General features: G+C 63.5%; 92 protein-coding genes and 3 pseudogenes. 54 read left to right on the top strand and 41 right to left on the bottom strand.

Features of this window, described 5'->3' with window-relative positions; all coding sequences use genetic code 11:
* The 6 genes from JC607_RS11935 to JC607_RS11960 form a co-directional block, all read left to right on the top strand.
* A partial coding sequence (locus JC607_RS11935; protein WP_233092878.1) for a hypothetical protein occupies positions 1–580 on the top strand: 580 nt, incomplete at its 5' end.
* Positions 574–1329 carry a ParB/RepB/Spo0J family partition protein gene (locus tag JC607_RS11940; RefSeq protein WP_198837154.1) on the top strand — a complete coding sequence of 252 codons (756 nt, stop codon included), beginning with the start codon at positions 574–576 and terminating at the stop codon, positions 1327–1329. The genes JC607_RS11935 and JC607_RS11940, both read left to right, overlap by 7 nt.
* A 1039-nt stretch (positions 1330–2368) precedes the next feature.
* Entirely contained in the window at positions 2369–13348 is a 10980-nt protein-coding gene (locus JC607_RS11945) for an SdrD B-like domain-containing protein (RefSeq protein ID WP_198837155.1), read from the top strand.
* A complete protein-coding gene (locus JC607_RS11950; RefSeq protein ID WP_198837156.1) occupies positions 13345–16923 on the top strand; it encodes a hypothetical protein in 3579 nt (1192 codons plus the stop codon). Before JC607_RS11945 ends, JC607_RS11950 begins: the two co-directional genes overlap by 4 nt.
* A gap of 83 nt (positions 16924–17006) precedes the next feature.
* Positions 17007–17264 (top strand): type II toxin-antitoxin system ParD family antitoxin, encoded by a 258-nt coding sequence (locus tag JC607_RS11955; protein WP_198837157.1) that lies wholly within the window; start codon positions 17007–17009, stop codon positions 17262–17264.
* Positions 17261–17560 (top strand): type II toxin-antitoxin system RelE/ParE family toxin, encoded by a 300-nt coding sequence (locus JC607_RS11960; protein ID WP_198837158.1) that lies wholly within the window; start codon positions 17261–17263, stop codon positions 17558–17560. Before JC607_RS11955 ends, JC607_RS11960 begins: the two co-directional genes overlap by 4 nt.
* 181 nt (positions 17561–17741) lie before the next feature.
* Here the strand turns inward: JC607_RS11960 and JC607_RS11965 are convergent, their stop codons facing one another.
* From JC607_RS11965 to JC607_RS12005, 9 genes are all read right to left on the bottom strand, one after another.
* Entirely contained in the window at positions 17742–17987 is a 246-nt protein-coding gene (locus tag JC607_RS11965) for a hypothetical protein (protein WP_198837159.1), read from the bottom strand.
* A 373-nt stretch (positions 17988–18360) separates the two neighbouring features.
* Complete coding sequence (locus JC607_RS11970; protein ID WP_198837160.1) at positions 18361–19251, bottom strand: NAD(P)-dependent oxidoreductase; 891 nt, start codon at positions 19249–19251, stop codon at positions 18361–18363.
* A gap of 10 nt (positions 19252–19261) precedes the next feature.
* Entirely contained in the window at positions 19262–20347 is a 1086-nt protein-coding gene (locus JC607_RS11975; RefSeq protein ID WP_198837161.1) for an isocitrate/isopropylmalate dehydrogenase family protein, read from the bottom strand.
* An 18-nt stretch (positions 20348–20365) separates the two neighbouring features.
* Positions 20366–21826 (bottom strand): NAD-dependent succinate-semialdehyde dehydrogenase, encoded by a 1461-nt coding sequence (locus JC607_RS11980; protein ID WP_198837162.1) that lies wholly within the window; start codon positions 21824–21826, stop codon positions 20366–20368.
* 18 nt (positions 21827–21844) lie between these two features.
* Complete coding sequence (locus tag JC607_RS11985; RefSeq protein WP_198837163.1) at positions 21845–23056, bottom strand: iron-containing alcohol dehydrogenase; 1212 nt, start codon at positions 23054–23056, stop codon at positions 21845–21847.
* A 45-nt stretch (positions 23057–23101) separates the two neighbouring features.
* Positions 23102–24091: an Ldh family oxidoreductase gene (locus JC607_RS11990; RefSeq protein ID WP_198837164.1), complete on the bottom strand. Its 990-nt coding sequence runs from the start codon at positions 24089–24091 to the stop codon at positions 23102–23104.
* A gap of 64 nt (positions 24092–24155) precedes the next feature.
* A complete protein-coding gene (locus JC607_RS11995) occupies positions 24156–25436 on the bottom strand; it encodes a TRAP transporter large permease (RefSeq protein ID WP_198837165.1) in 1281 nt (426 codons plus the stop codon).
* Entirely contained in the window at positions 25433–25918 is a 486-nt protein-coding gene (locus JC607_RS12000) for a TRAP transporter small permease (RefSeq protein ID WP_198837166.1), read from the bottom strand. The genes JC607_RS11995 and JC607_RS12000 overlap by 4 nt, the downstream gene beginning before the upstream one ends.
* 96 nt (positions 25919–26014) lie before the next feature.
* Complete coding sequence (locus tag JC607_RS12005) at positions 26015–26998, bottom strand: TRAP transporter substrate-binding protein (protein ID WP_198837167.1); 984 nt, start codon at positions 26996–26998, stop codon at positions 26015–26017.
* Between the two features lie 219 nt (positions 26999–27217).
* On the opposite strand from JC607_RS12005, the gene JC607_RS12010 reads away from it, so the two are divergent.
* The 3 genes from JC607_RS12010 to JC607_RS12020 all read left to right on the top strand — a co-directional run bounded on the left by JC607_RS12010 (position 27218) and on the right by JC607_RS12020 (position 30337).
* The gene (locus tag JC607_RS12010; RefSeq protein ID WP_198837168.1) at positions 27218–27865 is read left to right on the top strand and encodes a GntR family transcriptional regulator; all 648 of its coding nucleotides are present in this window, start codon (positions 27218–27220) and stop codon (positions 27863–27865) included.
* Positions 27866–27930: 65 nt separating this feature from the next.
* Entirely contained in the window at positions 27931–29391 is a 1461-nt protein-coding gene (locus JC607_RS12015) for an aldehyde dehydrogenase family protein (protein ID WP_233092880.1), read from the top strand.
* Between the two features lie 118 nt (positions 29392–29509).
* Positions 29510–30337 carry a phosphogluconate dehydrogenase C-terminal domain-containing protein gene (locus JC607_RS12020; RefSeq protein WP_198837169.1) on the top strand — a complete coding sequence of 276 codons (828 nt, stop codon included), beginning with the start codon at positions 29510–29512 and terminating at the stop codon, positions 30335–30337.
* A gap of 102 nt (positions 30338–30439) precedes the next feature.
* Here JC607_RS12020 and JC607_RS12025 read toward each other — a convergent pair whose 3' ends face one another.
* The 7 genes from JC607_RS12025 to JC607_RS12055 all read right to left on the bottom strand — a co-directional run bounded on the left by JC607_RS12025 (position 30440) and on the right by JC607_RS12055 (position 37037).
* The gene (locus JC607_RS12025; RefSeq protein ID WP_198837170.1) at positions 30440–31573 is read right to left on the bottom strand and encodes an NAD(P)/FAD-dependent oxidoreductase; all 1134 of its coding nucleotides are present in this window, start codon (positions 31571–31573) and stop codon (positions 30440–30442) included.
* A gap of 104 nt (positions 31574–31677) precedes the next feature.
* Positions 31678–32475 (bottom strand): alpha/beta fold hydrolase, encoded by a 798-nt coding sequence (locus JC607_RS12030; RefSeq protein ID WP_198837171.1) that lies wholly within the window; start codon positions 32473–32475, stop codon positions 31678–31680.
* Between the two features lie 25 nt (positions 32476–32500).
* The gene (locus JC607_RS12035; RefSeq protein WP_198837172.1) at positions 32501–33247 is read right to left on the bottom strand and encodes an ABC transporter ATP-binding protein; all 747 of its coding nucleotides are present in this window, start codon (positions 33245–33247) and stop codon (positions 32501–32503) included.
* Positions 33244–33963 (bottom strand): ABC transporter ATP-binding protein, encoded by a 720-nt coding sequence (locus JC607_RS12040; RefSeq protein ID WP_198837173.1) that lies wholly within the window; start codon positions 33961–33963, stop codon positions 33244–33246. Before JC607_RS12040 ends, JC607_RS12035 begins: the two co-directional genes overlap by 4 nt.
* Positions 33950–34894, bottom strand: a complete 945-nt coding sequence (locus JC607_RS12045; RefSeq protein WP_198837174.1) for a branched-chain amino acid ABC transporter permease — start codon at positions 34892–34894, stop codon at positions 33950–33952. The genes JC607_RS12040 and JC607_RS12045 overlap by 14 nt, the downstream gene beginning before the upstream one ends.
* Before the next feature lie 11 nt (positions 34895–34905).
* Positions 34906–35784: a branched-chain amino acid ABC transporter permease gene (locus tag JC607_RS12050; RefSeq protein WP_198837175.1), complete on the bottom strand. Its 879-nt coding sequence runs from the start codon at positions 35782–35784 to the stop codon at positions 34906–34908.
* A 71-nt stretch (positions 35785–35855) separates the two neighbouring features.
* Positions 35856–37037 carry an amino acid ABC transporter substrate-binding protein gene (locus JC607_RS12055; protein WP_198837176.1) on the bottom strand — a complete coding sequence of 394 codons (1182 nt, stop codon included), beginning with the start codon at positions 37035–37037 and terminating at the stop codon, positions 35856–35858.
* Between the two features lie 331 nt (positions 37038–37368).
* Between JC607_RS12055 and JC607_RS12060 the strand changes: the two genes are divergently transcribed.
* From JC607_RS12060 to JC607_RS12125, 14 genes are all read left to right on the top strand, one after another.
* Positions 37369–37959: a TetR/AcrR family transcriptional regulator gene (locus JC607_RS12060; protein WP_198837177.1), complete on the top strand. Its 591-nt coding sequence runs from the start codon at positions 37369–37371 to the stop codon at positions 37957–37959.
* A gap of 142 nt (positions 37960–38101) precedes the next feature.
* Positions 38102–38278: a hypothetical protein gene (locus JC607_RS12065; RefSeq protein WP_198837178.1), complete on the top strand. Its 177-nt coding sequence runs from the start codon at positions 38102–38104 to the stop codon at positions 38276–38278.
* A gap of 44 nt (positions 38279–38322) precedes the next feature.
* Positions 38323–39033, top strand: coding sequence for a hypothetical protein (locus tag JC607_RS12070; RefSeq protein WP_198837179.1), 711 nt, complete (start codon positions 38323–38325; stop codon positions 39031–39033).
* 325 nt (positions 39034–39358) lie between these two features.
* Positions 39359–39682, top strand: coding sequence for a hypothetical protein (locus JC607_RS12075; protein WP_198837180.1), 324 nt, complete (start codon positions 39359–39361; stop codon positions 39680–39682).
* 61 nt (positions 39683–39743) lie between these two features.
* Positions 39744–40037: a hypothetical protein gene (locus JC607_RS12080; RefSeq protein ID WP_198837181.1), complete on the top strand. Its 294-nt coding sequence runs from the start codon at positions 39744–39746 to the stop codon at positions 40035–40037.
* Positions 40038–40176: 139 nt separating this feature from the next.
* Entirely contained in the window at positions 40177–40734 is a 558-nt protein-coding gene (locus JC607_RS12085; protein ID WP_198837182.1) for an FUSC family protein, read from the top strand.
* A gap of 20 nt (positions 40735–40754) precedes the next feature.
* Entirely contained in the window at positions 40755–41183 is a 429-nt protein-coding gene (locus JC607_RS12090) for a MarR family winged helix-turn-helix transcriptional regulator (RefSeq protein ID WP_092903293.1), read from the top strand.
* Positions 41180–42835, top strand: a complete 1656-nt coding sequence (locus JC607_RS12095) for an MFS transporter (RefSeq protein WP_370584791.1) — start codon at positions 41180–41182, stop codon at positions 42833–42835. The genes JC607_RS12090 and JC607_RS12095 overlap by 4 nt, the downstream gene beginning before the upstream one ends.
* Positions 42836–42839: 4 nt before the next feature.
* Positions 42840–43871: an HlyD family secretion protein gene (locus JC607_RS12100; protein ID WP_198837183.1), complete on the top strand. Its 1032-nt coding sequence runs from the start codon at positions 42840–42842 to the stop codon at positions 43869–43871.
* Between the two features lie 150 nt (positions 43872–44021).
* Complete coding sequence (locus tag JC607_RS26025) at positions 44022–44300, top strand: sigma factor-like helix-turn-helix DNA-binding protein (protein WP_198837184.1); 279 nt, start codon at positions 44022–44024, stop codon at positions 44298–44300.
* On the top strand, positions 44297–44566 hold the full coding sequence (locus tag JC607_RS12110; RefSeq protein WP_198837185.1) for a hypothetical protein: 270 nt from the start codon (positions 44297–44299) through the stop codon (positions 44564–44566). The genes JC607_RS26025 and JC607_RS12110 overlap by 4 nt, the downstream gene beginning before the upstream one ends.
* Before the next feature lie 191 nt (positions 44567–44757).
* A complete protein-coding gene (locus JC607_RS12115) occupies positions 44758–45099 on the top strand; it encodes a hypothetical protein (RefSeq protein WP_198837186.1) in 342 nt (113 codons plus the stop codon).
* Positions 45100–45546: 447 nt separating this feature from the next.
* Complete coding sequence (locus tag JC607_RS12120; protein ID WP_198837187.1) at positions 45547–45996, top strand: Plug domain-containing protein; 450 nt, start codon at positions 45547–45549, stop codon at positions 45994–45996.
* Between the two features lie 56 nt (positions 45997–46052).
* Positions 46053–46373 (top strand): hypothetical protein, encoded by a 321-nt coding sequence (locus JC607_RS12125; protein ID WP_198837188.1) that lies wholly within the window; start codon positions 46053–46055, stop codon positions 46371–46373.
* Positions 46374–46391: 18 nt separating this feature from the next.
* On the opposite strand, the pseudogene JC607_RS12130 reads toward JC607_RS12125, so the two are convergent.
* Together JC607_RS12130 and JC607_RS12135 are read right to left on the bottom strand one after the other, a co-directional pair.
* Positions 46392–47333: pseudogene (locus JC607_RS12130) on the bottom strand (IS5 family transposase).
* 390 nt (positions 47334–47723) lie between these two features.
* Positions 47724–48014, bottom strand: coding sequence for a helix-turn-helix transcriptional regulator (locus JC607_RS12135; RefSeq protein ID WP_198837189.1), 291 nt, complete (start codon positions 48012–48014; stop codon positions 47724–47726).
* Between the two features lie 119 nt (positions 48015–48133).
* Here JC607_RS12135 and JC607_RS12140 point away from each other — a divergent pair, with 119 nt between their 5' ends.
* On the top strand, positions 48134–49465 hold the full coding sequence (locus JC607_RS12140; RefSeq protein ID WP_198837190.1) for an LLM class flavin-dependent oxidoreductase: 1332 nt from the start codon (positions 48134–48136) through the stop codon (positions 49463–49465).
* Between the two features lie 8 nt (positions 49466–49473).
* Here JC607_RS12140 and JC607_RS12145 read toward each other — a convergent pair whose 3' ends face one another.
* Together JC607_RS12145 and JC607_RS12150 are read right to left on the bottom strand one after the other, a co-directional pair.
* Positions 49474–50493, bottom strand: a complete 1020-nt coding sequence (locus JC607_RS12145) for an isopenicillin N synthase family oxygenase (protein WP_198837191.1) — start codon at positions 50491–50493, stop codon at positions 49474–49476.
* Between the two features lie 96 nt (positions 50494–50589).
* Positions 50590–51912, bottom strand: a complete 1323-nt coding sequence (locus JC607_RS12150) for an O-acetylhomoserine aminocarboxypropyltransferase/cysteine synthase family protein (RefSeq protein WP_198837192.1) — start codon at positions 51910–51912, stop codon at positions 50590–50592.
* A 440-nt stretch (positions 51913–52352) separates the two neighbouring features.
* Between JC607_RS12150 and JC607_RS12155 the strand changes: the two genes are divergently transcribed.
* The 10 genes from JC607_RS12155 to JC607_RS12200 all read left to right on the top strand — a co-directional run bounded on the left by JC607_RS12155 (position 52353) and on the right by JC607_RS12200 (position 63679).
* Positions 52353–53378 carry an amino acid ABC transporter substrate-binding protein gene (locus tag JC607_RS12155; RefSeq protein ID WP_198837193.1) on the top strand — a complete coding sequence of 342 codons (1026 nt, stop codon included), beginning with the start codon at positions 52353–52355 and terminating at the stop codon, positions 53376–53378.
* A gap of 14 nt (positions 53379–53392) precedes the next feature.
* Positions 53393–54577: an ABC transporter permease subunit gene (locus tag JC607_RS12160; protein WP_198837194.1), complete on the top strand. Its 1185-nt coding sequence runs from the start codon at positions 53393–53395 to the stop codon at positions 54575–54577.
* Complete coding sequence (locus JC607_RS12165; protein ID WP_198837195.1) at positions 54574–55647, top strand: amino acid ABC transporter permease; 1074 nt, start codon at positions 54574–54576, stop codon at positions 55645–55647. The genes JC607_RS12160 and JC607_RS12165 overlap by 4 nt, the downstream gene beginning before the upstream one ends.
* Before the next feature lie 174 nt (positions 55648–55821).
* Positions 55822–56844 carry an ABC transporter substrate-binding protein gene (locus JC607_RS12170; protein ID WP_198837196.1) on the top strand — a complete coding sequence of 341 codons (1023 nt, stop codon included), beginning with the start codon at positions 55822–55824 and terminating at the stop codon, positions 56842–56844.
* Positions 56845–56865: 21 nt separating this feature from the next.
* Positions 56866–57855, top strand: coding sequence for an ABC transporter permease (locus JC607_RS12175; protein WP_198837197.1), 990 nt, complete (start codon positions 56866–56868; stop codon positions 57853–57855).
* Positions 57855–58622 carry an ABC transporter ATP-binding protein gene (locus JC607_RS12180; RefSeq protein ID WP_198837198.1) on the top strand — a complete coding sequence of 256 codons (768 nt, stop codon included), beginning with the start codon at positions 57855–57857 and terminating at the stop codon, positions 58620–58622. The genes JC607_RS12175 and JC607_RS12180 overlap by 1 nt, the downstream gene beginning before the upstream one ends.
* Positions 58615–58908 (top strand): hypothetical protein, encoded by a 294-nt coding sequence (locus JC607_RS12185; RefSeq protein WP_198837199.1) that lies wholly within the window; start codon positions 58615–58617, stop codon positions 58906–58908. The genes JC607_RS12180 and JC607_RS12185 overlap by 8 nt, the downstream gene beginning before the upstream one ends.
* Before the next feature lie 601 nt (positions 58909–59509).
* Positions 59510–61726: a TonB-dependent siderophore receptor gene (locus JC607_RS12190; protein ID WP_198837200.1), complete on the top strand. Its 2217-nt coding sequence runs from the start codon at positions 59510–59512 to the stop codon at positions 61724–61726.
* Positions 61727–61903: 177 nt separating this feature from the next.
* Positions 61904–62587 (top strand): Fe2+-dependent dioxygenase, encoded by a 684-nt coding sequence (locus tag JC607_RS12195; protein ID WP_198837201.1) that lies wholly within the window; start codon positions 61904–61906, stop codon positions 62585–62587.
* A 3-nt stretch (positions 62588–62590) separates the two neighbouring features.
* Entirely contained in the window at positions 62591–63679 is a 1089-nt protein-coding gene (locus JC607_RS12200) for an alpha-hydroxy acid oxidase (RefSeq protein ID WP_233092881.1), read from the top strand.
* Between the two features lie 314 nt (positions 63680–63993).
* Here the strand turns inward: JC607_RS12200 and JC607_RS26030 are convergent, their stop codons facing one another.
* The gene (locus tag JC607_RS26030; RefSeq protein WP_370584792.1) at positions 63994–64134 is read right to left on the bottom strand and encodes a hypothetical protein; all 141 of its coding nucleotides are present in this window, start codon (positions 64132–64134) and stop codon (positions 63994–63996) included.
* Between the two features lie 2 nt (positions 64135–64136).
* Here JC607_RS26030 and JC607_RS26035 point away from each other — a divergent pair, with 2 nt between their 5' ends.
* The 5 genes from JC607_RS26035 (at position 64137) to JC607_RS12230 (ending at position 67948) form a co-directional block, all read left to right on the top strand.
* A complete protein-coding gene (locus JC607_RS26035) occupies positions 64137–64259 on the top strand; it encodes a hypothetical protein (RefSeq protein WP_370584793.1) in 123 nt (40 codons plus the stop codon).
* Positions 64260–64337: 78 nt separating this feature from the next.
* Entirely contained in the window at positions 64338–64484 is a 147-nt protein-coding gene (locus JC607_RS12215; RefSeq protein WP_198837202.1) for a hypothetical protein, read from the top strand.
* Positions 64485–64747: 263 nt separating this feature from the next.
* Positions 64748–65626, top strand: a complete 879-nt coding sequence (locus JC607_RS12220; RefSeq protein ID WP_198837203.1) for a dimethylarginine dimethylaminohydrolase family protein — start codon at positions 64748–64750, stop codon at positions 65624–65626.
* Positions 65623–66288: a TetR family transcriptional regulator C-terminal domain-containing protein gene (locus tag JC607_RS12225; RefSeq protein WP_198837204.1), complete on the top strand. Its 666-nt coding sequence runs from the start codon at positions 65623–65625 to the stop codon at positions 66286–66288. Before JC607_RS12220 ends, JC607_RS12225 begins: the two co-directional genes overlap by 4 nt.
* Entirely contained in the window at positions 66278–67948 is a 1671-nt protein-coding gene (locus JC607_RS12230; protein ID WP_198837205.1) for a M20/M25/M40 family metallo-hydrolase, read from the top strand. The genes JC607_RS12225 and JC607_RS12230 overlap by 11 nt, the downstream gene beginning before the upstream one ends.
* A gap of 33 nt (positions 67949–67981) precedes the next feature.
* Here JC607_RS12230 and JC607_RS12235 read toward each other — a convergent pair whose 3' ends face one another.
* The 8 genes from JC607_RS12235 to JC607_RS12270 form a co-directional block, all read right to left on the bottom strand.
* Positions 67982–69379, bottom strand: coding sequence for a M20/M25/M40 family metallo-hydrolase (locus JC607_RS12235; RefSeq protein WP_198837206.1), 1398 nt, complete (start codon positions 69377–69379; stop codon positions 67982–67984).
* 38 nt (positions 69380–69417) lie between these two features.
* On the bottom strand, positions 69418–70185 hold the full coding sequence (locus JC607_RS12240; protein WP_198837207.1) for an ABC transporter ATP-binding protein: 768 nt from the start codon (positions 70183–70185) through the stop codon (positions 69418–69420).
* 45 nt (positions 70186–70230) lie between these two features.
* Positions 70231–70920, bottom strand: coding sequence for an ABC transporter permease (locus tag JC607_RS12245; RefSeq protein ID WP_198837208.1), 690 nt, complete (start codon positions 70918–70920; stop codon positions 70231–70233).
* Complete coding sequence (locus tag JC607_RS12250; protein ID WP_198837209.1) at positions 70920–71630, bottom strand: ABC transporter permease; 711 nt, start codon at positions 71628–71630, stop codon at positions 70920–70922. The genes JC607_RS12245 and JC607_RS12250 overlap by 1 nt, the downstream gene beginning before the upstream one ends.
* Before the next feature lie 65 nt (positions 71631–71695).
* A complete protein-coding gene (locus JC607_RS12255; protein WP_198837210.1) occupies positions 71696–72478 on the bottom strand; it encodes a transporter substrate-binding domain-containing protein in 783 nt (260 codons plus the stop codon).
* Between the two features lie 41 nt (positions 72479–72519).
* Complete coding sequence (locus JC607_RS12260; RefSeq protein ID WP_198837211.1) at positions 72520–73320, bottom strand: dimethylarginine dimethylaminohydrolase family protein; 801 nt, start codon at positions 73318–73320, stop codon at positions 72520–72522.
* 110 nt (positions 73321–73430) lie between these two features.
* On the bottom strand, positions 73431–74363 hold the full coding sequence (gene ctlX / locus JC607_RS12265) for a citrulline utilization hydrolase CtlX (protein ID WP_198837212.1): 933 nt from the start codon (positions 74361–74363) through the stop codon (positions 73431–73433).
* Complete coding sequence (locus JC607_RS12270; protein ID WP_198837213.1) at positions 74360–75436, bottom strand: ornithine cyclodeaminase; 1077 nt, start codon at positions 75434–75436, stop codon at positions 74360–74362. The genes ctlX and JC607_RS12270 overlap by 4 nt, the downstream gene beginning before the upstream one ends.
* Before the next feature lie 147 nt (positions 75437–75583).
* Between JC607_RS12270 and JC607_RS12275 the strand changes: the two genes are divergently transcribed.
* Positions 75584–76036 carry an Lrp/AsnC family transcriptional regulator gene (locus JC607_RS12275; protein WP_198837214.1) on the top strand — a complete coding sequence of 151 codons (453 nt, stop codon included), beginning with the start codon at positions 75584–75586 and terminating at the stop codon, positions 76034–76036.
* 6 nt (positions 76037–76042) lie between these two features.
* Here JC607_RS12275 and JC607_RS12280 read toward each other — a convergent pair whose 3' ends face one another.
* On the bottom strand, positions 76043–76711 hold the full coding sequence (locus JC607_RS12280) for a GntR family transcriptional regulator (RefSeq protein WP_198837215.1): 669 nt from the start codon (positions 76709–76711) through the stop codon (positions 76043–76045).
* A 130-nt stretch (positions 76712–76841) separates the two neighbouring features.
* Between JC607_RS12280 and JC607_RS12285 the strand changes: the two genes are divergently transcribed.
* The 3 genes from JC607_RS12285 to JC607_RS12295 are packed head-to-tail and all read left to right on the top strand — an operon-like array spanning position 76842 to position 80018.
* Positions 76842–78212: a malonyl-CoA decarboxylase gene (locus tag JC607_RS12285; RefSeq protein WP_198837216.1), complete on the top strand. Its 1371-nt coding sequence runs from the start codon at positions 76842–76844 to the stop codon at positions 78210–78212.
* A gap of 39 nt (positions 78213–78251) precedes the next feature.
* Positions 78252–79766 carry a malonyl-CoA synthase gene (locus tag JC607_RS12290; protein ID WP_198837217.1) on the top strand — a complete coding sequence of 505 codons (1515 nt, stop codon included), beginning with the start codon at positions 78252–78254 and terminating at the stop codon, positions 79764–79766.
* Positions 79767–79787: 21 nt separating this feature from the next.
* Positions 79788–80018, top strand: coding sequence for a hypothetical protein (locus tag JC607_RS12295; RefSeq protein WP_198837218.1), 231 nt, complete (start codon positions 79788–79790; stop codon positions 80016–80018).
* 294 nt (positions 80019–80312) lie between these two features.
* Here the strand turns inward: JC607_RS12295 and JC607_RS12300 are convergent, their stop codons facing one another.
* Entirely contained in the window at positions 80313–81038 is a 726-nt protein-coding gene (locus JC607_RS12300; RefSeq protein WP_198837219.1) for a YafY family protein, read from the bottom strand.
* Positions 81039–81101: 63 nt separating this feature from the next.
* Here JC607_RS12300 and JC607_RS12305 point away from each other — a divergent pair, with 63 nt between their 5' ends.
* Entirely contained in the window at positions 81102–81689 is a 588-nt protein-coding gene (locus JC607_RS12305) for a glutathione S-transferase family protein (RefSeq protein ID WP_198837220.1), read from the top strand.
* A 386-nt stretch (positions 81690–82075) separates the two neighbouring features.
* A complete protein-coding gene (locus JC607_RS12310; RefSeq protein ID WP_198837221.1) occupies positions 82076–82429 on the top strand; it encodes a DUF1304 domain-containing protein in 354 nt (117 codons plus the stop codon).
* Between the two features lie 418 nt (positions 82430–82847).
* On the opposite strand, the gene JC607_RS12315 is transcribed toward JC607_RS12310, so the two are convergent.
* A complete protein-coding gene (locus tag JC607_RS12315; RefSeq protein ID WP_198837222.1) occupies positions 82848–83738 on the bottom strand; it encodes a LysR family transcriptional regulator in 891 nt (296 codons plus the stop codon).
* Between the two features lie 78 nt (positions 83739–83816).
* The gene (locus tag JC607_RS12320) at positions 83817–85046 is read right to left on the bottom strand and encodes a M24 family metallopeptidase (RefSeq protein ID WP_198837223.1); all 1230 of its coding nucleotides are present in this window, start codon (positions 85044–85046) and stop codon (positions 83817–83819) included.
* A gap of 402 nt (positions 85047–85448) precedes the next feature.
* Here JC607_RS12320 and JC607_RS26040 point away from each other — a divergent pair, with 402 nt between their 5' ends.
* The gene (locus JC607_RS26040) at positions 85449–85574 is read left to right on the top strand and encodes a hypothetical protein (protein ID WP_370584794.1); all 126 of its coding nucleotides are present in this window, start codon (positions 85449–85451) and stop codon (positions 85572–85574) included.
* A gap of 50 nt (positions 85575–85624) precedes the next feature.
* Positions 85625–85798 carry a hypothetical protein gene (locus tag JC607_RS26045; protein WP_370584796.1) on the top strand — a complete coding sequence of 58 codons (174 nt, stop codon included), beginning with the start codon at positions 85625–85627 and terminating at the stop codon, positions 85796–85798.
* On the opposite strand, the gene JC607_RS12330 is transcribed toward JC607_RS26045, so the two are convergent.
* Entirely contained in the window at positions 85790–86209 is a 420-nt protein-coding gene (locus JC607_RS12330; RefSeq protein ID WP_198837225.1) for a sugar ABC transporter ATP-binding protein, read from the bottom strand. The genes JC607_RS26045 and JC607_RS12330 overlap by 9 nt on opposite strands.
* 414 nt (positions 86210–86623) lie before the next feature.
* Complete coding sequence (locus JC607_RS12335; RefSeq protein ID WP_198837226.1) at positions 86624–87394, bottom strand: helix-turn-helix transcriptional regulator; 771 nt, start codon at positions 87392–87394, stop codon at positions 86624–86626.
* Positions 87395–87492: 98 nt separating this feature from the next.
* On the opposite strand from JC607_RS12335, the gene JC607_RS12340 reads away from it, so the two are divergent.
* Positions 87493–88422: a DMT family transporter gene (locus JC607_RS12340; protein ID WP_198837227.1), complete on the top strand. Its 930-nt coding sequence runs from the start codon at positions 87493–87495 to the stop codon at positions 88420–88422.
* A 400-nt stretch (positions 88423–88822) separates the two neighbouring features.
* On the opposite strand, the gene JC607_RS12345 is transcribed toward JC607_RS12340, so the two are convergent.
* Positions 88823–90430, bottom strand: a complete 1608-nt coding sequence (locus tag JC607_RS12345; protein ID WP_198837228.1) for a flotillin family protein — start codon at positions 90428–90430, stop codon at positions 88823–88825.
* Between the two features lie 33 nt (positions 90431–90463).
* Complete coding sequence (locus JC607_RS12350) at positions 90464–91198, bottom strand: OB-fold-containig protein (protein ID WP_198837229.1); 735 nt, start codon at positions 91196–91198, stop codon at positions 90464–90466.
* Between the two features lie 1167 nt (positions 91199–92365).
* On the opposite strand from JC607_RS12350, the gene JC607_RS12355 reads away from it, so the two are divergent.
* Complete coding sequence (locus JC607_RS12355; protein WP_198837230.1) at positions 92366–93409, top strand: hypothetical protein; 1044 nt, start codon at positions 92366–92368, stop codon at positions 93407–93409.
* A 552-nt stretch (positions 93410–93961) separates the two neighbouring features.
* Here the strand turns inward: JC607_RS12355 and JC607_RS25400 are convergent.
* Both JC607_RS25400 and JC607_RS12365 read right to left on the bottom strand, forming a co-directional pair.
* Positions 93962–94524: pseudogene (locus JC607_RS25400) on the bottom strand (ATP-binding protein); the annotation flags it as partial.
* 45 nt (positions 94525–94569) lie between these two features.
* Complete coding sequence (locus JC607_RS12365; protein ID WP_198837231.1) at positions 94570–95301, bottom strand: hypothetical protein; 732 nt, start codon at positions 95299–95301, stop codon at positions 94570–94572.
* 354 nt (positions 95302–95655) lie between these two features.
* Between JC607_RS12365 and JC607_RS12370 the strand changes: the two genes are divergently transcribed.
* From JC607_RS12370 to JC607_RS12380, 4 genes and pseudogenes are all read left to right on the top strand, one after another.
* Complete coding sequence (locus JC607_RS12370) at positions 95656–96966, top strand: AAA family ATPase (protein ID WP_198837232.1); 1311 nt, start codon at positions 95656–95658, stop codon at positions 96964–96966.
* Positions 96963–98030 (top strand): ParB/RepB/Spo0J family partition protein, encoded by a 1068-nt coding sequence (locus JC607_RS12375; protein WP_370584795.1) that lies wholly within the window; start codon positions 96963–96965, stop codon positions 98028–98030. The genes JC607_RS12370 and JC607_RS12375 overlap by 4 nt, the downstream gene beginning before the upstream one ends.
* Positions 98031–98576: 546 nt before the next feature.
* Positions 98577–98777, top strand: a complete 201-nt coding sequence (locus JC607_RS25405; RefSeq protein WP_370584797.1) for a DDE-type integrase/transposase/recombinase — start codon at positions 98577–98579, stop codon at positions 98775–98777.
* A 273-nt stretch (positions 98778–99050) separates the two neighbouring features.
* A pseudogene (locus JC607_RS12380) lies at positions 99051–99164 on the top strand (IS110 family transposase); the annotation flags it as partial.
* Positions 99165–99225: 61 nt separating this feature from the next.
* On the opposite strand, the gene JC607_RS12385 reads toward JC607_RS12380, so the two are convergent.
* Both JC607_RS12385 and JC607_RS12390 read right to left on the bottom strand, forming a co-directional pair.
* Positions 99226–99435 carry a hypothetical protein gene (locus JC607_RS12385; RefSeq protein WP_198837239.1) on the bottom strand — a complete coding sequence of 70 codons (210 nt, stop codon included), beginning with the start codon at positions 99433–99435 and terminating at the stop codon, positions 99226–99228.
* An 85-nt stretch (positions 99436–99520) separates the two neighbouring features.
* Positions 99521–99787: a hypothetical protein gene (locus JC607_RS12390; protein ID WP_198837233.1), complete on the bottom strand. Its 267-nt coding sequence runs from the start codon at positions 99785–99787 to the stop codon at positions 99521–99523.
* Between the two features lie 265 nt (positions 99788–100052).
* Between JC607_RS12390 and JC607_RS12395 the strand changes: the two genes are divergently transcribed.
* Positions 100053–100554 (top strand): helix-turn-helix domain-containing protein (locus JC607_RS12395; protein ID WP_198837234.1); only part of this gene is annotated, 502 nt, incomplete at its 3' end.

A 100554-nucleotide genomic window follows, 5' to 3' on the forward strand; every position in this document is an offset into this window, starting at 1 on the left:
GATACAACGTACCGATCGACCTGCACATTCCCGGTGGCGCAACCAGCCCGCCCCCATGACCCCAGCCGCGAAACTCAAGCTTCAAACGGTCCAGACCAGGGGAGCAGAGCACAACCCCAAGGACTCTCGCTATGAACAAGGGACGACCGGGGCGCAGGTCAAGGTCAACCGCATGTTGCGGCTGTTCCACGGCGACGAGGTGGACCGCGTGATCCGGGAAATAATCCGACTTGGCGGTACCGTAGCGCGCAATCCGGCGACCGATCTGCTGACGATCTGCGGCGAATTCACCACTTCCGTCGTTGTCGCCTGCTGCCGCGAAACCACCGCAGGCGGCCTGCGCTGGAAAATCCGCTTCGATACGGGACTTAGCCCCGACATCACCATCGCCATCCGGATGGACCGAACGCACACCGCCGCACTCGACTATGACCTGCTGCCCCAATTCGAGATGCGGCGCAAACCCCTGGGGCTTGCAGAGGAGAATGGCCTGATGCTGGACGCTTTCCGATTTCAGACGCTGGATTTCTTCTTCGACATCGGCCGGCGGGTTCCGGTTGCTGAGGTCGCCCCATGGTGAGCGAGGTCAAGACGCTGAGCGAGGTACGGACCATCCCGATTTCCGCAATCAGCGTGAAAAACCCGCGCGAACGCTCGGAAAAGACCTTCCGCGCACTCGTGGACAGTATCGGAAAGGTCGGGCTGAAAAAGCCGATCACCGTTGCCCGGATCGATGGTGAGGCAGGCGTTTCTTATCGGCTGGTCTGCGGTCAGGGCCGGATGGAGGCTTATGTCGCCCTTGGGGAGACCCGTATTCCGACCATTGTCATGGACGCTGACGAAGCAGAACGGCTTCTGCGCAGCGTGATCGAGAACATCGCCCGGCGCCAGCAGCGGCCGCCCGAGCTTTTGCAGGATATCGCAATCCTGCGCGACCGGGGCTATTCGGACCATCAGATCGCGGACAAGACCGGGCTGTCCCTGGCTTATGTCCATGAAATCGGCGCGTTGATCGCCAATGGTGAGGAACGATTGCTGATCGCGGTCGAGACCGGCCAGATGCCTTTGGCCAGGATGGCCTCGCGCATGACGGTTCATGCTGGCGAGGAGGATCCGCTCCAGCGCGCCGGGCGCGGTTTGCGGCACGCCGGTCACCTGGCGCGCTCTACGGGCAGCGGTCGCATTCGCGCGGCCACGGGTCCATTTTGCAACCGGAGGCACGGCGGCGGCGGCGACTTCGGTGAGCGTGATACGGATCACATTCGGACGCTGGACCAATATACGGCAGGCCAGATGCCCGGGCCGGAATGCGCGATTGCTGTGCCCTGAAAAACTGACGCGGGTGTTCTCATGGGGTTCGGGAACGAATTGATGGGCTGCAACGAAAATGATCAGCCGGAGCCGCCCCCCAAGAGCGGTCCGAGACAGCGCATCAGGGCATCGGCCCACGCGACTGTCGCGACAACACGGTTGGGTGGCCACTGGTCATCCGTTGCAATCGCCAGGGCGGTGAAACCTTCCTGCCAGTTTCTCCCACGCCAAAGCAGACATTGACCGCCAGGGCGCTCTGTCTGCACCTCGAACGCGCTGATGCGAAGCCAGCAGTGCCCCCGGTCGACTGGCAGCTTCGGGTCGGCCTCGGATATCCCGGCAGCGCGCCTCCCCTTTTGTTCGGGGAATTCGGCGCTGGCCTTCGGGCCACAAACAAACACCTGAACGCGGTGAGCTGAATGCCAGCGTCGCTGCGATCCCGGTCCAGGATGCATCAGTCCGGTGCTGCGGGATGACATTCCGCAAGCCGTGCCGCCAGATGCGGCCACAGCCGAACGGCTTTGCGGCACCCTGCCGGGCACTCGCCATCGCTGCCTCTGGTGCCAGTGCAATCCTTCCCTTTGCGCAATTTCGTCAGCGGTTCAGGGCCAGGCCCCATGCCGGGAATGCAGGCCTCTCAGCATGAGATGCATCTGGAGCGGCGGCGGCGGGGGTGACGCCAATCCAGGGCGGTTCTGGTCAGTGATGCAGAAAAAAATTACAAATAACGTATGATTTTCTGATACTTCCCTGGTCCATTCCCCGTCCCGCCCCTGTTCAGGCCGCTCAATTGCAAGGAGGGTTTCCTACGCGTCCACACAATCAGACAGACCGTGATCAAATTAACTCATAAATCCGACAATTTGGCATGAATGATTGCCTTCTGGGCATGATCGCGTTCAGGATTGCGAAAAAAGAAGAACGTTCGGGTGTGAGCAGGTGGTTTCAGGGGGTCGTCGTCAGGCCATCTGATTTTTGTCAGGGTTAACGTTTTGCGACGACGTTAACGCGACTGCGTTTCATCCGGCTGTAGTGTGTTGTGTACGGGAGCCGGCTTATGGCCTTCGCATTTGGTGCGATTATTCGGACCGCCTTTTTGGTCCTCGGCGTTTCTGCGGGGCTTGCCCGGGCGGATCTCGCGCTCAACATCACCGATATCGGCTATGATCCCGTCCCGGCCGGAGGCGAAATTTCCTATACGGTGCGGATCGCGAATGGCGGCAATCTGAGAGAGCCAGCCGACACCGTCACCTTCTCAATCCCGCCGCAAACTGTCTATCTGGGCACCAGTGGCGGCCTGCAAAATTGCAGCCCCGCGCCCGAAGTCACCGGCCCGGCATCGGTCACCTGCGATGTCCCCTCGCTTGCCCCGCGCGCGGCGATCAGCGGCGCGGTCATCCTGCGCGCGACAACGGCGGATATCCTCACCTTCACCGGCGCCATCAATACGGCAGGGCTCACGGTCTCCGAGACCACAACCGTCACCGAGGGCGCCGATCTCTCGCTTGGGCTGAGCGGGCCGGTGGTGGTTCAGGCAGGCGCCTATGCCACGATCACTGCCACGGTGACCAATCTTGGCCCCTACAGCGCCAATGGTGGCCAGTTCCAGATGAGCCTGCCGAGCGGGTTTTCGGCCAGTGGTGTCGTGCTGCCGGCGGGCTGTTCGATATCCGGCGCGCTGATTACCTGCGTTCTGCCGGGCCCGATCCCGGTCAATGGCGTGCAGAGCCTGGATTTCACCACCCAGGTGATTACGGCCAATGATTCCTCGATCTCGGTTGCGGGCTCTGTTGTGCCCCTGTCGCCGCCCGATCCGAACCTCAGCAACGATTCCGCCAGCACCCTGATCCGGATCAATCCCGGCACCGATGTCGCACTGAGCAAGAGCCGCTCGCCCGCCGGTCTGGTTTTTGCCGGTGATACGGTGACCTTCACCCTGACGCCGCGCCATGCGGGTCATGCGCCGCTTGATGCGGTGATCACCGATACCGTGCCCGCGAATTATACCGTGACCGGCGCCTTTGCCGCAGGCAGCGGCTGGACCTGCCCGGCTCCGGCGGGAAATCTGGTCAGGTGCAGCTACAGCAGCGCGACCCCTGATCCGGCGGGCTATAATGCCCCGATCACCATTACCGCCACCGCGAACACCGCGACGACGGCGGGCAGTCCTGTGGTCAATACCGCCTCGATCTCATCGACCACCGATGTCATTCCCGACAATAACCAGGCCTCGGATGGCGGCACTGACATCGCCGTGCCGCAGACCGACCTGATCGCCCGCAAATCCGGGCCGCCCCATGCGCTGATGGTGGTCGGAAATCAGTATGACTGGCAGATCTGGACCGAGAATGACGGCAATATCCCCTTTCTCGGGCGGCTGATCTTCACCGAACATCTGCCTGCCGGGTTGCGGGCCGATGCCATTGTCACGCCCGCCGGCCTTGGCTGGAGCTGTGATTTCACGCCGCCCGCAACCGGGCCGCGAACCATCATCTGCCAGACCGATTACTATATGACCCACCCGCTGCCCGTCGGCGGCAGGACGCAGGCGCTGGCGGTGCGCACCACTGTCCTCGCCGAAGGCAATATCTCAAATGGCCTTACGGTCGGGTTCAACGGCGAGAATTACGGCGACCGCGATCTGAGCAACAACACCGTCTATACCGGCGGAACCGCTGGCGAGGGGCCGCGCATCGCGGATCTCTCATTGCGCAAACAGGTCACCAGCACCGGGCCCTATGTCTCGGGCGATCCGGTCTCTTTCGCCATCGAGATCATCAACAGCGGCAGCGCCGGGGCAGAGGATGTGGTTCTGCTCGACCGGTTGCAGGATCTCTATTTCGCGACCTCCACCACCACGGCGACCACGCTGGACAGCATTCCTGCGGGGATGACCTGCAACGTCACCCGGGGCGCGGCGTTTTACAGCGATCTGCGCTGCGACATGGCGGCGCTGCCTGTCTGTACCGCCGGGACCGATTGTCCGGTGCTGCGGCTGACCGTTCTGGCCGGGGATGACGGGGCAAAGGTCAATACCGCGCAGACCTATTCCACCTCTACCCCCGATCCGGGCTATGGCAATAACGAGGCCTCAGCCGGCTATGCCATCACGCCGCGCTCTGACGTGACGGTCGAGAAAACCGCGTCGCATCCGGATGGGGCCTCGCTTCCGGCGGGTCAGCCGATCATTTACACGATTGCGGCGATCGTGCCTGGCACCGGGCTGTCGCAGGCCGAAAATGTCCAGATCGTCGACAGCCTTCCCGCCGGGCTCCGGATCATCAGTGTTACGCCAGGCCAGGGCAGCTGTACGCCGGTGACCGCGCTGAGCAACGGCCTCACCACCGCCGGTTCAACCGTGACCTGCGCGCTCGGGACCATTCTGAACGGCAGCCGCCAGTCGGTCACCATCAATGCGGTCCCCTCGACTTCGGTGATGAACAGCCGGGTGACCAACAGGGTGGTGATCAGCACCTCCACGCCCGAGATCGACACGACGAATAATGACGACGAGATCTCGCATAATATTCTGCCGCCCTCGCTGGATCTGGTCATCAACAAGACCGACAGCAAAGACCCGCTGGAGCTGAATGACGCAACCGTCTACACGGTCTCGGTCAGCAATACCGGCCCGTCTGAATCCTATGCGGTGGTCATCACCGATACGCTTCCCGGGGTGGGGATGCGGCTTGATGCGATCCGCAGCCTGACGCCCGGTCTGAGCTGCACCCCGCAGGGCGGTGCTGCGATCGGCGCGGCGGGCGGGCAGATCCTCTGTGCCATCGACCACCTGGGCGTCGGCGCCCGCGCCACGTTCGAGGTCGTGATGACCGGCACGATCCGGGGCCGCTGGACAAACAGCGCCCGCGTCACTTCGGCCGAAGCGGCCTATGACCCCCAGGTCAATAACAGCGCGACCCAGACCACTTCGGTCTTTGAACGGGCCCATCTGCAGGTGACCAAGACCGCGTCAGAGGCCACGCCGGATGTGCTGGAGAGTTTCGACTGGATCGTGACGGTGCAGAACCAGCCAGGGATCGGGATCGGCCTTGCCGAAGAGGTGGTGCTGCGCGACAGCCTGCCTGCGAATATGATCATCACGGGGCCGCCGGTCCCGACCGCCGGCAGCTGTGACGGCCAGACCGGCGGGCGCGATATCATCTGTATCCTGCCCGATCTTGCAGCGGGTGCCGGTGTCACGATCCGGATTCCGGCGCGGGCGACGGTGGTCTCGGCCAATCCGCAGCCCTTCAGCAATACGGCGCATGTCGAGACGATCTCCTTTGACGAGGCCTCGGGTCATAGCGGTACGGCGAATGTGAATGTGCTCAGCACCTCGGTTTCGGGGACGGTCTGGCGCGATTTCAACGAGAACAGCGCGCGCGATCTGCCACAGGATGCAGGGGTGGGCAGTGTGACCGTGACGCTGACCGGGCGCGACCTGCTGAACAATCCCCTCACCCGGACGGCTGTGACCACCGCCGGCGGCGCCTATTCCTTCACCCTGCTGCCGCCGGGCACCTATGATGTGAGCTATACCCTGCCCGGCGGCGGGCTCTATACGGTCGGGTCGGCGCTCCCGTCCGGTGCCGGGGGCGGCACCGGGGGGATCGGGTCCCGGACCATCACCGGCATCACCACCACCACCGCAGCCCCGGCCATCAGCAAGGATTTCACGCTGATCCCCGTGCCGCAGATCGCGCTTGCAAAACAGGTCGCGGCGCCTGCGCTGCAGCCCGATGGCAGCTATCGCCTGACCTATACGCTGCGCCTGCGCAACAACAGCCTCGAGCCGGTCACCGGCGTTCAGCTGCGGGACATCTTGCAGCCGAATTTCGGCACCTGGGTCGCCTCGGCGCCACAGCCGTCCCAATATACGGTCATCTCGGCCACGACTTCGGGCAGCGGTGTTGCACTGACCCCCAATCCTGGCTTCACCGGCCAGACCGAGACTTTGCTGATCAGCAGTGGCACCATCCCGGCGCAGACCACGGCGACGGTTCAGCTGATCCTGCATGTCAACCCGCCAGTGCCGCGCCCGGGGTCTACCCTCGTGCTGGTCAATAATGCAAGCAGCGCTGCGACCGGCCAATGGTCGAACCGCGCTCTCTCGGACAATTCAAACAATGGCGCCACCCCGCAGCCGGGGGTTCAGGGCCCGACCTCGGTCACGCTGACCTTCACTCCGGCGATCCGGCTGACAAAGACGGCGGATATCACCGGTCTTTCAAACCCACCGCAGCCGGGGGAGTGGATCGGGTACACCTTCACCGCCACCAATTCGGGCAATACGCCGCTGCTGAATGTAACGGTCACGGATCCGATGACCGATCTCGAATGGCTCACGAATACCTCCGTGCCGCTGCTGGCTCCGGGGGCCAGCACTGCGGCAGGGCAGTTCACCGCGCGTTATCAGCTGAAACAATCCGATATCGAGACTGGTCGGATTTCAAACACCGCCACGACTGTCGGGGCCTGGGCGCAGAGCCAGGTCGCCGGCGGCCCATTGCGGACCGTCTCGGCGGCAAGCACCGCAAATGTGACCACTCTGGCCCGGCCCGGGCTGAGCGTGGTGAAAACCAGGGTCTCGGATACGATCCAGACCCCGACGCGCGTCGGCGATACGATCCGCTACAGCTTCGTGATCACCAATACCGGCAATGTGGCGATCCGCAATCTGGTGCTCAGAGATGTGCTGACCGGGATCGCCCCCGATCCGGCCACGAGCTTCACCATCGGGACATTGCCCCCCGCGACTGTCGGCGCGAACAGTGTCACGGTCTATGCGAATTACACCGTCACCCAGAATGACATCGACGCGGGCGTGGTGGTAAACACCGCCACAGCTGCGGGGATTTACACTGCCGGCGGCCTGCCGGTCAGCGCCGCCTCGAACGAGGTTCGGGTGCCCCTGCATCAGCAGAATCTGATGCGGGTGACAAAACTCGCCACGACGGTGCCGGCGGTGCCGGTGCCCGGGAATTCCGTCACCTGGACCATTTCCATCGAGAACCTCGGCAATACAAGGCTGCGGATCGGCACCATCGCAGAGCCGCTGGCGCGAACCACGGTCTCCGCGCCCGAGCTGGCAGTGCTGGACCCGGGTCAAAGAACCACCGCCACCGCCACCCATACGCTGGATCAGGCCGAAATCGACAGTGGCGAGGTGCGCAACCAGGTCACGGTTGCCGGCACGGTCCCGGTCTCGGGCAGCGCTTTCCCGAATACGCCGTCGGGGAATGACCCGGTCAGCCCGAATACCAATCCGACGCTGACACCGCTGCCCGCGCATCCTTCGGTTGCGCTTCTGAAAGAGCTGATCACGGATACCAGCGCGGCGATGATGCCCGGCGACGGGATCAGCTTCCGCTTCACCATCCGCAATACCGGCAATGTGACGCTGGACGCGATCACGCTGACCGATGATCTGGCGGGCGTCACACTGGATGCCGCAGCCCTGACCGGCCTGCGGCTGGCGCCGGGTGCCACTGTGGGCGTGACCGGGACCTATGCGCTTTTGCCCGCCGATATCGAGGCAGGCGGGCTGACCAACAGCGCCCGGGTCGATGCAACAGATCCGCATGACACCGGGGTCTTTGACCGCTCGGGCACCGGGTTCGACAATGATACCCCGACCCCGGTGACGCTTTTGCGCAGCCCTTCGGTCGCCCTGGTCAAAACCATCGCCACAGCGCCAACCGCGCCGGTCCGCGCGGGCGATCAGATCCAATACGCTTTTGAGATCCGCAACACCGGCAATGTTGCGCTCCGCAATGTCGCGATCAGCGAACTGGTGGCGGGCGTAACGCTTTCGGGCTCCAGAGCTTTGCCGCTTGCGGTTGGGGCCACTGACAGCACCAGCTTTACCGCGCGCTATAGCCTGACCCAGCCTGATATCGATGCGGGGATCTTCACCAATGAGGCGCGGGTGACCTCGGTGGCCAGCGGCCCTGCCGGAACAGATGTGCCGGTCACGGCGGAGGCAGAGGCCGATCTGGCGATCGCCGCCGCTCCGGGCCTGACCATTTTCAAGACGGCGGATGTCTCCGGCGTGCAGAACCCGACGGTTCTGAATGATGAGATCATCTACAGCTTTACCGTCACCAATACCGGCAATGTGACGATGACGGATGTGACGGTCACGGATCCCTTGCCGGGGCTGAATTTTACCGCCGGCAATGTCATCGCGCGCCTTGCGCCCGGGGCGGCCCAGGCCGTGACCCTGAGCGCGACTTATGCGGTTGATCAGGATGACATCAATCTGGGACGGGTCGACAACCAGGCCTCGGTCTCGGGCAGCTATTTCGATCCTGCGGGCGGCGGCACGGCGACCCTTCCGCCGGTCTCGTCAGGTCCGGTGCGGGTTGATCTGCACCAGAATGCGCAGATCGGGCTTGAGAAGCGCGTCACCTCGACCCTGCCGGTGCCGGTGCTGGCCACGACCCCGGTCACCTATGGCTTCACGGTGACCAATACCGGCAATGTCACGCTGACCGATGTGCGCGTGACCGAGGCGCTCGCGGGCGCGACCGTTTCGGGCGGGCCGGTCACTCTGGCGCCCGGCGCTTCGGACAGCACCAGCTTCACCGCAAGCTATACCCTGCTCCAGACCGATATCGAAAAGGGCCATCTCGACAATACCGCCGGAGTTTCCGGCATCAGACCGGGCGGGGGCCGGGTCGCGGATTCCGCCGACAACCAGCTGCCCCTGCCGCAGGTGCCGGAGATCGGGCTTGAGAAAGCCGCGAATATCTCGGGCTTTGCCGATCCTGCGGCCCCGGCCGAGGGCGACGAGATCCGCTACAGCTTTGTCATCCGCAACACCGGCAATGTGATCCTGACCGGGATCACCCTGACCGATGCGGGCCTGACATTTGATGCCCCGATCCCGGCTTTCACCCTGGCTCCGGGCGGGGTGAGGGTTTTCGCGGATGTGGGCGGCCATGTCCTGACCCAGGCCGAGGTCAATACCGGGGTCTACACCAATACCGCCAGCACAAGCGGCAATTGGGGTGCAGATGGTCCGGTCCAGGATACGATTGCGGATGATGATACGATCAATACCCCTCTGACGCCGGCGCCGGGGATCGACCTTGTGAAGGTGATCGACCTTGCGAATTCGACGCTTTCGGTGCCGCCGCAGGCCGGGGATGAGGTGCATTATGCCTTCACCGTGACCAATACCGGCAATGTCAGCCTGACCGGTCTGACCCTGACCGACCCGCTGACCGGGATCCTGGTCACCGGCAGCATCGCTCAGCTTGATCCGGGGCTCGCGGACAGCACCTCGTTCAGCGCGCGCTACACGCTGACGCAGGACGATGTGAACAGTGGATCGGTGGTCAACCAGGCCACAGTGACCGGCACCTGGGGTGTGGATGCGGGGGGCGTGCCGCAGACTGTCTCGGATCTGTCGGGAACCACCATTGGCACCGATGGCGACACAGTGCTGCCGATCACACGGACGCCCTCGCTTTCAGTCGTCAAATCGGCCGCGCCTGACCTGCAGGATCCGCCACGTCCGGATGATCTGATCACCTATAGCTTTGTTGTGACCAATACCGGCAATGTCACCCTGACCGGGGTGCAGCTGGACGATCCGCTGCCCGGCCTCACCTTCGGCCCTGCCGGCAGCCTGATCGCCAGGCTTGAGCCGGGCGCCTCGCAGGCGGTCACGCTGACCGCGACCCATCCGCTGACCCAGCAGGAGATCGAGGCGGGCCAGGTCGTGAACACCGCCACCGCCGAAGGGATCTTCACCGATCCGGTGACGGGGGCGGTCACCGATGTCGATACCGTCTCGAACACGATCACGGTGCCCCTGCGCCGCCTGCCAGAGCTGACAGTGGTGAAAACCGCCACATCGGCGATCAGCACCCCTGCGGTGCCGGGCGAGCAGGTCACCTATACGATCACCGTCACCAACAGCGGCAATGTGCTGATGACGGGTGTGGTGGTTGATGACCCGCTGCCACGGCTGACCCCCGGCGCGTTCACCATCGGGGATATGGCGCCGGGCGAAGTCGAGGTGCTGACCGCGACCTATAACATCGACCAGGCCGATATTGATGCGGGCGAGGTGGTGAACCAGGCAATCGCGACCGGCGGTTTCGGCGGCACGCCGCAGGTCTTCCCCTCGGGGCCAGATACATCCGGGCCAGGCGTGACCATGGTGCCTGTGCCGCAGGAGCCGGGGATCGCGCTGGTCAAGACCGCCGATGCGGCGGCCGTCAGCGATCCGGCGGTGGTGGGTCAGGAGATCCGCTACAGCTTTACGATCCGCAACACCGGCAATGTCACCTTGCGCGATGTTTCGGTCGCCGACCCGCTGCCCGGGCTGCAACCCGGCAGCCTGACCGCCGGCGTGCTCGCCCCCGGCGCCAGCATCACGGTCGGCCCGGCGATCTACCGGATCACCCAGAGCGATATCACCGCCGGCGCAGTGACCAACCGCGCGCTGGCCAGCGGCACCTGGGGGCCACCCGGCAACCCGGGCAGCATCGACACGTCTTCGGTCACCGATACCGGCGTGGATGGCCCGACCGTTACCCCGATCTCGGGCGTGCCGGCAATTGCGCTGGTCAAGGCGCTGGCCCCCGGCCTCGATCCGGCCAGCCTGCGGCTTGGGTCCGAGGTCGTCTGGGTCTTTACCGTCACCAATACCGGCAATGTGCCGCTGACGGGGATCACAGTCACCGAGACCCTTGCCGGCGCCACGGTTTCGGGCGGGCCGGTCAGCCTTGCCCCCGGGGCCAGCGACACCGCCAGTTTTACCGCGCGCTACAGCGTGACGCAGCCGGATCTGGATGCAGGTTTCATCCTGAACCAGGCCATCGTGACCGGCGTCTTCGACACTGGCACCGGCACGCCGCAGCCTGTCACCGACCGGTCGGGCACGACGATCAGGGACGATGATCCGACCCGCACGCCGCTGACACAGCAGGGCGCGATTGACCTGGTGAAACGCGCCGATCTCTCGGGGCTCAGCGCGCCCCCTGTGGCGGGAGATGTGATCCGCTACAGCTTTACCGTGACCAATACCGGCGCGGTGACGCTTGCGAATGTCGTGGTCAGCGATCCGATGCCGGGTCTTGTGCTGACCGGCACTGCGATCCCGAGTCTCGCGCCGGGGGCATCGAACACGGTCAGTTTCAGCGCGAGCTACACGCTGACGCAGGCAGACATCAACAGCGGCAGCGCCATCGAGAACCAGGCCGAGGCGACCGGCACCTATACCGATGGCGCCGGGAACCCGCAGACCGTCCGCGACCTCTCGGGCACGGAGGCCGGGACGGACGGGCCCACCATCGTCAATCCGCCGCGTGTCAGCGGGCTTACTTTGGTCAAGACCGCCGATACCTCGGGCATTTCCAGCTCGGCCCAGGTCGGAGAGGTGATCGTTTACAGCTTTACCCTGACGAATACCGGCAATGTCACCCTTAGCGATGTCGCGGTGAATGACCCGCTGCCGGGCCTGCACTTCAGCGGCAATCCGGTGGCAAGTCTTGCGCCGGGAGCCAGCGTGGTCGTGACCGGGCGCTATGCGCTGACCGAGGCCGATATCCGCGCCGCCGAACGTGAGAATACCGCCACGGCAAGTGGCATCTGGGTGCCTGTGACCGGCGCGCCGGTGGCGGTGCCGTCAGGCCCGTCTTCGGTGACGGTGCCGCTTGGCTACCCGCTTATCGGGTTCAGCATCACCGTCGGGGATCTGCGCGATGTGAACGGGGACGGGATCATGGGGCCGGGTGATCAGGTTCTTTACCGCTTCGAAGTGATCAATAACGGCACTGTGGCACTGCAGGATGTGAACCTCGATCTTTCGAGCCTGTCGCTGTCGCTGCCGGGGCTGAGCTGTCAGCCGGTCACGCTGGCGGTGGGCGCGCGGGCGTTCCTTACCTGCACCGGCAATGCCTATACGATCACCGCCGCAGATGTGGCATCGGGCACAATCACCCTTGCCGGCGATGCGACCGGAATGTCGGATGCCGGCATCCTGGTCCGCGACCATTCCAGCGCGCCGGCGGTTGCCAATCTCGGCCAGGGCGGTCTCGTGGTTGAGAAGCTTGCGGGCGTCCAGACGGCGATGGTCGGCGATCTGGTGCCCTATACGATCCGGATCACCGGATCACCGGATGGCGTGCCGGTGACGCTGCGGCTGAGCGATACGCTGCCGGCGGGCTTCCATTACCGCGCGGGGACGTCGCAGCTGGACGGGGTTGCGGTCGAGCCGGAAGAAAACGGGCGGCGGCTGGAGCTGCCTGCGGTCACGGTGGCGCCTGGTCAGGTGCGGGTCTGGACGATGCGGGTTCTGGTTGGCTCTTCGGTGCGGCCGGGCAGTCATACGAACCGTGTTCTCGCGGTAAACCCTGTCACCGGCGCCCCGCTTGCACCGGAAGCCACAGCTGCGGTGCGGGTTCTGGCAGATGCGGTTTTTCAATGTGCGAGCGTTCTGGGCCGGGTGTTTGATGACACGGATCAGAATGGCGATATGAGCAAACATGCCGAAGAGCGCGGGCTGCCGAATGTGCGGCTGGTGGCGCCGAACGGGGTGGCGATCACCACGGATGCGCATGGCCGCTTCAATGTGCCCTGTGCGGCGCTGCCGCGCGCGATCGGGTCGAACTTCATGCTGAAGGTTGACGAGCGCACGCTGCCGGCGGGGTACCGGATGACGACCGAGAACCCGCGTGTGGTGCGGCTGACGCCGGGCATGATCACCCGCATGGACTTTGGCGCGACGATGGCGCGGCTGGTGCGGATCGATCTGGCGGCCAATGCCTTCGCCCCCGATGCGCAGGGCCGCGATGCGATGGTCCAGGAACTGACCAGGGGCCTGAACGCGCTTGTGACCGAGATCCGGGGCAGCGGTTCGATGCTGCTGATCACCTATGTGCTTGCCCCGGGCGAGGCAGAGAAGCTGGCGAAACAGCGGCTGCGTCTGGTCGAAAAGGCGCTCCGGAATCTGTGGTCGCGTCATGGCAGCTACAAGTTGAATATCGAGACCCTTGTTCAGAGGGCAGGAGCACCACAATGAGGCAGACCGGTCTGAAATCCCCCGCCCTTCGCGCGGTCCTTGCCGGCGGCGTTGCCCTTTCCGCCCTGGTCTTTGCGGGTCAGGGCCGGGCGCAGGATGCCTGCCGGGCGGATGGCAACAGGCTCGACACCGACTGCCTGCATTACAATGGCGGGACGGTGGTCAGCCGTCCGGTGCAGCCCAATGTCACAAACGAGCCCGCGCCGCCTCTGGGCGAGATCGGGTTCTCGATCTCGATCGACGGGGTCTCGGCAGGGCAGGGCGCGGAGCGGCGCACGATTGCGGGCGCTCCGGCGCGGCCGCAGGAGCTGCGCGAGATCGACCGTCTGCTGGATATTGCGGGCGTCGATCTGACCTATGACGGGCTGGGCGCGCGGCCGCGCCTGGCGGTGGCCACCCGCGATCTGCGTCAGAGCTTTGTGCCGGGCGAGGTTGTGACCTTCCGGGCGTCCTCGAACTACCCGGCCTGGATCGCGCGATCCGAGGTGGTGATCACCGATACGCGGGGGCGTACCGTCGCCGTGGTGCCGATTGCCGCCAATGGCGAGGCGGGCTGGACCATGCCGGCCGCCAGCGGGGATGACAGCGACAATGGCGAATATCTCTACTTCCTGCGCGCCAGTGACAGCGCCGGGCGGCGGGACGAGACGCGCAGCCTGGTGCTCGCGCGCGCGGCCAGCCGCCTGCCGACCGATCTGACCGGCCCGGTCACTGCGGCAGGCGAAGGCGAAGACATGACGGCGCGGCGCGGCATTCCGGTGACGGGCGGCGCGATCACCGTTTCGGGCCATTCCCCCGCCGGTCAGCCGGTCAGGGTCCTGGGCGAGGCGGTGCCGGTCGATCCCTCGGGCAATTTTGTGGTGCAGCGCATTCTGCCGCCCGGCACCCATGCGGTGGCGATCTCGGTTGACGGGCGGGCGATGGACCGCTCGGTCACCATCGAGCGGTCGGAATGGTTCGCCACCGGCATCGTTGATGTGACGGTCGGGCGCCACGAGGGTGAGACCTGGAAGCTCGGGCGTATTGCGGGCTTTGCCCAGGGCACGCTGGCCAATGGCACCCGGATCACCGCCTCTGTCGACACGCAAGAGGAGGAGCTGCGCGATCTCTTCCGCAATTTCGGCCGCAAGAATCCCGATCAGACGCTGCGCTCGATGAAATCCGAGGATGTGTTCAACACCTTCGGCGATGACAGCCAGACGTCCGAGCTGGCGCCCTCTTCGGGCAAGTTCTTCCTGCGCGCTGAGAAAGATGGCTCCTATCTGCAATGGGGCGATTTTAAACCGCTGGAGGACCAGAATCTGACCGTGCGGACCGAGCGCGCGCTTTATGGGGTTTCGGGCGAATACCGCTCGCTCGACGTCACCCCGGACGGCGAGGCGAAGCTGCGCTTTACCGGTTTTGCCGCCCAGGCCGACAGTCTGATGCAGCGCGATGTGATGCGCGCGACGGGGGGCTCGGCCTATTTCCTGTCGCATCAGGACATCCTGTCCGACAGCGAAAGCATCTGGGTCGAGATCCGCTCGCGCACCACCGGGCTGGTGGTCGAACGCCGCCGTCTGACGGAAGGCACCGATTACCGCATCAATGCGGTGCAGGGCGTGGTGATCCTGAACGCGCCTTTGTCGGCAACGGCCGGGGGCGACGGTCTGGTGACCAACAACCCGCTCGGGGATTATGACGTCAATCTGGTCGCGCAATATGAATATGTGCCGACGACCGGCAATGTCGACGGCTATACGGCGGGGCTGCGGGGCGAGACCTGGGTGAATGACCATCTCCGCCTTGGCGCCTCGGTGCTGCGCGAGACCACGGGGCTGGCCGATAATGAGCTGGGGGGGGTCGATATCCTCTTGCGTGACGGCGAGAGCCGCGAGCTGTCGCTGGAATATGCGACCAGCGAAGGGCCGGGATTCGCCTCGAATTTCTCGCTCAATGGCGGGCTTGATCTGGAACCGTCGAACCCGAGCTACGGGCTGCCGGGGCTGCGCGCCGATGCCTGGCGGATTGCGGCCAGGACCGACCTGGCCTTTGCCGGTCTCGATGGCGAGATCGCGGCCTTCTATGACCGCAAAGAGGCCGGGTTCTCCTCGCCCGATGACAATATCCAGTATGATCAGGAGGCCTGGGGCCTGTCGGGCCGGGTGGCGATTTCTGCCCGCACCGAACTGACCTTTGGCGGCGAGGGGATCCGGGATGACAATGGCCGGCGCGAGGAAAAGGCGCGGATCGGCTTTGCGCACCACCTTGATACGGCCTGGAAGCTCGAGGGCGAGATCGCGCATGACAATCGCGATGCCAGCGGCCGGCCGGAGGACTACGGCAAACGCACCGATGCGGCGCTGCGCCTGACCTGGACGCGCGACGAGGATCTCTCGGTCTGGGGCTTTGGCCAGGCGACGCTGGCACATGACGACACGCGGCGCGATAACGGCCGGATCGGGGCCGGCTTTTCGATCCGGCTGAGCGAGCGCAGCACCCTGCTGGCCGAGGCCTCGGGCGGCAGTCTTGGCGGGGCCGGACGGCTGGAATTCGGCTACCGGCCGAATGACAATACCACCACCACCATCGGCTACCGGCTGGATCCGCTGCGCCGCTATGATACCGGCAGTTTCTCGGGGCGCGACAAGGGCAGCCTTGTCTTCGGCGCCACGTCGAAGGTGAATGACCGCTGGTCTTACCTGTCGGAAACGACCTACAGCGCCTTTGGCACCAGGCCCTCGCTGACTTCGGGCTACGGCGTGAGCTATACGCCATCCGAGCGCTGGATCTATGACGGCACGCTGCAATTCGGTGAAAGCCGCGAAGAGGATGGCAGCACTCTGGAACGCCGCGGTCTCTCGCTCGGGCTGCGCTACAATGAGGCCGATGCGATCTCGGCGGGTCTGCGCGGTGAATGGCGGCGCGAGACTTCGGATCGCCCCGGCAATGCGCTGGACCGCGACACCTGGCTCATCTCGGGCTTTTATGAGACGAAGGTCTCGGAGGACTGGCGGTTTGTCTCATCGGTGGATGCGGTGATCTCCGACAGCGATCAGTCCTCGTTCCGCGATGGCCGCTATGTCGAGGCGCGCATCGGCTATGCCTGGCGCCCGGTGGAAAATGACCGGATCAACGCGCTTTTCAGCTATACTTACCTTCATGACCTGCCCGGTGCGGATCAGGTGAATATCGACGGCAATGTCGACGGCCCGCGCCAGAAAAGCCATATCCTGAACGCCGCCGTCAGCTGGAAGGCCGACCCGGTCTGGACGCTGGCCGCGAAATACGGCTACCGGATGCGCGAGGCCGCCGATCGTGGCAGCAATGACTTCACACGCTCCGAGGCGCATCTCGCCGTGCTGCGCGCCGATTACCACATCGTCCATAACTGGGACGTGATGGCCGAGGTCCGCGGCCTCTGGACCCCGGGCTCCAACACCACCGAGAAAGCCGCCCTCCTCGGCATCTACCGCCTCTTCGGCGACAATATCCGCGTCGGAGGCGGCTATCTCTGGGGCGAGGTCTCCGACGACCTGCGCAAAATCGACAGCCCCGACAAGGGATACTTCCTCAATATCACTACGCAGTTCTGAAAGCCCGGCGGCGAGAAATGGCAGATCACTTGATAACAGTTATCAAGCCTGCCATGATGCGCGCAAAGCAAGGGGAGGCCGCGATGATCAGTGCGGATCTGGGCACGCAATTGGAGAGCTTCGTGGCGAAGCTGGTCGAGACCGGTCGCTACAACTCCAAAAGTGAAGTGCTGCGCGAGGGGATCCGGCTGATCCAGGAGCGCGAGGCACGGCTGGCTGTCCTCGATCAGGCCATCACGCGGGGCCTCGCCGAGGCAGAGGCCGGGCGGGTGACACCTGCCCGGGAGGTCTTCGCGCGGCTTGAGGCGAAGTATCAGGTCAGGGGTGGCGCGACGGAATGATCGTCGAGATCACTGCCGCAGCCGAGGCGGATCTGGAATCCATCGGCGATTATATCGCGCGCGACAATCCCGCGCGGGCTGTCGCCTTTATCCGCGAGCTTGGCCGCAGCTGCCTTGAGCTGGCAGAGCATCCCGAAGCCTGGCCGATTGTGCCCCGCTACGAGGCCCATGGCATTCGCCGCCGGGTGCATGGGCGCTATCTGATTTTCTATCAGCTCCATCCCGGCCGGGTCACGGTGCTGCATATCCTGAACGGCGCGATGGATGTCGAGGCGATCCTGTTCCCGCAGGGCTGAACCGGCGCGGGACATTCCCTGGCGCTCTGCACAATCCCGCGCCAGCTGTGGTCGCAAAGCGTCCCATGGTCAGGTTCCTGGTCATGCGCCCCCGGTTGCGGCCATCGCCACAGCGGGAGGCAGGATCATCGTCCCGCACAGATCGGGACCCCGGGCCGGATTTCTGCCCCGGCGGGGCTGGTCAGGTCAGCAGCCCGCCCGTTTCAGGGCGATAGCTGCGGGTGCAAGGCGCGCCGGGGAAGGCCTCGTTCTGCCCGACGAGCAGCATGGTCAGCCGCAACCGGTCACGCAGCATCAAACGCGCCTCGACAATCTCTTCGCGGATCAAGGGCCGGATGCCTTCGGTCGGCTCGTCCGGCATGACAAGGCGTGGCGCAGTGCAAAGGCTGCAGGCCTGCGCGCGGAACTGTTGCTCACCCCCCGACACTATACCGCCGGGGCAATCGTCGCAGAGGCGGGAAAAGCGCGATCATGTCTTCGGCCCTGAACGAAGATGGCCCGCCCGCGACACAGGCGGCCTGCAAATTCTTGCACACGGTAAGGCGCGGGAAGATCCGAAGTCCCCGACGCACATTGCCCAGCCCGTCCGCGCCCGCTGATGCCCCGGCAGGCGGGTCGCGGGTGTGGCCGTGACGCAGCCATGACGAGCTTACCCCTTAACGGGAATGAAGTGAGAGACCTCTCCAGCGAAACCTGGCCAGGATCGAGGCAGCGGCCCAGGACTGTCAGAGGTCTGGCCCCCCGATCTTCCGCCTCAAAAGGAGCCGGAAGGCCGGAAGATCAGCGGGTTTTCGGGTGGTTCAGCCTTTTGATGCCACTTCGCCGAAATAGCGGGCGGTTTCGGACAGGAAACCCTGGCCAAAGCCGCCATCCGTCAGGCTTTGCAGCGCACCATAAACGCCGCTTGCCGTCTGGTGACCGGCAGAGACGTCTTCGGCCATCTGGACATAATAACTCAGATCCTTATGGGCGTTCGAGATGAAGAACTTCATCTTCGAATTGTCACCCTCCAGCAGGAAGGGGCTGACCCGGTCGAATGCCGCGCCATAACCGCCGCCTTTCGCCAGAACCTCGGTGAAGATTCCGGGCGAAATACCGCCGCGCTCGGCACAGGCCGCCGCTTCGCCGATCAGCGTCACCATGCCCAGCGAGCAGAAATTATGCAGCAGTTTCAGCTTGTGGCCGGCCCCCGGCCCGCCCGCATGGAAGATGTTCTCGGCGAAGGTTTCCAGCAGCGGGCGGATCCGCGCAAAAAGCTCCGGATCCGCGCCGACCAGCAGGTTCAGGCGCCCGGCCTCGGCCTCGAGCGGCGTGCGGGTCATTGGCGCATCCATGAAAAGTGCGCCGGCGGCCTCGGCCTGATTCGCAATCGCCTCGGTCGAGCTCGGGATCGCGGTCGAGCAGTCGATGATGACCGTGCCCTTTTTCACCGTTTTCAGGATGCCGTTCTCACCCAGAAGCACGTCTTCGACCTGAGGCGTCCCGGAAACGCAGAGGATGATCACTTCGGACGCCGCCGCCAGATCATGCTTGTCAGCGAATTTCGCCGCGCCAAAGCCGATGAGATCGCTGCAGTCCTGGTTGCCCGGATGGTCAAGGAACCCAAGCGCCCAGCCCTTGGAAACCACGTTTTTCGCGATGCCATGCCCCATCAGGCCGACACCGATAATTCCAGCTTTGAGATTGCCCATGAACCCCTCCTCAGGCCAGAGCGCGGCAGATCGCATCTGCCATTTCAGTGCATTTCGCATGGCCGCCCAGATCGCCCGGGACAGTTTCGCCCGCCGCCAGCACGCGGCCAACGGCGCTTTCGATCCGGGCACCCGCCTCGGTCAGACGCGCATCACCTTTGCGGTCGCCCAGCCAGCGCAGCATCATCACCGCCGACAGCACGCTCGCCACCGGGCTTGCGATATTCTGCCCGGCAATATCCGGGGCCGAGCCATGCGCGCCCTGGAAGAGCGCGTAATCATCGCCGATTTCACCCGAGGGCGAGATCCCCATGCCGCCCACAGTCGCGGCCCCCAGATCCGAAATGATGTCGCCGAACATATTCTCGGCCACGATCACATCGTAGAAATCGGGGCGCTTCACCATATGAACGGTGATAGCATCGGCATAGGCATAGTCGATGCCGATATCGGGGTAGCCCTGATGCACCTCGTCGCAGATTTTGCGGAAGAAGGCATAGCTGCGCAGGATATTCGCCTTGTCGCAGACCGTGACCCGCGACTTGCCGTCACGCGGCGCGCCATTGCGCTTTTTCGCCAGATCAAAGGCGAATTTCGCCACGCGCTCGGTGCCCTTGCGGGTGATTACCAGGCTGTCCGAGGCAAATTCATCGCGCAGGACCACACCCGCGCCCCGGCTGGCATAAAGCCCTTCGGTATTCTCGCGGATGATGACGTAATCAATGCCGCCGCCGTCAAAGGCACGCAGCGGTGACAGCACGCCCGGCAGCAGTTTCACGGGGCGCACATTGGCATAAAGGTCGAGCCGGAACCGCAGTCGCAGGTGCAGGTCATTGCCGACTTCCGTCCCGTCCGGATAGACGACGCCCGGCAGACCGGCAGCCCCGTGCAGGATCGCATCAGCGGACCGGCAGGCGGCATAGGTGTCGTCGGGCAGCACATCGCCCGTCTTGACATAGTGACCGGCACCGCCGTCAAACATCTGGAAGTCCAGCAGATTTTCACCAACCGCCGCTTTCAGCACCCTGATCGTGGCCTCGGTGATCTCGGGGCCGATACCGTCACCGGCAATGGTCGCAATCGTGTAATTGGTCATGTTGCAGATCCCCGTCGCTTACCAGTTGGTCGCGATATATTTGGCTTCCATGAATTCGAGCATCCCGTGATGCGCGCCTTCGCGGCCCAGCCCGCTTTGCTTGACGCCGCCAAACGGGGCTGCCGGGTCGGAGACCAGACCGCGGTTCAGCGCCAGCATCCCGGCTTCCAGCTTTTCTGACACCCGCAGACCACGCGCCAGATCTTGCGTGTAGACATAGGCCACCAGGCCATATTCGGTGTCATTGGCGCGGCGAATGGCTTCTTCTTCGGTGTCGAAGGTGTAGATCGGCGCAACCGGCCCGAAGATCTCCTCACGCGCGAGATCAGCCGTGTCGGGCACATCGGCCAGAACGGTGGCCGGGTAGAAATAGCCCTCGCCTTCAATCGCCTTGCCACCGGTGGTCACGCGTGCGCCTTTGGCCACCGCGTCATCGACCAGTTCGCCGACCTTTTTCACCGCAGCGGCATTGACCAGCGGGCCAAGATCGGTGGTTTCCTCGGCGCCCGGGCCAACCCGCAAGGCCGCCATGCGTTCGGTCAGCCGGCGGGTAAACTCTTCGACCACACCGCGCTGTACATAGATGCGGTTCGCCGCCGTGCAGGCCTCGCCGCCATTGCGCATCTTGGCAATCATGGCGCCCTCAATGGCCGCATCCAGATCGGCATCATCGAAGACGACGAAAGGCGCATTGCCACCGAGCTCCATCGAGGAATGGATCACCTGATCGGCGGCCTTGCGCAAAAGCACCCGGCCCACTTCGGTCGAGCCGGTGAAGGAGAGTTTGCGCACGCGCGGATCATCCAGCATCGCGTTCACGACCTGGCCGGTGGTCGAGGTGGTCAGCACGTTTACCACCCCATCCGGCACGCCTGCTTCCGCGAGGATCGCGGCGACGGCATAGGCGGTCAGCGGCGTCTCGGTCGCGGGTTTCAGCACGCAGGTGCAGCCAGCGGCCAGCGCCGGCGCGATCTTGCGGGTCGCCATCGCGGCGGGGAAGTTCCAGGGCGTGATCAGAAGCGAGACACCAATTGGCTGATATTGCACCAGAATCCGGTTCGCGCCCGAGGGTGCCACGCCCAGATCGCCATGGCCACGCACGGCCTCTTCCGCGAACCAGCGGAAGAACTCGGCGGCATAGGCCACTTCGCCGCGGGCATCTTTCAGCGCCTTGCCGTTTTCCAGCGAGATGATACGCGCAAGCGCTTCGCCGTCGCGCACCATCAGCTCCCAGCATTTCCTGAGGATCTCGCCGCGCTGGCGGGCGGGGGTGGCGGCCCAGCCGGCAGCAGCTGCGGCGGCTGCGTCAACTGCGGCGATGGCATCTTCGGGCGCGGCATTGGCGACGGACCCCAGAACCGACCCGTCGGAAGGGTTGGTCACATCGATCCGGGTCGGGCGGGCGCCTTCGCGCCATTTGCCGCCGATGAAAAGGTCGGTCGGCCAGGATGTCTCGGGGGGGGTGTTGTCTTGGGTCATCTTACAGTCCTCAGGGTCTCAGGCGGACGCCATGGCAGTGTCGAGAATCTCACGGATCGCCTCGGGCGACAGCGGGCGGGGGTTGTTTTCCACAAGGCGGGCCGCGTTCATCGAGAGCATCGCGATGGACTCGAGGCTGGCCTCGGTCACGCCGATCCTGTCGATGGTGGCGGGCATGCCGATACGGGCGAACAGCGCAGACAAAGCCGCGATCAGCGCGTCAGAGGCTTTTGCGTCATCATCCGCAGCACCCGCCACGCCGATTTCGCGGGCGATTTCAGCGTAATCGCCCGCCGCGACCGGCGCGTTGAAGCGCATGGTGAACGGCAGCAGCACGCCAACGCCAAGCCCATGCGCGGTATGGGTTTCCGCACCGATCGGATATTGGATCGCGTGCGCCGCTGCGGTGCCGGCCGAGCCGAATGCCAGCCCGGCAAGGGTCGAGCCGAGCATCACGGCCGAGCGCGCCTCGATATTGTCCGGCTGGGTCACGGCGGTCTCCAGGTGATCAAAGATCAGCCTGATCGCGCGCAGCGCGTAGACATCGGAAAGCGTGTTCTTGCCGACGAAAACACGCGTCACCGCCAGATCCGGCGTCGCCGCGCGGCTGACAGCCGCAAAACCCTCAATCGCATGGGCCAGGGCATCGGCGCCGGAGATCGCGGTCAGTCCCTTCGGGCAGGTCACGGTCAGTTCCGGGTCGCAGATCGAGGTATGGGGGATCAGTTCGGGGGACGAGATCCCCACCTTCATCACCCGCTCCGGATCGGCCAGAACCGCGACAGGGGTGGCCTCGGATCCGGTGCCGGCGGTTGTCGGGATCGCGATGATCGGGCGCACCGGGCCGGGGATCCTGAACTCACCGTAATAGGCAGACAGCGGGCCGGGAAAGGTCAGCAGCAGGCTCACAAGTTTCGCGAGATCAAGGCAGCTGCCACCGCCAAAGCCGATCACCATATCCGGGGCAAAATCCCTGTAGCGTTCGGCGCAGGTGGTGATGCCATCCAGCGGCAGTTCTGGCTGGGTTTCCGCGAAGACCTCGACCGTGACGCCATTTGCCTGCAAGTCGGCCACCAGCTCGCCCAGAAGCGGCAGCCCGCCCAGGCGTTCATCGGTGCAGATCAGCGCGCGGGTGCCAAGGTCGCGGGCCAGCCGGCCCAGAGCCGCACGCTGGCCGGGGCCGAAAACAAGGCGCTGCGGGGCGCGGGTGACACCATAATCGAACCGCATGACTTTACTCCTTTTTGCCCTGTCGGCAGGGCCGGTATTGATAGCTTATGAAAGCGCCTGAATGCGCTGCCAGACTTCGATGGCGACGGTCAGCCCGTCGCGGCCCGCGCGGTCGCGGGTGACGGTGGCACGGTCGCCGGGGATGCGGACGGGCTGTGCCGGATCGGCAGGCGCCGAATGGCGCAGCTCTTCCAGAAAGCCCGAGACCAGCGGCATGAAGCCCGAGGCAGGCTCCATCACCACGAAAAGATCGCCCTTGTTGCAGGGCTCGGTGGAATCGAGGGTGCCTTTCACGGCGGTGCCGATGGCCGATCCGGTCAGCGCCGATACCAGCACCTCAAACGCCAGCCCAAGGCCATAGCCTTTCGCGCCGCCAAAGGGGGCAATTGCGCCGAGCTTGGCGGCATTCGGGTCGGTGGTCGGGTTGCCCCCGGCATCCAGCGCCCAGCCTTCGGGGATCGGGGCGCCGCGATGGGCGTGGTCATGGATCTTGCCCATCGAGACCAGGCTTGTGGCCATGTCGAAGACAAAAGGCAGCGGCTCTGCCGGCACGCCGATGGTGATGGGATTGGTGCCGATCATCGCGTGCCGCCCGCCGTAGGGGTGAACCAGCGCCTCGGACACGGTCATGCCCAAAAGCACCTTGCCGTCACGGGCCAGCTTTTCGGCATAGAAGGCGAGCATGCCGAGATGGTCGCAATTGCGGATCGCCACCACACAGGAGCCGGTTTCAGCCGCCCTTGCGGTCGCGGTTTCAAGCGCGGCCAGGGCGACAACCGGCCCGAGCCCCTGTTCGCCGTCAACATCCAGCAGCGCCTGGCCGCGCCAGGACTGCGCGCCGCGGGTCGCCGGATTGGTCACGCCATTCGCGACCCGCTCGATCACGCGGGGCAGCCGCAAAAGGCCATGCGAGGGAACACCGCGCATTTCGGCATCAAGCAGCAGCTCCAGCTGGATCGCAGCATGCTCGGGCGAAAGACCGCCTTTGGTCAGCGCGCGGATCGCGACAGATCGGATTTCCTCGACAGGGATCATGGGGTCAGCCTTCGTATCTGGGAGCGGCGGCAACCGGGGGAGCACCGGTCGCCGCCGGGGTTACCTATTGCGCCAGAGAGAGATCGCGGAGGAACAGCGATATCTGTGGCACATAGGTGATGAGCATCAGCGACAGAATGATCGTCGACACCGGCCAGATCAGCGGTTTGAACATCCGCTGCACCGGGATCTTTGCAACCGATGCGGCAGCGAAAAGGTTCACCCCAAGCGGCGGCGTGATCATCCCCATGGCAAGGTTCACGATCATGATCATGCCGAAATGCACCGGATCGACGCCATAAGCGATGGCAATCGGCGCAAGGATCGGCGCCAGCACCAGGATCGCTGCCGAGGTCTCGACGAACATGCCGACGACAAAGAGCAGCAGGTTCACAAAGAGCAGGAAGGTGATCCAGCTTTCAAAGCTGTCCGAGGCCCAGGCGCCCACCATTTTCGGCAGACCCGACATCGAGACGAGGAACGAGAACAGTCCCGCCGCCGCGATGATCAGCATGACCGCGCCGGTCGATACCACCGACTGGCGGAAGATCTTCGGCAGGTCAGAGAAGCTCAGCTCGCGATAGATGAAAAGCCCGATGACCAGCGCCAGGAAGACGGCGACAGCTGCGGCTTCAGTGGGCGTAAAGATACCGCCATAGATGCCCCCCACGATCACCACCGGCATCATCAGCGACCAGAAGGCGCTGGCGGCGGATTTCAGGAAGGGCTGGCGGTCATTGCCGTCATTCTTGCCATAGCCTTTCACGCGGCACCAGATCTGCGTCATCACGATCAGCGCCACCGCGATCAGGATGCCCGGGCCGATGCCCGCGATGAAGACCTGGGTGACCGAGGTCTCGGTCGAGACCGCGTAAAGGATCATCGGGATCGACGGCGGCAGGATCACGCCCAGCTCCGCCGAAGCGGCCTGGATCGTGCCCGCAACCGGGGTCGGATAGCCGTGTTTCACCATGGCAGGGATCAGGATCGCACCCACAGCGAATGTGGTGGCGACCGAAGAGCCCGAGATCGAGGAAAAGATCATGCAGGTCAGCACGCAAGACGCGGCAAGCCCGCCTTGCACACCGCCAACCATCGATTTCGCGAAATCAACCAGCCGGCGCGACACGCCGCCATGGCTCATCAGATTGCCGGCAAGGATGAAGAAGGGGATCGCCAGCAGCGGAAAGCTGTCCAGCGCGTTGAACATCTTTTGCGGCACCACCATCAGCGGCAGATTGCTGAACATGGTGATGCCGAAAATGGCGGAAAGCGCGATGGCAACCGCCACCGGTACCGAAAGCGCGAAAAGAACGATCAGCGCGGATACGAGAGCGATATTCATTCGGGCAACCTTTCATCCGCGACCGGGCGGAAATGGCCAAGGAGCACGCCCGGCAGTGCGCAGATGCAGCCAACGGGGATTGCCGAATAGAACCAGGCCATCGAGACGCCGAGCATGGCGATCTTCTGGTTCGCGACCCGCATCGCCATCTGGATCCCGTACCAGGACATCACGAACAGAAAGACGAGCGTCAGCACAAAGACCGCCCAGAGCACCAGCGATTTGATCGGCGCCGGCACCACGTCGCGAATGAATTCCAGCGGAATCATAGCGTTAAGGCGGAACCCGGCACAGGCGGCCATGAAGACCATCCAGATCACCGTGCCGCGCGCCAGAATCTCGGTCCAGGCCAGCGAATGCCCGCCCCCGAAACGCGACACCACCTGCAGGAAGACCAGAATTGCGGATACGGCAAGCAATGCAGCCGCGATATTATGTGTAAGAGAGACAAACCTCTCTCCGGCGTGCACAAGCCTGCGCATCGCTCCTCCTCCATATGTTGTTGTGGGAGAGTGGGGTCGCGCCCCTGCCCGGGCCCTTCAGCAGGGCCTGTCCAGGCGGGGCGCGACGGGCTCAGATCACTGCTGCGCGGCGCGGATTTTCTCGAGCGTCTCGCTGCCATAGGTCGAGGTGAAGACGTCATAAACAGCCGAGACTGCCTCGGCGAAAGCTTCCTGGTCGACGGTTTCGATCACTTCCATGCCATTGGCGCGCAGCATTTCAAGGCCGCGCTTTTCGTCGTTTTCGACATAGGCGCGATTGGCGGCAACACCGGCAGAGGCCGCTTCACGCACCCAGCCCTGCTCTTCTTCGGTCAGCTGGTCCCAATGGACTTTCGACATCATGATCAGAGAAGGCGAATAGAAATGCCCGGTCAGGGTCGCGTATTTCTGCACTTCCCAGATGCGGTTCGCGATGAAGATCGACATCGGCGTTTCCTGGCCGTCGATGGTGCCCTGTTGCAGCGCCGTGATGACCTCGTTCCAGGACATCGGCAGCGGTGCGGCCCCAAGCGCGGTGAAAGACCCCAGATGGATGTCATTTTCCATCGTGCGGATCTTCATGTCCTTCATGTCTTCCGGGGTCTCGATCGGCTTTTTCGAATTGGTGACATAGCGGAAGCCATTTTCGGCCCAGCCAAGCGCCATGATCCCGATCGGTTCGAAATCGTCCAGCAGGTCCTGGCCAATCGGGCCGTCAAGGATGGCGCGCGCATTGGCGTAATCTTTGAACAGGAACGGCAGGTCGAGCACATAGGTCGAGGGCACGAAACCACCGACCGGACCGGTCGAGGTGACACCCATTTCAATGGAGCCGATCTGCATCCCCTCGAGGATCTCGCGCTCGCCGCCAAGCACGCCATTGGCTTTGATCTCGACAGTGATATCACCGCCCGACAGGTCTTCGATCTTTTCCTTGAAAGCCTTGGCAGCCGCCCCGTAATGCGATTCTTCCGGCGGGGTCATCGCGATATTCAGGGTGCGGGCTTCAAGCGCGGTCCCAGCCAACATGGCGCAAGCCGAAACGGCAGAAAGCGCCAGAGCGCGGAAATTAAACGACATTTTATCCTCCCTGGGATGGCGGAACTCCCTCCAGAAACGCGCGCCACCCTTGTCATGATATCAACGTATGGACCGGAAAATCCGATACGATACGATTTTAAGCTAGACATCCGATGCGGAAGGGTCAAGAGATTACGGACGGGGAGGAGACGGAAAATGTCAGGGAAGACGCTTGGCCCACAATTATCTTCTGCGGCGCAGCACCCGCGGGAGAAGCATGTGTCGCAACCGCTCGGGGATGAGATCTACGATGCCTTGCTGGGAGATCTGATCTCGCTTCGGATCCCGCCGGGCGAAAGGCTCTCGGTCGATGCGCTGGCGCGTCATTTCGGCGTGTCGCAAACGCCGATCCGGGCGGCGTTGATCCGGCTGGAATCCGAAGGGCTTGTGCAGCAGAAATTCAATTCCGGCTTTTCCGCCGCCCCCCTGCCCGAGGGCAGCCATTTTCGCGATGTCTATGCCTTTCGCCGCATGATCGAGCCCGAACTGGCGGCGCTGGCGGCAGAGAAGGCAACCGCCGAAGACATCGCCGCCCTCGAAGCGCTTTGCGCCGAGATGAGCCGCATCGCTGCCGAAAGCCGGCCCGACAATTTCGGCAGTTTTGCCGAGCGCGACAATGCCTTCCACGCCCGGATCGCCCGGATCGCCGGCAACCAGGTCGCCGCCGAGGCGCTGGCGCGGCTCTATATCCATTCGAATCTGTTCCGCCTGCGCTACCACGCGACGATCACCACAAGCGCCGTCAGCGAACATATGGACTTGCTGGAGGCTCTCAGAAACAAGGACGCCGCAGCCGCGAGGGAAACCATGGCGCGCCACCTTGGCCATTCGAAAGACCGGGTCGAGCCGTTCTTTATCGAAAGCTGAAACCCGTCTGAAATCAGATACCTACGAGGCGCATTGCCGCCTCTTGTCAGATATGGAGGAAAATCATGGCACTTGATCAACTGATGTGGATCGATTCCACGAAAGTGTTCGTAAACGGCGCATGGATCACGCCCGCGGGCGCTGAGACGATCCCGGTCGAGAACCCTTCGACCGGCGAAGTGATCGGTCAGATCGGACGCGGCACCGTGGCCGAGGTCGATGCCGCCGTCGCCGCCGCGCGCGGCGCGCTGAATGGCGAATGGGGCAAGCTGACCGCGACGCAGCGCGGCCGGATCCTGATGAAAATGTCGGCGCTGGTGCTGGAACGCGCCGAAGAGCTCGCGATGATCGAGACGCTGGATGTCGGCAAACCGCTGAACCAGTCGCGCAATGATTCCATCGCGCTCGCCCGCTATCTCGAATTCTACGCCGGTGCCGCCGACAAGCTGATGGGCACCACGATCCCCTATCAGGAAGGCTTCACCGTCTACACTTTGCGTGAACCGCATGGCGTTTGCGGCATCATCATCCCGTGGAATTACCCGATGCAGATCCTCGGGCGTGGTGTCGGTGCGGCGCTCGCCGCCGGGAACACGGTTGTGCTGAAGCCGGCAGAGGATGCCTCGCTTTCGTCCCTGGCGGTTGCCGCCATCGCGGCAGAGGCCGGCGTTCCGGCAGGCGTGATCAACGTGGTCACCGGCTATGGCCATGACGTAGGCGCGCATCTGTCCTCGCATCCGGGCATCAACCATGTCTCCTTCACCGGCTCGGTCGGGACGGGCGTGCGCATCCAGGAAGCGGCGGCGAAGAATGTCGTGCCAGTCACGCTGGAGCTGGGTGGTAAATCGCCGCATATCGTGTTCGACGATGTCGATCTGGAAAAAGCGATGCCGGTTCTGGTCGGCGCCTGTATGCAAAATGCGGGCCAGACCTGCTCGGCGGCTTCGCGGGTGCTGGTGCAGAAGGGCATCTATGAAGAGGTGAAGGCCCGCATGATCGCGATCTATGAGGGTCTGACGGTCGGCCCGGCGATTGAAAGCCACAATCTCGGCCCTGTCGTCTCGAAGAAACAGCATCAGATCGTCCAGGGCTTTATTGACCGGGGCCGCGCCGAACTGACCACCGCAGCCCAGGGCAAGCTGCATGCGGACGCACCGGCGGGCGGCAATTACATCCTGCCGACGCTCTTCTCGGAAGTCTCGCCCGACCACGCCCTGGCCCAGCAGGAGATTTTCGGGCCGGTGCAGGTTCTGATCCCCTTCGAGGATGAGGCCGAAGCCATCGCCATCGCCAATGGCACCGATTATGGCCTCGTGACCGGGATCTGGACCCAGGACGGCTCGCGTCAGCTGCGCATGGCGCAAAAGATCCATTCCGGCCAGGTTTTCATCAACAATTACGGTGCAGGCGGCGGGATCGAGCTTCCCTTTGGCGGTGTCGGCAAATCCGGCCATGGCCGCGAAAAGGGCTTCGAGGCGCTGAACGGCTTCACCCATATCAAGACCGTCACCATCAGCCACGGCTGAAGACTGTCCCCGCGGGCGCGTGAGAGGGCGCGCCCGCCCCGTTTCATATCGCAACGGCCAGCCCCCTGCTGCGGCGGGTCGGTCCGCTGTTGGCGTGGACCCGCTGGAGGAGATCACCATGACCAGAATAGCCCTGTTCGGCGCGGGCGGCAAAATGGGCACCCGCCTGACCCGCAATCTGCTGAAAACCGACTTCGACGTGGCCCATGTCGAACTGTCACCCGAGGGCCAGCAGCGCCTGAAGGATGACTTCGCGGTCACCTGTGTCGCGCCGGATGAGGCCGTCACCGGTGCTGACGTGGTGGTGCTGGCGGTGCCCGATGCCGTGATCGGCAAGGTCGCCGGGCTGGTGGTGCCAAAGCTCGCCTCTGGCACCGTGGTGATCTGCCTCGACCCCGCAGCACCTCATGCCGGCCACCTGCCGCCGCGCGACGATATCGCCTATTTTGTCACCCATCCCTGCCATCCGGGCCTCTTCCGCAATGAAGAGACCGAGGCCGGCCGGCGCGATTTCTTTGGCGGTGTTGCGGCGCCGCAGGGCATCGTCAACGCGCTGATGCAGGGCAGCGAGGCGCAATATGCGCTAGGCGATGCGGTCGCCCGCGCGATCTTTGCCCCGGTGGCGCGCAGCCACCGCGTGACCGTCGAACATATGGCCTATCTGGAGCCTGGGCTGACCGAAACCGTCTGCGCCTCGCTGGTCACCGTGCTTCGCGAAGCGATGGAAGAGGTGATCCGGCGTGGCATCGACCGCGACTGCGCCCGCGAATTCCTGCTTGGCCATATGAGCGTGCTGACCGCTGTGATGTTCGACGAGATCCCCGGAAAGTTCTCGGAGGCCTGCGAGAAGGCCATTGAATTCGGGCGTCCGATGCTGATGCGCGACGACTGGAAGAAAGTGTTCGAGCCCGAGGAAATCCGCGCCAGCATCGTGCGGATCACCTGAACAACCAGACGAGGCGGAGACCGGTTTCCCCGGTCTCCCTCTCCCGGCACTGTGCCCGCGGCGACAATAATCCGGTGCCCTGGCGCGAGGCCCCGGGCAGGGTCAGGTGCCGGTCGGGACCGACATCGCCACGCGCAGGAATTGGCTGCGCAGCCATGTATCCGCCATGCCCGCCGCCACCACCCGGTCGCGCACCTCATCCGGCAGGGTCGAGACCTCGCCATAGATGCAGGACCATTTCTGGCAATGCTCGGCCAGCGGGCGCTCAGCCGCCTCCCAGCGGGCCAGGGCATCGGGAATGTCACGCCGGTCGCTGACCCCTTCCAGATGCACCGCCAGCGCCAGGGCGCTTTGCATGGCCATCCCGCCGCCCTGGCCCAGATTGGGCGGCTGCGCATGGGCCGCATCCCCGATGATCGCCGCGCGCCCCGAGGACCAGGACTTCACCTTAACGATGCTATAGGGGCTCCATGCCAGGGTCTCGGTGATCCGGTCGATCAGATGCGCCCAATGCGGGAACGACGCCGACCAGCTTGCCCTGTCAAGCGGCACCTGCTTGCCGCTTTCATCCCCGGCCTGGCAGGTCAGCGCCAGATAGATCTCGCTTTCATTGATCGGCGTGATCAGGAAGCGGCGCTCGCCGTTCCAGCATTCGAGATATTTGCGCGCGCCGCCCGGGCCCAGATCGGCCTGAGTGCCCGGGATGATCGCGCGCAGCGCCCCTTCCGGGGTCAGCTCATGCGAGGCTTCGAGGCCAAGACTGCGCCGGACGCCCGACCAGATCCCGTCGGCGCCCACCACCAGATCCGCGCTCGCACCGTCACCGCCCGGAAACTGCACCTCGCCCGAGGCCGTGGCGGAAAGCACCTCGCAGCCGGTGCGGATCTTCACCCCCGCCCGAAGCGCCGCGTCGCGCAGCGCATTCATCAGACCCGAGCGGGCAATCGTGTAAAGACGGATATGCGGCGGGAACGCCCCGTCATCAATCACCTCATTGGCGGCATTGCGCTGTTCCATCGCAAAGCCCCGGAAGGCCCGCGCATCAAGCGCCTGAGCCCCGAGCGCATCGAGAATCCGCAAACCATTTTCCCAGATATAGATCCCCGATCCCGAGGCCCGCAGCTCTGGCATCCTTTCGCACAGCGTTACCTGCCAGCCGCGCTGTGCCAGCGCGGTCGCTGCCGTCAGCCCGCCAAAGCCGCCACCCGCCACAAGAGCAGTCAGTTGAGAGGTCATTCGTTCAGTCCTTGATTGGCGGATGACAGCGCCCCCCGGTCGCAGCCCCGAACGGGGCTGCGGGGGCGTTTCCGCGCCGGTTGTGGGTTACAGAAGTGGCAGTCTCAGTCGCGGTAAAAACCCGCGATGGCCGCCGCGACCGGAACCGGGCTTTCGAGCGTCGGGAAATGGGTCTGGCCCGGAATATGGGTCGGAATGAACCAGGGATGGCCGTTTGCGGCATAGTCCGCCTGGAACTTGCGGTATTCCTCGCCAAGCGGCTGCGAATAGATATGCATGATCGCGGGATGCGCGGCGAGCGCCTCCATCCGCTTCAGCGGGCTGCCCCATTTGCGGTAGGATTTCTCGATCTCGCGGCAGGCCCGGATCCACATCTCGCCCCTGAACCAGGTCATCTCATTCTGAATATGGTTGATCACATCGGCATTGTCGGTCGCCGCGATCCATTCATCGAAAAAGCTCTTGCGGCCGATATGGAACTTCTCGGGGTCCTGGCCTTCGCGCAGCTGCTGCCAGAAACCGTCATGCGGTTCCATCAGCCAGTCGATCACCACGGTGCGCGGCAGGACATCAGGGCCGAACCGGTCGCAAAGCCCGATATTCACCCAGCATCCATGCGAGGTGGACACAAGGCGGAAATCCTTCAGATCCAGGGCTTTGATGAAGGCCCCGACATCATCGACCAGGTCATCGCCGGTGAAATCGCCCTGCAGGGTCTGGTCGGCGTCATGGCCACGATAATTCGGGGCGATGACGTGGAAATCGCGCGCCAGTTCCGGGATCAGTGTCTTGAAGAGACGGTCATCCTGCGCCCAGCCAGACAGCAGCAGGATGGTGCGTTTCGCAGGGTCCCCCGCCTCGACATAGCTCATCGGATGATTGTTTATGGTGATGCTTTTCATATCCGTCTCCTTTTTCGTGCTGTGTTCAGCGGCCCATATAAAGGCGCTGAACCTCGTCATTCCCCGCGAGGTCAGCGCCGGTTCCCTGCAGGTGGATGGATCCGTTCTCGATCAGATAGGCGTAGTCGCAGGCCCCGAGCGCGAGGTGCGAATTCTGTTCCGACAGAAGGATGGTAAAGCCCGCCTGGCGCAGTTCTGCGATCACCTCGAAAACGCGGGCGACCATGATCGGCGCAAGGCCCAGCGTCGGCTCATCCAGCAGGATCAGCCTCGGCTGCGACATCAGCCCGCGCCCGAGCGCCAGCATCTGCTGCTCGCCCCCGGACATCGACCCTGCCACCTGGTTTCTGCGTTCTGCCAGTCGCGGGAAACGCTCGTAGATTTCCGCAAGCGTCTGGTCCGCCTTGCTGCGGGCATGCGGCACCACGGCCCCAAGGCGCAGGTTTTGCTCGACCGAAAGCCGCGCGAAGATCAGCCGGCCTTCGGGCACCAGCGCGATGCCGCTTTCGACCCGCTGATACGAGGGCATTGCAAGAATGTCGCGCCCGTCAAACCGGATCTGCCCCGAGCGCGCCGGGATCATCCCGGCAATCGCCTTCATCAGCGTGGTCTTGCCGGCACCATTGGGGCCAACCAGCGCGGTGACCGTGCCTGCAGCGATGGACAGGGAGATTCCGCGCAGGATCTGCACCCTGCCATAGCCGGCCTCAAGCTTTTCGACCGACAAAAGCGGCCGGGGTTCAGAAACCGCTGCAAGAGAGGGAGATATCATCCGAAATACGCCTTCAGCACGTCTTTATTGCGCGAAATCTCATCGGGTACGCCAAGCGCGACCATGCGCCCGCGATCCATGGCGAGGACGCGGTCCGACAGGGTCATCAGCGCACTCATCACATGTTCCACGAGGATGAAGGTCAGCTTGCGGTCGTGACGCAAACCCCTGAGCGTCGCGATCATCTCGTCAACCTCGGGAGGGGTGAGGCCGGCCATGACCTCGTCCAGGAGGATAGCCCCGGCCCCGGTCGAAAGCGCCCGGGCGATCTCAAGCCGCTTCTGGCCTGACAGGGTCAGCTCGGAGGCAGGCCGGTCTTTCTGGGCGCCCAGCCCCACCGCCTCCAGCGCGACAGCCGCCGCCTCGGTCGCCCCTTTGCGGGAGGGCGGGCTGTCCGACCCGTAAAGTGCCGAGATCGTGGCGTTTTCCAGGGCCGTGACCCCGCCAAAAGGCCGCACGATCTGGAAGGTGCGGGAAATGCCACGACGGCAGATCCGGTCCGGGCGCAGGCCGGTGATGCATTCACCGCGCAGCAGAACCTGGCCCGATCCTGGCCGGATCTGCCCCGCAATCACCGCAAAAAGCGTGGTCTTGCCGGCCCCGTTCGCGCCCATCAACCCGAAGATCTCGCCCTCTTCGACGCTGAAGGTGATCTGATCCAGCGCCCTGATCCCGCCGAAGGATTTCGAGATATCCCGGATCTCAAGCAGTGCCATGGCCGGCCACCTTTCCTGATTTGTCGCCAGAGGCGAAAAGGCGCGACACCATTCCGGCCAGCCCCCGGGGTGCAAAGAGAATGAAGGCGATCAGCAGCGCGCCAAGCGCGATCATGTAAAGCTGCGGCAGACGCAGCCAGAGCACCTCGGACAGCAAGACAAAGGCAATCGCGCCGAGGAATGGCCCGCGCGGCGAGCGCAATCCACCGACAATCGCCATGGTGACGGTGGTGAATGACAGCACCGGATCAAAGGCCTGGGCGGCGTCGAAATAGGACGAGCGCAGCGTCAGAAGACCGCCGATCATTCCGGGGATCACTGCGGACAGCACCAGAGCAATCGTCTTGAGCCGCGCCACCGGCACGCCGACGGCCTCGGCGGCCTCTTCGTTTTCGCGCACCGCCACCAGCCCGGCCCCAAGGCGCGATCGGGACAGAAGCCAGGCCGCCGCCACGGCAATCACCGCAAGCGCCAGCATCACCCAGTAAAGCACGGCCAGCGAGGGCGCGTTGAAGATCAGCCGGCTGAACTGGCCCATCGAGGTCTCGGCCTGCATGACGATGGCCTTGGCAAGCTCGGCAAGGCCAAAGGTCAGGATGACGAAATAGGGCCCGCGCACCCGCATGACCGGCAACCCGATCAGCAGCGCCGCCAGCCCGGCCATTGCTCCGCCGAAAATCAGCGATATCGCAATGCCCATCACCGGCAAAGCAAGCACCATCGCATAGGCGCCGATGCCGCAAAACACCGCGTGACCCAGAGAAATATAGCCGGTGGTGGCGCTGAGCAGCGACCAGGATTGCACCATGGCCAGCCACATGGCGAGCGTGAAGCCAACGCCCAGCATGTAGTCGCCGGCCCAGAGCGGAAGCGACAGCGCGAAAAGCAGCACCAGGCCGGCCAGCGGCAGATCATAGGAATATCGTTTCATCTGAGCCATGTTCATCTGACCTGGATCGCCTTTCCGAAAAGGCCTTGCGGGCGCAGCAGCAGCACCGTGACGAAAAGCCCGTAGATGAGAATGGACCGGTAGGTGGCCGAGGTCAGTGCGATGCCGAAGGTCTCGACAAAGCCGAGCACGAAGCCCGCAACGATCCCGGCAAAGATGTTCCCCAGCCCGCCCAGAACGATCACCACAAAGGCAGCGATGGTCAGCGGAAAGCCCATGAAGGGCGTGATCTGTTCGGTCATCGAGACCAGCACACCCGCCACACCCGCGATCGCGAAACCAAGCGCAATGGTGATGCCCTGCACGCGATCGACATTGACGCCGACGATCCCGGCAGCCTCGCGCCGCTCGATCACAGCGCGCAGGCTCCAGCCAAAGGCATGAAAGCGCAGCACAAGCAGCACCCCCAGACAGATCGCAAGCGCGGTGCCCAGCATCAGAAGACGGTTGCCCGAGGCCATGACCGGCCCGATCCGCCAGACCTCGCCCATATAGCTGTAGCCGCGCGCGGTCGAGGTGAAGCCAAGCGCCATCACATTTTGCAAGATGACCGAGACGCCGTAGAACAGGATCAGCGAATTGGCCTCCAGCCGCTGTGCGGTTTCGGGTGTCGCAAACAGTCGTCTGAAGATCCCGGCATAAAGCGCCCAGCCCATCGCGGCACATAGCCCTGCGGCAAGGACCATCGAAACCGGCGGTGCCAGCCCGAAGGTGGAAAAGGCGACAAAGGCCACATAGGCGCCGATCATCGCGAGATCGCCATGGGCGATGTTCAAAAGCCGCAGCGTGCCGTAGACGAGGTTCAGCCCCAGAGCGACAAGCGCATAGAGCGCACCCGAACAGAGCGCGGCAAAAAACAGTTGAGCCGCCATCGGCCCCCCCTTTTCGGATCTGAGAAGAACGGGCGGCGGTCAGGGCCGCCCGTGAACTGCCGGGGAATGCCTTACCAGGCGGTTTTCGGGCGGAATTCCGATGTGCGGATCGCTTGCGGCCAGATCAGCTCGAGGGAGCCATCCTGGATTTGCAGGAAGGATGTCGGCGTGACAGTGTTCTCGACCCCCTCGAACTTCACCGGCCCGTTGATCGTGTCGAAGGTGGCCGTGGCGATTTCCGCGCGCAGCGCCTCGCGGTCGAGGCCGGCGACAGCCACCGCCTGTTCAAGGATTTCCAGCGACATATAGGCCAGCGCACTGTCGAGCGCGTCGGGCGCCTCGCCATATCTGGCGCTATAGGCGTCGAAGAAGATCTTCGCTTTCGGCCAGGCTTCCTGTTTGGGCGACCAATGGCCAACGGTGACGACATTGTCCGCAGCCGTCCCCATCGCCTTTTGATAGGCGTCGATGGTCGGCCCGACCAGGGCCAGGACGAAAGGTGCCTTCACGCCGAGCTCTTTCGCCTGGCCGGTGAAGAGAAAAGTATCCGCCGGATAGCTCAGCGCGATCAGCGCATCGGGCGACCCCGCATTCGCCTGCGAGATCAGGGTGGTCATATCCCTGATATCCGGGGGATAATTCTCGGACATGGTGACGGTGATGCCCTCGGCCTCAAGCGCGGGGATCAGATAGGTTTTGATCTCCTGCGACAGCGGCGAGACATTTGCCATGATCGCGGCGGAGGTGATCTCTTCGGATTTCATCAGCTTTGCCAGTTCCACCCCCAGCTTGTCGGGGATGACGGCAGTCGGAAACCAGATATAGCCGGGCGCCACCTCGCGCAGCTGTACCGAGGCCGCAGTATTGCCGACCATCGGAAACTGATAGCGGCTGAGAACCGGCGCCAGCGCAAGATGGATCGGCGTCGACCAGGGCGCGGCCAGAAGATCGACCTTGTCCTCGGTGATCAGCCGTTCATAGATGCGCACCGCATTGGCGGGGTTCGACTGATCGTCATAAGAGATGAACTCGACCGGACGCTTTTCGCCGGCCACATCCAGGCCGCCGGCTGCGTTCACCTCTTCGGCCCAGAGGGTATAGGCATTCACCTGCGACGGCGCCGCCTGGGCAAAGATGCCGGTCAGCGACATCGAATAGCCAATGCGCACCGGCCCGGCCTCATCGGCGAAAACGCTCTGCGCGATACTTGTCATACAGGCGCACAAAAGCGCCGCTTTCGTGAAGCGTCTCATTTGGTCTTCCCTGTTGTCTGGCCGTGTATTGCCCGGCCTTTTGTTTGTCTGGGCCCCGGCGGGTTGTCTGATCTCCCGCGCCGGTTCCGGCCCTTTTCACCACCCGTTTTTTGGCGATGAATGCCATTAGAGAATGACATTCTCTTATCTGTGATGCAGAATTTGATTCTGTCAATCGCAATTCTTGCGACGGTCAGAGCCGGATCGGATGGCGGGCAAAAGCTTGCCCGGAAAATCGACAAGCTCTTGTGATACATAAGGGAATGCCGCCGGTTGGTGACGAGGCCCGGGTAGTCCTGTAGACTCGGGGCGGGGCATAAGGTGAGGGCGTATGGCGCGAATCAAAAGTGAAACACTCCGTGCAGCGATCCTTGCGGCCGCGCGCGAAGAGATAGCTGCCCGCGGCTATCAGGAGACCACGATTGCCCATATCGCAAAGCGGGCGGGCACGGTCGCCTCGAATGTCTATTCCTATTACGGCTCCAAGCTCGAGGTCTATTTCGCGATCTATGAGCCCTGGTTCCGCGCGCAGTTCGAAGAGCTCGGCAAAAAGGTCGAAACGGCGGATGGCAGCGTGGCCGACAGGCTGGAGCTGCTGGCGCGCGGCGTGTTGCTTGATATTGCCGGAGATCATTCGGGCCTGACCGCCGCGCTCGCTGTCGCTCTTGCGACCGCGCGACCCAGCGATGATTACCGCACCGATTTGCTGACCTGGGGCGAAGAGCAGATCGAGCACCTGGCGCGCGGCATCTTGCGGCATGAGCACTTTGACGACCGGAAAATGACCGCATTCGTCCGCACGCTGATGGTGCTGTTCGACGGCATTGCGCTGCGCTCGCATGTGACCGAACCGCCGGAGATCGGGCTTTTGCTGATGGCGATTGTTCCGGTTCTGACACCCGACGGCGCGCGCGGGTCCTGAGGCAGGTTCCGCGCCCCTGCGATCAAAATGCGCCTGTTGCATGCGACAGCATTCACCGGCCCGACCCGGGATCCCGATATGACCTGGGAACCGCCAATGCCGCGCAAGCGTTACGGATTTACGAGGTCCGGGAGCCCGCGGGTTGCTTCGGCGCCATCAGAGCGGTCTGGCTGTCTATGCCGTAACGCTGATCGTCACCTTCCTCTGGACGCTTTACGAGGTCGGTTTCGACAAATGGCAGTGGGTCCCGCGCGGGGCGCTGCTCGTGGCCTTCGGCCTGATCCTTTGCATCCCGGTCTTCGCGCGTGAGACGCGCTGACAAAACAGGCCAATGCCGGCGACGGGCTCGTGGATCCATCGGGCGTGGCCTATCCCGCAGAGGACTGGACGGCCTATGGCGGCACCAATCTCGGCCAGCGCTATTCTGCGCTGAGGGATATCGGCACGGGGAATGTGAAAGGGCTGACGCTCGCCTGGGAACATCGCACCGGCGATCTGCGCAAGGCGGATGAGGATTCCAGGGAATACACTTTCGAGGCCACCCCGATCAAAGTGAACGGGCTTTTGTACTTCTGCACCCCGCATAACATCATCCAGGCCCTGGTGCCCGAGACCGGCGCGGTGAAATGGTCGTTTGACCCGATGATGAAGCGCGACCCCTTCTATCAGCACCAGACCTGTCGCGGCGTCTCATGGAACGAGTCGACCGGCTACACCGCGCCCGCGTCGGACACACCCGAGGAGCAGGCTGCGATTGCCGCAGCAGTGGCGGAATTCCCGAAACGCATCGTGGCCTCTTCGGTCGACGCGCGGCTTTACACCGTCAACGCCGATACCGGCGCGCTTTGCACCACTTTCGGCGAGAACGGCTATGTGAACCTGCTGGACGGCATGACCGAGACCGAACGCGCCAGCTATCAGCAGACTTCGGCGCCGTTGGTGACGAAGGATCTGATCATTCTCGGCTCGGCGATTGCCGAACCCCCTTCGGCAATGCCTCTCCCGACCAGGTCGGCATTGCGCGCACGCCCGACCGGGAGGCCTTTGTCGATGCGCTGGCCGCGCTGGATCTGAAGACCGGCCAGCTGATCTGGAAATTCCAGACCAGCATTCATGACCTCTGGGACCGCGACAACCCCTCGCAGCCGGTACTTCTTAACCTGCCGAAGGATGGGGTGGATACGCCTGCGATCATCATCCCGACGAAGATCGGCAATCTCTGGGTGCTCGACCGCCGTGACGGCACGCCGATCCTGCCGGTATCCGAAGTGCAGGTCTCGACTGACAGCGATATTCCCGGCGAAAAACTCTCCGCCGTACAGCCGATGTCTTCGCTGACCTTCGCGCCTGCGCCTTTGCGCGAGGCGGATATGCGGGGGGCCTCTGCCGCACGACCTTTGTGTCGAACCGCTATGACGGCAATTCCTGGACACCGCCGACCACCACCTGCTCGATCGTCTGGCCCGGCAATATCGGGGTCTTCAACTGGGGTTCGGTCGCGGTGGATCCGGTGAACAAATGGCTGATCGGCACGCCGCAATATCTGCCCTATGTCTATAAGCTCTATCCGCGTCCCGAAGGCGATCTGACGAAACCGATGTTCCAGGATGATATGTCCGGGGGCGAGGCGAAACCGGGGAATGAGAACCTCGGCGGGCCCTATGCGATCTCGATCCGGCATTTCCGCTCGGGCCTGGCCCTGGGGTGTGCGGGTCGGCGTTGACCTGACGAATGGCAAAACCGCCTAGAAATATCGCAACGGTACCGTGGCCGGGCAGAAATTCATGGGCGTGAGCTTTCCGATCCCCTTCGAGATGGGGATGCTGGCGCATGGCGGCACGCTGACCACTGCGGACGGTGTCGCCTTCACTGCGGCGGCGCTGGATGACATCAGGCGCGCCTATGACATGCAGACCGGCGAGACGCTGTGGAAGGTCAGACTTCCCGCAGGGGGCCAGGCCACGCCGATGACCTATCGCAGCGCCGACGGGAAGCAATATATCGTCGTCGCAGCCGGAGGACATGGCTCGCCTGGCACCACGCCGGGGGATTCGGTTCTGGCCTACCGGCTGGAGTGATCTCGGTGCTTTGCTGCAAATGATGTGGTCCATGTGATCTGAAGACCGGCGCGCGGGGCGACCGGCGCGCCGCTTCGCCGTGCCATAGCTGTCAGAAGAAAGCCCTCCCCATGGATCGTTGCCACTGCAGTTTCAGCGCATGATGGCAGCGGGGCGCGATGCCCCGGCCGCCGCAACCGCCGGCGCGATTGCCTGGCTGCTGGCAAGCTGGCTGTTCGGACATACCCATCCGGTCTTTGCCATGGTGACCGCAATCGTCTGCCTCGCGCCGGGCCTGCCCAATCACGGGCGGCAGGCGACCGGCATCATTCTGGGGGTGACCATCGGCATTCTCGTCGGCGAGGCGGCGCTGCAATTGCCTGTCTCCGGGATCGGGGGGCCGACCATGTCACTGTTGCGCATGATCGTGGCGATCCTGCTTTCGATGATGGTCGGCGCGTCCTTCGGCCTGCCGGCGGTGGTGCCGATCCAGGCCGGGGTTTCGGCGGTGCTGGTGCTGGCAATGGGGGCGGACAGTGCAGGCTGGCACGCCCGGATGACCGGCACCGCCCCGCCTGACCCAGGCGTCGCCAGGACAGGGAACTCCGACAGCGCCTGGTCCGCCGTCCTTGTGCAAATGCGCGCATTGGGCGCCATCCTTGGTGCGGGGGCCCGGCTTGACCAGGAGCGGCGCGAGGCATATCAGTTACCTGACTAACAAGTTAGCATGGTAAGCAAATGGAACCCCGGCCGCCGACCCTCGACCTCCTGCTCTATGTGATGCGCGAGCTGCGCCGCAATTACGACGCGCGCGCCGAAGAGCTGGGGCTGACGCTGGCCAGGACCCGGGTTCTGACCTCACTTTCCAATATGGAAGGCGCCACCCAGGCCGAACTGGCCCAGGATCTGGGCATTGAGGCGCCCACGCTGAAACGTCAGATCGACGGGCTGGAAAAGCTTGGTTTCATCGAGCGGCGCGGCATGGATGGCGATGCCCGCAAACGGGCGCTTTTCCTGACCGACAAGGCCCGTTCTGCCGGGATCTCGCGTTTCGTGCGCGCAGTGCGGGCCGAACTGTTCGAGGGCATCACGCCCGAAGATCTGGCCGCCACAGACCGCGCATTGCAACGTATGGCGGTCAATACCGCCAGGATCGGTGAGAAGTGACCTCCGCCCCTCAGCCCGGATCGGCCCAGCCCGGCCCGCCAGCCGCTCTTGCCGGGATGAGCCTCGCCCGGGCATTGCCGTTCTTTTGCGCCTCGGTGCTGATCGGTCTGGCACAGGGCCTCGGCCAGGGCTTTGTCAGCGCCAATATTCCGCAGATTGCCGGCGATCTGGGTGTCAGCACCACCGATGCCAGCTGGCTGATGGCGGCCTATATGATCCCGCGCGCGACGCTGCCCCTGATGCTGATCAAGGTGCGCACCCAGTTTGGTCTGCGCCGCTTTGCCGAGGTCAGTATCGTGGTCTTTGCGGTGGTGGCTTTCGCAGCGCTCTGGATCTCGGATCTGCGCTCGGCGGTGGTGGTGCAGTTCCTGTCCGGCTGCGCCGCGGCGCCGCTTTCGACGCTTGCGTTCCTTTATATGCTGGAGCCGCTGAGCCCGCCCGATAAGATGAAATACGGGCTTCCGGCGGTGATGGCGGTGATCCTGATCGGGCCCAATCTGGCACGCGTCATCTCGCCCTCGCTGATCGGTGATGGCGGTCTGGCGGGCGTGCATTTCGCGGCGCTTGGCCTTGCGCTGATGTCGCTTGCGGTGGTCTGGGTGCTGCCGCTGAAACCACAGCCGCGCGAGAAGGTGATCGAGGCCGGGGATTTCCTCAGCTTCGCGCTGATTTCCTTCGGCTTTTCCGCTATTGTCATCAGTTTTGTGATGGGGCCGATCCATTGGTGGTTCGACGCGCCCTGGATCGGCTGGCTGCTGGCGGGGGCGGTGATCTCGCTGACACTCGCGGTGATCATCGAACTGGGGCGCCGCGCGCCGCTGGTCGATTTCCGCTGGCTCGCGACCCCGGCCATGCTGCATCTGACGCTGACGCTTTTGCTGTTCCGGCTGGTTTTGTCGGAACAAAGCACCGGTGCGCCCCGGATGTTCCAGGTTCTGGGCGTGGCACCCTCGCAGATGGAGAGCCTGTTTCTGGTGATCTGCTTCGCCGCGATGATGGGCGGCCTCGCCTGTGTCGCCTGGATGAAACAGACGCGCGAGCCGGCGTTTCATGCGGCGGCGCTGGTGCTGATAGCGGCGGCGACTTTCCTCGATTCACAGGCAACGGTCCTGACCCGGCCCGAACAATTCCTGATCAGCCAGGCCCTGATCGGCTTTGCCTCGATGCTGTTCATGCCGCCCGCGATGGTGATGGGGCTGATGGCCGCGCTGAAAAAAGGGCCGAATTATCTTCTGTCCTTCATCATCGTCTTCATCGCAACCCAGAGCCTTGGCGGCGTGATCGGATCGGGGATCTTCACCACCTTCACCACCCACCGCCAGACCTTCCACCTCGCCACCCTGACCGAACAGCTCTCTGCCAGTGACCCGCTGATGCAAAGCGTGATGGCGCAGGGCACCGCGCTTTTTGCCACGCAAAGCCCGGATCTCGCGGCGGACCGGCTGCAGACCCTGTCGCAGCTGATGACCGAGGCCGGGCGCCAGGCCTGGGTCATGGCCTATAATGACGCCTATTTCCTGACCTTCCTCATCGCGCTGACCGCGCTTGCGGCGCTGATCCTGCATGTGCTGCGCGACTGGATCTGGGCCAGGATGAACGCCGCTTTCGTTGCAAAATCCGAACCCTCCTCTTCCCCTTCAGAACAGAGCTGACGCCATGAGCCGTTCCTTCCTTGTGCCCACCATTATTGCCGGGGTGATTGGCCTCGCGGGGCTGTTGCTGGTGCTTTTCGCCTGGCATCTGCCGCCTTTCGCGCCCTCGGCCCCCACCACCGAAAACGCCTATCTGCGCGGTCGGGTCACCACGATCTCACCGCAGCTTTCCGGCTATATCGCGAAAGTGGAGGTGCAGGATTTCCAGGAAGTGCATGAGGGCGATGTGATCGCGGTGCTTGACGACCGCATCTACCGCCAGAAACTCGCCCAGGCCGAAGCCGGGCTGGCCGGCGCCAAAGCTGCGATGGAGGTCGCGGTGCAGAATGTGCGCTCAGCCGAAGCGGTGCTGAAATCGGATGCGGCGGCGCTGGCCTCGGCCGATCTCGCGGTCCAGACGGCGCGCTCGGATAACAGCCGCACCACATCGCTGCGCGAGCGCGGCGTGGCGACCGAAGCCGCGCTGGAACAGACCGGACTTGCGCTGCAAAAGGCGCTGACCGCCCAGACCCAGGCTCAGGCCACGATGGATGTGCAGCGCGAACAGCTTGCCAATGCGAAGGTTCAGATCGCAAGCGCCCAGGCCCAGATCGACAATGCCAATGCCGCCGTGGAATTGACCCGGATCGACCTCGGGAACACCGTGATCCGCGCGCCGGCTGCGGGAAAGCTGGGTCAGATCGCGGTCCGGGTCGGGCAATATGTCTCGCCCGGCACCGCGCTGGTCTCGCATGTCGGCCAGGATCTCTGGCTGATCGCGAATTTCAATGAGAGCAGCCTGAACAGCCTCGCCGTCGGCCAGAAGGTGCGCTTCAGCGTCGATGCGCTGCATGGCCAGGTCTTTACCGGCGTGATCGAGAGTTTCTCGCCCGCCACCGCCTCGGAATTCAGCCTGATCGCCGGCACCAATGCCACCGGCAATTTCACCAAGATCGCGCAGCGTGTGCCGGTCCGGATCAGGATTGACCCCGGCCAGGCCCAGGCCGGACTGCTGGCACCGGGCTTTTCGGTGGTCGCCTCGGTGCAGCCGGACTGACGCGGGGCGCGGCCGGACCTGGCCGAAGATCTCACCCAGGACACCTTTCTGCGGGCGCTGATCTCTGACGCGCCAAAGGCCCATCCAGGGGCCGGGCTCTGGCGCATTGCGCTGAACCTTTTCACCGATCACCGCCACCGCGAGCGGCTGGTGGACTGGGTGCATATCCGCGACGAGGCCGTCGCCCGGACCGCAGCACAGCTGCCCGAGGCGGTGGATTTCATCTGGCACCGCCAGCGGCCTGTGATCACCGCGAAAGCGCTGGTGGAGTTGCCAGAGCGCAACCGCCGCGCCTTCATGCTTTTCCGGCTGGAGGGCAAAACGATCCGCGAAACTGCCGCAATCATGGAGCTTTCTCCGTCCCGCAGCTGGACCCTGATGCGCGGGGCCTATCTTCATATCCGCGCCCGGCTGGGGGAAGCGCGATGAATGCCGCGCCCTTCCCCCGCGAGCAGCTTTTCATCGAGGCGATGGATCTGCTGATCGGGATCGAACGTGATCACCATGACCCGAAGGCCCGGGCGCAGATCCGGGCATGGTGCGCGCAAAGCACCGGTCACCGCGCTGTCTGCCATGAGGTGATAGAGATCGACGGCATGGCCGGCGCGGTTTTGCAGCGCGCTCTCGCAGAGGCGCGGCTCAGTCGCCGCAACCTGCTTCTGGGCGCGCTGACGCTGCCGGATGCACGGGCCTGACTGAATGCGGATTTCGCCACCAGAATGGCCGAACTGCTGCCCGTTTCCCTGCCCGATGGCAACCGCATGACACTTGGAGCACGCAGCACCAGCGCGCTTGATTGCGACGGGAGGCGGCGGCGGGTGCGGCTTCTGGCGGGAATGGCAGTCGTCTCACTGCGCCCGCGCCTCCCGACCCATAAGGCGCCGTTGTGCATCAGCCTCGGGGGTTTGATATCGATGCGCACGACGCCGGGTTCGATATCAGCCAGGATGCGGGCGCGATCTCGCTTTCGGTCGCGCAAGGCGAGGTCCGGATCGCAGGACCGGGGCTTTCCGCGCCGGAATATGTCACCGCCGGGCAGCGTTTTGGCATCAGGGCAGGCGGCGCGACCACCCGGCTGAGCGCGATGCCCCCCGATCAGATCGGCCTCTGGCAAGAGGGGCTGATCATATCCGATGACGAGACCATCGCCGCCACTGTCACCCGCATTCCGCGCTGGCACAACGGCCGGGCCTATGCGACGGACAGCCCTTTGGCCGGAACCGCGTGAGCGGGCGATAGTGCTGGATGACCCGACCGGGGCGCTGCGCGCGGTCATCGGCCCCTGGGGGGGGGCGAGCCGCGCCAGGTCTCCGCCCTGCTGACCCTGATTTCGGCGGGCTGAAATTCTTTCGCAGATTTACAGAACAAACGCCGCCCTGTTCGTCTCACATCTCTGACGGCTGCATCCCAGAGCAAATCAAAGTCCTGCGAGCCCGGATGACCCTTTGCACGAGAGATGTCATGACAGTTTCCAACCCTTACCGAGAGCTGCCCCGACCCGCGCTGGCGACGGCCCCCCCGGCGTCACCGGGCTGATCCCCCGTCTGTCCTGGCGCAGGAGGCGGCCCAAATCAGCATTCCCGCCGGGGCGCTGGACGCGGCCCTGCGCAGCTTTGGTCGCCGGACCGGGCTGCAGATCTCGCTTCGCCCGCAAGACACTGCCGGGCGTTCGGTGGTGATCCGGGGTGCCGGGGCGGGCGGCAATGCCGGGCAGCTTCTGGGCACGATCGTCCTCGGCGGTACTGACGGGCCTGGCTGGAACGGATCGGCCGACACGGTGTTTTCTACCCCCGAAGCCGTTGCCGTCATCGGGGCCGGGACGCTGCGCGGCTATAAGCTGACCACGCCGTCTGACATTTTCAAAGGCATCACGGGTGTCATGTCCGGCGACGGGCGCAATTTCGGCTCGCTCAACGTCAATATCCACGGAATGCAGGGCCCGGGTGCCGGTGCGGGTCGATGGCGCCGGGAACGCTGCTGCCGCCTGTCGCGGCTATCAGGGCAATACCGATCGCAGTTTCGTCGATCCCGATTTCATCGGCTCGGACACCATCACCAAAGGCCCCTCGGACGTCCGCCCGGGGATCGGCGGCGCGGTCAAGGTCAGCACTGTCAACGTGAATGATATCCTGGTGCCGGACAAAAGCCCGGGCTTCCGGCTCCGGGTCTCGGCCAGCGGCAATGCCACCGATCCGGAATTCTGGCGATCCGGCGCTGACCATTGGCGCGTCCTACCTCTCGGACCGCGCCCGCACCACGGAGCGCGACGTCCTGCCCCGCGATGCCAGACGCAGCGAAATGAGCCTCTTTGCCCGTGGCGTCTGGACTGTGACCGACGAGGTCGCAGTCACTGGCGGCCTGCCCTACTCACATTTCAACCCGGAAGACTTCAACACCAATATAGTCGCCGGCGAGACCCCGGCAACCCGCAGCGGCGAGAGTGCCGACCCGTCGATCGGCATCGCCGGAGTTGTTGAGCCAATCGGCTGCGGGCCGATATGATCCTTTTCCTCTTTTCGTTCAGCCAACGGCTATGATCTCGGCTGTGCCGAGGGCGTTGTATCTGTTCATGATGGCGATGCGGATCTGGATTTCTGCGGTCTGTCGATCCGGCTCGCGTGAGGCGATGCGCTCGCCGAACGCCTTGAGGCAATTCATCCGCGCCTCGACGCGACTTCGGACATGATAGCCGGCCGAACGCTTCCAGTTGGCCCGTCCGAGGCGCCGCGTCTCATGCAGAATGTCGTTGCGGACGCGGGCGACCGGGCAATCCTCTTTCCAGGTACGACCGTTCCGCCGAATGGGTATACGCGCTTCGGCCCCGCGCTCGCCAGTCGCGCCATGGCATCGTCTGGTGTCACAGGCCCCATCCGCCGTGACCGGGCCGGTCTTTTCATCTTTGGGGAGCTGCGCCATCAGGTCTGGCAGCACCGGGCTGTCGCCCTGCCGGCTCGACGTGAATTCGACAGCACGAACATCACCGGTCTGCGCATCCATGCCAATATGGACCTTGCGCCACTGCCTGCGGCGGGACGGACCATGCTTGCGCGCCTGCCATTCACCATCGCCACGGGACCGTCGGGGCGGCGGTATGGGGTCTGCACGGCAAGCCATGCCTGGCGTCGGCAGAGCGTGGAATAATCCGGAGCCGGCCAGTCCAGCCCCGCCATCTCGATCAGGCTGGCGATCAGCCCAACCGTTTGCCGCAGCGGCAGACCGAACAGCACCTTCAACCTCAGGCCAATCGTCGGGAAAACAGTCACCTGGACTGTTTCCTGATCCTCCTCATATCCGGATCGCGCGCTCGGAGAACGTCGCCGGATGACCGCGCTTCCCGGTCTTCGCTGCATGCCAGGCCATCGTCGGGTCGAACCAGATCGAGAGCGAACCGCGGCGGCGCAGGGCGGCATTATACGCGGGCCAGTTCGTCCTGCAGTTGCGGGGAGAAGAAGGCTTCGGCATGAGACGAAGCCAACACTCAGGATTCGCGACGTGAAGCCGCCTCACTGATAAGTGCGACAACGCCCCTTTGATGTCAGCCAGACATTCCTTGACGAGCGGCTGGTGCCGGGCGGGCGGGTCACCCGGGTCGGGCCGCACCGCACGTCTCTCGCTTGACTGGCGGTTCTGAGCTTCAGGGCCCGGCAGGGATCTCGCCGGGCCTGCCCTGCCCCACCCCGATCTGCAATCCGGGCCCAGGACCCGCGCCGAACATCTGCGCGCGGCAACGCATATGGTTCGCGAATGGCCTGCTCAGTCAGTCATGGGCGCACAACTCTTTGAAAATGCGTGGAACCACATGCGGTTCCTTCAGGGCAATGCGCGCTTCACTGCCATGCGGCCCGGCCGCGGTCAGAGAGCGGCCATCGCGTTGCGAAAGGCGGCGATCACCGCCTCGTCCCGGCGATAGAACACCCATTGGCCGATCCGCTCCCGCACGATCAGCCCCGCCGCCGTCAGCACCGCAAGATGTGCCGAGACCGAAGATTGCGCGAGGCCGCAGCGCGCGAATTGCCCGGCGCAGATACCCAGATCATGGGGCAGCGCCTGGTCGGGGAAATGTTGCTCCGGCTTGCGCATCCAGGCCAGCATCTGCCGCCGCGCCGGATGCGCCAGGGCCTTCAGGATCAGATCCTCATCCATGTCCGCACCTCTGCCGGGTCTCTCTCAGGAGATCAATTCTGTCTTATATCGTAAAAATCCGATATATCATTTTACAAATCCCGATATAAACTCTGCCCGTCTTCAGCAGGAATGTCATTATGAGCCGTGACCGTCAGCTTCACCTCGGCGCCTTCATGCGGCCGGTCTCTCTGCATACCGGCGCATGGCGCTATCCCGGCGCCTGGCCGGATGCGAATTTCAACCTGCGCCATCTGACCTATATGGCGCAAAGGCTCGAGGCGGCGAAGTTTGACGCCTTTTTCATGGCCGACCACCTTGCGGTGCTGAATATGCCGGTCGAGGCGCTCAGGCGCAGCCATACCGTCACCTCTTTCGAGCCCTTTACGCTGCTGTCCGCGCTGGCGGCGGTGACGGAACGGATCGGGCTGATCGCAACGGCCTCGACCAGCTATGACGCGCCCTATCACGTCGCGCGGCGCTTTGCCTCGCTGGATCATATTTCCGGCGGGCGGGCGGGGTGGAATATCGTCACCACCTCGAACCCTGATGCGGCGCTGAATTTCGGGCGCGAAGACCAGCCCGACCATGCCGACCGCTATGCACGGGCGCGGGAATTCTATGATGTGGTGACCGGGCTCTGGGACACATTTGCCGATGATGCCTTCACGCGCGACGTACAAAGTGGCCAGTATTTCGATCCGGCCCGGATGCATGTGCTGGGCCACAGGGGGCCAGAGCTTTCCGTGCGCGGGCCGCTGAACATTGCGCGCCCGCCGCAGGGCTGGCCGGTGATCGTGCAGGCCGGCGCATCGGAACCGGGACGCCAGCTTGCGGCGGAAACTGCCGAGGCGGTGTTTGCGGCGCCGCAAAGCCTTGCCGATGGCCGCGCCTTTTATGCCGATGTGAAAACGCGGGCGGTGGCTGCGGGCCGGGCGCGCGAAGATATCGTGATCCTGCCCGGCGCTTTCGTGATCGTGGGCGAGACCATCGCCGAGGCAAAGGCGAAACGCGCCACGCTTGACAGTCTGGTCTGTTATGAAAGCGCCATCGCGTCCCTGTCGATCGCGCTCGGGTTTGATGCCTCGGGCTTTGACCCGGATGCGCCTTTGCCCGATGCTCTGCCCGAGACCAACCAGTCGAAATCCAGCCGCGACCGGGTGATCGCAACGGCCCGCAGCGAGGGGCTGACCGTCCGTCAGCTGGCGCAGCGACAGGGCGGCTATTCCGGCCTTTCCTTCATCGGCGCGCCCGCAAGCATCGCCGATGAGATGGAGGAATGGCTCGATCAGGGCGGCTCTGACGGGTTCAACATCATGTTCCCCTTCCTGCCCGCGGGGCTGACCGATTTCACCGATCAGGTGGTGCCGGAGCTGCAACGCCGCGGCCTCTTTCGCCGTGACTATGAGGGGACGACGCTGCGCGACCATCTTGGGCTGAAGCGCCCGCCGAACCGGTTCTTTCCGGCCTGAGCCGGCGTTCAGCCGTTCCCGGCCAGCCCCGCCCTGAGCAGATCGCCGTGATGGGCATGTGCCACATCGGGATGCGAGCGCAGACGGCTTTTCAGATGATTCAGCCCGACATTGCGAAAGAGCGGGTTCAGCGGGTCGACCGTCAGCCCGCGCTCGCGGCTTTTCAGCGCGTCAGGAAGCGGCAGGACCGGGATTTCGGCATCGTAATGCGCGCCGAGGAAGAAGGCATAGGAAAACCGCTCCACCCCAGGCGGCGGGGCGATCACGTCATGCACATCGGCCCGCACGAAGCCATTGGTCGCCAGCTCTAAAAGCTCGCCCGAATTGATCACGAATGTGCCGGGAAGCGGCGGCACTTTGATCCAGTCTCCATCGAGCGTCTGAACCCGCAGCCCCTCGACCTCGTCTTGCAAGAGAATGGTGATGATGCCGCCATCCTTATGCGCGCCGACCCCCTGATCGGTTTCGGCCACATCGCGCCCCGGATAGCGGATCAGTTTCAGAAGCTGGGTCGGCTGCGGGTCGTAAACCGCGCGGAACGCCTCCGCCTCGAGGCCAAGCGCCAGCGCAATCGCCTGCAAAAGGTCGATCCCGAGCGCCGTCACCCGCTCCTGATAATCCAGCACCACCGGTTTCAGATCGGGCAGCGCGTCGGGCCATTGGTTCGGGCCATGCAACCGGCTCCAGGGATCTGTACCTTCCGGGCGGGGCTCGCCTTCGGTGTTAAAGTCGATCTGCTCGCGCCAGTCCTGCTCGCCGCGCGTGTGTTCCAGCCCGGCGCGGTTATAGCCACGAAAATGCGGCGATTTCACCATCTCGACCGCCAGCTTATCCGCCTCGGGCAGCGCGAAAAACGCCCGTGACAGGCGTTTGAGATCCTGGATCAGCGTCTCGGGGACGTTATGGCCGGTCAGGTAGAAAAACCCGTGATCATGCAGCACCGCGCGCAGTTCCTCAACGAAAGCGGCGCGCGCGTCAGAACCGGCATGGAAACGGGAGACATCGAGAATGGGAAGGGTGCTGGACAATCTGGGCTCCTGATCCGGCGCATGGCAAGGGAAGATGCGGGGAGAGGGAGGGCCCTCCCCGCCCCGGGGTTTACGCCCGGGTTTCACGGCGGGACTTTACGCAGCCTTGCGGTCGCGATTGCCCGATGCCGCCGCAAGCGCCTGTTTCAGATCGGCGATGATATCTTCCGGATGCTCGATCCCGATCGAAAGCCGCACATAGCCCGGCGTGACGCCTGCGGCCTGTTGTTCAGCCGCGGTCAGCTGCTGATGCGTGGTCGAGGCCGGATGGATCGCAAGACTGCGCGCATCACCGATATTCGCCACATGATGGAACAGCTGCAGCGCGTCGATAAAGGCGCGGCCGGCGTCAAGGCCGCCTTCCAGCTCGAACCCGATCAGCGCGCCATAGCCGCCTTCGAGATAGGTATCGGCGCGGCGCCGGGCCTCGCCGCCCTGCAGGCCGGGATAGATCACCTGGGTGACGCCGGGCAGCGCGGCCAAGACATCCGCCACCTGACGGGCGTTTTCATTGTGCTGACGGATGCGCAAAGGCAGCGTCTCCAGCCCCTGCAACGTCAGGAAGGCGTTTTGCGGCGCGACCGAGGCGCCGATGTCCCGGAGCAGCCTGACCCGCGCGCGCAGCACATAGGCGATGGGGCCAAGGGGTTTCGCAGCCTCGGTCCAGATCGCACCGTGATAGGCGGCATCGGGCTGGGTCAAAAGCGGGAAACGGGCGGCATGGGCCTCCCAGTCGAAGGTGCCGCCATCAATGATCGCGCCGCCAATCGCGGTGCCATGGCCGCCGATATATTTCGTTGTCGAATAGACCACCACCGCCGCGCCATGTTTCAGGGGCTTTGCGGTCAAAGGCGCCGCCGTATTGTCGAGGATCAGCGGCACGCCGAGCTTGCGGCCCAGGTCGGCCACTTCCGCGATCGGGAAGACCTGGAGCTTGGGGTTCGGCAGCGTCTCGCCAAACCAGGCGCGGGTTTTGTCATCCGTCGCTTTGGCGAAATTCTGCGGATCGGCCTGATCGACGAACCGCACCTCGATGCCGAACTGCTTCAGCGTATTCGACAAAAGCGTGACCGTGCCGCCGTAAAGATCGGTCGAGGCGACGATATTGTCACCGGCCTGGGCGATATTCGTCAGCGCGAAAAAGGTCGCGGCCTGGCCCGAGGCCAGAGCCAGCGCCGCCGCGCCGCCCTCGATCTGCGCGAGCCGGGTTTCCAGCGCGTCAGTCGTCGGATTGCCGATGCGGGAATAGATGTTCCCCAGCTCTTCCAGCGCGAAGAGCCGCGCGGCATGGGCGGTATCGTCGAACTGGAAGCTGGTATTCTGGTAGATCGGCACCGCAAGCGAGCCGGTCGCCGGATCGGTGCGCCAGGTGCCGCCATGCAGGGCGAGCGTCTCGGGGTGCAGGCTGGTCGTCGCCATCAGGATCATCCTTTCCGCTGGATCAGGGAGTCGGGGGGGGTCGGGCAACGGCCCGCCGGGGGAGATGACACCAGCATCGTCAATTTATCACGATTGTTTCAATCGTCTTATCAGGGGCATTCAGGGAAGGAGATTTCCTTCGCCCCTGCTCTGGCAGGAGAGTTGATCTTTTCTGCACCAGACCACCCCAAAGCGCGCAAATCTGCCAGTGATTTCCGCGCCTGACACGGTGTGTCCTGCCCGCAGTTGCCGCGATTCGCACAGCTTCCCGGGCGGGGGACAGAAGGAATATTCTCCGCGCCACCATTGCAGCGAATGCCCCCTGCTCTCCAAGTGTTCAATTACAGAAATAACATATAAATCAGCAAGATACTTGCTATTATTCGTGCCGCGCGCTCGGATTGTGCTCATGAAATCGGCAGATACCGGAGCAATTTTCCATGAGCAATGAACGACTTTTCGGCCGCACCCTGCGCGGTCTTGCAGCAGCAGCGGCGCTGGCCGCGACTGCCCTTCCCGCCACCGCCGGCGGCACACTGGACGCGATCAAAGAGCGCGGCGTGATCAAGGTCGGTGTCGGCACCACGCCGGGTTTCTTCTCGCCCGACAGCGAGGGCAAATGGCAGGGTTTCTTCATTGATTACGGCCGGGCGCTCTCGATCGCGGTCTTCAATGAAGACGGCAAGGTGGAGTTCACCAACTCATCGCCGCAGCAGCGACTGCCTGCGCTTCAGGCCGGCGAATTTGACATCCTCCTTTCGGGCGTCACCGTCACCATCAACCGCGCCTTCAACCTCGGCTTCCATTTCGGGCCGACGGTGTTTTATGACGGCCAGGGCATCCTTGCGCGCAAGGAGCTTGGCGTAACCTCGGCGGCAGAGCTGGACGGCGCGGTGATCGGGGTGCAATCGGGCACCACGGGCGAGCTGAACATCGCCGATTTCTTCCGCAAATCCGGCCATGAATTCACGCCGGTCACCATCGAAGACACATCGGAATTCATTGCAGCCCTTGAATCGGGCCGGGTCGATGCGATCACCCAGGACAGCTCGGATCTGGTGGGCAAGCTGCAACAGCTGAAGACCCCCGATGACTATGTGCTTCTGCCCGAACGGCTGTCGAAAGAGCCGCTCGCGCCTGCGATCAAGGCCGGTGATGACCAATGGCTCGAAATCGTCAACTGGACCGTCTACGCCACCATCCAGGCCGAGGAATGGGGCATCACATCGGCCAATGTCGATGAGTTCCTGAAATCGGAAGATCCGGCGATCCAGCGTTTCCTCGGCGTTGATCCGTCTTTGGCCGAGGCCATCGGGTTCAGGCCAGACTGGGCCTATAAGATCATCAGGACCGTGGGCAATTACGGCGAGATCTACGAGCGCCATCTGACGCCGCTGGGCTGGAAGCGGGGTTATAACGACATCTGGACCAATGGCGGGCTGCTCTATTCGCCGCCCTTCCGCTGAGCAGGTCAAAGAAGGTGAACATCCCCCTCCGTGAGGCAGGGCCCAATGAGGCAGGGCGGGGCCAGTCACCGCATCGGCGCGGGGTTATCCCCGCGCTGGTCGCATGGTGGGGGCCGCGCCCCTATACCCAGCTGGCTCTGGTCCTGGTGATCCTGGCCGGGCTTTGGCTTTTGGGCCAGAACATCGCTGCCGCGCTGGAGAAAGCCGGGATCTCGCCCGGCTTTGCCTTTCTCACACGCGCCGCGAGTTTCCAGATCGGCGAGAGCGTGATCCCCTTTTCCGCCGGTGACACCTATCTGCGCGCCATCGGCGTTGGCGTGATCAATACACTGCGGGTGGCCGCAGTGGGCTGCGTGCTGGCGGCCTTTCTCGGCACCGCGCTTGGCGTTCTGGGGCTGATGGGCAACCCGCTCCTGACCCGGCTGGTCAGGATCTATGTCGAGCTGATCCGTAACACGCCACTGCTGTTGCAGCTGTTCTTCTGGATCGCACTGGCGCGCAACCTTCCGGGGCCGAAACAGGCGGTGCATGGGGGCGGTATCTGGCTGACCAATCGCGGTGTCTATGTCCCTGCGCCCGTGGTCGAGGCCGGCTGGCTCTGGCCGCTTCTGGCCTCACTGGCGGTGATCATTGCCGTGCTGGCGCTGCGCCGGTTTGCCGGGGTCAGGCGCGGCACCTGGCCGGTCGCCCTCGCTCTGATCGCCGGCCTCTTCTGGCAGGCTGGTCTTGCCTTTGACATCCCCGCGCTTAAGGGGCTGAACGTGCGCGGCCGGCTGGTGCTGTCGCCGGAATATGCCGCGCTTCTGGTCGCGCTGGTCGTGAAGTTCTCGGCCGCGATTGCCGAAATCGTGCGCGCCGGCATCCTCTCCGTCCCCGAGGGCCAGCGTGAAGCCGCCCGCACCATGGGCCTTTCCGACTGGCAGATCATGCGCCTTGTGATCCTGCCGCAGGCGCTCAGGGTGATCGTGCCGCTGACCACTTCGGTCTTTCTTGACCTGACCAAGGATTCAAGCCTCGCCGTCGCCATCGGCTACCCGGATCTGGTCTCGGTCCTGAACACCACCGCGAACACCACCGGCCAGGCCATCGAGGCGGTGCTGATCATGGCGGGCACCTTCCTCATGCTCAACCTCGGCGTGGCGGCCCTGATGAACCATTACAACCGCCGCGTCGCCCTGCGCGGAGAGGGGCGCAGATGAGCGTGATCTTTATGAATTATCGCAGCCGCGACCTGGTGGCGCCCTTGTGGCGCAGCCTTGCGGGCGGGCCGCTGAACACCGTGCTGACGCTGGCCTCGGTGCTGATGCTGGCGCTGATCCTGCCGCCTTTGATCCATTGGGCGATCACCGACGCCGTGTTCAGCGGCACACAAGAGGAATGCCGCGCCGCCAGCGGGGCCTGCTGGGCCTTCCTGCGCGCCAAGGCGCGGTTCATCCTGTTCGCCTTCTACCCCGGCGAGCATCTCTGGCGGCCGATCCTTGTGATCGTCACGCTGCTGGGGCTGATGCTGGCATCGGCGCTGCCGCGCCTCTGGGGGCCGGCGCTGATCCTCGCCTGGCCGGTCACGCTGGCGCTGGTCTGGGCGCTGATGGCGGGCGGGACATGGACCGGCGGGATCCTCGCGCGGGTTTCGCTGAATGACTGGGGCGGGCTGCCGGTGACGCTGCTGGTATGGTCGACCTGCATGGCCTTTGCCTTTCCGGCCGCGGTGCTTCTGGCGCTGGCGCGGGCCTCGGATATGGGCGGGCTGCGGCTGATTGCGGTCACCTATATCGAGGTGATGCGCGCCATTCCGATGGTCGCGATCCTCTATTTCGCCATGCTGATCCTGCCGCTGGCTTTGCCCCAGGGCGTGATCCTGGATAAGCTGATCCGCTCCACGATCATGGTCGCCTTGTTCTGGACCGCCTATCTGGCAGAGGTCGTGCGGGGTGGCCTGCAAACCGTCGGCCCGGGCCAGGCCGAGGCGGCGCAGTCGCTCGGGCTGGGCTATTGGCGCATCATGCAGCTGGTGGTGTTGCCCCAGGCTTTGCGCCAGGTGATCCCCGGGCTGGTCAATCTTGGCATCGGATTTCTGCTGGCGACCTCGCTGCTGGCGGTGATCGGGGCGTTTGACCTGTTGAACACCGCCCGGGCCTCGACCACCGACACACAATGGCTGGGTTTTTACGACGAGGCCTATGCATTCGCAGCACTGATCTATTTCCTGCTCTGCTATGGCGGCTCGCGCTACAGCCGCTGGCTGGAAACGCGGCTGCGCCGGCGATGACCATGCGCCGGCAGGAAGAGGGAGTTTCCCCTGGCCCCACACAGCCAGACATGGCTGTGCCAGCCGGGGGGTGGTCTTCGAAATCCTGTTCCCCCGGCCCTGATCTATCCTCTGACCTGATCCATTACGGCTCCCGGTTACCCCTTCCCTTCTTAACAAAAGCGAACCCGTATTATGACAGCATCCCTTCGAAACGGCCTTTCGCGCCGGACCCTTCTGACAACCGGCGCGGCTGCGGCAGGCCTTGGCGCGGCCGGCCTCTCGACCGGGATCAGCACACGCCGCGCCATGGCCGGCAACCTGACCAAAATCAAACTTGAATGGACCGAGGTCGCCGCCTGCCACGCCCCGGTCGGGTTCGCGCTGGAAAAGGGCATTTTCGAGAAACACGGGCTGGATGTGGAACTGTTCTACCAGGGCGCCAGCGGTCAGACCCTGATCCAGGCCCTTGCCACCCGCAAGGCCGAGGCCGGTCCGGGTCTGCTTTATGACTGGCTGAAACCGATCGAGCAGGGCTTTGACGTCAAACTTTTCGCCGGGTCGCATGGCGGCTGCCAGAGCATCCTGACACCCCAGGACAGCGGCATCAGAACGCTGGAGGATCTGCGCGGCAAAACCATCGGCACCTTTGATGTGATGTCGCCCTCGCGCGTCGCGTTTTCCGTCGCGCTGAAGAAAGCCGGGCTTGACCCCGATCAGGATGTGACCTGGAAGGTCTTCCCCTTCGATCTGGTGGCCGAGGCCGTGCTGCGCGGCGAGGCGGATGCGCTGGCGCATATGGATCCCTGGGCTTACGGCTGGGAAAAAGAACACAAATTCCACCGCGTCGCCGATACCCAGACGCTCAGTTTCCAGGATCGGGTCTGCTGTGTGCTGGGTGTGAACGGGGATTATTACGAGACCAACAAAGACGCGCTGAAACGCGTCGCCGCTGCCAATCTCGAGGTGCACCAATATACCGCCGCCCATCCGGACGAGGTCGCGCAATGGTATTTCGACACTTTGCGCCCCGGCATGTCGGTCGGGACCCTGACCGAGGTTCTGGCCTCTTTCACCTATCATGAGCACTGGTTCGGCGACAAACTGCGCGATGAGGTCAAGCGCGGCTATGAGGATCTGAAGCTGACCGGCGTGGCCGATGCCTCGACCGATCCGGAAGAGATCGCCAGCCGCATCACCATCGACATCTTCGCCTGACCCCAGACTGGACGACCCGGAATGAGCGATCTGCCTGAAAGCGGGCGGGGGGTTTACGCCTCCGCCACCCGCCTGCCCCTGCCCATCTGGCGCGACGGTCTGCTGGCCGCCCTGGCCTGGGGTTCGGTCTCGGTGGCGACACTGATCCTGCCCGATGTCATCCAATGGGGGGCGACCGGCACCTTCGCCGCGCTGACGGGTACGGTCGCCGCGATCTTCCTCGCGCTGGCCTTCACCGTGCCGCCCGGGCAGCGCAGCACCCTGAGGCATTACGGCCCCTGGTTCATCGTGCTGGGCCTGTGGCTTTTGCTGTGGGAGGTAATCACCGCAAAGCTCGGCTGGTTGCCCAAGCCGTTCTTTTCACCGCCCCAGGGCCTGTTGCATGTCTACATGACCGACTGGGACCGGCTTTTGATCTGTATCGCCTATACCGGGCGGCTTTGGGGGCTGGGCTTTTTCATCGGCATCTCAGCAGGCTTTCTGGCCGGGGTGGGTCTGGGCTGGTCAAAGCGCTTCGCCTATTGGGGGATGCCGGTGCTGAAGCTGATCGGGCCGGTGCCCGCCAGCGCCTGGATCCCCTGCGCCTTTTTCATCTTCCCCTCGACCTTTCAGGCCTCGGTGTTTCTGGTGGCGCTGGCCTCGGGGATCCCGGTCGCGATCCTGACCGCATCGGGGATCTCCCAGGTCAACCGCGCCTTCTATGACGTGGCGCGGACCTTGGGCGCGAGCAACCGCTGGCAGGTCACCAAAATCGCCATTCCGGCGGCGCTGCCCAATGTGTTTGTCGGGCTGTTCATGGGGCTTTACTACAGCTTTGCCGTCCTGGTGGTGGCCGAAATGCTGGGCGCGAAATTCGGCCTCGGCTGGTATCTGCAATTCAACACAGCTTATTCGGCTTATGCCAATGTATATGCCGCGCTGATCGTTATGGCGCTGATCTGCGCCGGGCTGGTGAAGCTGTTGTTCCTGATCCGGGACCGGATGCTTGGCTGGCAAAAGGGGATCCTCTGATGTCTGCTGTCACCCCCGTCGGGCTGCGCTTCGACCATGTCTCGCATGGGTATGATATCGGCGGCGCGCTGTTGCCGGTGCTGGAGGATGTATCCCTCGATATAGCGCCCGGCGAATTCGTCGCACTGCTGGGCCCATCCGGCTGCGGCAAGTCGACCCTTCTGCGGCTTGCGGCCGGGCTGGAACTGCCGCGCGCGGGTGAGGCGCTGGCCGGCGGTGTGCCGATCACCGGCCCTGGCCCCGAACGCATCCTCGTCTTTCAGGAAGCGACCCTTTTCCCCTGGCGCACGGTGCGCCGCAATGTCGAAGCCGGCCCCGAAGCGCGCGGCGAGCTGGCCGCAAAGCAGGCCCGCGTCGATGAGGCGCTGCGTCTCGTCGGCCTTGAGGCTTTCGGCGCGGCCTTCCCGCATCAGCTTTCCGGCGGCATGGCGCAGCGCGCGGCGATTGCCCGCGCGCTGGTCAATGATCCGCGCCTCTTGCTGCTGGATGAGCCTCTGGGCAAGCTCGACAGCCTGACACGGCTCAATCTGCAAAAGGATCTGATCCGCCTCTGGCAGGATCGTGGCTTTACCGCCCTTCTCGTCACCCATGATGTTGAAGAGGCGCTGTTGCTTGCCGATCGGGTGGTGCTGTTTTCCCCGCGCCCGGCCCGCATCATTGAAGAACTGCGGGTAGACCGCCCCCATCCCCGCCGCCGCGATGACCCCGTGCTGATTGCGCTGAGAACGCGGCTTCTTGCCAGCCTCGGGGTGCTGGAGGATGTCTGACCGTCTTCGACCGGTCTGGGTTCTGGCCATCGGGGTCGGGCTGATCCTCCTCGCCCTCATGTGGTGGTATGTGATTTTCGGCACCATTGTGAGCGAGGGCTATGGCAAATACAGCCAGGCCGCGCCCTGCCTCTGGGGCACTTCGGGCTATACCTGCCAGCTGATGCTGTCGCTTTGCAGCGTTGATTACCTGCTGATCCCGAAAGCCTACCGACCAGAGCTGTTCCAGGCCGGCGTCTTCCTGCTGCTGTCCGGTGGGCTTCTTGCGGCACTGCGGCACCGCTGACCCTTGTGTGATCGACAACCGCCACATCTGCTGCGTCCGTGCGTGCTCTGCCGCAATGCGCCAGGCTATCTGCTGGACGATAGAATACTGAAACGGCGATGTTTTCTGCCAGCGCGGCATTTGCAGCGCCCGATCGGGTTGTTCGGTCTGAGGAGCCAACTGGCATCGTCCGGAGCGTGAACCGGGATCTGGCCTGGGTCTCCGGGCTGGGTCTCCGGGCTGGAAGCGCGGAGACCGTTGCGGCGTCAGGGCGCATGTATCAGCCGGGGCTGCGCAATTCATTGTGCGGCGCGGACCAGGTCGCGAGCGGTTCCTCGCGCGCCTTTGCGTAAATGCACCAATTTCCGGCAGAACCGGCAGTGGCGCCGGATTTGTTGCAATTATGATGCAGCAATCCCGCCTCACGGCACTTGCTTTTGCCCCAAGCCCCACAAGGTGTTGACGAAAAGAGTCAGGTGTTGGAAGGGAAGCCTGGTAAAATTGTCGTAAATTATCTTCTGCGGCAGCGCTGAAACCACAGAGCAAGCCAGAATTTCAAGCCAGCTCCCCACATGTTCGCCCCCGCGGTCCTCGGGCCCGGGTTCTTATTACGGGAGCCTCCATGAGCTATTCTTCGAAATCCTCCGTCGGCAACGGCCTGCGCCCTATGCCGACGCTTGGCCTGTTGCCGGTTCTTGCGATCTCGGCCACCATCGCCGGCGAAGCCCATGCGCAAACCACCGATTCAGAGCATCTGGGCACCATCGTGCTGCATTCGGGCGGCGCGCAGGGCGAAGCCGCGACCGACTATCGCGTCACCGAAGGCTCGTCTGACAAATTCACCCAGCCGATCGTCGATACGCCGAAGACGATCACCGTCATCACGCAGCGTCAGATGGAAGAGCGCAATGCCACCTCGGTGCTGGAAGTTCTGCGCACCACGCCGGGCGTGACGCTCGGCTCGGGCGAAGGCGGCACGCCGATGGGCGACCGTTTCTTCATCCGTGGCTACCAGGCCGCCACCGATATGATGATCGACGGCGTGCGCAATCTGGGCCGGACCTCGAGTGAATCCTTCAATGTGGAATCGGTCGAGGTCGTCAAGGGCCCCGGCGGCGCCTATTCGGGCCGCGGCGCGACCGGTGGGTCGGTCAATCTCGTGACCAAACAGGCGCGTCTGGGCGAAAGCTTCAACACCGCCTCTGTCACTGTCGGCAATGGCAAGCATAAGCGCCTGAGCTATGACGGCAATATCGATCTCGGTCAGGATATGGCGCTGCGTCTCAACCTCATGGCGCAGGATTCGGGCGTGCCGGGGCGCGATGTGCTGAAGGATGACCGGAAAGGTGTTGCGCTGGCCTTTACCAAGGGCTTTGGCGCCAGCAAGGTCTCGCTGAGCCTCTCACATGACGAGGCGCATGGCACCCCCGATCTCGGCGTTCCGATGGAGACCGCAGGCTGGCGGACCCGCAACGGCGGGCCGACGATTTCAACCGCCAACCCGGGCCGTCCGATCGAAGTCATGCCGGACAGCGCATTCTTCGGCTCGGCTTATCGCGACTTCCGCGACGTGACGAACCAGAGCGCGGTGCTGAAATTCGAACATGAATTCAGTGAGGCCGTGAAATGGGACACCACTCTCGCCTGGATCGGGTCCGAGCAACATTACATGATGACCCGCCCGACCATGAGCGGAACCACCGATCAGGTGGTACGCGATCTGCGTTCGGGTGGTCGTAAAAACCGCGCCCTGGCCTTCCAGACGGGGTTGAATGGCTCTTTTGAGACCGGTTCGCTGAAGCATGATTATGCAATCGGCTTTGAATATTCGAAAGAAAAGATCGCTTCGGCAACCTCGACCGGCTCGCCTTCGGTGGGGACAACCCCGATCACCAATCCTAACCCCTATGATCCGGTGACCGGTTCCATCGCCTGGACCGGCTGGGGCACCCCGATCGAGACCACTACCAAAGCGCTTTATGTCTTTGATACCATCCATTTCGACCCGCAATGGTCGCTGGATCTGGGGCTGCGTTACGACAAATATGAAGTCGCGGATGCCAGCCGGTCGCGCAAAGACAATATGCTGAACTACTCGGCGGCGCTGGTCTACAAACCAGCCGAGAATGGCACGGTCTATTTCGCCATCGGTACCTCGTCGAACCCGTCTGGCGAATGCGCTGGCATGGCGGGCGGCGCGGACGGCTCGGGCGCCTGCACGCTGACCGCAGCCAACGTCAATCTCAACCCGGAAAAGAGCAAGAGCTACGAGCTCGGCACCAAATGGGAGCTGTTTGACAACCGCCTGCTGGTCTCGGCCGCCCTGTTCCGCACCGAGAAGAAAAACGCCCGTGTGACCGATCCGATCACCGGTGTTGGTGTTGCTCTGGCCGGTGAAAGCCGCGCCCAAGGCATTGAGATCGGCGTTGCAGGTCAGATCAATGACCAGTGGGGCGTCTCGCTCGGCTATGCCTATACCGATGCGGAAGTGATCAAAGGCGGCGGCACCACCGGCGCCAATGACGGCAAGCAGATGCAGTTCAATGCGAAGAACAGCTTCAGCCTGTGGTCGACCTATGCGGTCAATGACAAACTGACCCTGGGTGGTGGTGCGACCTTCACCGACAAGCGCTGGCTTGATGCGGCGAACACGATGATCCTGCCGTCGCAATGGCGCCTTGACGCGATGGTGTCCTATGAGCTGACCGAGGCCACTGTGCTGCAGGTCAATATCAACAACCTGCTGGACGAGCGCCTCTATGACGCCTCGCATGTGGGGATCTTTGCGAACCGCGCGCCGGGCCGTTCGGTCACCGCCAAGATCGATTACCGGTTCTGAGCCGGGCACTTTGCCCCTGGCTGACCTGATCCTGGAAAGGGGCGGCGCAATGTCGCCCCTTTTCCACATCTGAAGGCGGCCCATCTGCCGCCCGCCTTCCTGTCCGGCCCGCCCGATCCGGGCTTACCCAGGTCCGGGTCGCGCGCTATCCTTGCCAAAAACCAGACGGAGCCGCCGATGCTTGTCACCATTCCCGATCTGCTGACCAAAGAAGAACTGGCCTATATCCGTCAGGTGCTTGAAGGGACCGACTGGGTCGACGGGCGTGTGACTGCGGGCGATCAGGCGGCGCAGGTCAAGCAGAACCTGCAAGTCCCGCAAGACAGCCCCGCTGGCCGCGAATTGTCGCAGATCGTGGCGCGCGCGCTTGGCCGCAACCCGGTCTATTCCTCGGCGGTTTTGCCGCTGCATGTGCTGCCACCGATGTTCAACCGCTATGATCCCGGCATGACCTTTGGTGAGCATGTCGATGGGTCGATCCGGGTTGTGCCCGGATCTGGCCAGCGCATCAGGACCGATGTTTCGACCACGGTCTTCCTGACCCCGCCCGAAGAATATGACGGCGGCGAACTTGTCGTACATGACACCTACGGCACCCATAAGGTCAAACTGCCTGCGGGGGCTGCGGTGATCTATCCGGCGACCTCGCTGCATGCGGTGACGCCGGTCACGCGTGGCTCCCGCTGGGCCTCGTTCTTCTGGGCACAATCCATGCTGCGCGATGACTGGCAGCGTCATATGCTTTACGATCTGGATCAGGCGATCATGCGGATCCGGTCGCTCTTGCCCGATGATGACCCGGCCGTGACCGCATTGACGGCGCATTACCACAATATGATCCGCCAATGGGCCGAGGTCTGAACCTTGCGCCAGGATTTCGCGATCCCGCCTGATGTCGTCGCCCTGTGCGATTATGCGAGGCTTGCGCAGGAGCGACTGCCGGCGATGGTCTCGGCCTGGCTGGACGGGGGCGCGGGCGACGGCGTGACCCATGCGGCCAATTTAGCAGGCTGGGACAGGATCCGGCTGGCGGGAGCTGTGCTTGCGGATATGCGCGGGGCCTCGACCGGGCTGTCGCTTTTTGGCCTGGCGCTCGATCATCCCGTGCTGCTGGCGCCGGTGGCTTATCATCATCTCGCCCATCCGGAAGGGGAAAGCGAGACCGCACTTGGAGCAGCCGCGACCGGCGCGGTTATGACCCTGTCAACGCTGGCCTCGACACGGATCGAGGAGTTCGGGTCGGTGGCGCAGGGGCCCTGGTGGTTCCAGCTTTATGCCCAGGCCCGGCGCGAGGATACCGAAAACCTGATCCGGCGCGCCGAAGGGGCGGGCGCCCGCGCGCTGGTGCTGACGGTCGATGCGCCGGTCAAGCTGCGCAATACCGAAGAGAGGATCGGGTTTCGCCTGCCCGACGGCATCGGGGCGGTGAACACAATCGGCATGGCGCCGCCCCAGGTCACCGCAATGCCCGGGCGCAGCGCCGCGTTTCTGGGGCTTCTGGAGGCACAGCCGCGATGGGAAGACCTGGCCTGGATCCGGGCGGCAACGCGCCTGCCGATCCTTCTGAAGGGGGTCACGCGACCCGCGGATGCGATCCGCGCCATTGCAGCGGGCATCGACGGGATCATCGTCTCGAACCATGGCGGACGGGCGCTGGACGGCCTGCCCGCCTCTGCCGAGATCCTGCCCAGGATTGCCGAAGCCACAGCGGGGCGGGTGCCGCTGATCTGCGATGGCGGCATCCGGCGCGGCACCGATATTCTGAAAGCGCTGGCGCTCGGGGCGGCGGCGGTGATGGTGGGGCGCCCGCAGATCCACGCGCTTGCGACCGGCGGCGCAAGCGGGGTCGCGCATATGGTCACCATTTTGCGGGCCGAGCTTGAGGTGGCAATGGCACTGACCGGCTGCAATTCGCTCGCAGCGATCAGCCGCGATGTCTTGTGGCGGGACTGAATGGGGCTACAGGTCAAAGGGTGTGGCTGGTAGCCTGAGGTCTGATTTTATCTGTAAGGCTTCCGGCGGCTGGCCTGTCAGCAGGGTGATCGGTTCCGGCCCTGCTTTGAGCATGCGCCCGACTTACGCCCTTCCCGGCGAAACCCCGGACAGTCAATCCTTGAGAACTGCCGCGGACCTGGGCGGTATTATCTGCGTGGCTCGTAACGGATCAGGCCGGCCCATTCCGGCGGCTTCAGAACACAGCTGCGGAAGGCCCCAATCTGACGCCACCCCTGATTGTCCCAGTCAAAACCCTCGCCATAGAAAACACCCTAGAGCTTACGTTCGCTCTGCCCGTCTTCAATCTCGATGTTCATCACATTCAGCCAGGTCTCACAGTTGCCGGGGACAAATGGTTCGACACCGACAAAGGCGATGGCTTCATCGGCCGGATGCGGGCGGCGCAGATGCATTCGTGCATATCGCCGCGGTAGAACGGGCCGGCATCCGGTCACTGCCGGATGGCCAGAAGATCTCCTCTGAGACCGAAGCAGGACGTGGCGGCAAGATCAGCGCCGTCGATCTGGAGCTGCGCTGATTGACAGGCACGGTCGGGATCTGCCTGTCCGCGCCACCAAGCAATCGGCGCACCAGGCTTAGGGCAGGACTACAGGCGATGACGCCGAAGATTTCCTGGCGAAGTGTTTTGATACTGGCAGCGCTGCTCGCCGCTTGCGACGGTGACAGAGCCGAAGATCCTTATCACACCGACAAGGGCGAGGGCAGCAGCGTCACCATCATCTTGCAGAATGGTCCGGTTTAATTCTGACAAGGCGATAGGGATCAGCGCTCCTGCTTGCGGCGGCCTGTTGCGGAGCTGGCCGAACGCCGCGTCATCGGACCAAGGCCCATAGCTGTCGGAATACGCCCCTTTGGGCGGGCCACTTCTTCCAGCGCGGCAGAGCGATCAGATGAGTCGCGCCTCACCTCTGCGGAGCGTGGCCCGGGCCTTGACGGCGTGACCCTTCCGACCCTATTGATCACCTGACCAATAAGATATCGTGACGCGCGACAAGGGAGAGATCCATGGCACAATACGGTTCACAGGAAATGTCGGCGCCTTTGCTAAAGGTGATGATGCGCCGGCCAGGGGCCAGCCTCATCAAGGCCGATCCCGCTGACTGGAACTATGTGACCCCTTTCGACAGCGCCAAAGCCATCGCGCAATATCAGGGCTTTGCCGATCTGATCGTGAAGGCCGGGGCCGAGATCATCTGGCTTGAGGATCAGGACGACGGCCTTGCCGATGCGATGTTCACGCATGACCCTTCTCTGATGACCGACAAGGGCGCGATCATCCTCAATATGGGCAAGCTGCGCCGCCGGGATGAACCCGCTCTGCACGAGGCCGTCTATCAGCAGCATCAGATCCCGGTCGCAGGCCGGATCACCGGCGAGGCAACCGTCGAGGCCGGTGACTGTATCTGGCTTGATCCGAAAACGTTGCTTGTCGGGCGCGGCATCCGCACCAATCAGCAGGGCATCGACCAGCTGACCGCGATCCTTGCCCCCGATGGGATCAGCGTCATGGCCTTTGACCTGCCGCTCTGGGATGGTGAGGCCGCCTGCCTGCATCTCCTGTCGGTGCTGAGCCCGCTGGCGGATGACCTGGTGCTGGCCTTCCTGCCGCTGCTGCCGGTTGCGCTTTACAAGCTTTTGAAACAGCGCGGCATCCGCATTGTCGAGGCGCCGAAGGATGAATTCCTCGCCAGCAACGGCCTCAGCCTCAATGTGCTGCCGACCCGCCCCTCTGAGCTGATCATGCTGAGCGGTTTCCCGAAAACCACGGCCGCGCTGGAGGCTGCCGGTTGCACGGTGGAAACCTTCGAGGGCGACGCGCTTTGCATCGCCTGCGAGGGCGGGCCGACCTGCCTCACCCGTCCGGTCCATCGGCAAGCGGCGTGACGAAGGCTCCGGCCTGGCGGCGGATTCCCGAGGCGCAACGCAGGGGCGATCTGGTCGAGGCGGCGCTGGACGTGATTGCGCAGTCGGGGCTACAGGGCGCAACCTTCCGCGAGATCGCGAAACAGGCCGGGGTTGCCCCCGGTCTGATCGCGCATCACTTTGAAAGCAAAGAGATCCTCTTGCAGGAGGCGTATCGCAGGGTGGTCTCTGTCCTGACCTTCACCGATGAGGAAGATGCAGGATCGGCGGCGGAGAACCTGCGCCGTTTCATTGTGGCCAATCTGACCGAGCCGGTTTCGAACAACCGAAATCTGGCGCTCTGGTCGGCATTTATCAGCCAGGTGAGCCATGATCCGACGCTGGCCGGGATCCATTGCGAGGGCTATCTGGCCTTCCGCAACAAGCTGCAGCGCCTGATCGTCGCCTTCCTTGCCGCGCGCGGCAAAGAGATCGATCCGGCCCGCGCCCATCGGCTCGCCGTTGCGATCAATGCGCTGATGGACGGGCTCTGGCTGGAGGGACGGCTTGCGGGCGGGCTTTTCGAGGAAAATGAACTGGTGACGGTGGCCCTGTCATCGGTCGAGGCCCTGACGGGAGAGGCCTTTGTGCCGCCCGGGCAGAGTGAGAATGACATGCCGGTGAGGATGATCGATGGCGAATGAAGAACAGCCCGGCGGCAGCCAGATCGGGCGCGCGGTTCAGGGTAAAAACGCAGCGCGCTGCCTGGATCATGCCCTGCGCCTTGTGGAATGGGCGAGCGAGACCGGCACCCCGGGCGAAGCGGCCTTTGGCGAGAAAGCCGCAGCCCTTTTGCGGGGGCTGCCCTGTTTCGCGGATCATCCTGAACGGGTGCGGCTGATCGGCAGCCATGGCGATCCGCAGCGGCAGATCGTGGTCGGGCTTCTGCGCGGGGCCGGGCGGCGGACCCTGGTGCTTGCGGGCCATTATGATGTGGTTTCCGCCGCGAATTACCGTGACCTCGCGCATCTGGCCTTCTCGCCCGAACCACTGCTTGCCGCGCTGCGCCAGGATCTGGCCAGCCGCCCGCTTTCCCCCGCCGAGGAAAAGGCGCGGGTCGATTTCGAAAGCGGAGATTTCCTGCCGGGGCGCGGGCTTCTCGATATGAAAAGCGGCATTGCCGCCGGGATTACCACGCTGGAGAATTTCGCGGGTGCCGGGGCGGCAGAGGGCAATCTGCTGCTGGTGATGACCCCGGATGAAGAGGCCAGTTCGCAGGGCATGCGGGCCTTTCGCGACATCCTGCCCGATCTCGCGCGCGACTGGGATCTTGAGATTGCGGGCGGCATCAATCTTGATGCGACCAGCGATCAGGGCGACGGCGCCGGGGGAAGGGCGATCTACAAAGGCACGATCGGCAAGCTCCTGCCGTTTGCGATGGTCTTGGGCAAGCCCTCCCATGCGAGCTATCCTTTCGACGGGGCCAGCGCGCATCTGATCGCGGCGCATCTGATGACCGCCATGGAGACCAATCCCGATCTTTGCGACCACGGCGGCGCCGAGGTCTCGCCGCCGCCGATCTGTCTTGACGGTGGTGATTTCCGCGCCGGCTATGATGTGACCACGCCGGAACAGGTCTGGCTGGCCTTCAACTGGCTGTCGCACAGCCGAAGCCCCTCGGCGCTGATGGCGCAGTTCCACAACCTTGCGGAAAGCGCGCTTGCGGCGGCGATGGCGGCTTTCGCGCGCAACCGGCAGGCCTTTACCGGCGAAGTGGCTGCCCCCGAACCTTCGCGCGTCCTGACCGTGGCGGAACTGATGCGCCTTGTTGCCGCGCGGGAAGGTCAGGCCGCGCTGGAGGAGATCCTCGCAACACCGCCCGCCCTCGACAATCCGCTGGCGCTCAGCCGGGCGCTTTGCACGCGGCTGGTGGCGCAAGCGGGGCTGAACGGGCCCGCGATTGTGCTGGGCTTTGGCAGCCTGCATTACCCGCACAGCCATCTCGATCCCGACCGCACTGATGACGCGGCGCTGATGGGCGCGATCGAGGCCGCAAGGCAGGAGATACTCGCTGCGACCAGGGTGCAGATCTGCTGGCGCGACACCTTTGTCGGCATCTCAGATATGAGCTTTCTGGGCAATGTCCCGCCACCGGAAGACGCAAGGATCGTCGCGGAAAACACCCCCGCGCGGCGCTATATCGACCATGTGCCGGAAAATGCTTTGCGCTTTCCGGTGGTCAATATCGGGCCCTGGGGCCGCGAATACCATCAGCGGCTGGAGCGGGTTCACGCCCCCTATGCCTTTGAAACCCTGCCGGACTTCCTGACCGCAATCGTCGCGCGGTTCTTCGCCCGGGGATAGTGGCGCGAAAGGGGGGCGCCGTTGCCGCGCCCCTCAGAGGCCCCTATGGCCGATGTCCCAGAAAAGCCCGGCCATGATCTGCAGCCCCTCGGCGGCGATAGCCCGGGGGAGATGCTCATCCGGGCCGTGCTGACCGCAGCCCGGATAGGAATGCGGGATCCAGATCGTCGGCAGCCGAAGCCCTTCGGCAAAGATCCGGTTCGGCAGGGCGCCGCCGAAATTCGGGATGATCTGAGGCGCCCGCCCGAGGCTTTTACCAATCGAGGTGGCAATAAAGCCGACCCATTCGTTCGAAAGCTCTGACCGGCTGGCCGGGAAGGGCGGATAGTCTGAGGCGATGACCCTGATCCGCCCCGCCCCCGCCTGATCAAGCCTGCAACGGATTGCATCCAGCACGCCGTCAACCGCGACACCCAGCGGGAAACGCAGCTCCAGCCGGGCGCGGGCGACCGGCGGGATCGCCCCCACAGCCGAGCCGATATCCCCGGAAGAGATCGCCATCACCTCAAGCGATGACCAGGCATAGACGCGCTCGGCCTGGGTCAGCCCCGGCTCGCCCCACCAGGGATCAAGCGCAAGGTCGGGCGAAGGCGCGGTGATCTCGCAGCCGGCAAGCGACGCGCGGATGTCATCGGGGATCTGGCCCGGTGTCAGCTCTGGCACGAGGCACTGGCCGGTCGGGCCGATCAGCGCCGCAATCGCATGGCAGAGCTCCACCGCCGGATTGGCGACCAGACCGCCCCAGTTCCCGGAATGGACTGCGCCGTCGCGCGCCTGCAGTTCAAGCCAGAAATCCATCACCCCGCGCGCGCCCAGAAACATCGTCGGCAAATCCGCCGAGACGCGCGGCCCGTCTGACGCGATGAAGACATCGGCGGCGAAATCATCCCGCGCCGCCTCGCAAAGCCCGGCGAGACCCGGAGACCCTGCCTCTTCGCCGGTCTCGAACAGGTATTTCAGGTTGAAGCCAAGTGCGCCTTCGGTCTCGATCAGCGCCCGGATCGCCGCGATATTGATCGAATGCTGACCCTTATTGTCCGCCGTGCCGCGCCCGTAGAACCGCCCGTCCCGGTCTTGCAGCGTGAAAGGCGACAGCCCTGGCTGCCAGGAGGCCTCCATGCCCTCGACCACATCGCCATGGCCATAAAGCAGAACCGTTGGCAGATCCGCGCCCTCGATCCGGCTGGCGAGCATGAAGGGCAGCGCGGTTTCGGGGCGGCGGTAAAAGGCCAGCGTGAAGCCCAGAGCGGTCAGCTCGGGCGCGATGGCCGCGCGCAGATAGCCTTCGCAATCCGCCAGATGCGCGGGGTCTGTCGAGACCGAGGGGATCGCCACGCGTGCGGCAAGATCGTCACGAAAGCGCCCGCTTTCCAGCGCGGCAAGTGCCGCCGCGATGGTGGCGTCGCGCCCGGGGCCTGCGGTGTCAGACATAGTGCCCTCGTTCAGGAAATATGGCGCTCCGGACCGGCTCACGCGACCATGCGCAGGAACTGGCGCAGCCGGTCCGATTTCGGATTGCTCATCATCTCTGCGGGCGCGCCGCGCTCTTCGACCAGGCCCTGATGCAGGAAGACCACCTCGGAAGAGATGTCCCGCGCCAGCGCCATTTCATGGGTGACAAGGATCATGGTGCGGCCCTCGGCGGCAAGGCCTTTGATGACCTGCAGCACCTCCTGCACCAGCTCGGGATCAAGCGCCGAGGTCGGTTCGTCAAAGAGCATGACCTCAGGGTTCATCGCCAGCGCGCGCGCGATCGCCACGCGCTGCTGTTGCCCGCCAGAAAGGCGCGAGGGGTAGCTGTCCCGCTTTTCACGGATGCCGACCTTCTCCAAGAGCTGCTCCGCCTCGGCCACGGCCTGATCGCGCGTGAGGCCCAGCAGATGGCGCGGCCCTTCGATGATGTTTTCCAGCACCGTCATATGCGCCCAGAGATTGAAGTTCTGGAACACCATGCCAAGGCGCCGGCGGACCAGTTCCAGCTGCCTGCGGTCGGCGCGCGACATCCTGCCCCGGACGGGCCGGGCGCGGATCACCTCATCGCCGACGATGATTTCGCCGCTGTCCGGGGTCTCGAGATAATTGATACAGCGCAAAAGCGTGCTTTTCCCGGATCCGCTTTGCCCGATCAGCGAGATGACATCCCCGCGCCTTGCCTCGAGGCTGATGCCTTTGAGGACTTCGAGCGGGCCGAATTTCTTGCGGATATCCCTGACCGCAAGCGCGATATCATTGGCCATCTTGTTTAATCCTTTCCGCCCGACGCGGTTTGGCCCATTGCCCGGTCATCGGGCACGATAGCTGGTTGCCTTGCGCTCAAGCAGCGAGGTGAGCTGCGTGAGGATGAGAACGACGACGAAATAGATGATCGCAGCGGCTATCAGCGGCTCGAGGATCATCATGGTCTCGCGCTGAAGCGCGCGGGCGGTGCCCAGCACTTCCATGATCGTGACCGTCGAGGCGAGAGAGGTCGCCTTCAGGAGGATGATCACGTCGCTGGCCAGAACCGGCAGCGCCGCATGGAAGGCCTGCGGCAGGGTGATGCGGCGGAAGATGCGGCCGGGGCTCATGCCGACCGCACGGGCGGCCTCGATCTGGCCCTTCGGCACCGCAAGGATGGCGCCACGCAACACTTCGGCATTATAGCAGGCCTGGCTGATGGTCAGCACAAGGATCGCATACCAGATCGCATTGCGCAGATAGGGCCAGAGCCAGGAATGCCGCACCCAGGTACCGGGCAGCAGCTCTCCAAGGCCGTAATAGACCAGATAAAGCTGCACCAGAAGCGGCGTCCCCCGCATCACGAGGCCCAGCGTGAACGAGGGCCAGACAAGGATCCGGTAACCCGAAATCCGGGCAAGTGCCAGGATGATGCCGAAAAACAGCCCGAGCGTGCCCGCAACCGCCGTCAGCATCAGCGTAAGCGGCAGCGCCTTGATCAGGGGCGGCAGAAACTGAAGAATATCGCTGATCATCAGAAGCCCCTTCCCACGCGCTTTTCGATGCGATGGATGATCGCCATGGAAACCAGCGAGATGAGGAGGAAGGCGGCGGCGACCACGCTGTAGAACAGCCCGTATTCCTTGGTCACCCCGGCGGCGCGATAGGCGGTAAAGAGCAGCTCGTTGAAGGTGCCAAGCACGGCCACGACGGCACTTTCCTTGGTGATGGCAAGCCAGAGATTACCGAGGCCCGGCACCGAATGGCGCAGCATCTGCGGCAGCACGATACGGCGAAAGAGCAGCGCGCGCGGCATGCCGATGGCCTCGGCGGCCTCGGTCTGGCCCTTTGGCACCGCGAGGATGCCGGCGCGCATCACCTCGGTCATGAAGGCGCCATTGACGAAGGCCAGCGCGACGACCGCGGCCCAGAACCCGCTAAATTCAAACCTGTCACTGACCAGCCCAAGGCTCTTCAGCAGCTTTTCGGCCCCGCCGACCAGCGAGAAATAGACGATCAGGATGACCAGGAGCTCGGGCAGAGAGCGCACAATTGTCGTATAGGTATTGGCAATGCCGCGCAGCATGCGGCGCGCGGAGAGTTTGCTCAGGGCCGCCAGAAGTCCGATCGTGAGCGACATTGCATAGGCGATCAATGACACCACGATGGTCATCATGAAGCCATGCAGAAGTTGGTCGCCCCAGCCGGCATCACCCCAGCCGAGCAATTCCCATTTTGAGTCCATCGGCCTGTCTTCGCCTTTGCGGAAAAATGGGGCAGTGCCGTCTGGCCCTGCCCCGGAAGGTTTGCTTACTCACGACCCCATTTGGTCAGAATCTCTTTCGCGGTGCCGGCCTCAAGAAGCTTCCCAAGCGCGGTATTCACCTTGTCGAGGGTCTCGGCATCACCCTTGCGCACGGCATAGGCCACGCCTTCGCCAAGGACAATATTGTTGGGCAGGCGCATCTTGGTCTCATAGTCCGCGCCATCGGCAGAGGTCAGGAAGTCCTTGCCATAATTGCTATCCACGACGATGTAATCGACACGGCCCGCCATGAGATCCGAGATCGCATTATCGGCATTATTGTAGTTCTGGGTGCCGTTGCCCGGCAGGTAGGCCGCGATGTAATTCGCCTGAATCGTTGCGGCCTGAACGCCGAAGATGACGCCATCAAGACCTTCCGCCGACAGCACTTCTCCCTCGCCATTCGGATCCTTGACCAGCGTAAGCGGGCGGCTGTCTGCTTTGGCGCCGATGACATCGGTCTGGGCGTAGACATAGGGCGTGCTGAAATCAACGACTTCGCGACGCCTGTCGGTGACCGAGAAGGCGCCAACGATGAAATCGAACTTTTTCTCCTGGAGGGCGGGGATCAGCGCTTCCCAGGTCATCTGGCGGATTTCGCAGCCTTCCGGGATATCGGCGCAAAGCAGATTGGTCAGCTCGGCCTCGATGCCAACCCAGGTGCCCGAGGAATCGAACGAGGTCATCGGCATATAGGGCTCGGGGCTGACGCCAAGGCGCAGCGGTTCGGCATGGGCGGCGGTCGCAACCGCCGCGAGGACTGCCATGGAGAGGAGGGTCTTTTTCATCATCGTTCCCTGTCAGGAGTTGGGGGTGGTTTGTCTTTTAGTTATTTTTTGGGATCAAACCAGCGCAGAGACATACAGGACAGGCCCGCATCTACTTTGCCGATCTGGGTGGTGTCGATGGCGACGACAGTCAGACCCGCAGCGGTCAGAAGGTCGATGGTGCGCGGGAATGTCTTGCCCACCAGCACCACGTCATTGACGCGCAGCGCATTGGCGGCGGCTTCTTCGCCCTCGGGCACGATCAGGGTGCGCAGCCCGGCAAAGACACCTGACGCCGCCAGCCGGCCAGTCGAAAGCACCAGATCATCGCCGACAAGCGAGCAATCGGTCTTGAAATGCAGCACGCCTTCGGGCGTGGCGACGATCGAGGATTTGCGGCCAAGCTGCGTCAGACAATCCTGCAGCGCTTCGGCCCCCTTGCGGTCGGTCCTGGCCGAGAGGCCGATCATCACCTGGTCCGGCGTGGTCAGGATATCACCGCCATCGGCATAGCCCCCTTCGGCCAGCTCCAGCACGGTCGAGAATTTCTCGCGCAGGACCGGCGCGATATGCTGGGTCTCGTGCATCCGGGTCTCGGCACCGGGGCGCAGGATCACCGCGCCTTCGGAAAACACCTGCGCGGGGTCTTCGACGAAAACGGAATCCGGGAATTCCTCCAGCGCGGGCAGAAGCGTGACTTCGCAGCCGGCATCGGTCAGCGCCGTGATATAGGCCTCATGTTCCGCCTTCACGCCCTCATAGGTCGGGTTGCCGGTATCCACCGCCCGCAGGCCATTCACAATCGAACGCGACGGCGCGCGCAGAATGACCGAATTGAAACGGTAAACAGGGGTCGTGGTCATGGAAGTCACCTGAAGATGGGGCCGGGATAAGGGCCGAAAGGAAGTCCCGCAGCGGGGGGCGCAGTTTCTGCCTGGCGGCCATGGTGCCGCCGGGCAGGTTCGGTTGTGACCTACCTGGTTCGGCGGGTAAGATGAAGCCCCGCGATCGTGCAGCGCACCGATCCCCCGGCCCGTTCAATTGTCGGAATATCCAGCGCGACAATCGGGGTCGAGGTTTCGATCATATCGATCTGCTGCTGCGAGAGGCTTTCGCGGGCGGTGGTGGACATCACGAGGATTCGCCCGAATTCTCCGCTCAACTCCAGCGCATTGCCTGCAAAACGGGCAATCTGCTCTTCGCTGATGTCGATCACCTCGCGTCCGGTATCGCGCAGGCGGTTCGCAATCTCGTCGCGCCGCGCGACATCGGTGATCAGCGACTGGCCGACAAGCGCGTAATCGGTCGCGATACACATCAGCACATTGGTATGATAGATCGCCACACCGTGCCGGTCTGCCGCGGCGAATACCATCGGTTCAAAGTTGAAATGCGTGCAGAACCGTTCCAGCGCGATGGGATTGGTGCGCTCGGACTGGACGGCATAGGCCACCCGGTCGATATGATCGAGAACCATGGCGCCGGTGCCTTCCAGAAACAGCCCGTCAGGCTCCAGCCCGGAATAGTCGATCACGTCCTGAACGCGGTATTCGGCTTTCAGCATTTCGATGATATCGGCCCTGCGCTCACGCCGGCGGCTGGGCGCCTTCATCGGGTAGATCGCCACATGGCCGCCGGCATGGGTCGAGAACCAGTTGTTCGGAAAGACGGAATCCGGGGTGTCCTGGCCCTCATCCTCGAAGAGATGCACCCGGATGCCATGGCCCCGCAGGGTCCCGACAGCGCGGGTGATTTCCTGATGCGCCAGACCGGAGAGATCGGCGGCCGCCTCTTCCATTTTCTGGAACACATTGTCCGAAGCGGTTTCTGTATTCACCGTGAACCGATGTGGCCGGATCATCACCACATCGGAAGGAGCCTGGACGGAGGTGCGGATCGCCTTCATTTTGCGGCACCCTGCGCAGCGGTCCCGGCGATACGCCCCATCATGCCATAAAGATCTCGGGTGTCATCGGGATCGGCCAGCAGGTCCAGATCTTCTTTGAAGTCAGTATCCCGGATCCTGTCGCGGATATAGCGGACGGCGCTGAAATCCTCGATGGCGAAACCCACGCTGTCAAAAAGCGTGATCTGGCGGTCAGACACCCGGCCCGGGCGCTCGCCGTTCAGCACCTGCCAGAGCTCGGTCACCGGGAAATCCTCGGGCATCTGCTGGATCTCGCCCTCGATCCGGGTCTGGGGCGGGAATTCGACGAACACATCCGCGCGGGTGAGGATACCCGCAGCCAGTTCGGTCTTGCCGGGACAATCGCCGCCGATCGCGTTGATATGCACCCCGTCACCAACCAGGTTATCGGTGAGGATGGTGGCATTTTGCTTGTCAGCCGTGCAGGTGGTGATGATCTGCGCGCCAAGGACAACCTCTTCGACGCTTTTGCATTCGGTGATCCTGAGGCCGGTCGCCGCAAGATTGCGCGCGGTCTTGGCGGTGGCAGCAGGGTCGATATCGTAAAGCCGCACCTCTTCGATGCCGCAAATGGTCTGCATGGCGATGGCCTGGAATTCGGCCTGGGCGCCATTGCCGATCAGCGCAAGCACGCGTGCGTCTTTCGGCGCCAGCAGCCGCGCCACCATGGCCGAAGTCGCCGCCGTGCGCAGCGCGGTCAAAAGCGTCATCTCGGTCAGAAGAAGCGGATACCCGGTCTCGACATCCGAGAGCACGCCGAAGGCCACGACCGTTTGCAGGTTGCGCTGCAGATTGACCGGGTGACCGTTCACATATTTGAAGACATAATTCACATGATCCGAGGTCGGCATCAGTTCGATCACGCCGCCTTCGGAATGCGATGCGAGGCGAGGCGCTTTTTCAAAGCTCTGCCAGCGGCGGAAATCCTGTTCGATATAATCGACAAGCTCTGTCAGCAGGCGCGGCAGGCCGATGCTGGTGATCAGGCGCGCCATGTTCTCAACGCTGACAAAGGGCACAAGCGCCCGACCGGACGGGACTGGTTTTTGCATCTTTTTCTCCTTGGTCGAGGCGGGCTCAGAACCGTGAGCAAAAGTGTCCGACAGAGCAACATACAAATTAAATGCTATAATCCGGCAACATTCTGGGTTATTTTGACCATATCTTATAATCCCGTTACAAATATCGTCAGGAAGCGGATGACAGGACAGGATCAGGCAAAGCTCGTTTTCGACGAACTGGACCGCAAGCTGATCAGCTTTCTGCGCGCCGATGGCCGTGCGCCCTTGTCCAAGCTTGCCGATGCGCTTGGTGTCTCGCGGGGGACGGTGCAGAACCGCCTTGACCGGCTTCTCAGCGCGGGGGCGATCCTTGGTTTCACAATCCGCGTGCGCGAGGATTACGAAAGCGGCTCGTTCCGGGCGATCATGATGATCGAGGTGGTGGGGAAATCGACCTCGCAGGTGATCCGCAAGATGCGCGGCCTGCCTGCGGTGGTGGCGCTGCATACCACGAATGGCGGCTGGGATCTCATTGCCGAGATCCGCGCCGACAGCCTGTCGCATTTCGACGAGCTCTTGCGCGAGATCCGCATGATCGACGGCGTGCTGAACAGCGAGACCAGCCTGATGCTCAGCTCGGTCAGCGGCTGAGACGGCTCAGCGCCCGGCCGGGGCACTGGCCCGCAGCGCGGCGACGAGGTCATGGAAGCGGTCGCCCTGCACAATCACATGATCGCGCATCGCCATGGCGGCGGCCTCGCCATCGCCGGCCCGGATCGCCGCCAGGATCGCATCATGTTCGCTCCAGGATCGCGGGATCCGGTTGCGCACCCGCAGCTGCATGCGCCGGTAGGGCTGCAGCATCGCGTGCAGCCGCTCCGTTTCCTGCTGCAGAAACGCATTATGGGTGGCGCGGAAGATGGCATGGTGGAACAGCGAATTATGCCGGTAATAGCCCTCGGCATCGCCCGCTTCGGCCAGGGCCGCGCATTGCAGGTGCAGTACCTCTAAAGCCGCCAGCTCCGGTGCGGTGATCCGCCGCGCCGCAAGACGGCAACAGCTGGCCTCGGCCTCGGCCATGGCCTCGAACCGTTCGGCCAGCTCTTCCACCGACCAGGAGCTGACATAGGTGCCGCGCTTGGGCATCACCCGCACAAGGCCCGAGGCCTCCAGCTGATGCAGCGCTTCGCGGATCGGGGTGCGGGAACAGTCGAACTCGCGTTCCAGCGCCTCTGGATCGAGGCGCGCGCCCGGGGCGTGAATGCCTTCTACAATGGCATTTTCCAGCGCGTTCCTGATCCGAAGTGCATTGGAGATACCGGACATCCGCCCCCTCTTTCTCTTCGCCGGAAGCTAGCCGCTTCGCTGGTGCTTATCCATCCGCAGATTTGTTATATACAACATGGCTAATAATGGATATATCATTGCCCGGACGAAACCACCCGGAAACCTTGCAATGTCCAGAGCCGGATCCGATCAATCCCGCCCTTCGCTGCTGGGCGATCTGTTTGAGAGCCTGACCGAACGGGGCCGGCGCTTCATGGGCTGGCGCGCAGGGACCGGGCGCGACAGGCTTCCGCCCCCCGATCTGACTGAGCTGGGCGCGCGCCTCCTGTCACGGCGCGGAGAGGCCTCGGGCGTGGTGATTGCGCGTGCCCTGCTGGCGGCTTTTGAAGATGCGGGTCCAGAGGGGCGGCTGGCCTTCCTTCGGGCACTGGCCGATGATTTCGGCCCCGACCCAAAGGCGGTGCAGGCCGCGCTGGCCGCCCTGCAACAGGCCCCCGACGCAGCCGGGCCGATGGAGGCGCTGCACAGCGCCTCCGAGCCGCGCCGCCAGGAATTGCTGCGGCGCCTGAACCTTGCACCTGGCGGCACTGCGGCGCTGGTCAGGATGCGCGAGGAGCTGCTCGGCCATCTGCGCGACCAGCCGGAGCTGCGGCGGGTCGATCAGGATTTCGCGCATCTCTTCGGCTCCTGGTTCAACCGGGGCTTCCTCGGTCTGCGTCGCATCGACTGGAACACCCCGGCCAGCATTCTGGAAAAGATCATCCGCTACGAGGCCGTGCATGCGATCCGCAACTGGGACGATCTGCGCAACCGGCTGCAACCCGGCGACCGGCGCTGCTATGGGTTCTTTCACCCGCAGCTGACCGATGAGCCGCTGATCTTCGTCGAGGTGGCGCTGACCCGCGCCAGTCCCGACAATGTGGCAGAGCTGCTGGACCTCACGCGCCGTCCGATCCGCGCGGAAGAGGCCGATACAGCGGTCTTCTATTCCATTTCCAACACCCAGAAAGGGCTGGCGGGAGTTTCCTTCGGCAATTTCCTGATCAAACAGGTGGTTGAGGAACTGAAGGCCGAATGCCCCAATATCAGGACCTTCGTCACCCTGTCGCCGGTTCCGGGCTTTGCCGCCTGGCTGGAGGCGCAGCGCAGGGATGAGGCCTCCGACCTGATCTCCCCGGAGCAGCGCCTTGCTTTCGCCGCCCTCGACCAGCCCGGCTGGCACAGGGATGCCGCCGGAGCCGGGAGCATGCGCGCTCCGCTGCTGGCCGCCGCCGCCAGCTATTTCCTCAGCGCCCGCGACAAGGCAGGGCGTGTTATCGATCCTGTGGCGCGCTTCCATCTGGGCAACGGCGCCCGGCTGGAGCGGCTGAATTTTCTGGGCGATGTCTCGGAGAATGGATTGAAACAGTCGCATGGGCTGATGGTCAATTACCTCTATGACCTCAGCCAGATCGAAGTGAACCATGAGGGCTTTGCCGAGCGCAGCCACGTCGTCGCCTCAGACAGCGCGAAAGCCGCGAAGCCCGTCCCCCGCCCCTGAGAGCCCGCCCCCGACAGCCCGCCTTTGCAGGAATATGCCATGTCCGCCAATCTTTTCGACATTCTGACCCGCTCCATCACCGATCCCGGGGCGACCGCCATCGAAACCCCCAGCGGCGAGCGGATCAGCTATACCGAACTGACCCGGCGCAGCGGGAAAATGGCGCATGCGCTGAGCGGGCTTGGCCTGGTCCCCGGCGACCGGGTGGCGGTGCAGGTGGAAAAATCGGTTGAGGCGATCATCCTCTACCTCGCCACGCTGCGGGCGGGCGCGGTCTTCCTGCCGCTGAACACCGGCTATACCCCGGCCGAGATCGCCTATTTCATCGGCGATGCAGAGCCCGCGCTCTTTGTCTGCGATCCGGCGCGTGTCGCCGATCTGGCGACGACCGCCGAAAAGGCCGGGGCGCGGATGGTGACGCTGGATGCGGCAGGCCAGGGCAGCCTGACCGAAGCGGCAAAGGCCGCGCCCGGTGATTTCGTCACCCTGCCGCGCGCGGCGGATGATCTGGCGGCCCTCCTTTACACCTCGGGCACGACGGGGCGGTCCAAGGGGGCGATGCTGACCCATGGCAACCTGGTCTCGAACGCGCTGAGCCTGCGCGAGGCATGGCACTTTACGGCAAGCGACCTGCTGATCCACGCGCTGCCGATCTTTCACACCCATGGGTTGTTCGTCGCGACCAATGTGACGCTCTTCTCGGGCGCCTCGATGATCCTGCTGCCGAAATTCGACCCTGACCGCATCCTCAGCCTGATGGGCCGCGCCACGGTGCTGATGGGGGTGCCGACCTTCTATACAAGGCTGCTGGCCGAGGCGCGGCTGAACACGGCAACCACCGCGCATATGCGCCTCTTCATCTCCGGCTCGGCGCCGCTGCTGGCGGAAACCCACCGCGAATGGCGCGCCCGCACCGGCCATGCCATTCTGGAACGCTATGGCATGACCGAAACCAATATGAACACCTCGAACCCCTATGCCGGAGACCGGGTGGCGGGCACAGTCGGACTGCCGCTGCCGGGGACCGAGGTGATCGTGACCGATCCGGAGACCGGCGCGGAGCTGCCGCAGGGCGAGATCGGCATGATCGAGGTGCGCGGCGCCAATGTCTTCAGGGGCTATTGGCGGATGCCGGAGAAAACGGCGGCAGAGCTGCGCGAGAACGGCTTCTTCATCACGGGCGACCTCGGTCGCATCGATGACAGGGGCTATGTCCATATCGTCGGGCGCGGCAAGGATCTGATCATCACCGGCGGCTACAACGTCTACCCCAAAGAAGTGGAAGCCGCGATCGACGAGATTCCCGGAGTGCTGGAATCCGCCGTCATCGGCGTGCCAGACCGGGATTTCGGAGAGGCGGTGACTGCGGTCGTGGTTCCCACCGGAAGCCCGGTCCTGACCGAGGCTGCAATAATCACCGCGCTGGCAACGCAGCTCGCGCGCTTCAAACAGCCAAGAAAGGTGTGTTTCGTCGCAGAGCTTCCGCGCAACACCATGGGCAAGGTGCAAAAAAACCTGCTGCGAGAGCACTGCTCTGCGCTCAGCGCGGACTGAATCCGCTCATTCGGGCAGACCATGAGCTTTCGCGCAGACAAGCCTGGCTTTGCGGCGGCTTTTCCCGATACGAGCCAGGATCATCGCGGATTTCGGCCGGCTCCGGGCTTTGAGGACGCGGCGACCAGCCAATTTGGCTCTGGCCGGACATGGCAGATCCTCGGGAAGGGCGGCAAACTTGCGACGACATGGACCACCAAAGGCTACGGCCCTTCGAATGCCTCCGGTTCGACCAATCAATGCGCGCGATAAAGGCCGGGGTGGCGGCACGGAAGACCCCTCCGTACGCTGCCAGGTTTCGGGCTGTCGCTGCATCCGGCGGAGTGGAAACCGCTCTGCCATGGGCAGCCGGATTGGCGACTGCGGCTGGCATAACCGGGGCTGGCATTCTGAGAGCTCGCGCTATGCTTCCTGCCGTATCACGACGCTGCCTCTCCCTCGATCTGCTGCCTCTGCTGTCGAAGGACGGCTTTGGAGCGCGCGGAAATGCCGCATTCCGTTAAGCCAACCGGCTGTTACGGGCTGCCGTGGACGATGCAGGCCTCTTCATTCGCCGCCGCATACAGGCGTTGCATCCCGACAAGGCGCCGTCGCCACCCTGCCTTGCACATATGCGCGCATCAGGGGCACGCGGTGCGGACGGAAGCTTTCCGCTGTCAGCTCCAGATGGCCGATCCGGTTGACGTGGAACAGCCGGTAATCCATCCGCAACCGGCAATGCGCCAGCAGCATCAGGTTGCGGTCGCCATAAGACAGCCCCAGCGGCCAGATCAGCCGTTCAGAAGTATCCCCTTTCAGATCGGTATAGCCGATCCGCGCCGGGGTTTCCTCCCAGCAGGCCTGCCGCAAAACGGCGAGGTCGATCTGCGGCGGATCGCGCTCCGGCCCGGCGGAAAAGCTGCGCATGACCGCATGCAGCGCCTGGCGCGGCTGATCGCCCGGCAGCGTCGCGATGATCCGCGCCATCGCCACGCGGGCGGCCCCGGTGATCGCGGCATCCCCGATCCGGTCGAGCGACTGCACGGCCAGGAGCAGCGCCTCGATCTCCAGCCGCGAAAAACTTTGCGGCGGCAGGGCCGGATCTTCGGTCAGCACATAGCCGACACCGGCCTCGCCATCGATCAGCGCGCCCCCGGCCCGGAGCGTGGCGATATCGCGGTAAAGCTGGCGCGGTGAGACCCCGGTCTCGGTTGCCAGCCGTGCCGCCGTGACCGGCGGCGCGAGGCGGCGCAGCACATCCATCAGGCGCATCAATCGGTCGGTGCGGGCCATCCTGTCACCTTCTGTCAGCAGGGCTGGATTAGGCAGTGGCAACAAACAGCAAAGGAGTCAAACATGCTGACCTTCTACCATTCGCCCAACAGCCGCTCGACCAGCGTGAAACAGCTGATCCTTGAGCTTGGCATCGCGGATCAGATCCGGACCGTCGAGGTGACGATCCCACGTCAGGACGGCAGCGGTGCGCGCGATCCGGCCAACCCGCATCCCGAAGGCAAGGTGCCCTATCTGACCGATGGCGAGGACTGGATCCGCGAGCGGGCCGCGATCATCCTCTACCTGACCGACCGCTTTCCGCAGGCGGGTCTGGGCCGTGCCGTCGGGCATCCGGAACGCGGGCGCTACCTGTCCTGGCTGACCTGGTATCAGGGCGTCTTCGAGCCGGTGGCAATCCTCGGCTGGGCCAAAGTGAGCCATCCGGCGGTCGAGGCCTCGCTGCGGGACTATGACACTGCGCTGGCCCGGCTGGAGGAGGTTCTGATCACGCAGCCCTATCTGCTTGGCCAGGAATACAGTGCGGCAGACCTGCTCTGCGCGGCACCCTTCGCCTGGTTCGGCGATGCCCTGCCCGCAACGCCCGCGGTTCAGGCCTGGGTCGCGCGCTGTATGGACCGGCCTGCCGCGCGCGAAACCGGCGAGCGCTGAAAAGGCATCATAATCGCAGTCCCGGGCGACGGGACTGCGGCAGCGGCGATGGCAGAAAACCCGACCGAAGCCCCTATATGGTCGCGAAAAAGGCAATGTCGAAGGCCTGTAGGGCTATTCATGGCGCAATCAGATGATGTCGATGCCGGCGCTTGCCACCTGGGACGGGTTCAGCTTTTTCCCGGCAGAACAATGCCGCAAGCGTCAACCTGCGGTCCTGCGCGGATCACACGACACGATAGGTGAAAGCCTGCGGCGTCACTTTGCCGTGCAACCATCCACAATCGGATCTCTGTCTTGCGCCGGGATCTCGTCCTGCGCATCGCCTGCGCCGCGAGAACCTGCCGGGATGCGTCACAGACACCGGCGCTGAAGGAGGGACGCCCATGATCGCGAATATCCTGATCGCTGTGATCGCCGCGCTTCACATCTATATTCTGGTGATTGAGATGTTTTTATCGACAACGCCGCGGGCACGGCGCGCGTTTAACCTGACCGGGGAATTTGCAAAGACGACCAGAGTGATGGCCGCCAATCAGGGTCTTTACAACGGGTTTCTGGCTGCGGGGTTACTCACCGGCCTTGTAATGGGGGCCGCAGGCATGGCGTTTAAACTCTTCTTTCTGCTCTGCGTGGCACTTGCAGGGGCTTTCGGCGCAGCGACCGCGACAGGTAAGATCCTGTTCATCCGGACGCTGCCCGCGCTGCTGGCACCTGGAGCACTTCTGGCGGGAATATGAGAGCGCACGGCAGAGGCACGCAGCCCGGGATCTGTTCGTTGAGATCTCCGTTCACATGGGGGCCCACAGTGCCGGTCTGAACATCAGCCCATGGCCCGCGCGCAGGGTGACGAACTGGCCGCCAGCCGCCAGAAACTGCGCCTGGTTATTCACGCAACGGGCAATGCCGTAAAATGGGTCATCGCTGCCATGCAGCCAAAGCGTGGGAATACCTGGCCCTGCGCCCCGACGGAAGAGCTGCGGATTAAGCGCCTCATGACCCGGGGATCCGTGATCAGATCAACCCGGCGCTCATGATCGCGGCGACCCTTTTGCCGGACATCTCGACCCTGCTTTTGCTGGTCGTCCTGCTGCTGTCCCGGCGTCGTCAGAAATGAGCCGGGCAGGGCCGCAGGCAATGAAAAAGCGTCGCCGGGGATCAGTCTCCGGCGACGTGCTGCACAAACAGATCGGCAAAGCGCGCCGCGAAACTGCGGGTGGCCGGGCGGGCACTGTCATTGACGTAGATCCCGACAACCGCATCTTCCAGTCGGGGCAGTCCTGCCTCCATCCCGGGGCGGATCAGTCTTTCGGGAACCACGCGTTCGGCAAGAACTCCCAGCCCGAAATCATTGGCGATTGCGGTTTCAAGGCAGGACTGGCTGGGGCTGGAATAGACCATCTCGAAACTGCGCCCGTCGCGCTGCAAGGCGCTGAGCATACTGCGCCGGTAGATACAGCCTTCGGGGAAACTGACCATCCGCAAAGGATCGGTGAAGTCATGCTGCGCTGACCCCGAAACCCAGACCAGTTTCTCGCGCCAGGTCATGAAGGCCTTTTCCGCCGGGCCATCGCTGGTCATCGCAACCACGATATCGAACTGCCCTTCCCGCAGCCCGCGTAAAAGGGCGCAGGACAGGTCACAGACCACCTCAAAGGTAAAACCGGCCTGTTCGGCGGTCAGCTCTGCCATCAGCTTTGGCATGAAGTGATCCGCATAATCGCTGGGGATCCCGAGGCGCAGCTTGCCCCTTTTGTCCCTCCGCGAGATGCGCAGCATCATCTCGTCATTGAGCAAAAGGATGCGGCGGGCATAGCCCGCGACGATCTCGCCTTCCTCGCTCAGATAGACACCGCCCGCCTCTTTCACGTCCCGGCTGAACAGCTGCACCCCCAGCAGATCCTGCAAGCGCCTGATCTGGGCGCTGATCGTCGGCTGGGTCTTGCCCAGCCTGTCACCGGCGCGGGTATAGCCTTTGACATCGATGATGGTGACAAAGGTTCTGAGCAGATCGGTGGGAATGCTGCGCATCAGGTTTGGCCTTTGCATAAAATGCTCTGCGGGGATGCCCGCAGAGCGCTGATGGTCACTCCGGCCGATCATCCCGGACGGGCGCCGGGGGCAGGATCATGCCGGTATGATGTTGTGCTCTGGCCCGAAAGGAAAGCCGGTGATGTTCCCGGCCCCGTTTTCCGACAGCACGACAATGTCATGCTCGCGGTAGCCGCCGGCACCGGGCAGACCCTCGGGGATCGAGAGCATCGGCTCCATCGAGACGACCATGCCGGGCTGCAGCACCGTATTGACGTCTTCGCGCAGCTCGACCCCGCCTTCGCGCCCGTAGTAATGGCACATCACGCCGAAGGAATGGCCATAGCCGAAAGAGCGGTATTTCAGCAGCCCATGGCTGCGATAGATCTCGTTCAGCTCATTGGCGATATCACCACAGCGAGCACCGGGTTTCAGGAGCTCCAGCCCGCGGCGATGGACCTCGCAATTGATCGCCCAGATGCGCAGATGTTCGTCGCTGGCATGGTCAAGAAACATCGTCCGCTCAAGCGCGGTGTAATAGCCCGCGATCATCGGGAAGCAGTTCATCGAAAGGATATCTCCCTTCTGCACCTGGCGCGAGGTGACCGGGTTATGCGCGCCATCGGTGTTGATCCCCGACTGGAACCAGACCCAGCTGTCCATCAGTTCGGCATGGGGATAGGTCTCCGCGATCCGGCGTACCATCGCCTGAGTACCGGCCAGCGCGACCTCATATTCCGGCACCCCCTCGGCGATGACTTTGCGAATGGCCTCGCCGCCCGCATTGGCGGTACGCGCACCTTCGGTGATGATGGCAATTTCCTCGGCGGATTTGATGGTCCGCATCCACATCACGGCCTGGCTGATATCGACCAGCTCAACCCCGGGCAAAGCCTCTTCCAGCAGGGACCGGGTCTCCAGCGTGACATGGTCGAATTCGATCCCGACCCGTTTCGCACCACGCAGGAGCCGGCTCACGCCATGGAAATAGCTGCCACGCTGCCAGTCGGTATAGGTCAGATTATCGCCGAAGGTCCGCCGCCAGGGCTGGCCCGCATCAACCCCCGCCGAGAGGCTGGTCGCCTTGTCATGACTGACGACATAGGCGTAGCGGCGCGCGAAAGAGCAATAGATGAAATCAGCGAAGTAATTGATATTATGGTAGGAAGTCAGCAAGGTTGCATCAAGGCTGAGATCGGCCAGGATCTGACGCAGCCCGCTGATACGGCGTTGCATCTCGGCCTGGCTGAAGGTGCCCTGAACTTTGTCGCCATTGTGCATGTTCAGCAGACGGGGCAGCTCGCCCTGCGGGGTTTCCGCGTTCATTCCGATCTCTCCTCGATATAGGGGGCCAGAGTCTGGCTGCAGCGATCTGGCAGCAGGGCCGCACGAGATAGAAATTGAAATCCGGCATGACATCATTGATGCGGTCGATTTGTCCTGAATAACGGATGTCGCCATATTTGGAGCGACTGGCCGGGCGTCAGGCAGGATGGCGCGATGATCCGCCTTTTAGGCGAAAGCCTGGCGCCGGTCTGCGCGCCCGCATTGCGCGACCGCGTGGTGCTGACCCGGCCTGGCACACCGATTCCGTCGGGGCGGTGCCGTCGAAATTAAGACGCCTGTCTCAGTTTCAAGCGGCGCATTCATGTCAATTTCAAAGCCGATATCAGGGCTTTGGTTTCCTCTTGCAGCGGACCCGGAGGCGGTCCCGCGGAGGATGGAGAAATGAGAATACCCGGTACCAACCTGGACCATGACACTGATTTCGCAGAAAAACTTTGCGTGAGCATGCGTGCATTGGCGATCAGCGTCTCGCTGATCACAACGCGCGATGGCGATGGCAACCTCTAGGTATGGCGGTGACCAGCGCCAGTTCCCTGTCGATGGACCCGCCCTCGATGATGGTTGCGGTCAATCGGAATGCATCCTCCCATGCGGTGATCCTGCGCAGCAGGGTTTTCTGTCTCAACCTGTCAGATGGAGATGCCGGATCTCTTCTGCAGCAGCGAAAAGCGCGATCTGCGGTTTTCTTCGCCGGAATGGAAGACCGGCCCGGACGGGCTGCCCTATCTTGAGACCGCGATCTCACCCGGAACGACATCAAGGCTGACGCCGTGCACCTTCTGGGCCACGGTCAGGTTTTTGATCTGCAAGAGCGGCGCGGCATCGGGGTTGCGTTCGGGATGGGCGTTGCTGTGCAATTCATGACCGACGATTAACGCCACGAAGCTCTCGCGCGTCAGATCCGCCATGGCCCCGGTTTCCACGAACCAACCGTCGCGGAACACGCTGTACCTGTCGGCAATCCCGAACAGCTCTTCGAGGCGATGGCTGACATAGATGATCCCGACGCCTTTTTTCTGCAGGCGGCGGATCGCGTCGAAAAGGATATGGCTCTCATGTTCGCCAATGGCCGAGGTCGGCTCGTCCATGATGACGATCTCAGCCTCGCGCGAGATGGCGCGGGTGATCTCGACCAGCAGCACCTGGGCCAGGCTGAGATCCGCTGGCCGGGGTCGAGGTTGAAGCCCACCTCGTCGATAACCTTGCGGGCATCGCGCATCAGGCAGGCGTGATCCACCACGAACCCGGCGCGGCGCGGCACCCGGCCGAAACGGGTCGCTCTGGTCAGGGCCGACACCCGTCGGACGGGTGGCCGTCTGCCGGGTGCGGCTTTCGGGATCGAGGCCCTAGGCGCAGGTGACGGACCTTGCAGCTTCTGTCTGCATTCATGAAATCGGCCTGTTTGTTTCCACCCGGAAGCGTCTCTGTTGCACAAATCTGCTGATGGCAGGACTTTCCCCCGCCCCGGACAGACTTATCCTGCGTATTCAGTACCGTGCTGATGCCGGGAAGGGTGAGGCCCTTTCGTGCCGGCAGGGCTTCGATAAGGCGCCGCGCTACCGGCCGACATATCGTGCAGGGCTGTCCCCCATGATCCCTTTGAACATGGCGATGAAAGCGGAGGCGGTTGCATAGCCAAGATCGAGCGCGATGGTCTCGACGCTGACATCCTCCTGCAGCATTGCGATGGCGCGAACCGCACGCTGCCGGTTGCGCCATTCGGTCAGGGGCATTCCCAGATCGCGTTTACACAGACGAAGCAGCGTCCGTTCACTCAGGCCGAATGATCGGGCAAGTGTGGCGGTGCTTCTCCGATCCGACGGAGCGTCATGCAACGCGGCCAGCAGCCGTTTCAAAGCGGGCTCGTCGCTGTCGGGCAGGAAGCTCTGGGTCACAGGACAGCGCTCCATCTCGTCGACCATCACGCGCAGCAGTCGGGCTTGCTGCGGTGTGTCATCGAAAGAGGCCAGTTCCAGCCGGTCGAGCATTGCCCGGAGCAAAGGGGTTACGCGCAGGGAAACCGGCACATCGGGCATTCCTGCGCAAAGGGACTGATCGATATAGATCGAGACATGCACCGTGGCCTTGCGATTATAGCCGACCTGATCGGCCCCGGCAGGGATCCAGAACGCCATATGCGGCGGCGCCAGCAGCACCTGGCCGCCGGTTCGCAACTCGGTCACGCCACTATAGGAATAGACGAACTCTCCCCAGGCGTGGCGCATGAAAGGATAGGTCCCGTTATCCGGCATGGCCTCGACCCGAAACCAGATCGGGGCCGGAAGCGTGACATGTCCCGGAGGCTGGCGGAGATGCGGCGGTTGCATGATTGGCAGATTCCCGGAATGGAATGGCGGATAATCACTATATGCACCAATATCGCCAGAGGTAGACAAGGCAAGTGCTTTAACGAACGGCCCCTCCCATGAAACGACCGATTGACCTTACCGCCCTTGGGCTGATGATCCTGCTTTGCCTCACCTGGGGCCTGCAGCAGACCGCGATGAAACTTGCAGCTCCGGGCATCGACCCGATGCTGCAGATCGGGTTGCGCTCTGCCATCGCGGCGGCACTTGTCTTTGCCATCAGCCGACTTGTCCGCCGCGACCGCTGGCTGCCCCGGATTTTCGCGGGCCCAGGCCTGCTGGCAGGCACGCTCTTTGCGCTGGAGTTTCTGCTGGTGGCCGAGGGGCTGCGCTGGACCACGGCATCGCATATCGGGGTATTCCTTTATACGGGGCCGATCTTTGCCGCCATGGGGCTGCATTTTGCGCAGCCCGATGAGCGAATGGCGCGCGTTCAGTGGCTGGGGGTGGCGATAACCTTCACCGGAGTGGCGGCGATCTTCCTTTTGCCAGAGCTGCGCGGCAATCAGCCCCTCGCGCCGTCGATGATTGTCGGTGACCTGCTTGGCCTTGGTGCCGGTATTGCCTGGGGGCTGACGACGGTCGTTATACGCACCTCGCGCCTTGCCAATGCGCCTCCGGCCCAGACGCTGACAAACCAGCTTTTCGTGGCGGGCATTGTGGCCCTTGCTTTCAGCGCTCTGACCGGACGCCTCGGGATGCAGCCCCGCGCTGTCGATCTCGTGAACCTTGGGTTTCAGACCATTATCATCTGCACCGTCAGCTTCATGATATGGTTCCGCCTCCTTCAGGTCTATCCCTCCTCCCGCCTCGGCGTGCTCAGCCTCATGACGCCCGTCTTCGGTGTGATGTCAGGTGCGCTGCTGCTGGGCGAACATCTGACGCCGGACTTCCTCTTTGGCGGCGCATTTGTGCTTCTGGGGATGCTTACGGTCCAGGCACATGACCTGCTGGCCCGTCGTCGCGGCCTGAGCCAGGGGCATGCCTGAACATGCTGATCGCCTGATCAGTTCTGCCATCGTCATGATCGCAGCCCCGTCGCGCGGGACTGCGATCATGACACCCCGTCAGCGCTCGCCGGTTTCGCACGCGGCAGGCCGGTCCATGCAGCGCGCGACCCAGGCCTGAACCGCGGGTGTTGCGGGCAGGGCCCGTCGAGCGCCGGTTTCCGCGGGTGCGGCCATGCCGCACTGGTCGAGGCCGACCGGCGGGAAGGGGTCGCGCGTTCGGCTGCACGAGCGACTGGCATGCTTGCTGCAAGTCTGATCGAATGTCTTTGATGGGCTCTGAGTGTCGATCCCGGCGGGCTGACCCCGCCCGTGGCACCGGACCGGGAGGTGGCCAGGTCTCACCTTTGAATATCGCTGCCGGGACCGCTTCCCAGAAGACTCAGTTTTCTGTGGTTTCGTCCGAAGCGCCGGAAACGGCGGCAGCAATGCCCTCCATTCCCCTGGTGAAATCAATGCCGACCTCCTTGCCGAGAGCCGTCAGAATGGGCATGGCAACAGCGTTGCGCTGCATGCCGGCCATCACCTGATCCACAATGCCGTCGCCGCCCTCGGGTGCACTGCCCGCAGTGGTGGCGCCATTGCCGGACATGCCAGTGATCTGGTTGATGCGGAAGGACTGAATATGACGCGCCGGCTCTGCCATCTCGCGGATGATTGCGGGCAGTGCCTCGATCTTTGCCAGCCGCAGCTTGAAGTTCATCACGTCTGGCGACAGTGAGTTTTCTGCCTCCACCTTCGCGCGGATCGTGGCCGCTTCGGCCTCGCCCTTTTCGCGTTCGGCATCTGCCGCGATCTTGATCGAATCCGCCTCGGCGCGGGCGCGGGCGATAATCGCCTGGGCCTGATCCTCGGCCGCCTCGCGCTCCACCCGCGCCCGGACCCGGACCGAGGTGGCAGATTTCTCGGCTTCCTTTTCGGCGTCGAGGATCTCGATGGCCTTCTCGCGCTCGGCAATTGCGGTCAGGCGTGCCGTGTTGATCGCCTCTTCGGCGGTGATCGATTCAGCACGCGCCAGCGCGGCCTGCGCCTCGGCGCGGCTTTGCTTTTCCGATTGCAGGGCCACGCTGGCCTTCGATTCCTGAACCGCGATCTGCAGCGCCAGATCCTGCTCGATCTGGGCCGTGCGCACGCCGCGCTCGCGCTCGATCCGCGCCACCTCCTTCAGGCGTTCGGTCTCTTCGGCAATGCGGGCCTGTTCGCGGGCCGAGCGGGCCTCCATCTCGGTCACCGCGATCCGCTGCACCTGGGTCGCTTCGGCCTCGACCCGCTCGACCTCGAGCTTCTGGATACGGTTCGACTGCTGCGTGCGCGCGATTTCCAGCGCAGCGGCTTCCTCAATGACGACACGTTGTTTCTTCTGCTCGGAAACGATGGCCGCGCGGGCGCGCATGCCGGTCACGTCGAAGGTGTTGTTCTCATCCAGCTTGCTGATTGGCGTCTCATCCAGCTTGGTCAGCGCCACGCTTTCCAGCTCCAGCCCGTTGGGGCTGAGGTCATTGTTCAGCGTCTGCTGCACCTTCTGCACGAAGCTGGCCCGCGACTGGTGCAGCTCGATCAGATCCATGCCGGCGGTGATCGCCCGCATCGTATCCTGCACCTTGCCTTCCAGCAGGCTGCGGATCGCGCCCAGATCATTGGTGTTCTGGCCCAGCGACTGCGCCGCACGGGCGATGGCATCGGTATCCGGCGCCACGCGGATGAAGAACTGCGCGGCGGCATCGACGCGGCGGCTGTCCTTGGTGATCAGCCCATCGCCGCCATCCACCGTGATCGTCATGGTCTTCATGTTGACGCGCAGCAGGTCGTGCAGCCCCGGAAGGACAATGATCCCGCCGCCCATCACGACCTTCAGACCCCCTGCCCCGGTCCGCACCAGCGCCATTTCCTGCGTCGAGCGGCGGTAAAGGCGCACCATGATCAAGCCCAGTACGACAAGCGCCAACAAAACGACGGCACCAGGGATAAGCAGGGCGAGATAGGCATTCATGGGCAATTCCTTTCACGTAACGGCGGGGCAGCTTCAGTTGAGAGAAACGATACGCGGCTGGCGATCGCGGGTCTTGACGATCAGCACTTCGCTGCCTGCGGGGATGATATCACTATCACGCAGCGGCTCGGCCATCAGGCTGTGGGTGGTCCCATACATGTCACGCCAGCGCACCTGCGCGGCATCGCCGCGCCGGGCGTCACCGATCACCACCTGCCCACGCCGCCCGTTATAGGTCTGCGCCGAGATTGCGTGGGATTCAAAGGATGGAATGAGCCGGGCAGCGACCCCTGCCAATCGCCCGCCCAGCAGCAGCCCGGGCACGAAAGCGATTGCCACCGCGATGGCTGGACGGAACATGGCTCCGGACAGCGAGTCCGAAACCAGCTGCAACGCGTAACCGCAGGCAGAGATGCCGGCAGCGATGCAGGTCAGTGATACCAGCAACGGCCCCTTGCCGATGCCGACGAGCAGCAGCAGCTTCCTGAACGGCGAAGGCTTTGCGCCCGCCAGTTGCGAAGCTCTCTCCGGCGGCAATTCGAGCAAGGCCAGTTCATGTGGGCTGAGAAGGCCCTCGCCCGCTGAGGGCATAAGATCCGCCCCGGCGTCAAGGCCAGGGTCCACATCGATCCCCTCGCCTGCGGCATCAAACTCGATGTTACTCGAGAAGCCTGCCATCACCAGCGCCAGTTCGATGACAAGGAGAATGACAATAAAACCTGCCAGAACAGAAAAGGGCCTCAGTCCCTCGGCAAGTAAAAAATCCATCTGTTCGTCTCTGCGGTAAAATTCCGACTATTATGATGCGTTTCCGGATCAAAAGCAACGCGGCCAGGACGCGGTGCGCGACCTGGAAGTCGTTATGGGCCCAGGCCATGACGGGAGGACAGGGTCCATGATTCTTCATGGCCTGATGCCTGTCCGATCACGGCCCCACCCAATGGAGCGAGATTGTGAACCATTCCTCACCGCGTTCTTTGCCGTGAAAAAGGTGGAGTAAGTCAAGCGGCGAAGCCAGCGCAAGCACCCGTCAGCCTGAGAATTCGACACTGCGCCGCAATGGAAGACCTGGTGCTGACATGGAATACCACTCGGCCAAAGACTGTCCGCCTGGCTGGCAAATCACGGCCTGGGCTTGGCCGGCACCAGATGCGCGGCTGCTTCCGGAGATGCGGCCATGCAGCATCGGCGTGGCCGACCGTCCGCAAGGGGCCGCGCTTTACGCTGTGCTCACGAAGGGCCGCGACATGCTGCGGCCTGCCTGAAGGTCTGACATGAATTTATCTTCTGTTATCACTGCGGTCAGGAGTACCGGGCATCAGTAACCCAACCAGCGCAATACATCTCCTGCATCATAGCTTTCCCGATCACCGCAATCCGTTACAAATTCCGCAATGCCTTCTTCCCGGAAGACACCATGCGTTTGAATCCCCCGGCAGAGCCCGCGCCTCAGTGATGATCATGCCCTCGGGGCTCTCCGCCTATGTCATCAGCTTTGCTCCCGGACCAGGCGATCCGCGGCCTATTTTGCCGCAGCGACCCAAGTCGGCGCTCCGCAGGTCACCTCCAGCGCCATGAGCCGTCGTGCGGTGGCCACATCGTTCATGGCTGTTCTGCACAGTCGCCCTTCCAGGGGAACCGCGCGGCTGGCAGCCACCGCTGTCCTGGACCTGCTCCACACCGAACACGCGCAACAGGGCGTCGGGGCAGATGCGACCATGGCTGAGGTCTCCGAGCGGGGGCTTGCCGAATGTGCGGGTCAATGGAAGCCCGCAACGCAGATCAGCCAAGGGCATGGGGTCAGGACACATATCCTGCCCGGCCTCGGCAAAAGGCCTGTACCCGGCAAGATCTGATGTGCGGCAGGCTTCACTTGCCGTTGACCAGTCTGCGGCAATCTGCGATTTCCTGCGCCCGATCTCTAGTGAGGGCATCATGCAAGAGAAACCAGGCGATTGCGCCGAGCAGGAATTGCTGACCCTGATCCGAAAGCTCCATGCCGAACTCGGCCCTGTCCCGCGCATCCGCCTGTCGGTTGTCGGTCGCGGACGCGGGCTCGACGTGGCGCGGCTGCTGGTCGGGCTGAAAGCGGCGGGCCTGGTCGAGGAATATGAGACAAAGCCGGGCTGGTTCGGCTGGCTCCTTGGCAAGCGGCGCGAGATGGTGCTGCGCCCGCTGACGGTGGCAGTTGAATCTCCCGCGCCGCAGCCCGGGCCGATACTGGACGGCGCTTCGCGGGAGGCCGGCGAAACACCGGCTGAGCATTTGGATCCGGTCCCGCTGACAGCCCGGACTGCGGCGGAGGCGGCCCTGCCGGAACCGGACCCCGGGCTGGTCGCCGAACCGGTGCCCGAACCCACACCGATGGCACCCTCAGAGCCCGCTCCCCTGCCGGCCGCCAGGGCTATCGAGTCAACGCCTTCCGTTCATGCTGCAGGTCAGACCCGCCCCCGCCCGGTGCCTGCCGGCTATGCCGATGATATCGGCGGTGTGCCGATGGCATTCCAGGCCGCGCAGCTGAGCGCGTCGCTCGACCCCGATCTGCTGGAAGGGCTGCGGGACTTCCTCGTCACTCTGGGCATAGAGCTGACCTCTGCCGGAGAGGCGCTTGTTGCTGATCGCCTGAACCGGGGCGCATCAGCGGGTGACGCATTGATGCAGCTTGTGCTTTTCGCCTTCGCCCATATGGCGCGGTTCGACGAGATCTCTGCCAGCCCCGCAGACCCGGCAGAGCTGCGCGACTATACCCATGCCGTTCTGACCGAGCTGGAACGGCTGTGTGATGCCGGTGAGATCAGTGAAGCCCGCTTTGACCAGGACCGTCACGAGATCCGGATCCTTGCCGACAGCAGTGCCGATCGCGCACCGCTGATCGAGAGGCTGTTCATGGATCCTTTCGGCGGCATGGCCCCGCCGGCGCTGCTTCCGGCCGAGCTGCGCGGCGTCGAGGAGTTTGAGGAAGACGATACCCTCAGCTGAAACACCCCCTGCGGTTCGCTCCGGGCTTGCCGGCCCCGCTTCGCACCCCGCCCGCCTTCATGCGTGCGGTGGTATTTCCGCGCTCCGTAAAAGACGCGAAACCAATCGGGAGAATACCGGAATTCGATGTCTGGAGCATGGCTGCCTGAGAGTATCGCGGCTACCAAATCTTCCGCCTCGACCACTCAACTGCCTGGCTGTTAAAGATTTATCTTCGGGGATGTCTGGATAGTCATCTGCATCTTTCGGCAATGACTCTAAGAAAGCCCCCCGGCCCTGGCACATACCGCCAATGCCGACAGCCAGATTTGTGATACCTGTTTCGGGCCTTCTGCCTGGCAACTGTGTCTTTCGATGCGGCTGAACCTGCCATGGGGCGCCGGTTTCGTCTGCTCGCCCTCGATGCGGATCATCGCGCTTTCGGCCCCCTGCCCGTCCGAGGTGGTAAGGAGGCTGGCCCGGAACAGATCCCCTGTCGGAGGCGTTGTCCAATGGCGCATCAGACAGAGCGGCTGACTTTCGCAGATCTGCCTTGGTGAACTGAAGGCACCACAGCCCCAGCAGCGCATCGACGAGGCCGCTGTCCCGCACATAGACTTTCGGGGATTTCACCAGCCGCTTGCCCTGGTTTTCATGCCAGGGCGTCAGCCGCCGCACCAGCATCAGATCCACCAGCAGATCCAGGTGGCGCCCGACCGTCTGGCCAGACACGCCGAGGCCCTCTGCGATGGCTGCGGCATTGAACAGCCCGGCCTGGCTAGGGCGAGCATGGTCCAGAAGCGGCGCAGGGTGGTGGCGGGAATGCGCGGGCCAAGCGCCGGAATGTCTCTTTCCAGACAGGTGCGCAGGAAATCCTCTCGCCAGGCCAGGCTCGCCCGGTCGCTCGATGCAGTGAAACTGTCCGGAAAGCCGCCCCGCGACCACAGACGGTTCAGCTGCTCACTGCCAAGCTCTGGCAGCAAAAGCGGCGGCATCCCGATATAGCGTACCCTGCCCGCCAGAGATTCCGCCAACTGATGCAGCAGCACATTCGAGGCAGAGCCAGGCAGCAGAAACTGGCCTGTGCGGAACCCTTTGCGCCTGCGGGTGTCGATCTGCCCGCGCAAAGCCGCAAACATACCTTGCAAATACTCCACCTCATGGAAGAATTACAAGGATAGTCACGAAGCGGGCTGGTCCTCAGTGACGATACTGCACCGCAGATTGCGCCCGTATCCATAGGCCACAGCCCGTTCCAAAGGCACCATAAGCCGGCTTGCGATATAGACAGCGAGGAATCTTGACGGCGCAACAACGCGCAATGTTCCATCGTGACCGGGCTCGCCGCCCTTCAGCTGGCTGAACCAGGCAGCATAGGTGCCCGGCTGATCGGCCGCCAGCCGCGCCAGAACCTTGTCCCATGGCGCCGAAGTCGGCAGCATCACGGGCCGGGTTCCGAAATTGACCTGCACCACTTTGGGCGAACTCACCTCTGCCGCAGCCTGCGCCTCTTCGGCCGGGATATGGCGTGCGGACATGCGCGCATCATAATCAGGCCCGACACTGGCCCAGCCCGGCGCCGTCTGGCGATAGATCTCTGCCCGGCACAAACGATAGGAGGCCACCCTGCCCCGCACGCCTGGCCGTGTGATCTCAAGCAATCCGGCGTCGATCAGCCTGCGCGTTTCACGCTTGGCAGTGCGCTGATCCACCGACCAGAGCGCGGCCATCTCGCGCTGCCCGATCGTGACCTCATCCGCCGCCCAGTTATAGCGCGCCGTGACCAGCGCAATCAGCCGCATCATAGTCGCCTGGCGGGTGCCACCGGCAGAAAGGCCATTGACGGCCATCGCTGTCAGAAGATCATATTTCTCACTGCCAGCCCCCGGGCCGGTCAATCGGTGACTTTGCATGATACTGCCCATCTGCCGGATTTGTTCCGATTCCCTCTTGGATCTCAAACTGACACGATCCCGTTATTTGTCAAATGCTTTTCGAAGACGGGATTTTGCCCCTATCAAGAAATTTTAAAGAAATCAGGTATCTTAGGTATAGGGTGTCATCCTGAGTGTCACCCTATCTCACCCGAGGTGTCACCAAATTCTGGATTATCCTGGGCCTCCTGTCACCAAATATAGAGTTTGCCCTTAAAGCCAGCGCTTTCTTGAGCGAATCGGCGCAAAGAACGGGAATTTGCGCTTTTCCTGTTTGGCACAATCTGAAATTCGCGCTATTCACGTTCTAACGAACAACAACGCGAGTTTCAGATGCGCGATTACAGCTATTTGCAGGACATGAACGAGCGCAGCCTTGCGCAACAGGCTGCAGTGCGTCGGGCGACCTTTTCCCCATCAGAGATAAAGACGCTGCGGCCGTTCTCGATCTGGGAGATTTCAACCTTCATGTTCGATGTGCCTGCTGACACATTGCGCAAGAAGCTGGCCGAAGATCCCTCACTGCCACAGGGCACGGTCGAGGATGACGGGCGCCAGCGCTGGTTCTCGCTGCAAGAGATCAATGAGCTGCGGCGGCGCATCCGCTTTCGGGGCCGCGCAATGTTGCCCGAGCGGCCAAAGGGCCGCGCGCTGAGAGTTGCGGTATCGAACTTCAAGGGGGGGGTCGGCAAGACCGTCGTGGCGCAGCACCTGGCGAATGCGGCGGCGCTGGATGGCTACCGCGTGCTGGTGGTCGATTTTGATCCGCAGGCCACGCTGACACATTCGATGGGTCTGGTTGAGGTGAAAGAGTGGAACACGGTCTGGGGCATCATGTGCCGGGACCTGTGCCGTGAGGCCGACCGCATCATGGAAACCTATGACGACCCGGCAGACTGCCCCTACCCCGCCGCCGATGAGCTGCCGAAAGATGTGCAGGAAATCGGTCTGATGCGGGCGCAGGATTTTATTCAGAATACCTCCTGGCCCACCATCGACATCATCCCCTCATGCGCCAATGCAGCTTTTGTTGAATTTGCCAGCGCCCAGTATCGCTCGCTGCATAAGGCCTGGTCGTTCTTTGGCTGTGTCGCGCGCTACCTCGATGAACTGCCTGAAGACCAGTATGACCTTGTGATCTTCGACTGCCCGCCCGCCATCGGTTATCAGTCGCTGAACGCGGCTTTTGCGGCAGATGTGCTCTACATCCCGTCGGGGCCGGGGTATTGGGAATATGACTCGACCACGTCATTCCTCGGCCAGCTGGGGGATGCGCTGCAAGAAATCAGCGTCGGCTTTGAGAAGATCGCATCGGATGCAGGGATCACCCTGCCCAAGGCTTTCCTCGATATACGGCTTCTGATGACGCGGTTTGAGAGCGCCAACCCTTTGCATACTGCGATGCTGGAGGCCTTCCGCAATGTGTTCGGCGCGGATGTTTGCCAGAGCCCGATTGAAATGACCCGCGCAGTCGAACAATCCGGCAGGTTCCAGATGTCGGTCTACGAACAGGACTACCGTGAGATGACCCGCGAGACCTGGAAACGTGCCCGGCTGTCTTTCGACAATGCCTATCAGGAATTCAAGCTTACCGTTCTTGCGGCCTGGAAGGCCCGCAACACCGCAAAGGAGGCCAGGAAGTGACCAGCAAGGGCAATCGTTTCGGGATCTCTCCGGCGGATTTGCCGTCCGCGCCAACGCGGCGCAGCCGTGAGCCGGGCCCGATGGGCGTTGCGGTGCGCGAGAGCGCGGCCAGCGCACAAGAGGCCAGCGAGGGTCTGATCGAGCAGCGCCGCCAGAATGCGACCGATGCCAAAGAGCTGCGGGCGGCGCGGGAAGAGGGCAGGGTGCTGGTCGCGCTGCCGCTGGATCAGATTGCCAGTGATGCGCTGCCGCGTGACCGGCTTGATCTGGATATGGTGGCCATCGGCGACGAGATGGATGAGCTGAAAGCCTCGCTGCGCGAGCGTGGCCAGCGGGAACCGGTCGAGGTCTTTATCGACGCCTCCGGGGCCTATCAGCTGAAGACCGGCTGGCGCCGGCTGACCGCATTGCGGCAGCTGTCAACGGAAACCAGCGATCCGCGCTTTGCGACCATCCTGGCCCGCGTGACAGTCGCTGGCCCTGACCGGGCAGAGCTCTATGTCGACATGGTGGAAGAGAATGTCATCCGGCAAGATCTGACTTTTGCGGAAATGGCGCAGATTGCTGTGCAGCTGGCACAGGACCCGCAAGCCGGGATCAATGGCACGGACGAGGCGGTGTCGCGGCTATTCCGCTCGCTGCACAAGGTGAAGCGGGCCTATATTCGCAGCTTTGTTACGCTGGTCAGCAGCCTCGGTGAGACGCTCGTCTTTCCCAAGGCGGTGCCGCGCGATCTGGGTGTGGATGTCGCGCGCCGTCTTGTGTCTTTGGGTGAGGACAGCGTGGCTGATCTGCGTGGCAGGCTTGCCGCTGCGGCATCCGCAGAGGATCAGACAGCGGTGCTGCGGGCCTTTTTGGTTGCACCAGATGGGGGTGTCGCCAGGTCTTCGCGGCCCGCAGCAGCCGAGCGGCAGAAGTATGAGTTCCACGTTGGCGAGTCTAAGGTTACCGCGCGCAAGGGAGAGTTCCGGATCAAGTCGGCGATTGATTTCGCGTCGGTCGAGCGCCGTGTTCTTGAGCGCGCGGTGAAGGCCTTCCACGCGGCCCTTTCTGCCGGGGACTGAGGCTGCGATCAGGGGGCAGAGGACATCCTGGTATCTGAGCGGGCGATCTTCGGATCGCCCGCTTTTTTGTTACCGGTCGGTAACCGGGGTCTGCGCCGAAGTTACCGGCCGGTAACGCCCTGACGGGGAGATGACGCTGATGCTGCGGCAAATCCTGCCCTTATGATCCGCAGCGCGCCGACCTCCCCGTGCAATCATGACAGCCATACGGCCACGTCATCGTTCACTCCGCCTCCGTGATGCAGACCAGGCAGCCGCCATCACACCCAGCTCTGCCGTGAGTGCGGCACTCGCAACAGCCGGACAGGGACATCCCCGCGGTATCGTCTGGCAATCTGTGGCCTGCATCCTGCCGGAATGCGCCGAAAATGCGCTCGGGCTGGCCTGAAAGCATACGGTCGTTGAGCCAAACGAAAAGAGCTGGTCGCCGCGAGGGGGGCAGCCGCCTGCGCTGCAATGATGCCCGCACGAGATTTGCTCTGACAGGCGGGCATGGTCCGAGGGGTAGGGGCCAGACGATGCGCTTTTCAGATCCGTTTGTGACGCCTGGCCGATTTCACCTATATCCGGACGGTGGAAGGCTGGCTCTGCATTGCCGTCGTGCTGGATCTCTTATCTCGGCGCGCCGCGGGTTGTCCCGTGAAAGCTGATGGGGATGCCTCTCAGGTCATGGATGCTTTTATGATGGCCCTATGGCGTCGAGGGGGGCGATGCGTTGCTCCATCACTCGGACAGTCATTCACTTGATGCCAGTTTCGGGTGGTTTGACACAAACACTGATTGACCGTTCGCCCGGCGGGTGCTGCAGTGCTTTCGGGCGTGATCTGATCCTCACTCTGATTGATCCAACACGTGTCTTTCCCTGGATCTGTTGATCACCCGGGAGCCCCTGCGGGGAGGCCTGGCCTCGAAGATGCTGCCGTGACCCAGGAAGGACATGACCATCCGGTCCCGTGACTGTCCTGTCCCTGCATCCTTCGGCGCAACGAGCGAACAGGCGCCCCAGGAAAGGATAATCGGATGGCAGTGTATCCAGAGGAAACTCATGTCATCGGTGGCGTCGAGACGCACAAGGATTTGCATGTCGCGGCCGTCGTCGACCACCGTAACCGTGTTCTGGGCATCAGCACGTTTGGACCACGCATTCGCGAGGATCATACCCGCGTCAGCGATAGCATTGTCCATGTAGTTCGGGTCAGAGCCACCGGGCGCGACAGTGCCGCCGGAAGCTTGAGCAAAGGTCAGGGGGATTGAAGCCGAAGCGTTCACCAGCTTCGCGCCAAGTGCCGACTTGGTTCAAGATCACGTGGCGCGTGTCGCGCCCCGGATTGGCCTTTTTGCCGAACATGCCGCCCAACAGGCCAGCACCGGCCTGAATAAGAGCGCCACCAATGACAGGATCCATCAGGCGTCACCCCCGTGTCGGCCATGACACCAACCGGCGACCCAACCGGCAGCAAAGACAACGATCATGGCGAAAAGTTCTTCCATCAGGACACCTGCGCCATTTTGATCAGATCAGCGCGGACCTTCCTGGGTTCGATCCAGAACATATCAGCGACAAGCCGAATGGCCCAAGGCATGGGCGTTTTCTGATAGTCGATACCGGCTTCACGCTGGTACTCGAAGAGCCGCCAGAGCGCGTCCCGGTAGGAAGACACAGGCTCTTGAAGCTCTGAGAGGACTTCGAGGCGGGAAGGGCCATCAGTGGCCCTTACAGGCACCCAATTGCAGATGGGATCGCTTGAGATACGCATCAGAGCGCTCCCGCGCAGAAGGCGTTAAACTACGCCGGGAAGAAAGTCGAAACCGTTCCTCCGAGGAAGCCAGGCACCAACGGCACGATTGCCGTGAGCGTTTTGCTAAGTTGTCGGTCTGCCGGAGTTATTGAGACTTCGGTCCATTTGTTTTCAATGGTTTGCCTGCGTCGCATTTCTGAGACTGATTCAGGGTATGTGAGATTGGACACCGATTTGATTCATTGTTTGTGAGACGGCTCGACATCCGCGCACGGAACAGATCATGTCCGATAATCCTGTTGCTGACAAGGATTGGGAAGAGGCCGAATTTCGCGCCCGGGCGCTGGCGGAGCTGCCGGAACGGCTGAGCCCGAGCGCCGTCGAACGGGCTATGCATCAGCTGAATGTCAGCCGATCCACGCTCTTTCGTCTGGTGAAGCAGTTTCGCGAGGACGGGCGGACCAGTGCACTTCTGCGTAATACGCGTGGGCCGAAGCCGGGCATGCATCCCCTCGACCCAGCGGTGGAAGAGATTGTATTCCGCCATTTCACGGGGTTTTATGCCACCCGTCGCAAGCCCACCAGGACGCGGTTCTGGCGCGAGGTTGCCGCTGACTGTCGGGCGCAAGGGTTGACGCCGCCGTCGATCCGCCGTTTGGATCGCTGGCTGGAGGGGCGCGACCAAGCAAAGCTGATGTCCCGGCGAGAAGGCAAGGACAAGGCCGAGCGGCGCCATCTGGCCACGCCGGGAGGTCTCGCTGCGAGCCACCCGTTGGAAATCGCCC

It is taken from the genome of Paracoccus sp. IB05, assembly GCF_016405985.1.
Lineage (GTDB): Bacteria > Pseudomonadota > Alphaproteobacteria > Rhodobacterales > Rhodobacteraceae > Pseudogemmobacter.

What these genes read in the sequence shown, in the direction of transcription:
- JC607_RS11940 (WP_198837154.1), top strand. Translation starts at nt 574, where the DNA reads ATGGTGAGCGAGGTCAAGACGCTGAGCGAGGTACGGACCATCCCGATT.
- JC607_RS11945 (WP_198837155.1), top strand. Translation starts at nt 2,369, where the DNA reads ATGGCCTTCGCATTTGGTGCGATTATTCGGACCGCCTTTTTGGTCCTC.
- JC607_RS11950 (WP_198837156.1), top strand. Translation starts at nt 13,345, where the DNA reads ATGAGGCAGACCGGTCTGAAATCCCCCGCCCTTCGCGCGGTCCTTGCC.
- JC607_RS11955 (WP_198837157.1), top strand. Translation starts at nt 17,007, where the DNA reads ATGATCAGTGCGGATCTGGGCACGCAATTGGAGAGCTTCGTGGCGAAG.
- JC607_RS11960 (WP_198837158.1), top strand. Translation starts at nt 17,261, where the DNA reads ATGATCGTCGAGATCACTGCCGCAGCCGAGGCGGATCTGGAATCCATC.
- JC607_RS11970 (WP_198837160.1), bottom strand. Translation starts at nt 19,251, where the DNA reads ATGGGCAATCTCAAAGCTGGAATTATCGGTGTCGGCCTGATGGGGCAT.
- JC607_RS11975 (WP_198837161.1), bottom strand. Translation starts at nt 20,347, where the DNA reads ATGACCAATTACACGATTGCGACCATTGCCGGTGACGGTATCGGCCCC.
- JC607_RS11980 (WP_198837162.1), bottom strand. Translation starts at nt 21,826, where the DNA reads ATGACCCAAGACAACACCCCCCCCGAGACATCCTGGCCGACCGACCTT.
- JC607_RS11985 (WP_198837163.1), bottom strand. Translation starts at nt 23,056, where the DNA reads ATGCGGTTCGATTATGGTGTCACCCGCGCCCCGCAGCGCCTTGTTTTC.
- JC607_RS11990 (WP_198837164.1), bottom strand. Translation starts at nt 24,091, where the DNA reads ATGATCCCTGTCGAGGAAATCCGATCTGTCGCGATCCGCGCGCTGACC.
- JC607_RS11995 (WP_198837165.1), bottom strand. Translation starts at nt 25,436, where the DNA reads ATGAATATCGCTCTCGTATCCGCGCTGATCGTTCTTTTCGCGCTTTCG.
- JC607_RS12000 (WP_198837166.1), bottom strand. Translation starts at nt 25,918, where the DNA reads ATGCGCAGGCTTGTGCACGCCGGAGAGAGGTTTGTCTCTCTTACACAT.
- JC607_RS12005 (WP_198837167.1), bottom strand. Translation starts at nt 26,998, where the DNA reads ATGTCGTTTAATTTCCGCGCTCTGGCGCTTTCTGCCGTTTCGGCTTGC.
- JC607_RS12015 (WP_233092880.1), top strand. Translation starts at nt 27,931, where the DNA reads ATGGCACTTGATCAACTGATGTGGATCGATTCCACGAAAGTGTTCGTA.
- JC607_RS12020 (WP_198837169.1), top strand. Translation starts at nt 29,510, where the DNA reads ATGACCAGAATAGCCCTGTTCGGCGCGGGCGGCAAAATGGGCACCCGC.
- JC607_RS12025 (WP_198837170.1), bottom strand. Translation starts at nt 31,573, where the DNA reads ATGACCTCTCAACTGACTGCTCTTGTGGCGGGTGGCGGCTTTGGCGGG.
- JC607_RS12030 (WP_198837171.1), bottom strand. Translation starts at nt 32,475, where the DNA reads ATGAAAAGCATCACCATAAACAATCATCCGATGAGCTATGTCGAGGCG.
- JC607_RS12035 (WP_198837172.1), bottom strand. Translation starts at nt 33,247, where the DNA reads ATGATATCTCCCTCTCTTGCAGCGGTTTCTGAACCCCGGCCGCTTTTG.
- JC607_RS12040 (WP_198837173.1), bottom strand. Translation starts at nt 33,963, where the DNA reads ATGGCACTGCTTGAGATCCGGGATATCTCGAAATCCTTCGGCGGGATC.
- JC607_RS12045 (WP_198837174.1), bottom strand. Translation starts at nt 34,894, where the DNA reads ATGAAACGATATTCCTATGATCTGCCGCTGGCCGGCCTGGTGCTGCTT.
- JC607_RS12050 (WP_198837175.1), bottom strand. Translation starts at nt 35,784, where the DNA reads ATGGCGGCTCAACTGTTTTTTGCCGCGCTCTGTTCGGGTGCGCTCTAT.
- JC607_RS12055 (WP_198837176.1), bottom strand. Translation starts at nt 37,037, where the DNA reads ATGAGACGCTTCACGAAAGCGGCGCTTTTGTGCGCCTGTATGACAAGT.
- JC607_RS12060 (WP_198837177.1), top strand. Translation starts at nt 37,369, where the DNA reads ATGGCGCGAATCAAAAGTGAAACACTCCGTGCAGCGATCCTTGCGGCC.
- JC607_RS12080 (WP_198837181.1), top strand. Translation starts at nt 39,744, where the DNA reads ATGGGCGTGAGCTTTCCGATCCCCTTCGAGATGGGGATGCTGGCGCAT.
- JC607_RS12085 (WP_198837182.1), top strand. Translation starts at nt 40,177, where the DNA reads ATGATGGCAGCGGGGCGCGATGCCCCGGCCGCCGCAACCGCCGGCGCG.
- JC607_RS12090 (WP_092903293.1), top strand. Translation starts at nt 40,755, where the DNA reads ATGGAACCCCGGCCGCCGACCCTCGACCTCCTGCTCTATGTGATGCGC.
- JC607_RS12100 (WP_198837183.1), top strand. Translation starts at nt 42,840, where the DNA reads ATGAGCCGTTCCTTCCTTGTGCCCACCATTATTGCCGGGGTGATTGGC.
- JC607_RS12110 (WP_198837185.1), top strand. Translation starts at nt 44,297, where the DNA reads ATGAATGCCGCGCCCTTCCCCCGCGAGCAGCTTTTCATCGAGGCGATG.
- JC607_RS12125 (WP_198837188.1), top strand. Translation starts at nt 46,053, where the DNA reads ATGCCACCGATCCGGAATTCTGGCGATCCGGCGCTGACCATTGGCGCG.
- JC607_RS12135 (WP_198837189.1), bottom strand. Translation starts at nt 48,014, where the DNA reads ATGGATGAGGATCTGATCCTGAAGGCCCTGGCGCATCCGGCGCGGCGG.
- JC607_RS12140 (WP_198837190.1), top strand. Translation starts at nt 48,134, where the DNA reads ATGAGCCGTGACCGTCAGCTTCACCTCGGCGCCTTCATGCGGCCGGTC.
- JC607_RS12150 (WP_198837192.1), bottom strand. Translation starts at nt 51,912, where the DNA reads ATGGCGACGACCAGCCTGCACCCCGAGACGCTCGCCCTGCATGGCGGC.
- JC607_RS12155 (WP_198837193.1), top strand. Translation starts at nt 52,353, where the DNA reads ATGAGCAATGAACGACTTTTCGGCCGCACCCTGCGCGGTCTTGCAGCA.
- JC607_RS12165 (WP_198837195.1), top strand. Translation starts at nt 54,574, where the DNA reads ATGAGCGTGATCTTTATGAATTATCGCAGCCGCGACCTGGTGGCGCCC.
- JC607_RS12170 (WP_198837196.1), top strand. Translation starts at nt 55,822, where the DNA reads ATGACAGCATCCCTTCGAAACGGCCTTTCGCGCCGGACCCTTCTGACA.
- JC607_RS12175 (WP_198837197.1), top strand. Translation starts at nt 56,866, where the DNA reads ATGAGCGATCTGCCTGAAAGCGGGCGGGGGGTTTACGCCTCCGCCACC.
- JC607_RS12180 (WP_198837198.1), top strand. Translation starts at nt 57,855, where the DNA reads ATGTCTGCTGTCACCCCCGTCGGGCTGCGCTTCGACCATGTCTCGCAT.
- JC607_RS12185 (WP_198837199.1), top strand. Translation starts at nt 58,615, where the DNA reads ATGTCTGACCGTCTTCGACCGGTCTGGGTTCTGGCCATCGGGGTCGGG.
- JC607_RS12190 (WP_198837200.1), top strand. Translation starts at nt 59,510, where the DNA reads ATGAGCTATTCTTCGAAATCCTCCGTCGGCAACGGCCTGCGCCCTATG.
- JC607_RS12195 (WP_198837201.1), top strand. Translation starts at nt 61,904, where the DNA reads ATGCTTGTCACCATTCCCGATCTGCTGACCAAAGAAGAACTGGCCTAT.
- JC607_RS26030 (WP_370584792.1), bottom strand. Translation starts at nt 64,134, where the DNA reads ATGCATCTGCGCCGCCCGCATCCGGCCGATGAAGCCATCGCCTTTGTC.
- JC607_RS12215 (WP_198837202.1), top strand. Translation starts at nt 64,338, where the DNA reads ATGACGCCGAAGATTTCCTGGCGAAGTGTTTTGATACTGGCAGCGCTG.
- JC607_RS12220 (WP_198837203.1), top strand. Translation starts at nt 64,748, where the DNA reads ATGGCACAATACGGTTCACAGGAAATGTCGGCGCCTTTGCTAAAGGTG.
- JC607_RS12230 (WP_198837205.1), top strand. Translation starts at nt 66,278, where the DNA reads ATGGCGAATGAAGAACAGCCCGGCGGCAGCCAGATCGGGCGCGCGGTT.
- JC607_RS12235 (WP_198837206.1), bottom strand. Translation starts at nt 69,379, where the DNA reads ATGTCTGACACCGCAGGCCCCGGGCGCGACGCCACCATCGCGGCGGCA.
- JC607_RS12240 (WP_198837207.1), bottom strand. Translation starts at nt 70,185, where the DNA reads ATGGCCAATGATATCGCGCTTGCGGTCAGGGATATCCGCAAGAAATTC.
- JC607_RS12245 (WP_198837208.1), bottom strand. Translation starts at nt 70,920, where the DNA reads ATGATCAGCGATATTCTTCAGTTTCTGCCGCCCCTGATCAAGGCGCTG.
- JC607_RS12250 (WP_198837209.1), bottom strand. Translation starts at nt 71,630, where the DNA reads ATGGACTCAAAATGGGAATTGCTCGGCTGGGGTGATGCCGGCTGGGGC.
- JC607_RS12255 (WP_198837210.1), bottom strand. Translation starts at nt 72,478, where the DNA reads ATGAAAAAGACCCTCCTCTCCATGGCAGTCCTCGCGGCGGTTGCGACC.
- JC607_RS12260 (WP_198837211.1), bottom strand. Translation starts at nt 73,320, where the DNA reads ATGACCACGACCCCTGTTTACCGTTTCAATTCGGTCATTCTGCGCGCG.
- ctlX (WP_198837212.1), bottom strand. Translation starts at nt 74,363, where the DNA reads ATGAAGGCGATCCGCACCTCCGTCCAGGCTCCTTCCGATGTGGTGATG.
- JC607_RS12270 (WP_198837213.1), bottom strand. Translation starts at nt 75,436, where the DNA reads ATGCAAAAACCAGTCCCGTCCGGTCGGGCGCTTGTGCCCTTTGTCAGC.
- JC607_RS12275 (WP_198837214.1), top strand. Translation starts at nt 75,584, where the DNA reads ATGACAGGACAGGATCAGGCAAAGCTCGTTTTCGACGAACTGGACCGC.
- JC607_RS12280 (WP_198837215.1), bottom strand. Translation starts at nt 76,711, where the DNA reads ATGTCCGGTATCTCCAATGCACTTCGGATCAGGAACGCGCTGGAAAAT.
- JC607_RS12285 (WP_198837216.1), top strand. Translation starts at nt 76,842, where the DNA reads ATGTCCAGAGCCGGATCCGATCAATCCCGCCCTTCGCTGCTGGGCGAT.
- JC607_RS12290 (WP_198837217.1), top strand. Translation starts at nt 78,252, where the DNA reads ATGTCCGCCAATCTTTTCGACATTCTGACCCGCTCCATCACCGATCCC.
- JC607_RS12295 (WP_198837218.1), top strand. Translation starts at nt 79,788, where the DNA reads ATGAGCTTTCGCGCAGACAAGCCTGGCTTTGCGGCGGCTTTTCCCGAT.
- JC607_RS12300 (WP_198837219.1), bottom strand. Translation starts at nt 81,038, where the DNA reads ATGGCCCGCACCGACCGATTGATGCGCCTGATGGATGTGCTGCGCCGC.
- JC607_RS12305 (WP_198837220.1), top strand. Translation starts at nt 81,102, where the DNA reads ATGCTGACCTTCTACCATTCGCCCAACAGCCGCTCGACCAGCGTGAAA.
- JC607_RS12310 (WP_198837221.1), top strand. Translation starts at nt 82,076, where the DNA reads ATGATCGCGAATATCCTGATCGCTGTGATCGCCGCGCTTCACATCTAT.
- JC607_RS12315 (WP_198837222.1), bottom strand. Translation starts at nt 83,738, where the DNA reads ATGCAAAGGCCAAACCTGATGCGCAGCATTCCCACCGATCTGCTCAGA.
- JC607_RS12320 (WP_198837223.1), bottom strand. Translation starts at nt 85,046, where the DNA reads ATGAACGCGGAAACCCCGCAGGGCGAGCTGCCCCGTCTGCTGAACATG.
- JC607_RS26040 (WP_370584794.1), top strand. Translation starts at nt 85,449, where the DNA reads ATGAGAATACCCGGTACCAACCTGGACCATGACACTGATTTCGCAGAA.
- JC607_RS26045 (WP_370584796.1), top strand. Translation starts at nt 85,625, where the DNA reads ATGGTTGCGGTCAATCGGAATGCATCCTCCCATGCGGTGATCCTGCGC.
- JC607_RS12335 (WP_198837226.1), bottom strand. Translation starts at nt 87,394, where the DNA reads ATGCAACCGCCGCATCTCCGCCAGCCTCCGGGACATGTCACGCTTCCG.
- JC607_RS12340 (WP_198837227.1), top strand. Translation starts at nt 87,493, where the DNA reads ATGAAACGACCGATTGACCTTACCGCCCTTGGGCTGATGATCCTGCTT.
- JC607_RS12345 (WP_198837228.1), bottom strand. Translation starts at nt 90,430, where the DNA reads ATGAATGCCTATCTCGCCCTGCTTATCCCTGGTGCCGTCGTTTTGTTG.
- JC607_RS12350 (WP_198837229.1), bottom strand. Translation starts at nt 91,198, where the DNA reads ATGGATTTTTTACTTGCCGAGGGACTGAGGCCCTTTTCTGTTCTGGCA.
- JC607_RS12355 (WP_198837230.1), top strand. Translation starts at nt 92,366, where the DNA reads ATGCAAGAGAAACCAGGCGATTGCGCCGAGCAGGAATTGCTGACCCTG.
- JC607_RS12365 (WP_198837231.1), bottom strand. Translation starts at nt 95,301, where the DNA reads ATGCAAAGTCACCGATTGACCGGCCCGGGGGCTGGCAGTGAGAAATAT.
- JC607_RS12370 (WP_198837232.1), top strand. Translation starts at nt 95,656, where the DNA reads ATGCGCGATTACAGCTATTTGCAGGACATGAACGAGCGCAGCCTTGCG.
- JC607_RS12385 (WP_198837239.1), bottom strand. Translation starts at nt 99,435, where the DNA reads ATGGATCCTGTCATTGGTGGCGCTCTTATTCAGGCCGGTGCTGGCCTG.
- JC607_RS12390 (WP_198837233.1), bottom strand. Translation starts at nt 99,787, where the DNA reads ATGCGTATCTCAAGCGATCCCATCTGCAATTGGGTGCCTGTAAGGGCC.